The 115343-nt window shown below is 57.9% G+C and carries 104 protein-coding genes, 1 other RNA gene, 3 pseudogenes and 1 riboswitch (2 of these 109 cut by a window edge); of the genes and pseudogenes, 65 read left to right on the top strand and 43 right to left on the bottom strand.

The window, feature by feature from the left end; translation table 11 throughout:
• The 5 genes from GHO25_RS00795 to GHO25_RS00775 all read right to left on the bottom strand — a co-directional run.
• A protein-coding gene (locus tag GHO25_RS00795; RefSeq protein WP_153389591.1) for an ABC transporter substrate-binding protein crosses the window boundary here: on the bottom strand, positions 1-639 show its 5' portion. It extends 957 nt beyond the left edge of the window; only the first 639 of its 1596 coding nucleotides appear in the window; the start codon lies at positions 637-639; the stop codon falls past the left edge of the window.
• Between the two features lie 87 nt (positions 640-726).
• On the bottom strand, positions 727-2094 hold the full coding sequence (locus GHO25_RS00790) for an OprD family porin (RefSeq protein ID WP_153389590.1): 1368 nt from the start codon (positions 2092-2094) through the stop codon (positions 727-729).
• Between the two features lie 150 nt (positions 2095-2244).
• A complete protein-coding gene (locus GHO25_RS00785) occupies positions 2245-3843 on the bottom strand; it encodes an ABC transporter substrate-binding protein (protein ID WP_153389624.1) in 1599 nt (532 codons plus the stop codon).
• A 283-nt stretch (positions 3844-4126) separates the two neighbouring features.
• On the bottom strand, positions 4127-5752 hold the full coding sequence (locus tag GHO25_RS00780) for an ABC transporter substrate-binding protein (RefSeq protein WP_153389589.1): 1626 nt from the start codon (positions 5750-5752) through the stop codon (positions 4127-4129).
• A 307-nt stretch (positions 5753-6059) separates the two neighbouring features.
• On the bottom strand, positions 6060-6776 hold the full coding sequence (locus GHO25_RS00775) for an SIMPL domain-containing protein (protein WP_153328551.1): 717 nt from the start codon (positions 6774-6776) through the stop codon (positions 6060-6062).
• 344 nt (positions 6777-7120) lie between these two features.
• Here GHO25_RS00775 and GHO25_RS00770 point away from each other — a divergent pair, with 344 nt between their 5' ends.
• The 6 genes from GHO25_RS00770 (at position 7121) to GHO25_RS00745 (ending at position 12391) form a co-directional block, all read left to right on the top strand.
• Positions 7121-8383, top strand: coding sequence for an ATP-binding protein (locus tag GHO25_RS00770; protein WP_048367247.1), 1263 nt, complete (start codon positions 7121-7123; stop codon positions 8381-8383).
• Entirely contained in the window at positions 8376-8936 is a 561-nt protein-coding gene (locus GHO25_RS00765) for a response regulator transcription factor (RefSeq protein ID WP_048367246.1), read from the top strand. The genes GHO25_RS00770 and GHO25_RS00765 overlap by 8 nt, the downstream gene beginning before the upstream one ends.
• Positions 8937-9069: 133 nt before the next feature.
• Entirely contained in the window at positions 9070-10785 is a 1716-nt protein-coding gene (locus GHO25_RS00760) for an ABC transporter ATP-binding protein/permease (RefSeq protein ID WP_153389588.1), read from the top strand.
• Positions 10786-10892: 107 nt separating this feature from the next.
• The gene (locus GHO25_RS00755) at positions 10893-11387 is read left to right on the top strand and encodes a hypothetical protein (RefSeq protein ID WP_048367243.1); all 495 of its coding nucleotides are present in this window, start codon (positions 10893-10895) and stop codon (positions 11385-11387) included.
• Positions 11388-11438: 51 nt separating this feature from the next.
• Positions 11439-11726, top strand: a complete 288-nt coding sequence (locus tag GHO25_RS00750) for a PA4642 family protein (protein WP_153389587.1) — start codon at positions 11439-11441, stop codon at positions 11724-11726.
• Positions 11727-11938: 212 nt separating this feature from the next.
• The gene (locus GHO25_RS00745) at positions 11939-12391 is read left to right on the top strand and encodes a hypothetical protein (protein WP_153389586.1); all 453 of its coding nucleotides are present in this window, start codon (positions 11939-11941) and stop codon (positions 12389-12391) included.
• A 75-nt stretch (positions 12392-12466) separates the two neighbouring features.
• On the opposite strand, the gene mqo is transcribed toward GHO25_RS00745, so the two are convergent.
• Together mqo and GHO25_RS00735 are read right to left on the bottom strand one after the other, a co-directional pair.
• Positions 12467-13975, bottom strand: coding sequence for a malate dehydrogenase (quinone) (gene mqo, locus GHO25_RS00740; protein WP_153389585.1), 1509 nt, complete (start codon positions 13973-13975; stop codon positions 12467-12469).
• Between the two features lie 704 nt (positions 13976-14679).
• Positions 14680-14913, bottom strand: coding sequence for a hypothetical protein (locus GHO25_RS00735; protein ID WP_048367239.1), 234 nt, complete (start codon positions 14911-14913; stop codon positions 14680-14682).
• 158 nt (positions 14914-15071) lie between these two features.
• Here GHO25_RS00735 and GHO25_RS00730 point away from each other — a divergent pair, with 158 nt between their 5' ends.
• The gene (locus tag GHO25_RS00730) at positions 15072-15656 is read left to right on the top strand and encodes a YajG family lipoprotein (protein WP_048367238.1); all 585 of its coding nucleotides are present in this window, start codon (positions 15072-15074) and stop codon (positions 15654-15656) included.
• 60 nt (positions 15657-15716) lie between these two features.
• Here GHO25_RS00730 and GHO25_RS00725 read toward each other — a convergent pair whose 3' ends face one another.
• Positions 15717-15923 carry a hypothetical protein gene (locus GHO25_RS00725; RefSeq protein ID WP_048367237.1) on the bottom strand — a complete coding sequence of 69 codons (207 nt, stop codon included), beginning with the start codon at positions 15921-15923 and terminating at the stop codon, positions 15717-15719.
• A 154-nt stretch (positions 15924-16077) separates the two neighbouring features.
• Complete coding sequence (locus tag GHO25_RS00720) at positions 16078-17241, bottom strand: 1-acyl-sn-glycerol-3-phosphate acyltransferase (protein WP_173430615.1); 1164 nt, start codon at positions 17239-17241, stop codon at positions 16078-16080.
• 107 nt (positions 17242-17348) lie between these two features.
• Between GHO25_RS00720 and GHO25_RS00715 the strand changes: the two genes are divergently transcribed.
• From GHO25_RS00715 to GHO25_RS00700, 4 genes are read left to right on the top strand one after another with little or no spacing between them, the layout of a single operon-like run.
• Positions 17349-17531, top strand: coding sequence for a CPXCG motif-containing cysteine-rich protein (locus GHO25_RS00715; protein ID WP_048367235.1), 183 nt, complete (start codon positions 17349-17351; stop codon positions 17529-17531).
• A gap of 12 nt (positions 17532-17543) precedes the next feature.
• Entirely contained in the window at positions 17544-17804 is a 261-nt protein-coding gene (locus GHO25_RS00710; RefSeq protein WP_048367234.1) for a putative signal transducing protein, read from the top strand.
• Positions 17805-17849: 45 nt separating this feature from the next.
• Entirely contained in the window at positions 17850-18476 is a 627-nt protein-coding gene (locus tag GHO25_RS00705) for an SOS response-associated peptidase (protein WP_153389584.1), read from the top strand.
• A gap of 47 nt (positions 18477-18523) precedes the next feature.
• Complete coding sequence (locus GHO25_RS00700) at positions 18524-19342, top strand: M48 family metallopeptidase (RefSeq protein WP_048367232.1); 819 nt, start codon at positions 18524-18526, stop codon at positions 19340-19342.
• A gap of 117 nt (positions 19343-19459) precedes the next feature.
• Here GHO25_RS00700 and GHO25_RS00695 read toward each other — a convergent pair whose 3' ends face one another.
• From GHO25_RS00695 to GHO25_RS00685, 3 genes are all read right to left on the bottom strand, one after another.
• Entirely contained in the window at positions 19460-20044 is a 585-nt protein-coding gene (locus GHO25_RS00695) for a TMEM165/GDT1 family protein (RefSeq protein WP_048367790.1), read from the bottom strand.
• 92 nt (positions 20045-20136) lie between these two features.
• A riboswitch (yybP-ykoY riboswitch) is annotated at positions 20137-20256 on the bottom strand.
• A 50-nt stretch (positions 20257-20306) separates the two neighbouring features.
• A complete protein-coding gene (locus GHO25_RS00690) occupies positions 20307-21305 on the bottom strand; it encodes a class I SAM-dependent methyltransferase (protein WP_153389583.1) in 999 nt (332 codons plus the stop codon).
• Positions 21306-21336: 31 nt separating this feature from the next.
• Positions 21337-22302, bottom strand: a complete 966-nt coding sequence (locus tag GHO25_RS00685; protein ID WP_048367229.1) for a 2-hydroxyacid dehydrogenase — start codon at positions 22300-22302, stop codon at positions 21337-21339.
• 80 nt (positions 22303-22382) lie between these two features.
• Between GHO25_RS00685 and GHO25_RS00680 the strand changes: the two genes are divergently transcribed.
• Positions 22383-23012: a LysE family translocator gene (locus tag GHO25_RS00680; protein WP_153389582.1), complete on the top strand. Its 630-nt coding sequence runs from the start codon at positions 22383-22385 to the stop codon at positions 23010-23012.
• Positions 23013-23193: 181 nt separating this feature from the next.
• Positions 23194-24960 carry a DUF1302 domain-containing protein gene (locus tag GHO25_RS00675; protein ID WP_153389581.1) on the top strand — a complete coding sequence of 589 codons (1767 nt, stop codon included), beginning with the start codon at positions 23194-23196 and terminating at the stop codon, positions 24958-24960.
• Between the two features lie 127 nt (positions 24961-25087).
• On the opposite strand, the gene GHO25_RS00670 is transcribed toward GHO25_RS00675, so the two are convergent.
• On the bottom strand, positions 25088-26068 hold the full coding sequence (locus GHO25_RS00670; protein ID WP_153389580.1) for an Abi family protein: 981 nt from the start codon (positions 26066-26068) through the stop codon (positions 25088-25090).
• Between the two features lie 206 nt (positions 26069-26274).
• Here GHO25_RS00670 and GHO25_RS00665 point away from each other — a divergent pair, with 206 nt between their 5' ends.
• Together GHO25_RS00665 and GHO25_RS00660 are read left to right on the top strand one after the other, a co-directional pair.
• A complete protein-coding gene (locus tag GHO25_RS00665; protein WP_153389579.1) occupies positions 26275-26919 on the top strand; it encodes an MBL fold metallo-hydrolase in 645 nt (214 codons plus the stop codon).
• Positions 26920-27032: 113 nt separating this feature from the next.
• Positions 27033-27749, top strand: a complete 717-nt coding sequence (locus tag GHO25_RS00660) for an OmpA family protein (RefSeq protein ID WP_048367221.1) — start codon at positions 27033-27035, stop codon at positions 27747-27749.
• 107 nt (positions 27750-27856) lie between these two features.
• On the opposite strand, the gene GHO25_RS00655 is transcribed toward GHO25_RS00660, so the two are convergent.
• A complete protein-coding gene (locus tag GHO25_RS00655; protein ID WP_048367220.1) occupies positions 27857-28291 on the bottom strand; it encodes a YhcB family protein in 435 nt (144 codons plus the stop codon).
• Between the two features lie 139 nt (positions 28292-28430).
• Here GHO25_RS00655 and GHO25_RS00650 point away from each other — a divergent pair, with 139 nt between their 5' ends.
• From GHO25_RS00650 to zapE, 3 genes are all read left to right on the top strand, one after another.
• Positions 28431-29066, top strand: coding sequence for an alpha/beta hydrolase (locus tag GHO25_RS00650; protein ID WP_153389578.1), 636 nt, complete (start codon positions 28431-28433; stop codon positions 29064-29066).
• A 23-nt stretch (positions 29067-29089) separates the two neighbouring features.
• Positions 29090-30445, top strand: coding sequence for a tryptophan--tRNA ligase (locus GHO25_RS00645; protein WP_153389577.1), 1356 nt, complete (start codon positions 29090-29092; stop codon positions 30443-30445).
• A gap of 91 nt (positions 30446-30536) precedes the next feature.
• On the top strand, positions 30537-31631 hold the full coding sequence (gene zapE, locus GHO25_RS00640) for a cell division protein ZapE (protein WP_048389911.1): 1095 nt from the start codon (positions 30537-30539) through the stop codon (positions 31629-31631).
• An 84-nt stretch (positions 31632-31715) separates the two neighbouring features.
• On the opposite strand, the gene GHO25_RS00635 is transcribed toward zapE, so the two are convergent.
• Together GHO25_RS00635 and GHO25_RS00630 are read right to left on the bottom strand one after the other, a co-directional pair.
• The gene (locus tag GHO25_RS00635; protein WP_178109934.1) at positions 31716-32612 is read right to left on the bottom strand and encodes a GlxA family transcriptional regulator; all 897 of its coding nucleotides are present in this window, start codon (positions 32610-32612) and stop codon (positions 31716-31718) included.
• A 273-nt stretch (positions 32613-32885) separates the two neighbouring features.
• Positions 32886-33926, bottom strand: a complete 1041-nt coding sequence (locus GHO25_RS00630) for an NADP(H)-dependent aldo-keto reductase (protein ID WP_153335597.1) — start codon at positions 33924-33926, stop codon at positions 32886-32888.
• Between the two features lie 246 nt (positions 33927-34172).
• Between GHO25_RS00630 and rplM the strand changes: the two genes are divergently transcribed.
• From rplM to GHO25_RS00595, 7 genes are all read left to right on the top strand, one after another.
• The gene (rplM, locus tag GHO25_RS00625) at positions 34173-34601 is read left to right on the top strand and encodes a 50S ribosomal protein L13 (protein WP_019408582.1); all 429 of its coding nucleotides are present in this window, start codon (positions 34173-34175) and stop codon (positions 34599-34601) included.
• A 14-nt stretch (positions 34602-34615) separates the two neighbouring features.
• Positions 34616-35008, top strand: coding sequence for a 30S ribosomal protein S9 (gene rpsI / locus GHO25_RS00620; RefSeq protein ID WP_048367211.1), 393 nt, complete (start codon positions 34616-34618; stop codon positions 35006-35008).
• A gap of 255 nt (positions 35009-35263) precedes the next feature.
• Positions 35264-35857, top strand: a complete 594-nt coding sequence (petA, locus tag GHO25_RS00615; protein WP_048389909.1) for a ubiquinol-cytochrome c reductase iron-sulfur subunit — start codon at positions 35264-35266, stop codon at positions 35855-35857.
• Positions 35857-37068, top strand: a complete 1212-nt coding sequence (locus tag GHO25_RS00610) for a cytochrome bc complex cytochrome b subunit (protein ID WP_048367207.1) — start codon at positions 35857-35859, stop codon at positions 37066-37068. The genes petA and GHO25_RS00610 overlap by 1 nt, the downstream gene beginning before the upstream one ends.
• Entirely contained in the window at positions 37068-37847 is a 780-nt protein-coding gene (locus tag GHO25_RS00605) for a cytochrome c1 (protein WP_048367205.1), read from the top strand. The genes GHO25_RS00610 and GHO25_RS00605 overlap by 1 nt, the downstream gene beginning before the upstream one ends.
• Positions 37848-38032: 185 nt before the next feature.
• Positions 38033-38650 (top strand): glutathione S-transferase N-terminal domain-containing protein, encoded by a 618-nt coding sequence (locus GHO25_RS00600; protein WP_048389907.1) that lies wholly within the window; start codon positions 38033-38035, stop codon positions 38648-38650.
• A gap of 17 nt (positions 38651-38667) precedes the next feature.
• The gene (locus GHO25_RS00595; RefSeq protein WP_048367203.1) at positions 38668-39081 is read left to right on the top strand and encodes a ClpXP protease specificity-enhancing factor; all 414 of its coding nucleotides are present in this window, start codon (positions 38668-38670) and stop codon (positions 39079-39081) included.
• A gap of 101 nt (positions 39082-39182) precedes the next feature.
• Here GHO25_RS00595 and GHO25_RS00590 read toward each other — a convergent pair whose 3' ends face one another.
• The 6 genes from GHO25_RS00590 to GHO25_RS00570 all read right to left on the bottom strand — a co-directional run bounded on the left by GHO25_RS00590 (position 39183) and on the right by GHO25_RS00570 (position 43874).
• The gene (locus GHO25_RS00590; protein ID WP_372240909.1) at positions 39183-39932 is read right to left on the bottom strand and encodes an IS3 family transposase; all 750 of its coding nucleotides are present in this window, start codon (positions 39930-39932) and stop codon (positions 39183-39185) included.
• A gap of 102 nt (positions 39933-40034) precedes the next feature.
• Positions 40035-40331 carry an IS3 family transposase gene (locus GHO25_RS26795; protein WP_048369378.1) on the bottom strand — a complete coding sequence of 99 codons (297 nt, stop codon included), beginning with the start codon at positions 40329-40331 and terminating at the stop codon, positions 40035-40037.
• Positions 40332-40430: 99 nt separating this feature from the next.
• Complete coding sequence (locus tag GHO25_RS00585) at positions 40431-41012, bottom strand: BON domain-containing protein (RefSeq protein ID WP_048367202.1); 582 nt, start codon at positions 41010-41012, stop codon at positions 40431-40433.
• Positions 41009-41602, bottom strand: coding sequence for a phosphoheptose isomerase (locus tag GHO25_RS00580; RefSeq protein ID WP_048367201.1), 594 nt, complete (start codon positions 41600-41602; stop codon positions 41009-41011). The genes GHO25_RS00585 and GHO25_RS00580 overlap by 4 nt, the downstream gene beginning before the upstream one ends.
• Positions 41603-41739: 137 nt before the next feature.
• A complete protein-coding gene (locus GHO25_RS00575; RefSeq protein ID WP_153389576.1) occupies positions 41740-42102 on the bottom strand; it encodes a YraN family protein in 363 nt (120 codons plus the stop codon).
• Positions 42102-43874 carry a penicillin-binding protein activator gene (locus GHO25_RS00570; RefSeq protein ID WP_048367198.1) on the bottom strand — a complete coding sequence of 591 codons (1773 nt, stop codon included), beginning with the start codon at positions 43872-43874 and terminating at the stop codon, positions 42102-42104. The genes GHO25_RS00575 and GHO25_RS00570 overlap by 1 nt, the downstream gene beginning before the upstream one ends.
• 236 nt (positions 43875-44110) lie before the next feature.
• On the opposite strand from GHO25_RS00570, the gene rsmI reads away from it, so the two are divergent.
• From rsmI to lpxC, 18 genes are all read left to right on the top strand, one after another.
• Positions 44111-44965 (top strand): 16S rRNA (cytidine(1402)-2'-O)-methyltransferase, encoded by an 855-nt coding sequence (gene rsmI, locus GHO25_RS00565; RefSeq protein WP_048367196.1) that lies wholly within the window; start codon positions 44111-44113, stop codon positions 44963-44965.
• A 129-nt stretch (positions 44966-45094) separates the two neighbouring features.
• Positions 45095-45448, top strand: an RNA gene (gene rnpB / locus GHO25_RS00560) — RNase P RNA component class A.
• Positions 45449-45805: 357 nt separating this feature from the next.
• A complete protein-coding gene (gene mraZ, locus GHO25_RS00555) occupies positions 45806-46261 on the top strand; it encodes a division/cell wall cluster transcriptional repressor MraZ (RefSeq protein ID WP_048367195.1) in 456 nt (151 codons plus the stop codon).
• Positions 46258-47205 carry a 16S rRNA (cytosine(1402)-N(4))-methyltransferase RsmH gene (gene rsmH / locus GHO25_RS00550; protein WP_048367194.1) on the top strand — a complete coding sequence of 316 codons (948 nt, stop codon included), beginning with the start codon at positions 46258-46260 and terminating at the stop codon, positions 47203-47205. Before mraZ ends, rsmH begins: the two co-directional genes overlap by 4 nt.
• Positions 47202-47495, top strand: coding sequence for a cell division protein FtsL (gene ftsL, locus GHO25_RS00545; RefSeq protein WP_048367192.1), 294 nt, complete (start codon positions 47202-47204; stop codon positions 47493-47495). The genes rsmH and ftsL overlap by 4 nt, the downstream gene beginning before the upstream one ends.
• Positions 47492-49237: a penicillin-binding protein 2 gene (locus GHO25_RS00540; protein WP_048367191.1), complete on the top strand. Its 1746-nt coding sequence runs from the start codon at positions 47492-47494 to the stop codon at positions 49235-49237. The genes ftsL and GHO25_RS00540 overlap by 4 nt, the downstream gene beginning before the upstream one ends.
• On the top strand, positions 49237-50700 hold the full coding sequence (gene murE / locus GHO25_RS00535) for a UDP-N-acetylmuramoyl-L-alanyl-D-glutamate--2,6-diaminopimelate ligase (RefSeq protein ID WP_153389575.1): 1464 nt from the start codon (positions 49237-49239) through the stop codon (positions 50698-50700). Before GHO25_RS00540 ends, murE begins: the two co-directional genes overlap by 1 nt.
• Positions 50693-52060 carry a UDP-N-acetylmuramoyl-tripeptide--D-alanyl-D-alanine ligase gene (gene murF, locus GHO25_RS00530; RefSeq protein ID WP_153389574.1) on the top strand — a complete coding sequence of 456 codons (1368 nt, stop codon included), beginning with the start codon at positions 50693-50695 and terminating at the stop codon, positions 52058-52060. The genes murE and murF overlap by 8 nt, the downstream gene beginning before the upstream one ends.
• The gene (mraY, locus tag GHO25_RS00525) at positions 52060-53142 is read left to right on the top strand and encodes a phospho-N-acetylmuramoyl-pentapeptide-transferase (RefSeq protein ID WP_048367188.1); all 1083 of its coding nucleotides are present in this window, start codon (positions 52060-52062) and stop codon (positions 53140-53142) included. Before murF ends, mraY begins: the two co-directional genes overlap by 1 nt.
• A gap of 5 nt (positions 53143-53147) precedes the next feature.
• Complete coding sequence (gene murD, locus GHO25_RS00520; RefSeq protein WP_178109930.1) at positions 53148-54494, top strand: UDP-N-acetylmuramoyl-L-alanine--D-glutamate ligase; 1347 nt, start codon at positions 53148-53150, stop codon at positions 54492-54494.
• Positions 54491-55705 carry a putative lipid II flippase FtsW gene (ftsW, locus tag GHO25_RS00515; protein WP_048389895.1) on the top strand — a complete coding sequence of 405 codons (1215 nt, stop codon included), beginning with the start codon at positions 54491-54493 and terminating at the stop codon, positions 55703-55705. Before murD ends, ftsW begins: the two co-directional genes overlap by 4 nt.
• A complete protein-coding gene (gene murG, locus GHO25_RS00510) occupies positions 55695-56765 on the top strand; it encodes an undecaprenyldiphospho-muramoylpentapeptide beta-N-acetylglucosaminyltransferase (RefSeq protein WP_153335592.1) in 1071 nt (356 codons plus the stop codon). Before ftsW ends, murG begins: the two co-directional genes overlap by 11 nt.
• A complete protein-coding gene (gene murC, locus GHO25_RS00505; RefSeq protein WP_048367183.1) occupies positions 56758-58218 on the top strand; it encodes a UDP-N-acetylmuramate--L-alanine ligase in 1461 nt (486 codons plus the stop codon). The genes murG and murC overlap by 8 nt, the downstream gene beginning before the upstream one ends.
• Entirely contained in the window at positions 58215-59171 is a 957-nt protein-coding gene (locus GHO25_RS00500; protein ID WP_153389573.1) for a D-alanine--D-alanine ligase, read from the top strand. The genes murC and GHO25_RS00500 overlap by 4 nt, the downstream gene beginning before the upstream one ends.
• 4 nt (positions 59172-59175) lie before the next feature.
• Positions 59176-60042 carry a cell division protein FtsQ/DivIB gene (locus GHO25_RS00495; RefSeq protein WP_048367179.1) on the top strand — a complete coding sequence of 289 codons (867 nt, stop codon included), beginning with the start codon at positions 59176-59178 and terminating at the stop codon, positions 60040-60042.
• Between the two features lie 15 nt (positions 60043-60057).
• Positions 60058-61317 carry a cell division protein FtsA gene (ftsA, locus tag GHO25_RS00490; RefSeq protein ID WP_048367176.1) on the top strand — a complete coding sequence of 420 codons (1260 nt, stop codon included), beginning with the start codon at positions 60058-60060 and terminating at the stop codon, positions 61315-61317.
• A 71-nt stretch (positions 61318-61388) separates the two neighbouring features.
• On the top strand, positions 61389-62603 hold the full coding sequence (gene ftsZ / locus GHO25_RS00485) for a cell division protein FtsZ (RefSeq protein ID WP_048367173.1): 1215 nt from the start codon (positions 61389-61391) through the stop codon (positions 62601-62603).
• 112 nt (positions 62604-62715) lie between these two features.
• The gene (gene lpxC / locus GHO25_RS00480; RefSeq protein ID WP_048367172.1) at positions 62716-63627 is read left to right on the top strand and encodes a UDP-3-O-acyl-N-acetylglucosamine deacetylase; all 912 of its coding nucleotides are present in this window, start codon (positions 62716-62718) and stop codon (positions 63625-63627) included.
• Positions 63628-64291: 664 nt separating this feature from the next.
• Here the strand turns inward: lpxC and GHO25_RS00475 are convergent.
• The 8 genes from GHO25_RS00475 to GHO25_RS00440 form a co-directional block, all read right to left on the bottom strand.
• Positions 64292-65737 carry a sensor domain-containing diguanylate cyclase gene (locus tag GHO25_RS00475; RefSeq protein ID WP_256677127.1) on the bottom strand — a complete coding sequence of 482 codons (1446 nt, stop codon included), beginning with the start codon at positions 65735-65737 and terminating at the stop codon, positions 64292-64294.
• A gap of 162 nt (positions 65738-65899) precedes the next feature.
• The gene (locus GHO25_RS00470; RefSeq protein WP_048367169.1) at positions 65900-67219 is read right to left on the bottom strand and encodes an OprD family porin; all 1320 of its coding nucleotides are present in this window, start codon (positions 67217-67219) and stop codon (positions 65900-65902) included.
• Positions 67220-67410: 191 nt separating this feature from the next.
• The gene (locus tag GHO25_RS00465; RefSeq protein WP_048367167.1) at positions 67411-67635 is read right to left on the bottom strand and encodes a hypothetical protein; all 225 of its coding nucleotides are present in this window, start codon (positions 67633-67635) and stop codon (positions 67411-67413) included.
• Positions 67636-67799: 164 nt separating this feature from the next.
• Positions 67800-70478 carry a hypothetical protein gene (locus GHO25_RS00460; protein WP_153389571.1) on the bottom strand — a complete coding sequence of 893 codons (2679 nt, stop codon included), beginning with the start codon at positions 70476-70478 and terminating at the stop codon, positions 67800-67802.
• Positions 70479-70792: 314 nt separating this feature from the next.
• Positions 70793-72181, bottom strand: a complete 1389-nt coding sequence (locus GHO25_RS00455) for a heavy metal sensor histidine kinase (protein ID WP_153330381.1) — start codon at positions 72179-72181, stop codon at positions 70793-70795.
• Entirely contained in the window at positions 72156-72830 is a 675-nt protein-coding gene (locus GHO25_RS00450; protein WP_153330380.1) for a heavy metal response regulator transcription factor, read from the bottom strand. The genes GHO25_RS00455 and GHO25_RS00450 overlap by 26 nt, the downstream gene beginning before the upstream one ends.
• A gap of 8 nt (positions 72831-72838) precedes the next feature.
• Positions 72839-75934: a multidrug efflux RND transporter permease subunit gene (locus GHO25_RS00445; RefSeq protein ID WP_153389570.1), complete on the bottom strand. Its 3096-nt coding sequence runs from the start codon at positions 75932-75934 to the stop codon at positions 72839-72841.
• Positions 75931-77094 (bottom strand): efflux RND transporter periplasmic adaptor subunit, encoded by a 1164-nt coding sequence (locus GHO25_RS00440; RefSeq protein WP_153389569.1) that lies wholly within the window; start codon positions 77092-77094, stop codon positions 75931-75933. Before GHO25_RS00440 ends, GHO25_RS00445 begins: the two co-directional genes overlap by 4 nt.
• 184 nt (positions 77095-77278) lie before the next feature.
• Between GHO25_RS00440 and GHO25_RS00435 the strand changes: the two genes are divergently transcribed.
• The 4 genes and pseudogenes from GHO25_RS00435 to GHO25_RS26785 form a co-directional block, all read left to right on the top strand.
• Positions 77279-77620, top strand: a complete 342-nt coding sequence (locus GHO25_RS00435; RefSeq protein ID WP_174479312.1) for a hypothetical protein — start codon at positions 77279-77281, stop codon at positions 77618-77620.
• A gap of 81 nt (positions 77621-77701) precedes the next feature.
• Entirely contained in the window at positions 77702-77953 is a 252-nt protein-coding gene (locus GHO25_RS00430; RefSeq protein WP_153389568.1) for a hypothetical protein, read from the top strand.
• 151 nt (positions 77954-78104) lie between these two features.
• A pseudogene (locus GHO25_RS26790) lies at positions 78105-78386 on the top strand (PAS domain-containing protein); the annotation flags it as partial.
• A 309-nt stretch (positions 78387-78695) separates the two neighbouring features.
• Positions 78696-79691, top strand: a pseudogene (locus tag GHO25_RS26785) (methyl-accepting chemotaxis protein); the annotation flags it as partial.
• 3 nt (positions 79692-79694) lie between these two features.
• On the opposite strand, the gene GHO25_RS00420 reads toward GHO25_RS26785, so the two are convergent.
• From GHO25_RS00420 to norR, 3 genes are all read right to left on the bottom strand, one after another.
• Positions 79695-80168, bottom strand: a complete 474-nt coding sequence (locus GHO25_RS00420) for a GNAT family N-acetyltransferase (protein WP_153330376.1) — start codon at positions 80166-80168, stop codon at positions 79695-79697.
• 5 nt (positions 80169-80173) lie between these two features.
• The gene (locus GHO25_RS00415) at positions 80174-81073 is read right to left on the bottom strand and encodes a chemotaxis protein (RefSeq protein WP_123751368.1); all 900 of its coding nucleotides are present in this window, start codon (positions 81071-81073) and stop codon (positions 80174-80176) included.
• A gap of 299 nt (positions 81074-81372) precedes the next feature.
• Entirely contained in the window at positions 81373-82917 is a 1545-nt protein-coding gene (norR, locus tag GHO25_RS00410) for a nitric oxide reductase transcriptional regulator NorR (protein ID WP_048390206.1), read from the bottom strand.
• A gap of 155 nt (positions 82918-83072) precedes the next feature.
• Here norR and hmpA point away from each other — a divergent pair, with 155 nt between their 5' ends.
• From hmpA to GHO25_RS00355, 10 genes are all read left to right on the top strand, one after another.
• A complete protein-coding gene (gene hmpA / locus GHO25_RS00405) occupies positions 83073-84245 on the top strand; it encodes an NO-inducible flavohemoprotein (RefSeq protein WP_153330374.1) in 1173 nt (390 codons plus the stop codon).
• 254 nt (positions 84246-84499) lie between these two features.
• Positions 84500-85009: a disulfide bond formation protein B gene (locus tag GHO25_RS00400; protein ID WP_048367150.1), complete on the top strand. Its 510-nt coding sequence runs from the start codon at positions 84500-84502 to the stop codon at positions 85007-85009.
• 802 nt (positions 85010-85811) lie between these two features.
• Entirely contained in the window at positions 85812-86750 is a 939-nt protein-coding gene (cyoA, locus tag GHO25_RS00390) for a ubiquinol oxidase subunit II (protein ID WP_048367149.1), read from the top strand.
• 3 nt (positions 86751-86753) lie between these two features.
• Positions 86754-88778, top strand: a complete 2025-nt coding sequence (gene cyoB, locus GHO25_RS00385; RefSeq protein ID WP_048367148.1) for a cytochrome o ubiquinol oxidase subunit I — start codon at positions 86754-86756, stop codon at positions 88776-88778.
• Positions 88779-88781: 3 nt separating this feature from the next.
• On the top strand, positions 88782-89402 hold the full coding sequence (locus GHO25_RS00380; RefSeq protein ID WP_048367147.1) for a cytochrome o ubiquinol oxidase subunit III: 621 nt from the start codon (positions 88782-88784) through the stop codon (positions 89400-89402).
• Positions 89403-89729: a cytochrome o ubiquinol oxidase subunit IV gene (gene cyoD, locus GHO25_RS00375; protein ID WP_019408632.1), complete on the top strand. Its 327-nt coding sequence runs from the start codon at positions 89403-89405 to the stop codon at positions 89727-89729.
• 10 nt (positions 89730-89739) lie between these two features.
• A complete protein-coding gene (gene cyoE, locus GHO25_RS00370) occupies positions 89740-90627 on the top strand; it encodes a heme o synthase (protein ID WP_048367145.1) in 888 nt (295 codons plus the stop codon).
• Positions 90628-90920: 293 nt separating this feature from the next.
• Positions 90921-92765: a PAAR domain-containing protein gene (locus GHO25_RS00365; protein ID WP_153389567.1), complete on the top strand. Its 1845-nt coding sequence runs from the start codon at positions 90921-90923 to the stop codon at positions 92763-92765.
• The gene (locus GHO25_RS00360; protein ID WP_153389566.1) at positions 92758-93411 is read left to right on the top strand and encodes a DUF2931 family protein; all 654 of its coding nucleotides are present in this window, start codon (positions 92758-92760) and stop codon (positions 93409-93411) included. The genes GHO25_RS00365 and GHO25_RS00360 overlap by 8 nt, the downstream gene beginning before the upstream one ends.
• Positions 93412-93441: 30 nt before the next feature.
• The gene (locus GHO25_RS00355) at positions 93442-94098 is read left to right on the top strand and encodes a DUF2931 family protein (protein WP_153389565.1); all 657 of its coding nucleotides are present in this window, start codon (positions 93442-93444) and stop codon (positions 94096-94098) included.
• Positions 94099-94173: 75 nt separating this feature from the next.
• Here GHO25_RS00355 and GHO25_RS00350 read toward each other — a convergent pair whose 3' ends face one another.
• From GHO25_RS00350 to kdgR, 8 genes are all read right to left on the bottom strand, one after another.
• Positions 94174-94974: a hypothetical protein gene (locus tag GHO25_RS00350; RefSeq protein WP_153389564.1), complete on the bottom strand. Its 801-nt coding sequence runs from the start codon at positions 94972-94974 to the stop codon at positions 94174-94176.
• A 195-nt stretch (positions 94975-95169) separates the two neighbouring features.
• Positions 95170-97107 (bottom strand): autotransporter domain-containing protein, encoded by a 1938-nt coding sequence (locus GHO25_RS00345; RefSeq protein ID WP_178109929.1) that lies wholly within the window; start codon positions 97105-97107, stop codon positions 95170-95172.
• Positions 97108-97440: 333 nt separating this feature from the next.
• Positions 97441-98205 carry an amino acid ABC transporter ATP-binding protein gene (locus GHO25_RS00340; RefSeq protein ID WP_153389563.1) on the bottom strand — a complete coding sequence of 255 codons (765 nt, stop codon included), beginning with the start codon at positions 98203-98205 and terminating at the stop codon, positions 97441-97443.
• 10 nt (positions 98206-98215) lie between these two features.
• The gene (locus tag GHO25_RS00335) at positions 98216-99313 is read right to left on the bottom strand and encodes an amino acid ABC transporter permease (protein ID WP_153389562.1); all 1098 of its coding nucleotides are present in this window, start codon (positions 99311-99313) and stop codon (positions 98216-98218) included.
• 10 nt (positions 99314-99323) lie between these two features.
• The gene (locus GHO25_RS00330) at positions 99324-100505 is read right to left on the bottom strand and encodes an amino acid ABC transporter permease (protein ID WP_153389561.1); all 1182 of its coding nucleotides are present in this window, start codon (positions 100503-100505) and stop codon (positions 99324-99326) included.
• 70 nt (positions 100506-100575) lie between these two features.
• Positions 100576-101559 carry an amino acid ABC transporter substrate-binding protein gene (locus GHO25_RS00325; RefSeq protein WP_228392755.1) on the bottom strand — a complete coding sequence of 328 codons (984 nt, stop codon included), beginning with the start codon at positions 101557-101559 and terminating at the stop codon, positions 100576-100578.
• Between the two features lie 210 nt (positions 101560-101769).
• Positions 101770-103866 (bottom strand): FAD-dependent oxidoreductase, encoded by a 2097-nt coding sequence (locus GHO25_RS00320; protein ID WP_153389560.1) that lies wholly within the window; start codon positions 103864-103866, stop codon positions 101770-101772.
• A gap of 334 nt (positions 103867-104200) precedes the next feature.
• Complete coding sequence (gene kdgR / locus GHO25_RS00315) at positions 104201-104980, bottom strand: DNA-binding transcriptional regulator KdgR (protein ID WP_153389559.1); 780 nt, start codon at positions 104978-104980, stop codon at positions 104201-104203.
• A 201-nt stretch (positions 104981-105181) separates the two neighbouring features.
• Here kdgR and GHO25_RS00310 point away from each other — a divergent pair, with 201 nt between their 5' ends.
• The 6 genes from GHO25_RS00310 (at position 105182) to uxuA (ending at position 112539) form a co-directional block, all read left to right on the top strand.
• A complete protein-coding gene (locus GHO25_RS00310; protein ID WP_153389558.1) occupies positions 105182-106183 on the top strand; it encodes a sugar kinase in 1002 nt (333 codons plus the stop codon).
• Positions 106184-106187: 4 nt separating this feature from the next.
• Positions 106188-107399 carry a D-mannonate dehydratase ManD gene (gene manD / locus GHO25_RS00305; RefSeq protein ID WP_153389557.1) on the top strand — a complete coding sequence of 404 codons (1212 nt, stop codon included), beginning with the start codon at positions 106188-106190 and terminating at the stop codon, positions 107397-107399.
• 78 nt (positions 107400-107477) lie between these two features.
• Complete coding sequence (locus GHO25_RS00300) at positions 107478-108509, top strand: Zn-dependent oxidoreductase (protein ID WP_153389556.1); 1032 nt, start codon at positions 107478-107480, stop codon at positions 108507-108509.
• A 68-nt stretch (positions 108510-108577) separates the two neighbouring features.
• On the top strand, positions 108578-109870 hold the full coding sequence (locus GHO25_RS00295) for an MFS transporter (protein WP_048390173.1): 1293 nt from the start codon (positions 108578-108580) through the stop codon (positions 109868-109870).
• An 18-nt stretch (positions 109871-109888) separates the two neighbouring features.
• Entirely contained in the window at positions 109889-111349 is a 1461-nt protein-coding gene (locus tag GHO25_RS00290; RefSeq protein WP_153389555.1) for a mannitol dehydrogenase family protein, read from the top strand.
• Positions 111350-111363: 14 nt separating this feature from the next.
• Positions 111364-112539 (top strand): mannonate dehydratase, encoded by a 1176-nt coding sequence (gene uxuA, locus GHO25_RS00285; protein ID WP_048390171.1) that lies wholly within the window; start codon positions 111364-111366, stop codon positions 112537-112539.
• Between the two features lie 161 nt (positions 112540-112700).
• Here uxuA and GHO25_RS00280 read toward each other — a convergent pair.
• Positions 112701-113588 (bottom strand): annotated as a pseudogene (locus GHO25_RS00280) (SDR family oxidoreductase).
• Between the two features lie 116 nt (positions 113589-113704).
• Between GHO25_RS00280 and GHO25_RS00275 the strand changes: the two are divergent.
• Positions 113705-114625, top strand: coding sequence for a LysR family transcriptional regulator (locus GHO25_RS00275; RefSeq protein ID WP_153389554.1), 921 nt, complete (start codon positions 113705-113707; stop codon positions 114623-114625).
• On the opposite strand, the gene GHO25_RS00270 is transcribed toward GHO25_RS00275, so the two are convergent.
• Positions 114614-115066 (bottom strand): Lrp/AsnC family transcriptional regulator, encoded by a 453-nt coding sequence (locus GHO25_RS00270; RefSeq protein WP_048367120.1) that lies wholly within the window; start codon positions 115064-115066, stop codon positions 114614-114616. The genes GHO25_RS00275 and GHO25_RS00270 overlap by 12 nt on opposite strands.
• A 146-nt stretch (positions 115067-115212) precedes the next feature.
• Between GHO25_RS00270 and GHO25_RS00265 the strand changes: the two genes are divergently transcribed.
• On the top strand, positions 115213-115343 hold the beginning of the coding sequence (locus GHO25_RS00265; protein WP_048367118.1) for a LysE family translocator. 487 nt of this gene lie beyond the right edge of the window; the window shows 131 of its 618 coding nt (coding positions 1-131); its start codon is at positions 115213-115215; its stop codon lies off the right edge, out of view.

Below are 115343 nucleotides of genomic sequence, written 5' to 3'. Positions count from 1 at the left end.
GTAGCGCACGAAGATAAACGGCCCGGTGCCGACGGGTTTGCTGTTGAGGTCTGCGGTTTTACCGGACTTGAGCAATTGGTCGGCGTATTCGGCGGAATAGATCGAGGTGAACGGCATGGCCACGTCGCGCAGAAACGGCGACTCGGCATGGTTGAGGGTGATCTTGACCGTCATGTCGTCCACTTTTTCGACGCTTTTGAGCAGGTCTTTAAAGCCCATGCTTTCGAAGTAGGGGTAGCCTACCAGCGAGAGCGCGTGCCATGGGTGATTGGGGTCGAGCTGGCGCTGAAAGCTCCAGATCACATCGTCGGCGTTCAGGGTGCGGGTCGGTGTGAAGTAGTCGGTGGTTTGAAACTTCACCCCGGGGCGCAGGTAAAAGGTGTATTCCAGCCCGTCCGGGCTGATGTCCCAGCGCTCTGCCAGGGCTGGCTCAACATCGGTAGTGCCCGGCTTGAAGTCGACCAGCCGGTCAAGGATGGTTTCTGCCGAGGCGTCAGCGGTCACCGCCGTGGTGTATTGAACGACATCGAACCCTTCGGGGCTGGCTTCGGTGCACACCACCAGGGTTTTGGCGTTAACACTCACGGCGGCACTGAGCAGTGCGGCGGCAAGGGCGGTGCGCAGTTGGTATTTTTTCATGGCAACCCTCTCCTGATTAATTGAGCCTGCCAAGAACGGCGCGGGCTGTTTGAGCCCGCTGCTGTTCTGTCGAGCGCTATAAGACGTTTACAGAATATTGAACGGTATGGTCGTGACCACGCGGAACTCATTGATGCTGCCGTCAGACTGGTTTTTGCTGGCACGGTGCGTGGTGTAGGTCGCGCGGATGGCCGTGGCTTTCAATGGACCGCTTTGAATTGCATAGGATGTGCCAACGCTGTACTCCGAATGCTTTTCACCGTCCATGTTGCGTACATCATAGGCGGTGCCCTTGTAGTGGGTACCGTCGATGTCCCAACCGCGGGCGTGGTAGGCGTTGAATTTCAGGCCAGGAATACCGTACTGCGCCATGTTGATGCTGTACGCCAGTTGCAGTGACTTTTCGTTCGGGCCGTTGAAGTCCGACAGCAGCGAGTTGGCCAGGTAAATGCCGTTGGTTTCGTGCAGGTAGTCGAAGTACTCGTCGCCGACCACTTGCTGGTACGACAGGCTCACGGTGTGGGCTTGGTGGGTCAGGCCGAAGGCCAGGCTGTAAGTGTCGTTGTTGATCTCGCCCATGGCTTTTTTGCCGGTGTCGAGGGTCTTGTAGTAGTTGAAGTTGGTGTTCAGGCCCAACACGGCATTGTCGCCCCAGTCATGCACGGCACCGACGTAGTACTGGTTCCAGAAGTCTTCGACGTGGGTAGCAAACAACGAGGTTTTCAGGCTGCTGAACGGCTGATAGCTGAGGCCTGCGACACTGGCACGATCTGTTTCGACCCCGAGGGCGCCATATTCACTGCGGAACTTGCTCAAGCTTTGTTCAGTGCGCGGCGAGACGCGATCAAAGGAACCCGCGTCGACAATCAGGTTGTTGAACTCTTCGCTGCGCAAACCCACCCCTTGAAAGCTTGAAGGCAGTGCACGGTTACCGATCACATCGATAGTGGGGCTGCTGAAGTTCTGTCGGCCTACGGTCAGTGTGGTGTTGGAGACACGCGCCTTGATGTTCGCCAGGCCCAGCTTGCTCCACTGGCCAACCGCATCGCCGTCGCTGCGGCTGAGGGTACGGTTGTTATTGCCGGCGATGTGATGGGTATCGCGATCCAGGGCGATGGCGTTGTACGCCGCCACTTGGGTGCTGAAACCCACGGTGCCCTGGGTAAAGCCCGAGCTGAAATCAAGGATGGTGCCTTGGGTCCAGTTGATCCGGCGCGGCGTGGTTTTGCTGGTGCCATGATCGTTGTAGGTGAACTGGCCACCCCGACGTTTAAGCTCGTTCGCATACCAGTTGCGCGTGGTGCCGCTCAGGCTGCTGCTTTCGACAAAACCCTCAGCTGTACTTTGCTCGCTGGCTTCGGATTTAAGCTGGGTGCCGATAAATTCATCGGCGTGAGCGGTTGTACTGAGGCTGCTGATGGCCATGGCTAACAGCGCGGTACTTGTAAGTTTCATGGTTGAGGCTCCTGTGCTTTTTTATTGTCGTTTTTGTTATGCGTTACAGCTGTGTGGCTCCGTTTAGAGCGTTGGAACATTTGTTCGGGCAAAGCCTTGGCGGACCACCGTGGGGTGGCCTGCGCAAACGTGGGTGGGTTAAAGGGTTATTCAGTCGTCGAGGCTGACGCCCGAGAAGGTATTGCGCCCAAAGGGGCTGACCTCAAAACCCTTGACCTTGACGCTCAAGGGTTGACTGACCGTTGAGTGGGCAATCGGGGTGATCGGGACTTGTTGCTTGAGCAACTGTTGGGCCTGTTTGTACAAGACGGTTCGTTGTTCGCGGTCAGTGAGGGTTCTGGCTTTTTTGATCAGTGCTTCGTAGGTGCTGTCGCACCACCTGGAGTAGTTGTTGGCACCTATGGCGTCACAGCTGTAAAGGGTGCCGAGCCAGTTGTCGGGGTCGCCGTTGTCACCGGTCCAGCCAATGAGGCTGATGTCATGCTCGCCTTGTTTGGTGCGTTTGATGTATTCGCCCCACTCATAACTGACGATGTTGATCTTGAGCCCGATTTTGGCCCAGTCGGATTGCAGCATTTGCGCCATCAGTTTGGCGTTCGGGTTGTAGGGACGTTGCACCGGCATGGCCCACAAAGTGATTTCTGTGCCTTCTTTCACCCCGGCGGCCTTGAGCAGTGCTTTGGCTTTTTCCGGGTTGTAGGGCGCATCCTTGATGGTGTCGTCATAGGACCATTGCGTGGGCGGCATGGCGTTGACGGCCTTTTGCCCCGCGCCCTGATACACCGCCTTGAGAATGGCGTCCTTGTTGATGGCCATGTCCAGAGCCTGGCGCACGGGCAGTTGGTCCAGCGGTTTGTGCTGGACGTTGTAGGTGATGTACCCGAGGTTGAAACCGGGCTTTTCAATAACCTGCAAGGCCGGGTCGGCCTTGAGCCCGGCCAGGTCGGCAGGGCGTGGGTTCAGCGAGATCTGGCACTCGTTTTTACGCAGCTTTTGCATGCGTGCCGAGGCGTCGACGTTGATCGAAAAAATCAGGCTGTCGAGTTTGACCTGGCTGGGATCCCAATAGCCCTTGTGGGCGGCATAGCGGATGTTCGAGTCTTTTTGATAGCGCTGGAACATGTAGGGGCCGGTGCCGACCGGTTTTTGGTTGATGTCGCCAGGTTTGCCGGTGGCGAGCAGTTGCTCGGCATATTCGGCCGAGACAATCGAAGCAAAGCTCATGGCCAGGTTTTGAATAAAGGCGGCGTCTACAGCGTTGAGCGTCATGACCACGGTCAGCGGCCCGGTTTTTTCGACGCTGGCGATGTTTTTGTTAAGGCTCATGCCGCTGAAATAAGGGAACTCGGTGGGGTAGGCGAGGCGAAACGGATGGTCTGGGTGGATCATGCGATTGAAGGTGAACAGCACGTCATCAGCGTTGAAGTCTCGGGTCGGGGTAAACCATGGCGTGGTATGAAACTTGACCCCGTCGCGCAGATGGAAGGTGTAGGTCAGGCCGTCTTCAGACACCTCCCAGTGAGTTGCCAGGGCCGGAACAGCGGCGGTGCCGCCCCTTTCAAACTCGGCCAGACGGTTGTACAGCGGCTCGGCAGCATCGTTATCGGTAGCAGTGGTGTATTGCGCGGTATCAAAACCGGCAGGGCTGCCTTCGGAACAAAACACCAGGCTATTGGCCGCGTATGCGAGCGGGCTACCGGCCAGTGCGCCGGCGCTGATCAATACAGACAAAACCAGAGGTTTATGCATCACGATCCCCATCCTTTTTGTTGTTTTATGAGCGCTGACTACGCGCCTTGTGAGCGGCGTACGGGTTCAGCGCATCAGCCATCCGGCCTGATGGGCCGGCAGTGGCTAGACGTTAGAGGGCGCGAGGTATGTGAGTAAATGCGTCGGAGCTGACAATGCTGTAGGACGTTTCCGGGAGTCCTATAGCCTCTGCTGTAGTACGGGGTAGCTTAAAGATGAAGGGAAATTCTGAGTTGCTTGTAGAGCGAGTGAATGCGGCGTTGTCGCCGCATTCACGGGTTACTTATTTGTCAACGCTGACGCCGTAGAAGGACATCAAGCCCAAGGGGCTGATCTTGAAACCTTCAACGTTTTTGCGCATCGGTTGATACACCGTTGAGTGGGCGATCGGTGTGAGCGGCAGTTGTTCTTTGAGCAACTGTTGGGCCTTTTCGTAGAGTTCGGTTCGTTTCGTTTGGTCCGTGGTGTTTTTGGCGGCCGTAATCAGTTTGTCGAACTCGGGGTTGCACCACTTGGAGAAGTTGTTGCCATTGAGCGCGTCGCAGCCGAACAGGGTGCCGAGCCAGTTGTCCGGGTCACCGTTGTCGCCGCTCCAGCCAATCAGCATCGCGCCGTTTTCACCGCCTTTGGAGCGCTTGATGTACTCGCCCCACTCGTAGGTCATGATCTTGGCCTTGATGCCGATCTTGCCCCAGTCCGATTGCAGCATCTCAGCCATCAGCTTGGCGTTCGGGTTGTACGGGCGTTGAACCGGCATGGCCCACAAGGTGATTTCGGTGCCTTCCTTAATGCCTGCTTCCTTGAGCAGTTGCTTGGCTTTTTCAGGGTCGTAGGGCGCGTCTTTGATCGACTCGTCGTACGACCATTGGGTCGGCGGCAAGACGTTGGTCGCCAACTGGCCTGCGCCCTGATACACCGAATCAATGATTTGCTGTTTGTTTACGGCCATGTCCAGCGCCTGACGAACCTTGAGCTGGGCCATCGGGTTGGGTTCGTCGCTGCCTTTGATCTTGTCCATCACGTTGTAGGCGATGTAACCCGTGTTGAAGCCTGCCTGGCTGGGCATTTTCAGGTTGGGGTCTTCTTTAAGGGACTGCAGGTCTGCGGGGCGCGGGTAAATGGTGATCTGGCACTCGTTCTTTTTCAGCTTTTGCATGCGCACCGACGGGTCGGTGGTGATGGCGAAAATCAGGTTGTCGATTTTGACGTCTTCAGGCTTCCAGTAGTCTTTGTTGCCGGTGTAACGGATGTTCGAGTCTTTTTGGTAGCTCTTGAACACGAATGGGCCGGTACCGATAGGTTTCTGGTTGATGTCGGACGGGTTGCCGGCCTTGAGCAGCTTGTCGGCGTACTCGGCCGACTCGATGGAGGCAAAGTGCATGGCCATGTTCTGGATAAAGGCAGCGTCGACAGTGTTCAGAGTGAACTTGACGGTGTGGTCGTCAATTTTTTCGACTGACTTGATGTTCTTGTCCATCCCCATGTCGGTGAAGTAGGGGAATTCGGTGGGATAGGCCTTACGGAACGGCATGTCTTTGTCGAGCATGCGGTTGAAGGTGAAGAGCACGTCGTCGGCATTGAAGTTGCGGGTGGGGGTGAAGTACGGCGTGGTGTGGAACTTGACGCCGTCCCGCAAATGGAAGGTGTAGGTCAGGTTGTCCGGTGAAATGTCCCAGCTCGTGGCCAGCCCGGGAATGACGTTGGTGCTGCCGCGTTCGAACTCGCTGAGGCGGTTGTAGATCGTTTCGGCCGAGGCGTCGAAGTCTGTGCCGGTGGTGTATTGGCCGGGATCAAAACCGGCCGGGCTGCCTTCAGAGCAATACACCAGGTTGGTGGCTGCCTGGGCGAAAGGTGCGCTTGCCAGCAGGCTGGCACCCATCAATAAAGGAATGACCGCGTGTTTGAACATGGAGACCTCTTTTTTGTCATTTTTAGTGTGAGGGCGACCCGGTGAATCAGCCTCTCGATACTTACCCCATCCTGGCCGGTGCAACAGACGCATCGCGGCTCTGGGTTAACCATAGACCGTTCACGTGCAGCTGCCGTTCGATCCAGATGGGGTGTTACTTATCTAGGCTCTTGGCGGGAAAATATGTCGGCGCATGTTTGTTTGTTCGTAGGAGAACTCCTTTTTGTGCGTGGGCTATTTTATATTGCGGGCACAAAAAAGCCCTTGCAGCGTGAAGGCTGCAAGGGCTTGGGGTGTGGCAAAGTGCTTATTGCATTTGAACTTCAATCACGCCGTCGGCGCTCATGCTGACTTCGCTGGTGCCAGCTTCGACTTCAGGTGTCGGTGCGGAATCCATGGCTGCGCCTGCGGCTTTCATCATCATGGCGCTGCGCATGTAGGGCTGCGGGTAACCGTTACTGTTGAGGTTCAGGTTAACGATTTTGTAGCCCTTGCCGCCCAGGGCATCGGTGGCCAGTTGAGCGCGGGCCTTGAAGGCATTGACCGCATCTTTGAGCAATGCATCTTCGCTGGTTTTACGTGTGGCGTTGGCCACGGTGAATTGCATGTTGCCCATTTTCAGGGTTTGCATCAGTTCGCCGGTCAGCTTGGACAAGGCGGCGAAATCGGTGCTTTCCAGGCGCAGTTCAGCGCGCTCACGCCAGCCGGTGATTTTCTGGGTCTTGTTGTCATAGATCGGGTAGCTGTTGCGGTTGCCCTGGCGCATGGTCACGTCTTTGGCCTGCTTGGCCTGGCCGATGGCTTTATTCATCGCGGTGGTGATTTCAGCGGCGAGCTTGGCTGAGTCGGTGTTTTGCGCCTCGGTGTACAGCGTCACGATCATCAGATCGCGCGGCACTTCCTGACTGGCTTCTGCACGCAACGAGACCTGATTGTAATTAACCCCTTCAGCCAGGGCCGGCAGGCTGGCGAAAGCGCCGAGGCTCAGGGTCAAAAGGGCGGCAGTGCGCTGAACAGTAAACATAAAAGCTCCTTGGGTGAGGTCAGCAAGACTTATAAGACTGTAGTGGGCGGCATTCAGTTCGCCTACTTACATTTTCGATACAACTTCAGAGAAGGCCGGGGGCGCAAAAATGGGTGGGCCATAAATCTGTGGGAGCGGGCTTGCTCGCGATGCAGGCACCGCCTGGGTGTCTGTTGTATCGGGTCGATCCAATCGCGGGCAAGCCCGGCTCCCACAGGATAGTCAGGGGCTACTAGCGGTTTTTCCAAAAAATACACTGTGGCCCATTGCCGCACGTTTGCCTGTCAGGCCGCCAGCTTGGTTATACTCCGTGCGGTCGCCTGGAGCACTCATCAGGAGAGCTCATGCTCGCCCCCGTTCAAATTTTGTCTGCAACTCGCCAGAACCTCTGGCGTCTCACGTTTATCCGCATGCTGGTGCTGGTCGCACAGGCGGGGTCGGTGGGCATCGCCTACTGGTTTCATCTGCTGCCGCTGCCCTGGTTTCAGTTGTGCCTGACCCTCGGTTTTTCGGCGTTACTGTGCGCGTTTACCGCGATTCGCCTGCGCACCACGTGGCCGGTTACCGAGCTTGAGTACGCGCTGCAACTGGCCTGTGATTTGTTTATCCACAGTGCCTTGCTGTACTTCTCCGGAGGCTCGGCCAACCCGTTTGTGTCGTATTACCTGGTGCCGTTGACCATTGCGGCGGTGACGCTGCCTTGGCGCTATTCGCTGATTTTGACCGGCATCGCGCTGGCGCTGTACACGTTGCTGCTGATGCAGTTTTACCCCGTGGAAGCGGCGCCGTTCTTCCGCGAGAAACTGCAGATTTACGGCATGTGGCTCAGCTTTGCCCTGTCGGCGGCGGTGATTACTTTTTTTGCCGCCCGAATGGGCGAAGAGCTGCGCCGCCAAGAAGAACTCCGCGCCTTGCGCCGTGAAGAAGGCCTGCGTGACCAGCAATTGCTGGCGGTTGCGACCCAGGCTGCCGGTGCGGCACATGAATTGGGCACGCCGCTGTCGACCATGAGCGTGCTGCTCAAAGAGATTCGTCGCGATCACCCGGACCCTGAATTGCAGGACGATTTGAGCGTGCTGCAAGATCAGGTCAAGTTGTGCAAAGAGACCTTGCAGCAACTGGTTCGGGCCGCCGAGGCCAATCGTCGTCTGGCTATTGAGGTCCAGGACGTTACCGAGTGGCTCGATGAGGCGTTGAACCGCTGGCACCTGATGCGCCCGGAAGCGACCTATCGCTTTCAGTGCCTGGGGCACGCACCGGTGCCGCGTCTGGCGCCACCGCCAGACCTCACTCAGGCGTTGCTCAACTTGCTCAACAACGCCGCCGACGCCTGCCCGGAAGGGCTGGAAGTGACCGTGGATTGGGACGCCGTTGATTTAACCATCAGTATTCGTGACCACGGTGCGGGTGTACCGTTGGCCATTGCCGAACAAATCGGCAAACCGTTTTTTACAACCAAAGGCAAAGGTTTCGGCCTGGGCCTATTCTTGAGCAAAGCCAGCGTGACACGCGCGGGCGGCTCGGTAAAACTCTACAGTCATGAGGATGGCGGCACGCTCACCGAGCTACGCCTGCCACGTGTCTCCCGAGGAAACGAAAATGAGTGAAGAGATTCAGGTCGAAGGCGAAGAGCTGCCACATTTGTTGTTAGTGGATGACGACGCGACATTTACCCGCGTCATGGCCCGCGCCATGGCCCGACGCGGATTTCGCGTCAGCACCGCAGGCTCCGCTGAAGAAGGGCTGCTTCTGGCTCAGCAGGACGTGCCTGATTTCGCCACGCTGGACCTGAAGATGGAAGGTGATTCGGGCCTGGTGCTGCTGCCCAAGTTGCTGGAACTCGATCCAGAAATGCGCGTGGTGATCCTGACCGGTTATTCGAGCATCGCCACGGCGGTGGAAGCGATCAAGCGCGGCGCCTGCAACTACCTGTGCAAGCCGGCCGATGCGGATGATGTGATGGCGGCCCTGCTAAGCCAGCACGCCGACCTGGACTCGCTGGTACCGGATAACCCAATGTCGGTAGATCGCCTGCAATGGGAGCACATTCAGCGCGTATTGGGCGAACATGAAGGCAATATCTCGGCAACTGCCCGTGCGCTGGGCATGCATCGACGTACCTTGCAGCGCAAACTGCAGAAGCGTCCGGTCCGACGCTGAACAGAAGCTGTCGCAGTTTCGTTTCAATTTGCAACGAAACTGCCACCGGCCCTAGTCTGTTTTACAACGTGCTAATGCGCCGGTCGTCCTGACCGGCTCGCAGGTTGCTCTTTACTCCCAACGAGCCCGAACGATGAATCAGAACGCTGAGCCTTCTGTTGTAAATGATGCTGTGCGTGGAGATTTTATTCCTCGCGTCTGGGGGCTGATAACGCCTTACTGGCGCAGTGAGGAGCGCGCCAGGGCCTGGCTGCTGTTGATCGCGGTGATTGCCTTGTCACTGGTCAGCGTCGGCATATCGGTATGGATCAACCATTGGTACAAAGACTTCTATAACGCGCTGGAAAACAAAGACAGCGCAGCCTTCTGGCACCTGATCGGCTACTTCGGGCTGATTGCCGCCGCCGGTATTGTGGGCGCGGTGTACCGGCTTTATCTCACGCAGATGCTGACTATCCGCTGGCGGCGCTGGCTGACCGAGCAGCACTTCGCGCGCTGGCTCGCCTACAAAAACTATTACCAGCTGGAGCAGGGCGGTTACACCGATAACCCTGACCAGCGCATCAGTGAAGACCTCAACTCCTTCACCGACAGTACGCTCTCCCTCGGCCTGGGCTTGATCCGCAATGTGGTCAGTCTGGTGTCGTTCTCGATTATTTTGTGGGGCGTGTCGGGCAGCATCGAAGTCTTCGGTATCACCATTCCCGGCTATATGTTTTGGTGCGCACTGTTATATGCCTTGGTTGGCAGTTGGCTGGCGCATTTGATCGGTCGTCGCCTGATTGGCCTGAGCAACCAACAACAACGCTACGAAGCGGATCTGCGTTTTTCGATGGTGCGGGTGCGTGAAAACGCCGAGAGCATCGCCTTGTACAACGGCGAACCCAACGAGCTTGAGCGCCTGAGCAGCCGCTTCAGCAAGGTCTGGCACAACTTCTGGACGCAAATGAAGGTGACCAAGCGCCTGACGTTTTTCACGGCCGGTTATTCGCAAATTGCGATTATCTTCCCCTTTATCGTGGCAGCGCCGCGCTACTTCGCAGGCAAGATCGAGTTGGGTGAGCTGATGCAAATCAACTCCGCTTTCGGCAATGTGCAAGAGAACTTCAGCTGGTTTATCGACGCCTACGTGACCTTGGCGGCGTGGCGCGCCACCTGTGATCGTCTGCTGAGCTTCCGTCAGGCCATGACCGACAACGAACAGCGCCAACCGGCGATTGATGTACAGGCCCAGGGTGGGGCATTAAGCGTCAATGACCTGAGCCTGGACCTGGCCGATGGCCGACCTTTGTTGCACGGGGCAAGCCTGAACGTTGCGCCCGGTGACCGGTTAATGCTCAGCGGTCGCTCCGGCAGCGGTAAAAGTACCTTGCTGCGCGCCATGGGCGGGCTTTGGCCGCAAGGCGGCGGGGCGATTCGAATGCCCCATGAGCGGGCGTTATTCCTGCCGCAAAAACCTTACCTGCCGATTGGCACCTTGCGCGAGGCGCTGAGTTATCCACAGAGCGGCGACACATACCCGTCTGAGCGCTATGAAGAAGTGCTGCGCACCTGCCGCCTGGAGCATCTGATCCCCAAGCTTGACGAGGCCAATCACTGGCAGCGAGTGTTGTCGGGCGGTGAGCAGCAGCGACTGGCGTTTGCCCGGGCACTGTTGTATCGCCCGCAATGGCTATACATGGACGAAGCGACGTCAGCGATGGATGAAGAGGACGAGGCGCGGTTGTATCAGGCGCTTATCGATCAACTGCCGGGCCTGAGCATTGTCAGCGTGGGGCACCGCAGCAGCCTGGCGCGTTTTCATCCACGGCATGTGCGGATTGAGTCGGGCCATTTAATGGCCCAGTAATGGGCCGACGCAGTGAAGGCGCGTAACCGGCCTGAGCGGTGTGATAACCGGTCATGGCTTGTTACGTGTGCGTGCTAGAGTGCCTGCCTCGCCTTTCGGAGCAGGTCATGAACCGCTTATTTCGCTGTGTTGCCCCTCTTTTGTTGACCGTCAGCTTGCCTTTGGCCGCAGCGCCCGCGGTTTCTTCGCCTGCCCATGCACAGTTTTTGCCCGCCGATGATTTGCAGTTGCGCAGCGAGAAGCCTGAGCAACAGCAACTGATGCAGGTGACGTCGTATTCGGTGGTGGTAGGTAGCCAGCGCCCCTCCAATCAGCAGCCGATTCCGGTCACGGCGTCGTTGTTGGTGCGCTTGAAGGGCAAACCGTTGAGCCAGGGCGCGACCGTGCGCGAAGTGCTGATTTCGTTCGACGGTGAAAGCAAGAGCCTGAAAAAGCCGGCTTTTGACAGTGAGAGCAAAACCCTGACGTTGTCTTATCCGCTGTCCCAATACCGCGTGGTGATGGATTTGTTGCGCAACGACATCGTCTATTGCCAGTTTTTGACCTATGCCAATGGCCATATTTGGGCTGACTTGCACACCGGCAGCGTGCGTGCGCGTTGAGCCTTGGGTAAACTGCGGCCCTCGTGAAGTATCAGCAGGCTGGAGTCGGACATGCGTAAAGATAAGAAGCAGTTGATTGGTGATGAGATTGGCGATGAGCAGATCAAGTTGTTCCTGGACTTTGAACCTGTGGACGCGACGTCCCCTTCACTGCACAAATTGATCAAAGGTTATCGCGGTCTGCGTATCGACGACTTCGAACGCTTCCTGACCTTTTTCAAAGGGGCCGGCTACGATCTGGACGGCAAGGATGAGCACGGCCAGACCTTTGTCGACCTCATCAAAGACCAGCGCAATGCTGCCGAGTACATCGAACTCATCGAGGCGGCACGCGGCTGATCCAGCTGTAGGAGCGAGCTTGCCTCGCGATCTTTTAGACGATCAAAAGATCGCGAGGCAAGCTCGCTCCTACACCGTTATATAGGCACCAACAAAGACCCTTCCTACACAACCTGCGCTTTTTGCGACGGGGTGTTTTTGTGTGGGCGAACAATACTCAAGGGTGCCCAAAAGGACTTTGGGCTGTCTTTTAACTTGAAGGGAATCGAACCATGACTCGCCTTAACGATGTGATAAAAACACTGGTCTTTGGAGTAGGACTGATCGCTTTGGGCTCGGCTGCCCTGGCGGCCGATGAGGTGCTGGAGGTGGAGGTGTTTAATGCCAGCGGCCATGCCATCACGCCAGGAAATGATTTTTCATGGCTGGAAGACCCGGACAACGCCGGGCATGACTTTGTAGTAGCCCCCAAGTTCAGCCAGGAGCTGATGTATTACCTGCCCGTCGCCAGAGGCGCAGAGGCATTTACCTATCGCCAGGGCGAGCAGGCCTGTCACTTCGGTTTTGGTCACCTCACGCCGGGTGAGGCAAACCCCAATCGCTGGGCTCAGGCCAAATCAACGGGGACGGTTGCAGCCACCTGTGCGGCTGAGCTTATTGCCGTGCCGGACGATGACGAATTTATACGCAATGGCGGCACACGGGTGCTGTTCACGATGGGCTAGACCTTAAGCCAACAAAAAGCCCCTGACCCGCAAGGGCAGGGGCTTTGGGTGGCCAATCAATGCGCCAGCATTGGGTTACGCGAGTTGAGTATCAACCTTTTTTGGCTCTACCAGTTCCAGCAACTCGGAGTTGCGGGTACTGATTTCGCGATACAGCTCGGCGTCGGTCTCCAGAGTCTTTTCCCGTGCCGGGAAAATTTCCTTGAGGCGCGCAGCCCACTCGCCGGTGGCCTTTTGCGCAAAGCAGCGCTCAATCAGGTCCAGCATGATCGACACGGTCACCGATGCACCTGGGGACGCACCCAGCAGGGCGGCCAGCGAACCGTCTTTGGCGGCAACCAGTTCGGTACCGAACTGCAACACGCCGCCTTTTTTCGGGTCTTTCTTGATGATCTGAACCCGTTGGCCAGCCACTTCCAGGCGCCAGTCTTCAGCCTTGGCCTGTGGATAGAAGCGACGCAGGGATTCCAGGCGTTCTTCCATCGACTGGCGCACTTCGCTGATCAAGTACTTGGTCAGGTCCATGTTGTCGCGGGCAACGGCCAGCATCGGGCCGATGTTACCCAGGCGGATCGACATTGGCAGGTCAAGGAACGAGCCGTGCTTGAGGAACTTGGTGGTGAAGCCGGCATAAGGTCCGAACAGCAGCGATTTTTTGCCGTCAACCACACGGGTGTCCAGGTGCGGAACCGACATCGGTGGCGAACCCACGGCTGCCTGGCTGTATACCTTGGCCTGGTGGTGTTTGACCACATCCGGGTTGTCGCAACGCAGCCATTGGCCGCTGACCGGGAAGCCGCCGTAACCTTTGCTTTCTTCAATGCCCGAGGCTTGCAGCAATGGCAAGGCCGCGCCGCCTGCACCCAGGAACACGAACTTGGCATCGACGTGGCGAGTGCTACCGCTGTTGATGTCTTTGATACTGACAGTCCAGCCGCTGCCATTGCGCTTGAGGCCAGTGACTCTTTTGCTGTACTTGATCTGCGTGCCTTCAGCGCTGGCCAAGTGCTTGAGCAATTGCTGGGTCAAAGCGCCGAAGTTAACGTCAGTCCCGTTCTGCACGCGGGTGGCCGAGATCACTTGGTCCGCAGGGCGGCCCGGCATCATCAGCGGCATCCACTCAGCCATTTTGGCTTTGTCTTCGGTGTATTCCATGTCGGCAAACGCATGGTGCTTGCTCAGCACTTCAAAGCGTTTTTTCAGAAAGGCCACACCTTTTTCGCCTTCGACATAGCTCAGATGAGGCACTGGGCTAATGAAGGACTTGCACGAACCGAAGGTTCCTTGTTGGGCCAGATGGGCCCAAAACTGCTTGGACACTTCGAACTGGGCATTGATGTGCACCGCTTTTTTGATGTCGATCGAGCCATCAGCCGCTTGCGGCGTGTAGTTCAATTCGCACAAGCCAGCGTGGCCGGTGCCTGCGTTGTTCCACGGGTTGGAACTCTCTGCAGCACCCGAATCCATCTGCTCAACAACTTCCAGCGTAATACCAGGGTCGAGCTCTTTGAGCAGCACGGCCAAGGTGGCACTCATGATGCCCGCTCCAACCAGTACTACGTCGACTGCTTCGTTATGCGCCATTAACGCGTCTCCAAAATCTACGGCACCTAATTGACGGCATAGCTGCCAGGTGTACCAAGGCCTTTTTTAGATAGGGGCTCTGGTCACTCATGACAAGGATCGCCATGTCCGATTCATCGCAATTTCTTGCAGCTTCAGCGGACGCCGCCAACCGGGCCTTCAAGGTTCATATGAACGCATTTCAGTGCTCGGGAGGCAATTCGACTTAAGGTCAAGAGCGTCCGTTTGTGCAACCAAATCCGTAAGCGGACAGGCTTTCAGTCTCGTGCTCTGGAGCCGATCAAGTTCCTGCTCGGTGAGGATGTTGCAGACGCTAATGGTGCTTGTTCAGACGCAAAACTTTTCATTTGCTCGCCACACTCTTGTGAAGTTGTGAAAACCCGTTTTTTTCACGCTCTCTTGAAGACGTGAACCTCAAAAAAGGGCTACCGCTACTGGCGCGTGCGGGTATACAACGCACAGGCCGAGCAACATGGCAGCTCTGGCAGATCGGGCAAAGGCGCAGGTTGGTGTTGAAAACAGCAAGCTGCCAGCTTCACATGATCTGTGTGGGCGGCTCTCTGTGGGCGGTACGAAGGAGCTAATAAAAGCACATTAGCGATGCTGCGAGGCCCGATCAGGAGACGTCCTTATAATCGGGGGGAGATTGTAGCGAAGAAACGTGGGCAATTGATCCTGTTAAATGACTTTTATTGGTGCGTCCGTCAGAGGCCGAGTGCGGGTAGCACCGCTGAACGCGTTGCGCGCGCAGGCATACGGGCGCTGGCAGGTAGTACCTGGTGCAACCAGTTGAGGCGAATTTCTTCGATCTCGACCCAATTGTCGCCGACCGGCGGTTGCTTGCACTGTTTAAAGGCCTGGCAGCGGCCCATGGAGTCCAGACGTGCGTAGCAGCGATGAGGTTGCAGAAACGAGAATAACGACCATGACCTGTTCATGGGGAGCACCTGTTGAGTCAGTAGGTCAAACATTACCGGTGGGGCGTGACATGACGATGTATCGGCCATGACAAGGTGGTTACAGCAAGCGGCTGGTTCCCGCAGGTTCAGCACCGCTATACTGGCGTCCGGTTTTATCCAGTCCTGGAGAGATGAGCATGTTGCAACGCCTGTTGTTCGGTTTGATCACTGTGACCAGTTTGACTCTGGTCGGCTGCGCCCACAGCCCGCAACAACTCAGTCCGCAGCCCAAACTGACCAAGCAAATCGCGCCTGTCGGCCGTGGTCAGCCTGTGGTCGTGCGCGTGGTGGATGGTCGTCCTTCGCCAACCCTGGGCACTCGCGGTGGCATGTACCCGGAGACCAGCTCGATCAACGTCAGCAGCGCCGATGTGATTCCCAAGCTGCAAGCTCAAGCTGAAGCCGCTGTGCGGTTGTTGGGTTACACCCCGACAGCCAATGGCGGGAACGCACCGCAATTGACCGTTACCTTGTCTGAACTCAAGTATCAGTCGCCTAAAGACACCATGTACGTCACCGAAGCGACCATCGGTGCGGCCTTCCGCTCTGACGTGCGCAATGGCGGTCGTTCGTACAGTGGTCGCTACAGCGCCTCGCTGGATCAGCGTTTCGGCATGGCGCCGAATCAGGAAACCAACACCAAGCTGGTCAGCGACGTGTTGAGTGATGCCCTGACGCGCGTGTTCGAAGACCCGTCGGTCGGTCGTTTGCTCGGCGAGTAAACATCGACCCACAAAAAAGCCCGAACGGCTTGAGTTCGGGCTTTTTTGTGTCTGCCAGGTTCATGCAGCTTCGGCGTAGGGCTCAAGGCGGCTGATGCCGGTGAGCAGGTCCAGCTCGGGCAGGTCGGCATGGGTGTGACCGCTGAGCGCGCAATAGACCAGCCAGTGACGATCTTGGACGTTGAAGGAAAAACTCTCGATCAATGCCTGTTGTTCATCACTCGGGGCGATCAGATAGAGGCGGTCCTGGTTTTCAGCGTGCAGCATGACAAGCTCCGTGTCAGTGTCGAGGGGCCACAGAGTGGCCTCTCTTCATGACGATACGGTGACAGGGCAATTTAGGCCGGTTGTCATGTTTTGCCAGAGGCTGGCGTGCCTTGCGATCTTTTAAAGATCAAAAGATCGCGAGGCAAGCTCGCTCCTACAGCGGCAAGCCTGCTTTGACGCGGTACTGGTTGCGCACCGGCATTGCGTATTGCAGCACCAGATACGGGCGATGCTCGGCAGGGCAGGCGTCGAGGCGGCGTTGCCATTCTTGCTGGGCCTTGGCCAGTTCTTGCTCCGGGAAGACTTCGGCTGCGCTCGGCACCTGCAATTGCGGGTCTGCATCGGCCCACTGTGCATACGCCAAGTAGTGCGCCGGGAACAGGCGGTAGCCGGTGAGGATGTGGCGGTCCATTTCGGTGGCCAGCAGCTTGCTGTCCTCGAACGCTTCGCTGATCGGCGCCGCAAAGTTTACGTGCACACGGCCTTTGTAGCCGGTGATGCCGTTGGCAATACTGGTGTCGTCTTCGCCGGGGGCTTTGCTGTAAGTGCCCGTGGTCGCGCGGATGTAAAGCTCGCGAGCCTTGGCCTGGTCGCACGGGTCGTATTCGTAGCTGATCGACACCGGGGTCAGGTTCAGTGACTGAATGACCTCGGCGAAAGGCTCGTTTTTACGGCTCATGTGAAACATCTTCAAGATCGCCGAGTCGGTGCGGTCATCACCGTCTTTGGCGCGGCCCTCCGCCTGGGCGATCCAGATGGATTGGCCGTCGTTGCGAATCGAGTGGTTGATGTACGCCGACAGCAGTTGGTACGCCGCCAGTTTTTCGCGGCGCCCGGTGATCGAGCGGTGCACGATAAAGCTTTTGTTCAGGCGCATCAGGTCGCTGACAAAAGGCTTTTGCAGCAGGTTGTCGCCAATCGCGATGCGCGGGGTTGGCAAGCCTGCGTGGTACACGGCGTAGTTGACGAAGGCCGGGTCCATCACGATGTCGCGGTGGTTGGCCAGAAACAGGTAGGCGGTGCCCGACTTCAATTGCTCGACGCCGGTATAGGTCACGCCGTCTGTAGCATGCTCGATGGTGCGGTCGACGTACACCTCGACCTTGTCTTGCAAGCTCGCGACCGATGTCACGTTCGCGAACTCTTTGCGCAGGCGATGCGCTATAAGGGGTTTTAACAGCCAGCCGAATGCACCCGCCAGGCGTGGAAAGCGAAAGTGGGTGAGGATATCTAGAAAAGCCTTGTCACTGAGCAGTCGGGCCAGTACAGCCGGGACTTCAGTGTCACTGTAAGGTCGGATGGTATCGAATTCGCCCATCATGTTCTCTTGTTGGAAGCGGCTAGGATTAATACACAGGGCAGGACAAAAATAGGGCCCTGCTAATAGACCGGCGATTATACGCACAAGTCACTCTGGAGACCGCGATGCTTGAAACTGAGAGCTATGATTGCCCGTATTGTGGCGAGCCAGGCGAAGCTGTGCTTGATCTGACGGGGGGCGATCAGCAGTACATCGAAGATTGCGCGGTGTGTTGCCGGCCGATTGTGTTTACGCTCCAGACCGACGGCCAGGAGTGGATGCTCGATGTACACAGTGAAAACGAGTAGCAGGCAGGTGATATGCAGCGAATCTACGAGCCAGAAAATTTGATGGAAGCTGAACTTTTACTGGGCATGCTTGCCAGTGAAGGCATCGTTGCGTGCTTGCAGGGGCGTGATCTGGTGGGCGGTACGGGCGAGTTGCCAGCTTTGGGCTTGCTGGGGTTGGCGGTCGCCAATGAGCAAGCGTTACAGGCGCGCGAGTTGATCGATGCGTACAATGGCGCCTCGCCGCTGGCGGGTGATGAGCCTGAAAGCTTTGCGGGTGTACTGGACTGCTGAGCAGCCTTTTTTCACTGTATCTATATAGAAGAGTTGTGCAGCCCCATGTGTGGACGTTTTGCCTTGTTTCGTTGGAGCCCTGCCTTTGCAGCCTTGCCCGGGTTCCCGGCGGACCAGCAGGCCCAATGGAACATTTCACCCAACGACTCGGTGTTGATCCTGCGCGCAGGCCAGGAGCCCGGGCAGCGAGAGCTGGCGCGGGCGCGTTGGGGGCTGACGCCGTCGTGGATGACCGACCTGTCGCGTACGCCTGCCCATGCCCGTGCAGAAACCCTGGCGGAACAGCCGATGTTTCGCGAGGCTTTTCGCCAGCGGCGCTGCCTGATTCCGGCCAACGGCTTTTATGAATGGCGTGGCACTGCGCGCAAGCGGCCTTATTGGCTGACGCCGGGCGTGGGGTCCTCGCTGTTTTTTGCCGGGATTTGGGAAGCGTATCCGGTCGAAGGGCATGTGTGGCTGAGCACGGCCGTGGTGACCCAGGCGGCGGCGACTCAGCGTCGTCCTTTGATCCTCGATGAAGCCGGGCAGCAAGCCTGGCTTGATCCCGAGACGCCGCTGCAGGTCTTGCAAGCACTGCTCGCCAGCCCGCAAGCCGCGTTGCGCGAGCGGCCCTTGGCCAATCTGGTCAACGATCCCAAACTCAATGCGCCTGAGTGCCTGACGCCGGGTTGAGATACGATGCGCGCCACCTTTATGGACCGTCTTTATGGAGAGCCTCGATGGGTAAGTTAGCGGTAATGTGCGCGCTGGGCGCAGGGGTGTTGCTCAGTGGCTGCCAGGCGGTGAACACCACCCAGGGCGGCGCGGTGGGGGTTGAACGCAAGCAGTACATGTTCAGCATGCTGTCGAGCCAGCAAGTTGACCAAATGTACGCGCAGTCCTACCAGGAAACCGTCAGCACGGCCAACGCCAAAGGGGTGCTGGACAAAACCAGTGCCAACGCCAAACGCCTGCAGGCCATTGCCAATCGGCTGATTGCCCAGGCGCCGGTGTTTCGCCCGGATGCCGCGCAATGGAACTGGGAGGTCAATCTGATCAAGAGCGACGAACTCAACGCCAACTGCGGCCCTGGCGGCAAGATCATTTTCTACAGCGGGATCATCGAGCAGCTCAACCTGAGTGACGACGAAATTGCGGCGGTCATGGGCCATGAAATTGCCCACGCCTTGCGCGAACACGGGCGTGAGTCCATGTCCAAGGCGTACGGTGTCGAGATCGCCAAACAGGGCGCGGGCGCCTTGCTCGGCTTGGGTCAGGACAGCATGCAATTGGCCGATACCGTGGTCAATTACAGCCTGACGTTGCCCAACAGTCGCAGCAATGAAAACGAAGCAGACCTGATTGGCCTGGAGCTCGCGGCGCGTGCGGGTTATAACCCGAACGCCGCGATTACCCTGTGGCAGAAAATGGGCCAGGCTTCGCAAAGCTCTCCGCCTGAATTCATGAGTACCCACCCGGCCTCCAGCAGCCGGATCGCCTCGCTGGAAGCGGCGATTCCCAAGGTGATGCCGCTTTATCAGCAGGCCCCGAAAACCTGAGGCGTGCAGGCCTTGTGTGGGAGCGGGCTTGCTCGCGATACGGCGGGCGCGGTCTGAATCATGGATCGCGGTGATGCCATCGCGAGCAAGCCCGCTCCCACGGTAATCAGGGGCCGGCTACACCCAGCCGCTCGTCACCATTGCCTTGTACACAGCCACCAGAGCCAGCACGAAGAACGCTGTCGCTGCCAGTCGGCGGATGAGGGTCAGGGGCAGTTTGTCGGCGGCAAAGTTACCGGCCAATACCACCGGCACGTTGGCAATCAGCATGCCCAGGGTGGTGCCGATAATCACCAGCCACAAATCCGGGTATTGCGCTGCGAGCATCACGGTCGCGACCTGGGTTTTGTCGCCGATTTCGGCAATGAAAAACGTGATCAACGTAGTGACGAACGGGCCGTATTTGCGCGCGGTGCTGGCTTCGTCGTCATCCATTTTGTCGGGCACCAAGGTCCACAGTGCCGTCGCGGTAAAGCTCGCGGCGAGGATCCAGTGCAGCATTACATCGGTGAAGAACGTACTGAACCAGGCGCCAACGGCACCGGCTGCAGCATGGTTGGCAAGGGTCGCGACGATGATGCCGGCGATGATGGGCCAGGGCTTGCGAAAGCGCGCGGCAAGAATGAGGGCGAGCAATTGCGTCTTGTCACCGATTTCGGCCAAGGCAACGATTGCAGTTGGAATGAGTAAGGAGTCGAGCATCATCAGGTAATTTTCCAGGGGCGGGTCGACACGGCTATGACACGTACAGCCTTCCCGCCCCGGGTAAGGTGTTCGTGTCATAGGTCTTGTCAAACCCTGGTCCGTCTGTGCGGACGCCTGGGTCGCATGCGCCATGGTCTGTTGACCAAGTATGTTGACGCATGCCGGACGAGCGTGTTGCTCGTGGGAGACTACTCCCCTAGGACGGAGCGGATTCTGCCTAGGCAAATCCGATACGGCAAGCCCTGATTTTCAAAAGCTGTCAGCGACGCTTGGCGCTGTAGATCCGAAAACCCTGCCCTTCAGCCTTGACGGTGCAGTGCCCGAATTGCTCTTCGATCAGCGGTTGATAGCGCAGGAAGCTATTGGCTACAAGTCGGAGTTCGCCACCTGTTTTCAGATGTTTAACCGCTTTTTTCAGCAAGTTTTCGGTAGCGTGATAATCGGTGTGTACGCCGACATGGAACGGCGGGTTGCTCAAAATGGCATTCAAACCCATCGGCGCAGCGTCGATTCCGTCACCGGTAATAACTTCGGCTTCCAGACCATTGGCAGCCAATGTCAGGCGGCTACTGGCGGTGGCGAAGGCGTCTACATCGAGCAGGGTGACGCTGTTATGCGGATAACGGCGCTTGACCGCCGCACCGAGAACGCCCGCGCCGCAGCCAAAGTCCAGCAGATGGCCGCTGGGTAGTTTGTCCAAGTGTTCAAGCAACAAGGCGCTGCCGCGATCCAGGCGGCCGTGGCTGAAAACCCCCGGCAGGCTGACCACTTTCAACGGGCCTTCGGACAGTTCCAGTTCATAGTGCTGTGCCAATAGCTCAAGCACGGGCGCTGCCGGGGCGTTGTCGACGGTGACTTGCCAGAGCTGGCAATGCCGCGCGCTGTCGAGCTTGCGCGGCTTGCCGAAAGGGATGAGTTGCTTGGACGCGCCCTCGATGCCGCCTTTCTTTTCGCCGACCAAAAACACATCGGCGCCGGGCAGGCGGGCGGCCACGGCCTTGAGCACGTAATCGCTCAGTTCCTTGGACTTGGGCAGGAACACCACAGCAGTGTCGAAGGCCCGCTCCGGGACTTCGACACCAAAGTGCACGCGCCCGGCAAAGCGCGCATCGAGTGCCGCCTGATCGCCCGCGTGCCAGCACCAGCCGTGGGCGTTGGGCAGCGCGTTGAGCAATTCGTCAGCCGGTAAACCGACTAACAGTACCGAACCCTGAAAGTAATCAGGCTGACGAAGCAGTACTTCACTGCGCGGATCCATACTGTGCTCCTCAAAAAAGGAGCGCAGTTTATCAACTGACGACGCGTAGCGCTGTACCGCTGAAGAAGGCTTCGGCGTTTTGCGTGAGTTGGTTGACGATTCTCTGCCGCGCCTCACGGCTGCCCCAGGCACTGTGCGGGGTAATGATCAGGCGTGGAATGTCATCGGCCAGCAGCGGGTTGCCGTCGCGTGGCGGTTCGACGCTCAATACGTCGGTGGCCGCGCCGCCCAAGTGGCCGCTGCGCAGGGCATCAGCCAGCGCCTGTTCATCAATCATGCCGCCACGCGCGGTGTTCACCACAAACGCGCCGGGCTTGAGCAGCGCCAGTTCGCGGGCACCGATAAAGTGGCGCGTGTGTTCGTTGAGCGGGCAGTGAAAGGTCAGGGCGTCGACCTGTGGCAGCAATTCGTCCACCGTCAGGCGGTCGGCGCGGGCCGGGCGGCCGGGAATCTGCCCGATCAGCACGTTCATGCCGAAAGCTTCGGCCAGTTTGGCCACTGCACTGCCCAGCTCGCCATGGCCAAACAGGCCAAGGGTTTTGCCTTCCAGCTCAACAATTGGAAAGTCCAGCAGGCAGAACTGCTTGGCCTGCTGCCATTTGCCGTCGGCCACGGCCTTGTTGTAATCGACCAGCCGTGTGGCCAGCGCCAGCAGCAGGCCGAGGGTGTGTTGCGCCACCGATGGCGTGCCGTAGCCCTGGCAGTTGGCAACGGTGATGCCGTGCTCGCGCGCAGCTTCAAGATCTACGTTATTGGTGCCGGTGGCAGCGACCAAAATCAGCTTGAGGTCCGGGCAGGCGGCGAGGGTGGTGGCGTTGAGCAGGATTTTATTGCTGATGACGACGCTGGCGCCCTGCAAGCGCTCGATGATGTTGTCTGGCGTGGTGTCTGTGTACAACTGCAGCTCGCTGAACGCATTGCGCAGGGGGCTAAGGTCAAGATCGCCGAGGTCAAGAGACGGGTGATCAAGGAAGACTGCGCGGTGAGTATTCGTCATCAACTGTACCTTTTGTGCTGTCGAGTGAAGGCGTAAGGTGTCGAGCCTAACAGAAGAAACAATTTGTAATGGAGCCGTGCATGTATTGGACAGAATTTTTGACTGTCGCCTTGATTCACTTGTTGGCTGTGGCCAGCCCGGGGCCGGATTTTGCTGTGGTCGTGCGTGAAAGCGTGACCCACGGTCGACGTGCGGGGATGTTTACCGCGCTGGGCGTGGGTTCGGCGATTTTCCTGCATGTGGGGTATTCGTTGCTGGGTATCGGGATCATTGTGTCGCAGTCGATTGTGCTGTTTAACGCGCTCAAGTGGTTGGCCGCAGCGTACTTGCTGTACATCGGCTTCAAGGCCCTGCGCGCCAAGCCTGCGGACCCTGCCGCTGTTGCTGCGGCATTGCCGGTGGGCGAGCGCACCGCGCGCGGCGCCTTTACTTCGGGCTTTGTGACTAACGGGCTGAACCCCAAGGCGACGTTGTTTTTTCTGTCGCTGTTCACCGTTGTGATCAACCCGCACACACCGCTGGCGATCCAGGCCGGTTACGGCTTGTACCTGGCGGTGGCGACGGGCGTGTGGTTCTGCATGGTGGCGATGTTGTTCAGCCATCAGCGCGTGCGTACCGGTTTTGCCCGTATGGGCCACTGGTTTGACCGCACCATGGGCGCGGTACTGGTCGCATTGGGTGTGAAACTGGCCTTCACCGAGATGCATTGACCGCACCACCGTCTGTAGGAGCGAGCTTGCCTCGCGATCTTTTCAGCTATCAAAAGATCGCGAGGCAATCGAGCGTCGACCGGCTGCTCCTACAGAGGCTTGGTTGGTAGATGATCTTGTCAAATTCTGGTTTTCCTTCATCCTTGCGGGCTTATTGCAGCGTGCGCACGGAGAAGTATCAATGCCCTCAGTCAGCCGGTTCTGGTGCCGAGCCAAACTGCCCTTGGCAGTCAGCCTCGCCTCGGTGCTCGCCGGGCCCGCTTGGGGCGTGAGCTTTAACATTGGCGAAGTCGAAGGCCAGTTGGACTCCGAACTGTCCATCGGCGCCAGTTGGTCCACCGCCAAGGCCGACAGCAAATTCATCGGCGCCAACAATGGCGGTAAAGGTCACTCTGAAATCTCTGACGATGGCCGTCTCAATTTCAAACGCGGCGAAACCTTTTCGAAAATTTTCACCGGCATTCACGGCCTGGAACTGAAGGTCGGCGACAGCGGCCTCTATGTGCGCGGCAAGTATTGGTACGACTTTGAGCTGCAAGACGACAGTCGCCCCTTCAAACCCATCAGTGACAGCGGTCGCCGGGCGTCGGCGCAGTCGGCCGGCACGCAACTGCTGGACGCCTACGTCTATCACAACTACGCGATAGGCGATCAGCCGGGGTCGGTGCGTGTAGGCAAACAAGTGGTCAGTTGGGGCGAAGGTGAGTTTATCGGCGGTGGGATCAATGCGATTAACCCCACGGACGTTTCCGCTTATCGACGCCCCGGCAGCGCTTTCAAAGATGGCCTGGTCCCGGTCAACCTGTTCTACGTTTCGCAAAACCTGACCGACAACCTGTCTGCCCAAGCCTTTTACCAGCTCGACTGGGAACAGTCCGAAGCCGATAACTGCGGGACGTTCTTCTCGCAATCTGACGTGATGGCCGATGGCTGCAGCGGCAATTACCGGGTGATGAGCAAGCGCTCTGCACTGAATGTCGCCGACCTTGCCGCGCTGACCTCGGCGGGAGTCGAGGTGAACGAGGAGGGCGTGCTGGTGCGTCGCGGGGCTGATCGTGATGCGCGCAACAGCGGGCAATTTGGCCTGGCCCTGCACTACGTGTTTGAGCCTCTGGACACCGATTTTGGTGCGTTCTTTATGAACTACCACAGCCGTGACCCGATCCTCAGTGGTCGTGCGGCGTCGCAATCGGTGTACAACACTGCCTCTGGTACGGGCGGCCTGGCGCCAATGATAGTGGCCGGCAACGCCAGCTACTACGTTGAATACCCCGAAGACATTCGCCTGTATGGATTGAGCTTCAACACCACGTTATCCACAGGCACGGTCTGGAAAGGCGAGCTGAGCTACCGCCCCAACGCGCCAGTACAACTCAACAGCAACGACCTGCTGTACGCCAACGTGACCCTGTTGCCCGGCCTTGCCGATGCGTCCCCCCTGAGCGTAACGCCGGGTGCTGATAACCAGGGATATCGGCGCAAAGAGATCAGCCAGTTCCAGACCTCTTTGCGGCACATCTTCGACAACGCCATGGGTGCTGATCGGCTGACGCTGACCGGCGAGGTCGGAGTGATCCACGTCGGCGGGCTGGAAGGCAGTGCACAGGCGCGCTACGGGCGTGACCCGGTGTTTGGTTCTGACGGCCACGACGGCTTTACCACGGCCAATGCCTGGGGCTATCGTGCCCGTGCGGTGTGGGACTACAACAAAGTCTTGCCCGGCCTCGACCTGAAACCCAACCTGGGCTGGTCCCATGACGTCAGCGGCTACTCACCGGGCCCGGACAACACCTTCAACGAAGGCCGCAAGGCCATCAGCCTGGGCATCGATGCCGAATACGAAAACACCTACTTGAGCAGCCTGTCGTATACCAACTTCTTTGGCGGGCGTTACAACACCCTCAGCGACCGCGACTTTGTGGCGTTGAGCGTGGGGCTAAAGTTTTGAGCGCGCCTGCGGTTTAGCAAGTTCTTGATCAATTCGAATATGGCCTCTAGTATTGGCCCCAACACGGCCCCCGCCTCTTTGCGCTTAATTGAGCTTACGCGGGGGTTTTTTATTTTTCGGCCTGGATCTATTTGATCCACCACCCTTCCCACCCGGCCGGGGGCCCCATGTCCGCAATGGACAGCTTGCGATTTGAATGTTGCAGCGGAAACTGCTGTAAATGTTGCTGCACACGCAGGTGCCATTCAGTACGCGGACAAACCACTTTGATCATGTGTCTGGCAATGCTGAGCAGCAAGAAAGGCCTGGCGATAAGGTCAGCTTTACCTATGAAGTCATCGCACCAGTCAATGTCTCCTTTGTGGGTTGGGAGGCCGGGTTGATCCGTCATGTTGCGGTTCCACAAACGGCTATGGTGGGCGGACAGATTGCGCAGGTAGCTGAGAGAGCGAACCCAGCTTTTGAAGACCTTCCAATCGTTGACCCCATATTTACTGGCAATCTGCTGCTGATCCGCGACTTTCATCATGGCCAGTAACTGTGAAATGGCGCCAAAGTCCCATATCTCTACGGCGACCCACAGAGGTAAATGTGGGCCGTGTTTTTCGCGGTAATGTTTGACGAAATCTTCCTTGGAGCGATCCAGCAACCCTTTGTATTTATCCTGCCAGATGTCGAAAGTGGTTTTGCCACTGCGTTTGTCTACCTTGCCGGCAAATGTGGGGTGTAATGCTGTCGCATCCAGGTGTGCGAAGGTATTGCGTTGACCTAACAGGTAAGCGATATCGACGCGAAGACCAATCTCAATGCGCTCCAGAGCGTCCATTACCAGAAGGCGCAGTTTTTTATCGAAGAGGTACAGCTCCACGGCATCTACAAACTGAGTCTTGGTTTCAAATTGATCGGTACGCACCGTGCTGAGTTGTTTAGTGACGGGGTCTTGCGCCACCTGAAACTGCCTGAAGGAATACCAGTAAGCGGTCAGGCGGTAATATCCGATACGCTCCAGGTAGTTGAGTGCGGCGACATCATCGGTCACAACCATGCCGCGATCTTTCAACTGCTGAAGTTGATCTGAGAAGGACTTCCAGGGTCTGTTGTAAGCCATTACGCGATTGCCTTTTTACAAGGGTTTAAGCCGTTGGATTGGGGGCTTAGCAAAGAGCTGCTGGCTGATCTGGTTCGGCTACGATATGAAATGGTTTGTTAACAGTGGCCGTGTGCTTCAAGCATTTTGAGCATCCGCACGAGAAATGCCCGATTTTGCAATTCTTATCACCTCTATTTTTAGATCAAGCTTTTACAGGAACACTGATGAATCCAGCAAAACCCACCCTCATCCGCGAAACCTTCCCCGTCGGTCCGTTGCAGTGCAACTGCACGATCATCGGTGATCCGGTCACTAAAAAAGCCATTGTGGTGGATCCGGGCGGTGACCATGAGTTGATTCTGGCGCGGCTGGAGAAGCTGGGTTTGCAGGTGGTGAGCATCATCCATACGCATGCGCATCTGGATCACTTTTTGGCATCGGGTCAGCTCAAGGAGAAAACCGGGGCGACGCTGCATTTGCACAAGGAAGACCAGTTTTTGTGGGACAACCTGGAGATGCAATGCGGTTTGTTTGGCGTGCCGTATACGCCGGTGCCGCCCCCCGATCGCTGGTTGGCCGATGACGAAGAGCTGGCCTGTGGCTGCGGTGTTGCGCTGCACACGCCGGGGCATACGCCTGGGTCCATGAGTTTTTGGTTTTCTGAGTCTAAGCTGTTGATCGCGGGCGATACGCTGTTTCGTCGCGGCGTCGGGCGCACAGACTTATGGGGCGGTGATCAGGCCACTATCGTGCGTTCGATCAAGCAGCGGCTGTATACGCTGGATGAGGATGCCACTGTGGTCGCCGGGCATGGTCCGGATACTCGCCTTGGCGACGAAATGCGGGAGAACCCGTTTGTTCGCGCTTAAACAGTGCTTAAACAAGATGTAATGGAATTTTTACCGTTGGTCGTGTTCCAACGCACCACAGAGGTCTACTGCCAGCGGCCTTTGACCCAGAAAGATTAAGTAGGAGCTTCACCATGTTTATTTCGCGTCGTTTGATTGTGGCTGCAAGTGCGATTGCCTTGTTGGCCGGCTGCGCCTCCCCTAACCCTTACGACAATCAGGGCCAGGCCTCGTCGGGCATGAGCAATACCGCCAAGTACGGTGGTCTGGGTGCCTTGGCCGGTGCTGTTGCCGGTGCTGCCATTGACCACAACAACCGTGGCAAGGGCGCATTGATTGGCGCTGCGGTCGCGGGCCTGGGGGCTGCGGGCTACGGCTATTACGCTGACAAGCAAGAAGCCGCACTGCGCGCCAGCATGGCCAACACCGGCGTTGAAGTGCAGCGCCAAGGCGACAACATTACCCTGGTGATGCCGGGCAACATCACGTTTGCCACCAGCTCTGCGAACATTGCGCCAAGCTTCTATCAGCCGCTTAACAGCCTCGCCAATTCGCTGAAGCAGTTGAACAACCAGCAGCAGATCCAGATCGTGGGCTACACCGACAGCACCGGTAACAACGCTTTCAACCAGCAGTTGTCGCAACAGCGTGCGCAAAGCGTTGCAACGTATTTGACGTCGCAGGGCGTGAGCGGTCAGTACCTGTCGGTGATCGGTAAAGGCCCGGCAGATCCGATTGCCAGCAACGCCACCCCGGACGGTCGTGCTCAGAACCGCCGTGTTCAAATTACGCTGATGCCGATCCCGGGCATGAACTACCAGCAGCAGGGTCAGGTTCAACAGTACCCGTAACGTGGAAGGTGGAGTCACAACCCTTGGGAGTGACTCCAGTGCCCACTAAAAAAGCCCCGCGATCATTGCTGATCGCGGGGCTTTTTGTTGAGCGTCTGGCCGGGTAATTACTTCTTCAGGCCGTAGTGCTCATCGAGCATGCCGGGGGCGTTCGGGCTTTTTGGCGCGTAGTCCTTTGGCGGCTCGGAACTGTGCGGCGGGGTCAGGCGCTCGCGGTGCGGTTGTGGGGCTTCAGAGTGCAGGGCAGCCAGCAGACGTTGGCGTGTTTGCTCGTCCAGGGCCAAGCTGTTGGCGCCCTCGGCGAGGTGATCTTGTACTTCCTGGTAGCTCTGGGTGAGTTTCTTCACCAGATTGGCAGTGGTGTTGAAGTGGGTAACGACCTCACCCTGATAGTTATCAAAACGTTCCTGGATATCGTCCAGCTGACGCTGCGTGCGATTAGGCGCGGCGTTCGGCAGCAGACGAGCGACCAGAAAACCAATGACGACACCGGCAACCAGAGCCAGGGTCGGCAACAACCAAATTAAGAGCGAGCTTTCCACGAGTCCTTCCTCTATAAACGGCTTTGCTTTACGTTAACGGCTCGGACCTGCGCTGTATACCGCGATGCACTCGCAAATATGCCAGACAGAATCTATCAGCTAGACGTGTCGACCCACTTTGAGGTCACGGAGTTCCTTCTTGCTTACCCGCGAAACCCCCGTAGTGATTGATGGCCCGGTTGGCCAATTGGAAGCTTTATACCTCGATTCTGCTGAGCCGCGCGGCCTCGCGCTGCTGTGCCATCCCAACCCGGTGCAGGGTGGGACGATGATGAATAAAGTGGTCTCGACCCTGCAGCGCACTGCGCGCGATGCGGGTCTTGTTACGTTGCGATTTAATTACCGTGGCACCGGGGCCAGTGGCGGGAGCCACGACATGGGCACTGGCGAAGTCGACGATGCGTTGGCGGCTGCCCGTTGGTTGCGTGCTCAATACCCGGATCTGCCGCTGACCCTGCTGGGGTTTTCATTCGGTGGTTTTGTCGCCGCCAGCCTGGGTGGACGACTGGAGGCGCAGGGCGAAAAGCTCGCACGCCTGTTTATGGTCGCGCCTGCGGTGATGCGTTTGCGTGATGAAGATGCGCTGCCACAGACGTGCCCGATCACGGTTATCCAGCCTGAAACCGACGAAGTGATTGATCCACAACTGGTTTATGACTGGTCAAAAGACCTCTCACGCCCCCATGAGCTGCTGAAAGTGGCAGAATGCGGACACTTTTTTCACGGCAAGCTGCCCGAACTCAAAGAGTTGGTAGCGCCACGCCTTTTGAATTGATACAGCCTGATAAGCGATTACCCATGACCACTCGTACTCGTATCCTCACCGGTATCACCACCACCGGCACGCCGCACCTGGGCAATTATGCCGGTGCCATCCGCCCGGCAATTCTTGCCAGTCGTGACAGCAACGCCGACTCGTTTTACTTTTTGGCCGACTATCACGCCCTGATCAAATGTGATGACCCGCAGCGCATTCAGCGTTCGCGTCAGGAAATCGCAGCCACCTGGCTGGCGGGCGGTCTGGATGTTGAGCGTGTGACGTTCTATCGCCAGTCTGATATCCCGGAAATCCCGCAACTGGCGTGGTTTCTGACCTGCGTGGCGGCCAAGGGTCTGCTCAACCGGGCGCATGCGTACAAAGCGTCGGTAGACAAGAACCTGGAAAACGGTGAAGACCCGGATGCGGGCATTACCATGGGCCTGTACAGCTACCCGGTTCTGATGGCCGCAGACATCTTGATGTTTAACGCGCACAAGGTACCGGTGGGTCGTGACCAGATCCAGCACGTTGAGATGGCCCGCGATATCGGTCAGCGCTTCAACCACTTGTTCGGCAATGGCAAAGAGTTCTTCGCCATGCCTGAAGCATTGATTGAAGAAAGCGTGGCGACCTTGCCAGGCCTTGACGGTCGCAAGATGTCGAAAAGCTACGACAACACCATTCCGCTGTTCACCAGCGCCAAAGACATGAAAAGCGCGATCTCGCGGATCGTGACCGACTCGCGTGCGCCGGGCGAAGCCAAAGATCCGGACAACTCGCACTTGTTCACCTTGTATCAGGCTTTTTCGACGCCTGAGCAGTCGGCTGAGTTCCGTAGCGAGCTGTTGCAGGGCTTGGGCTGGGGTGAGGCGAAAGACCGTCTGTTCAAGCTGCTGGACGCTGAATTGGGCGAAGCGCGCGAGCGTTATCACGACCTGATGTCGCGCCCTGCAGACATGGAAGACATTCTTAAGGCTGGTGCGCAAAAAGCCCGTGCCATCGCAACGCCGTTTTTGGATGAGCTGCGCGAGGCCGTGGGCCTGCGTTCGTTTGAGAACGCTGCACAAACCACGGCGGCAAGCAAAAAGAAGGCCGCCAAAGGCCCGCGCTTTGTCAGCTTCCGCGATGAAGACGGCAGCTTCCGTTTCCGTCTGTTGAGCGCTGATGGCGAGCAATTGCTGCTGTCGCGCAGCTTCGCCGATGGTAAAACGGCGGGGCAGGTGACCAAACAATTGCAATCGGGTGAAGCGCTGGATGTACGCGCTGACGGTTTGAGTTTCAGCGTTTGGCTGGACGGTGCGAGTGTTGCCGACAGCCCGGCATTTGCCGATGACGCAGCACGTGATGCGGCAATCGAAGCGTTGCGCCTGGCCTTGGTGCCTGCGCAAGACTGACAAACTGCGACGTTTCGTCCCAGGTTTGATTGCCATTCCCCCGGGCCGTCGCTAAAGTGTCGGCCCGTTTTTGTTGCCCAGCTAGCGAATTATGACGCCTCTAGAACGATATCAAGCTGATCTGAAACGCCCGGACTTCTTCCACGATGCCGCGCAGGAAAACGCTGTGCGTCACCTGCAGCGTCTCTATGACGACTTGGTCGCGTCTTCGCAGAGCAAGCCTGGCCTGCTGGGCAAGCTGTTTGGCAAAAAAGAAATCACGCCGGTCAAAGGCCTGTATTTTTGGGGCGGTGTGGGCCGGGGCAAGACTTACCTGGTCGATACGTTCTTTGATGCCTTGCCGTTCAAGCAGAAGGTGCGTACGCACTTTCACCGCTTCATGAAGCGTGTGCACGAAGAAATGCGCACCCTCAATGGCGAGAAAAACCCGCTGACCATCATTGCCAAGCGCTTTGCCGATGAAGCGCGGGTGATCTGTTTTGACGAATTCTTTGTGTCGGACATTACCGACGCCATGATTCTCGGCACCCTGATGGAAGAGCTGTTCAAGAACGGCGTGACCCTGGTGGCGACCTCCAACATCGTCCCGGACGGTCTGTACAAGGACGGCCTGCAGCGTGCCCGCTTCTTGCCGGCCATTGCGCTGATCAAGCAGAACACCGATATCGTCAACGTCGACAGCGGTGTCGATTACCGCTTGCGCCATCTTGAGCAAGCCGAGCTGTATCACTTCCCGCTCAATGACGCCTCAGAAGCGTGCCTGCGCGAGAGCTTCAAAGCGTTGACGCACAACTCAACTCGGGCGGTCGAGAACGATGACCTGGTCATCGAGAACCGCACCATTCGTGCGTTACGTACCTGTGATGATGTGGCCTGGTTTGATTTCCGCGAGCTGTGCGATGGCCCGCGTAGCCAGAACGACTACATTGAACTGGGCAAGATCTTCAACGCCGTGATCCTCAGCGGTGTTGAGCAAATGGACGTTAAAACCGACGACATCGCGCGTCGTTTTATCAACATGGTCGACGAGTTCTACGACCGTGGCGTCAAGCTGATCATCTCGGCTGAAGTCGAGCTAAAAGACCTCTACACCGGTGGTCGTTTGAGCTTCGAGTTCCAGCGTACGCTGAGCCGCTTGCTCGAAATGCAATCCCACGAATACCTGACACGCGCCCACAAGCCTTAGTTGAGCGCTGTTTCGCGATCTTTTGGTCTTTTAAAAAATCAAAAGATCGCGAGCAAGCTCGCTCCTACAGATTGTCTGCCCAAATTACGCCGCTTGCTGAAACTGCTGCCGGTATTGGTTGGGCGACAGTTCGGTGTGCTGGCGAAACAGCCTCGCAAAGAAGCTGGCGTCGTCGTAGCCCACGTCGTAGCTGATGGTCTTGATGCTTTTGCGGGTGGCAGACAGCAAGCCCTTGGCGGTTTCGATGCGCAAGCGCTGCAGGTAATGCAGGGGTTTGTCCCCCGTTGCGATCTGGAAGCGGCGCATGAAGTTGCGGATGCTCATGCCGTGTTCACGGGCCACGTCTTCGAAACGAAACTTGTCGGCAAAGTGCTCTTCGAGCCAGTGCTGGATCTGCAAAATAATCACGTCTTGATGCAGCTTTTGCCCGCCGAAGCCAATGCGCCCCGGTGAGTAGTTGCGTTGCACTTCATACAGAATGTCGCGGGCCACGGCCTGGGCGATATTCGCGCCGCAGAAACGCTCAATCAAGTAGATGTACAGGTCACAGGCCGAGGTAGGGCCGCCCGCGCAATACAGGTTGTCGGCGTCGGTGAGGTGCTTGTCCTGATTGAGGTGCACCTGTGGGAAGCGTTCGGCGAAGGTGTTGAAAAAACGCCAGTACGTCGTGGCTTCCTTACCGTCGAGCAAGCTGGCTTCTGCCAGCCAGAACACCCCGGTGGCTGCTGCGCACAACACGGCGCCGCGTGCATGTTGCTCGCGCAGCCATGGCATGACCTGCGGGTAGCGCTGGCACAGGGTGTCAAAGTCGCCCCAGAAGGCGGGGAGAATGATGATGTCAGCGTCATCCAGGCCGCCATCGACGGGCAGCAACACATTGCTGAAACTGCCTACGGGCAGGCTGTCGGGGCTGACGAGACGGGTTTCAAAGCTGGCATTGAAGCCTTGGCCCAATTGTTTACCGTGGCGCAGGCTGGCCAGGTGAAAGAAATCCTTGGCTTGCATCAGGGTAGAAGCGAACACCTGATCCGTGGCCAAAACGCTGACGCGCCGCAAGGGCGTGGAGAGTTGAGTAGACATGGTTTGATTATTCTTATAGGTGAAATTGGTCAACTTACGGCTGGATCGTCTTATGTTTTTTCCTGTGTGTCTAGGGGAGGGGGAGTTAAACCGCTGTGTAGGGGCGAGCTTGCCTCGCGATCTTTTAAAGATCAAAAGATCGCGAGACAAGCTCGCTCCTACAGGGGGATAGGGTCAAGGCGCCGGGTTTGGTTGCTCTTTGTGGATGGCTTCAATGCCCGCGAGCACTTCATCCGAGAGCTTCAGGTCGGCACTGGCGATGTTGCTTTTCAGTTGCTCCAGAGTGGTGGCGCCAATGATGTTGCTGGTCACGAACGGTTGTTGGGTGACATACGCCAAGGCCATTTGTGCCGGATCCAGCCCGTGTTCGCGAGCCAGTGCGACGTAGCGCTCGCTGGCGGCAACCGATTGCGGGTTGGAATAGCGCGAGAAGCGGCTGTAAAGGCTCAGGCGGCCTTTTGCCGGGCGGGCGCCGCCGTTGTACTTGCCGGTCAGCATGCCAAACGCCAGCGGCGAGTAGGCGAGCAGCCCGCACTGTTCGCGGATGGCGATTTCCGCGAGGCCCACTTCAAAGCTGCGGTTGAGCAGGTTGTAGGGATTCTGGATCGACACCGCGCGTGGCCAGCCACGGCTCTCGGCCAATTGCAGAAACTTCATGGTCGCCCATGGGGTTTCGTTGGACAGGCCGATATGACGGATTTTGCCGGCTTTGACTTGTTCGTCGAGGGCTTCGAGGGTGTCTTCTAGCGGGGTGAAGTCTTCGTCGGCCTTGTGCGTGTAGCCCAGTTGGCCGAAGAAGTTGGTGCTGCGCTCTGGCCAGTGCAACTGGTACAGGTCGATCCAGTCGGTTTGCAGGCGCTTGAGGCTGGCGTCCAGCGCTTGCACGATGTGGGCGCGGTTGTGTTTCAGGTTGCCATCACGGATGTAGTCGATGGTGTTGCCCGGCCCGGCAATTTTGCTGGCCAGTACCCAGTCGGCACGGTCGCCACGGGCCTTGAACCAGTTGCCGATGTAGCGCTCGGTGGTGGCGTAGGTCTCGGCTTTGGGCGGGACCGGGTACATCTCGGCGGTGTCGAGGAAGTTGATGCCGGCGTTTTTCGCGTACTCGATTTGCTCAAAGGCTTCATCTTGGGTGTTTTGCTCACCCCAGGTCATGGTGCCGAGGGCAATGGCACTCACGTTGAGGTTGCTGCGGCCTAGCTGGCGGTAGTCCATCGGTCACTCCTTCGGGGAAAGAATCATAAAAGCAGGTTGTAATTTTTTGCGCAATCTGGATAATCGTCGACCTCTTTCTGCAGTGGAAGTGATGCGCCGCCTGCCGAAGAATCTTGCCGTTGAACGGACGCGCTGACCCGAGCCCCCGATAGCGTCTGTACCCGGCTGCCTTTGACTTGTCAAAGTACGCACTATTCAGTAAGATCCGCCGTCTAATTTACAGGGCGGCCCCTGAGGCTATAAAGAATGAAAACTTTTACTGCTAAACCAGAAACAGTAAAGCGCGACTGGTTTGTCGTCGACGCTGCTGGTCAGACCCTGGGTCGTCTGGCCACCGAGATCGCGAGCCGTCTGCGTGGTAAGCACAAGCCTGAATTCACTCCGCACGTTGACACCGGTGACTACATCGTTGTTATCAATGCCGAGCAGATTCGTGTTACTGGTGCTAAGACCTCTGACAAGATGTACTACTCTCACTCCGGTTTCCCGGGCGGGATTAAGTCGATCAACTTCGAAAAGCTGATCGCCAAAGCTCCTGAGCGCGTGATCGAGACCGCGGTTAAAGGCATGCTGCCTAAAAACCCACTGGGTCGCGACATGTACCGTAAGCTGAAAGTCTATGCGGGCGCTGCTCACCCTCATACTGCTCAGCAGCCCCAAGAACTGAAGTTTTAACGGAATAGTTCATTATGTCGGCGACTCAAAACTACGGCACTGGCCGTCGTAAGACTGCAACCGCACGCGTTTTCCTGCGTCCGGGTACTGGCAACATCTCCATCAACAACCGCTCCCTGGAAAACTTCTTCGGCCGCGAAACTGCCCGCATGGTAGTTCGTCAGCCGCTGGAACTGACCGAGACTGTTGAGAAATTCGACATCTACGTTACCGTTCTCGGTGGCGGTGTAAGTGGTCAAGCTGGCGCAATCCGCCACGGTATCACTCGCGCTCTGATGGACTACGACGAGACTCTGCGTAGCGCTCTGCGTAAAGCAGGCTACGTAACTCGCGATGCTCGTGAAGTTGAACGTAAGAAAGTCGGTCTGCGTAAAGCGCGTAAGCGTCCGCAGTACTCGAAGCGTTAATTCGCAGCTTCGTTCAAAAAAGCCCAGCCTCCTCACGGAGCTGGGCTTTTTTTATGGGCGCCAAAAAGTTGCTGTGACAACGTGCCACATCCGCCAACTGCCTGCGCTGCAAGGGCTGCAGCCTGTCCCTCCCGGTAATTACCTTGTTTTAGTGGGGTCTTTTCATTACCATTCGGCAAAATTTTTATAAAGATTAGTTTGCTACTTACTAGATGCCTGATTTAACAGGCCGCAAAGCTGATGGGAGAGGACGGAATGAGCAAAGTCGACGTTAATGTCGGTCGGCGTCGCTTCCTCGTGGCAGCCACATCCGTGGTGGGTGCTGCAGGAGCGGTGGGGGCGGCGGTCCCGTTCGTGGGGTCGTGGTTCCCCAGTGCCAAGGCCAAGGCCGCTGGTGCGCCGGTAAAGGTCAATATCGCCAAGGTCGAGCCGGGCCAGCAAATGGTTGCAGAATGGCGTGGTCAGCCAGTGTTCATCGTCCGCCGAACAGAAGAAATTCTGGCCAATCTGAAGAAAATTGATGATCGGCTTGCGGATCCAGACTCCAAGCAGTCAGATCAGCCGACCTACGTAAACCCCGAATTACGCTCGATCAAGCCCGAAATCCTGCTGCTGATCGGTATCTGCACCCACTTGGGTTGCTCGCCTACTTTCCGTCCTGAAGTGGCCCCTGCCGACCTTGGCAAGGATTGGGTGGGAGGGTATTTCTGCCCGTGTCACGGTTCGCACTATGACCTGGCGGGTCGCGTCTACAAGGCTCAGCCTGCCCCGCTAAACCTGCCTGTGCCGCCTTATTACTATGAGTCGGACAACGTTATTGTCGTTGGCCTTGATGGGGAGACCGCGTAATGAGCAAGTTCATGGATTGGATTGATGCTCGCTTCCCGGCCACCAAAATGTGGGAAGACCACCTCAGCAAGTACTACGCACCGAAGAACTTCAATTTCCTCTACTTCTTTGGCTCCCTCGCCTTGCTGGTGCTGGTCAACCAGATCGTCACGGGCGTGTGGCTGACCATGAGTTACACGCCGACGGCAGAGGACGCGTTTGCCTCGGTCGAATACATCATGCGTGACGTCGAATACGGCTCGATTCTGCGCCTGCTGCACTCCACCGGTGCGTCGGCGTTCTTTATCGTGGTGTATCTGCACATGTTCCGAGGCTTGCTCTACGGCTCTTATCAGAAGCCGCGCGAGCTGGTCTGGTTGTTCGGCATGATGATTTATCTGGCCCTGATGGCAGAAGCGTTCATGGGCTATTTACTGCCATGGGGGCAAATGTCCTACTGGGGCGCCCAGGTGATCATCTCGCTGTTTGGCGCGATCCCGGTGATCGGTAATGACCTGACGCAATGGATCCGCGGCGACTACCTGATCTCCGGCATTACCCTGAACCGCTTCTTCGCGCTGCACGTTGTCGCGCTGCCCATCGTGATTTTGGGGTTGGTGGTGCTGCACATTCTGGCGCTGCACGAAGTGGGCTCGAACAACCCTGACGGCATTGATATCAAGAAGTACAAGGACGAGAACGGCATCCCGCTGGACGGCATTCCATTCCATCCGTACTACACCGTGAAAGACATTGTCGGCGTTGTGGTGTTCTTGTTTATCTTCTGTTCGATTGTGTTCTTCTTCCCTGAAATGGGCGGCTACTTCCTCGAAAAGCCGAACTTTGAGCAAGCTAACGCCTTCAAGACACCGGAGCATATTGCCCCTGTCTGGTACTTCACGCCGTTCTACGCGATCTTGCGGGCTATCCCGGACAAGCTCATGGGCGTGATCGCCATGGGCGCTGCGATTGCGGTGCTTTTTGTGTTGCCCTGGCTGGACCGCAGCCCTGTTAAATCCATGCGCTACAAAGGCTGGATGAGCAAGATCTGGCTGTGGGTGTTCTGCATCTCGTTCGTGATTCTGGGTGTGTTGGGTGTGTTGTCGCCGACCCCGGAGCGCACGTTGTTGTCGCAGGTGTGTACGTTCCTGTACTTCGCCTACTTCATTTTGATGCCGTTCTACACCCGGCTTGAGAAGACCAAACCGGTTCCGGAAAGGGTGACTGGCTGATGAAAAAGTTATTTGCCGTATTAATGCTCGCGATGATGCCGGTGCTGTCCTTTGCGTCCGAACAGGGCGTGCAGCTGGACAAGGTCGACATCGATGTTTCTGACAAGGCCGCGTTGCAAGATGGCGCGCGTACCTTTGCCAACTATTGCATGGGCTGTCACAGCGCCAAGTTTCAGCGTTACGAGCGGGTGGCTGACGATCTGGGGATCCCCCACGATGTCATGCTCAAGAATCTGGTGTTCACCGGCGCCAAAATTGGTGACCACATGAACATCGGCATGCAGCCTGAAGACGCCAAGGCGTGGTTTGGCGCGGCGCCGCCCGACTTGACCCTGGTGGCCCGCGTGCGCGGTACAGACTGGCTCTACAGCTACCTGCGTTCGTTCTATGAAGACCCGTCGCGCCCTTGGGGTGTGAACAATACGGTCTTCCCGAATGTGGGCATGCCGAACGTGCTTGCGCCGCTGCAAGGGCGTCAAGTTATCGGTTGCAAGCAAGTACAGATCGTCGAAGACGGCAAGAAGCAGTATGATCCGCTCACCGGCACGCCTTTGACACATGAAGCGTGCGACCAGCTGACAGTGTTGCCCAAGACCGGCACGCTGACTGAAGAGCAGTTCGACGAGAAGATCAAGAACCTTGTGACCTTCCTGGCCTATTCGGCTAACCCGGTGAAGCTGGAGCATCAGCGCATCGGTACGTACGTACTGCTCTATCTGGCCTTCTTCTTCGTCTTCGCTTATTTGCTCAAGCGCGAATACTGGAAGGATGTGCACTGATACCGTTACATGCATTGCTGTTAATCGTGCGCGCCCAAGGGTGTCTCTAAAAAGGTAACAGTGCAGGACACGGCGAAAGCGGGGCCACCATGGCCCGCTTTCGCGGTTCTGCTGTTATGGGAGGCACTTCTTGGGCGCGTTCGTTTTTCCGCTCCTGATAATTTCAACAAGCGAGGAGGACCGCCATGGGCGTGACCAATCGGTTGGCCTGTTACTCCGACCCCGCCGACCACTATTCCCACCGAGTACGCATTGTGCTCGCCGAGAAAGGTGTCAGCGCCGAGATCATCAGTGTGGTGGCGGGTCGTCATCCGCCAAAACTGATCGAAGTGAACCCGTATGGCAGCCTGCCAACCCTGGTCGACCGCGACCTGGCGTTGTGGGAATCGACTGTCGTAATGGAATACCTGGATGAGCGTTACCCGCATCCGCCGTTGTTGCCGGTATACCCGGTAGCTCGGGCCAACAGCCGTCTGCTGATGCACCGGATCCAGCGTGACTGGTGCAACCTGGTCGACTTGATCCTCGACTCACGCACCAAAGAGCCGGCGCGTGTGCAGGCGCGTAAAGAATTGCGCGAGAGCCTGACGGGCGTGTCGGCATTATTTGCAGACAAACCTTTTTTCCTCAGTGACGAGCAAAGTCTGGTCGACTGCTGTCTATTACCGATACTCTGGCGCCTGCCTGTTTTGGGTATTGAGTTGCCGCGGCCTGCCAAGCCGCTGCTTGACTATATGGAGCGCCAGTTTGCGCGTGAGGCTTTCCAGGCAAGCTTGTCTGGTGTCGAACGCGACATGCGCTAAGGCTTTAGGAGCCCTTGATGAATTCAAGTCGACCTTATCTGGTGCGTGCGCTCTATGAGTGGATTGTGGACAACGATTGCACTCCGCACTTGCTGGTTAAATCGGACTACCCGAAGGTGCAAGTGCCGCAGGGTTTTGCCAGTGACGGACAGATTGTCCTGAACGTATCCCCGAGCGCCGTGCGTAACCTGCACATGGACAACGAAGCGGTCAGCTTTGACGGGCGTTTTGGAGGTGTGCCACACACGTTATACGTGCCGGCAGCTGCCATTCTGGGCATTTACGCCCGGGAAAACGGCCAGGGCATGATGTTTGATCTTGAAGAGGCGTTTGACGAGGATGACGAGATTGAGCCGGACGACGACTGCTCGCCGCCAGACCCCGAGCCGCCGCGCCCTAGCGGACGGCCAAGCCTCAAAGTGGTGAAGTAACAAAAAAGGCGACCTGCAGAGGTCGCCTTTTTTATGGGTCGCTGTCCCATCCTGTAGGAGCGAGCTCGCCTCGCGATCTTTCAGGATCAAAAGTGTAGTGGTCAACTAATTCCGGACACCTCGATAGGTTGTTTCCACTCCATCGCCCGTTCGTAAACGGTCGGTGGCAGATATCCCAGTTTTGAGTGCAGTCGCTCGTTGTTGTAAAACCCAACGATGTATTCAGTGATGTCGCGTATCGCTTCAGCATGGTTGGCATAATCGCGCCGCCAGACTCGCTCCATCTTCAAGCTCAGGAAGAAGCGCTCCATCACTGAGTTATCCCAGCAATTACCTTTACGGCTCATGCTTTGCTGCATGTCGTTTCGAGCCAGCAGCGCTCTGTAGCTCGCGCTGGCGTATTGACTGCCGCGATCCGAGTGGGCGATCAGGCCCGGTGGTGGTTGGCGCTGCGCGATAGCCAGTTGCATTGCGCTGCACACCAATTCTGCTGGCATGTTGGGGGCCATCGACCATCCCACTACCTTGCGCGAGAACAAGTCCAGCACCACCGCCAGATAGAGCCAGCCGCTGCGAGTTCTAATGTAAGTGATATCCGCCACCCAGGCCTTGTTCACAGCCTCAGGCTCAAACTGGCGGTTCAACACATTCTCGGCAATCGGCAGATCATGTTTGCTATCGGTGGTGTGCACAAATTTACGTTTCCAGGCCGAGCGCAAGCCATTTGAATGCATCAATCCGCGGATTTTATAAAGCCCCACTTCGATGCCCTGGGCCTGCAAAACCTTACGCAAACGTGGCCTTGAGCTGCACAACGACAGGACAACTCTTCTGAGCAGGCGCTTCAGCACGCTTCTGTGCTTCGTAGAAACCGGATCGACTGACGCTCAATAAACGACAAAGATACGCCACCGAATAAGCCTTCTGTTGCAGTTGCCGAACCAGTCGATACGTCACTTCAGCTCGCGGGCAAAGAAGGCCGTAGCCTTTTTTAAGACGTCATTATCCATCTTGAGCTGCCGGTTTTCTTGCTCCAACTGCCGGATGCGCTGTTGCTCAGCCGTCAACGGCTTACCAATCCCAGCCTGCCCCAATTGCTCGGCATCATGTTGCTGCACCCAGCGTCGTACAGCTGTTTCACCGATATTCTGATCTCGACAAACCTGTGGAACGGTCAGCCCTTGATCCTTGATCATCTTCACGATTTCCAGCTTGTAGCTGTCATCGAATGTTTTGCGTTTTTTAGTCATGGAGAGTTCCTCGATAGATGTATTTTCCACCTATCGAGGTGTCCGGGGAAATTAGACCACCACAAAGATCGCGAGGCAAGCTCGCTCCTACACACCCCATCAGTCGATGTACTCAAAGAGTTTGACGATCTTCTGCACGCCGGACACGCCTTGCACCAGGTTGGTAGCGCGAGCGGCTTCTTGCTGGGTGACCAGGCCGAGCATGTAAACAATGCCGTTCTCGGTCACGACTTTGATGCGCGAGCCCGGAATGGCGTTGTCAGTCAGCATTTGGGTTTTGATTTTGGTGGTCAACCAGGCATCGTTGTTGCGCGCCAGGATCGAGGAGGGCGCCATGACTTGCAGTTCGTTGTTGACCTTTTTGACCCGCTGCACGGCCGCAGCGGCTTGTTCAGCCTGGGCCTTGAGGTCGGCGCGTGGGGTCTGGCCAGCCAGCAGCACGATACCGTTGTAGCTGGTGACCACGATGTGCGAGCCGTTATCCAGATCCGGGTTGGCCTTGGCGACGTTGACGGCCACTTTGGTTTCAATCAGCGAATCGTCGATTTTGCTGCCGAACGTACGGGTGCCACGGTCGTCTTCAATCGGCGTGTCACGGGTAGCGGTCAGTACTGAGCTGCAACCTGCGGTCAGGCCGAGGCACAGCGTCAATGCCACGAGGCTAAGGCGCTTAAAAGTCATTCTTCACTCCCAAACAGTTGGCTGTCGATCAGATCGCACAGGCAGTGGATCGCCAGCAGGTGGACTTCTTGAATACGTGCAGTGACAGTGGATGGAACGCGTATTTCCACGTCCTCAGGCAGCAGCAGCGAGGCCATGCCGCCGCCGTCACGGCCGGTCAGGGCGACTACGATCATTTCGCGATCATGCGCCGCTTGAATAGCCTGAATAATGTTGGCCGAGTTGCCGCTCGTGGAGATCGCCAGCAGTACGTCGCCGGGTTGGCCGAGGGCGCGGATCTGCTTGGAAAAAACCTCATTGAAGGTGTAGTCGTTGGCGATCGAGGTGATCGTCGAGCTGTCAGTGGTCAATGCAATGGCAGGCAAGCTTGGGCGCTCGCGCTCAAAGCGGTTGAGCAGCTCGGACGAGAAGTGCTGGGCGTCACCGGCTGAACCGCCGTTGCCGCACGAGAGCATTTTGCCTTCGTTGAGCAGGGCGTTGACCATCACTTGGCTGGCAAGCTCGATGTGCGGAGCAAGTACCGCCATCGCCTGCTGCTTGGTGTCGATACTGGCCTGAAAAAGCTGGCGAATCCGGGATTGCATGTCCATCTATGTGACCTTAATTAGGGCGGCTGGTCGGGCGTGATTCAGGTGTTCCTGAGTGACTTCCCGGCACAAAAATGTGCAGCCCGCAAAGCAAAGCAAAATCGTTTTAAAAAGGGTGCTGAAATCGGCCCGGCAGCGTTTTAGCTGTCAAAGGCGTTCCGTAGCCAGTTCAAGTGAGGTGTTGCGCTATCCATGGCTACCACGTCGAATCGGCACGGGTGGTTGGCCCAGCGTGATTCGCGTTGCAAGAAGTACTGGGCGGCCATAATCAGCTTCTGACGCTTGCGAGCATCAACGCTGGCGAGTGCGCCACCCCATTGCGCATGTTGTCGGTAACGAACTTCGACGAATACTACTGTATCGCCGTCAAGCATGACCAGATCCAGCTCGCCGCGCTTGCATAGCCAATTTTGCGCCAGCAAGCGTAAACCGTGTCGCTCAAGATGCCGTAGCGCAGTGCGCTCGGCATCTTTGCCTGTTTGCTGGCTTGAGCGATCGGGCATCAGTTAGGTGTGTCAGGCAGGCGATGAATCTGCCCGTTGGCGAACTCGGCCCATGGCAACTGACGCTGAATGTGTTGGCTGGAGTCCATGCTGAGGCTGCCGGACAAGCCGTCAACACGGTTTTCAGGCAGTGCCTTGAGCTGGCCCAGGCGCGACGACAGTTCGAAAGCGTCTACGCCCATGGCATACAGACGGCCCAGGCTACCACCGGCTTGTGGCCATTGCGCTGCTACTTGCTGGCGCAGTGGGTTGGCGGTGTCGAGCAGCCAAGGGGTTTCGCAAAAGCGGATGCCGTTCATGTCGTTGTACTGGTTCTGGTCGCCGCTGGCACTGAAGACGTGCGAGGTGGCGTAAACCGGGATATCACCGGCGTACTGGTAGTTCAGGGTCGGTTTGATCTGTTGGGCTTGCTGCGGTGTTGCGGCCAGGAAGATGAACTCCATGTCCTGACGGCGAGATGGCTGGCCAGAGCCGCCAGCGTTACGCAGTTGCACCAGGTCGGCAACCTGTTGTGCCAGGGCAACCGGCTTGTCGATGTGTTCGACACCCACAATGGTGCCGCCGTTAGCTTCCCATTCCTGACGGAAGGCTTTGAGTACGCGGTCGCCCCATTCGCCTTGCGGCACCATGGCGCCTGCGCGGGTCAGGCCGTCGGCATGGGCACGGCGAGCCACTTCACGGGCTTCGTCTTCAGCCGCCAGACCAAACTGGAACAGTTGCGCCGGGCCTTGGCCGCCTTCGCTGTAGTTCAGGGCCAGGGTGGTAATCGGCAGTTGCTGGTGCATGTTCAGTTGCTTGACCAGGGATTTCTCCAGCGGGCCGACCACCAGTTGCACGCCATCGGCCTGGGCCTTGCGATAGAAGTCATCCAGCGAGGTCAGGCGCGAGCTGTCATAGAACTGAACGCTCGGCGGGTTTTGACCGGCTTGCTGTGCCTGATAGTAGGCCGCCATGAAGCCGTCGCGCAGTGCCTTGCTGACAGAGGCCAGTTGGCCGTCTTGAGGCAGCAGCAGGGCGATCTTGGTCAGCGGTTGGCTGGCCAGTTCCTTGAGCTTGATCAGCGTGGCTGGCAGTTGAATGGCTGCCGGGTGCGCCGGGTTTTGTGCGCGCCATTGATCGATGGCGTTTTGCTGGTCTTGCAGGCTGCTGGCGCTCTTGATCGCTAGCGCCAAAGACATCCAGCCGCCCAGTACGCCAGGCTCGGGCGTGCGCAACTGGTCAGCCGGCAAGGCGGCAACCAGTGCCCAGATGGCCTCGTTGTTGCTGTTGGCGGCCTCGCCGGTCAGGCTTTGGCTCATGGCAACACGCTCGCGCGCGGCGGCCAGGGTTTGACCGTCAGCCTCCAGTGCCTGGGCGCGAACCTTGTGGGTGCGCATTTGCAGGTCGGCCGGCATCTCGTTGAGGCGCGAGACGCTTGGGTGGTTCAGGGCGACCAGCGCGTCTTTGGGCTGATTGCGGCTCATCGCCAGTTCAGCGGCCAGGGTGCTGGCAAACACTTGTTGTGCTGGCTTGAGCTGATCCAGCGGCACTTGCGCCAGAATTTGCGCGGCGCGCTGGTTGTTGTGTTGGCGTATGGCAAGGTCGGTCGCAGACAGGCGCAGCAGGGCTGCTTTTTCCGGGTCCTTGCTCGCAGAGGCCTCTTGCAGCAGCTGTTCAAGGCTGGCATCGGGCGTTCGTGGGAGTTCGCCAAGGCTGGACGAGGGCGAGCTGGCGCAGGCCGCCAGCAAGGCAGCGAGGCAGAGGGCAGTGAACAGCCGCAGGCAAGCGATCATGTAGTGTTCCTGATACTCGAACAAAAGAGTGGCGAAGTGTACCCAAGCGCTGGCCGGGACGCGATCTTACTGGTGATAAAGCTTCACTTTAGATGAGTTCTGGCCACTGCGATGGGCAGTGTTTTGCCGGTTGAGACTTTTGGCCGCTCCTTTAAGGGTGCGTCCAGCCAGGCTCTACGCGTTACAATGGCGCCTTTAACTCTCATGAGGTGCGCGTTTTGACTGCTCCAGGTGCTTTGAATTCCGTTGTTGGCTCACTTTATGTGGTGGCCACGCCCATCGGTAACCTGGACGACATCAGTGCGCGAGCGCTCAAAGTGTTGCGCGAGGTATCGCTGATCGCGGCCGAGGATACGCGCCACTCGCTGCGCCTGATGCAGCATTTTGGTATCGCGACGCCGCTGGGTGCCTGTCACGAGCATAACGAGCGGGATGAAGGTAATCGCTTCATCCAGCGCTTGCTCGCCGGTGAGGACGTGGCGTTGATCTCCGACGCGGGGACCCCGCTGATCTCTGATCCGGGCTACCACCTGGTGCGCCAGGCACGTGCGGCCGGGGTCAAAGTGGTGCCGGTGCCGGGTGCGTGCGCCTTGATTGCCGCTTTGTCGGCCGCGGGCTTGCCCTCTGACCGCTTTATCTTCGAAGGCTTCTTGCCGGCCAAGGCTGTGGGCCGTCGCTCGCGTCTGGAGGCAGTAAAGGAAGAACCACGTACGCTGATTTTCTATGAGGCGCCGCACCGTATTCTGGAGTGCCTGCAAGACATGGAGTCGGTGTTTGGTGCTGATCGCCCGGCATTGTTGGCGCGGGAGCTGACCAAGACCTTTGAAACTCTCAAGGGTTTGCCTTTGTCCGAGCTGCGCGCTTTTGTTGAGGCGGACAGCAATCAACAGCGTGGCGAATGCGTGGTGCTGGTTGCTGGTTGGACAGCTCCCGAGACAGATCAAGTTGTCAGCAGTGAAGCCATGCGCATTCTTGATTTGTTGCTTAAAGAGATGCCGCTCAAGCGTGCGGCTGCATTGGCCGCTGAAATAACCGGTGAGCGCAAAAACGTGTTGTACCAAGTTGCGCTTGATAAGCAGAAAGCAGAGTAACGAATAGTGGCATTTAGCCTTGATCTAACAGTCGGACTTTAAATGTAGCCGCAGAAGTTTGGTTGTCGGGCGCTAATGCACGCTTTAAAGCTTGTTCTATACGCTGCGTACAGTTAACCTTCGCGCCGGAGAGTCGATTGGACAGTCGCTGCCCTCTATGAAAATTAGGGGGGGGAGGAAAGTCCGGGCTCCATAGGGCGAAGTGCCAGGTAATGCCTGGGAGGCGTGAGCCTACGGAAAGTGCCACAGAAAATAACCGCCTAAGCGCTTCGGCGCCGGTAAGGGTGAAAAGGTGCGGTAAGAGCGCACCGCACGTCTGGCAACAGTTCGTGGCTAGGTAAACCCCACTTGGAGCAAGACCAAATAGGGTCCCAAGGCGTGGCCCGCGCTGGGACCGGGTAGGTTGCTAAAGATGTCCAGTGATGGCCATCGTAGACGAATGACTGTTCAAGACAGAACCCGGCTTACAGATCGACTCTCCACCTTTTTCTCCCTGCTTGTTTCGCAAGCAGATAGGCATGTAGAAATGCTCGCTTCACCCCCTCGCTTTAGTTGCATGAAGAACCGCTCATCTTAATGTCAAAAAAACCTCACTCTTAAGAAACCACTTTAAGTTTGAAGTCCTGCGCATTGAATTAGCTGCGGATCGCTCCTCGAAAAAACCTTTCGCTTATTGCTGTACGTCTATTTACCCACCTAAATCTCCGTAATGTAAGGATTTTCCTTCGGGCCGCGCCTTGACGGTGTGGTAGGGGCATTCCTATAGTGTGCGCAAGTGGCGAAAAGTGGCATAAAGTGGGTTTTCCAGACGTAAAACGCTAATATTTGGAGTGCCGCCTCGTGTTTCGCGGAGCTAACGCAATCAGTCTCGATGCCAAGGGCCGTCTCGCAATGCCGAGCCGGTACCGTGACGAGCTGAATTCGAGAAGCTCCGGGCAACTGATCGTGACCATTGATGCGGTGGATCCCTGCTTATGTGTGTACCCGCTCGATGAGTGGGAATTGATTGAAACCAAGCTGCGGGCGTTGCCGTCGTTACGTGAAGAAAACCGACGTTTACAACGCTTGTTGATTGGTAATGCCGTCGATCTTGAGCTCGACGGCAGTGGTCGTTTTCTGGTGCCGCCGCGTTTGCGTGAGTATGCCAAGTTGGACAAGCGCGCGATGTTGGTGGGCCAGTTGAACAAGTTTCAACTGTGGGACGAGGATGCCTGGGAAGCCGTTTCTGCCGCTGACCTTGCAGCCATTCAACAACCGGGCGCGATGCCTGATGAACTGCGTGATTTAATTCTGTGACTATTGATAGCGACTTCAACCACATCACCGTACTGCTCGATGAAGCCGTAGAGGCTCTCGCCGTACGTCCTGATGGATGCTATCTGGATGGCACCTTTGGTCGCGGCGGACATAGCCGCCTGATACTCCAGCATCTTGGCCCCCAGGGGCGTCTCCTCGGGTTTGATAAAGATCCACAAGCGATTGCGACCGGGCAAGCGCTAGCGGCCGAAGACGGCCGCTTTGTCATTGTGCAGCGCAGCTTTGCTGAAATGGGATCCGAAGTGGCCGAGCGCGGCCTGGCGGGCAAGGTCAGCGGCGTTTTGCTCGACCTGGGCGTGTCTTCGCCACAGCTTGACGACCCGGAGCGTGGCTTCAGCTTCATGAATGACGGCCCGCTGGACATGCGCATGAACCCGAATGCGGGCATCAGCGCGGCGGAGTTCGTCAACACCGCCTCCCACGAAGAAATCACCCGTGTGTTCAAGGAATACGGCGAAGAGCGCTACGCCGGTCGCATGGCTCGTGCCGTGGTCGAGCGCCGTGAAATCACTCCGTTCGAGCGCACTGGCGATCTGGCTGAAGTACTCAAAGTTGCCAATCCGGCCTGGGAAAAGGGCAAGCACCCTGCGACCCGTACGTTCCAGGGCCTGCGTATTCACGTCAATAACGAACTCGGAGACCTGAAGGCCGGTCTTGAGGCGGCGCTGGAGTCGCTGGAAGTCGGCGGCCGTCTGGTTGTTATCAGCTTCCACTCCCTCGAGGACCGCATCGTCAAGCTGTTCATGCGTGATTTGGTCAAAGGTGAACCGGACAACCTGCCGCGTGGCTTGCCTGTCCAGCACAAAGCCTTTGAACCCAAGATCAAAATTCATGGCAAGGCGCAGTTCGCTTCTGAAGCTGAACTCAAAGCCAATCCGCGCTCGCGCAGCGCTGTCATGCGCGTTGCGGAGAAGCTTCGTTGAACAAGCTTTACGCCAAACCCCTCCCCGGCGGAAGCTTCTTCATGCTGCTGCTGTTTGTTGCCGTGCTGGTTTCAGCCGTGGGCGTTTCCTATAGCGCGCACTGGAACCGCCAATTGCTCAACACCCTGTATGGGGAGCTGAGCGTGCGTGACAAGGCCCAGGCAGAGTGGGGCCGCTTGATCCTTGAGCAGAGCACCTGGACTGCCCATAGCCGTATCGAAACCCTGGCCAGCGAACAACTGAAGATGCACATCCCCGGTGCAGCAGAAGTTCGGATGGTGACGCCATGATCAAACTCGAAGGCGCGCTCTATCCGTGGCGTTTTCGCGTGGTGCTGGGTTTACTGGCGCTGCTGGTAGGCGCGATCGCCTGCCAGATTATCTACCTGCAAGTGATCGACCACGATTTCTTGAAAGGTCAGGGCGATGCCCGCAGCTTGCGGCACATCACTATCCCGGCACACCGCGGCTTGATTACCGACCGTAATGGTGAGCCTCTGGCGGTCAGTACGCCGGTGACCACGCTGTGGGCCAACCCAAAAGAAATGCAGGCGGGTAAAGATCATTGGCCGGCATTGGCACGCGCGCTTGGGCAAGACCCTAAAGTGCTGACCGCGCGCCTGGAGCAGCAAGCCAACAAAGAATTCATTTACCTCGTTCGTGGCCTGACGCCTGAGCAGGGGCAAGTCGTGCTCGACCTCAAGGTTCCGGGCGTTTACGGCATTGAAGAGTTCCGCCGCTTCTACCCGGCCGGTGAAGTCACTGCTCACATGGTGGGCTTTACCGATATCGATGACAAAGGCCGTGAGGGAGTTGAACTGGCCTATGACGAATGGCTGGCCGGTGTGCCGGGCAAGCGACAGGTCATCAAGGACCGACGCGGTCGCCTGATCAAAGACATTCAAGTCACTAAAAACGCCAAGGCAGGGAAGACCTTGGCGTTGTCGATTGACCTGCGTCTGCAATACTTGGCCAACCGTGAACTGCGCAATGCGCTGGTCGAAAACGGTGCCAAGGCGGGCAGCCTGGTGATCATGGACGTAAAGACCGGCGAAATCCTCGCCATGGTCAACCAACCGACTTACAACCCGAACAACCGTCGCAACCTGCAACCGGCGATGATGCGTAACCGCGCCATGATCGACGTGTTCGAGCCGGGGTCAACGGTTAAGCCGATTTCGATGAGTGCGGCGCTGGAAACCGGTCGCTGGAAACCAACCGACAAGGTTGAGGTGTACCCGGGTACCTTGCAGTTGGGCAAATACACCATTCGTGACGTATCGCGTACTGAAGGCCCGGTGCTGGACCTGACCGGCATCCTGATCAACTCCAGTAACGTGGGCATGAGTAAGGTCGCCTTCGATATCGGTGGCGAAGCGATTTTCCGTCAGATGGCGAAAATGGGCCTGGGCCAGGACACCGGTCTGGGCTTCCCCGGCGAGCGTGTGGGTAACCTGCCTAACTACCGTGAATGGCGCAAAGCCGAAACCGCGACCCTGTCTTACGGCTACGGTGTTTCCGTGACCGCCATCCAGTTGGTTCACGCGTTCTCGGCATTGGCCAACAACGGCAAGCTGGCACCGCTGACCTTGCTCAAAGCCGACAAGGACAAGCCCGTACAAGCCACGCAAGTCATGCCGGAACAGGTCGCCAAGACCTTGCAGGGCATGCTCCAGGAAGTGATCGAAAACCCGCGTGGTGTCTGGCGTGCCAAGGTGCCGGCGTATCACGTCGGCGGCAAGTCGGGTACGGCGCGTAAAACCTCGTCCGGCGGCGTTAAAGGCTACGCGGTCAACTCTTACCGTTCCCTGTTTGCCGGTTTTGGCCCGATGAGCGATCCGCGCTACGCGATCGTGGTCGTGATCGATGAGCCGAGCAAGGCGGGCTACTTCGGTGGTCTGGTATCGGCGCCGGTCTTCAGCAAAGTGATGTCCGGTACGTTGCGCCTGATGAACGTGACCCCGGACAACCTGCCTACGGCAGCAGAGCAACAAGCTGCGACCGCTGCAGCAGCCAAAGGAGGGCGCGGCTAATGTCCCTGAACCTGATCAAGATTTTCCCTAACGCGGGTCACGACGTGATGATCCGTGAGTTGACCCTCGACAGCCGCAGTGTGCGTGCCGGTGATTTGTTTCTCGCGGTGCCGGGCGCCAAGCTCGATGGCCGTGAACACATTGCCGATGCCTTGCAGCGTGGCGCAGCCGCTGTGGCCTATGAAGTCGAAGGCGCTTCGGTGTTGCCGATTACCGATGTACCGCTGATCCCTGTCAAAGGCTTGATCGCCCAACTGTCTGACCTGGCCGGGCGCTTTTATGGTGAGCCAAGCCACGCCCTCAACCTGGTGGGCGTGACCGGCACCAATGGCAAAACCAGCGTGACGCAACTGGTCGCGCAAGCGCTTGATCACCTGGGCCAACACTGCGGCATCATTGGCACGCTGGGTACCGGTTTTTACGGTGCGCTGCAAAGCGGGCGCAACACCACGCCGGACCCGATTGCCGTGCAAGCCATGTTGGCCGACCTGAAAAAGGCCGGGGCCAAAGCCGTTGCCATGGAAGTGTCGTCCCACGGGCTGGATCAAGGTCGGGTCAGTGCGTTGGCGTTCGACGTGGCCGTGATGACCAACTTGTCCCGCGATCATCTGGACTATCACGGCACCATGGAGGCTTATGCAGCCGCCAAGGCCAAGCTGTTTGCCTGGCCCGATCTGAGCAGCCGGGTGGTGAACCTGGATGACGAGTTCGGCCGTCAATTGGCGGGCGAAAAACACCCCTCGAAACTGATCAGTTACAGCCTCGAAGATAGCAGCGCTTACCTGTATTGCCGTGACGCGGTGTTCGATGACGATGGTGTGCGCGCCACGTTGGTAACCCCGCAAGGCGAGCACCTGTTGCGCAGCACTCTGCTCGGTCGTTTCAACCTGAGCAACGTCCTCGCGGCAGTGGGTGCGTTGCTCGGTCTCGACTATGCGCTCGATGAAATTCTCAAAGTTTTGCCCAAGCTGGAAGGCCCGGTGGGTCGCATGCAGCGCCTGGGCGGCGGCAGCAAGCCGCTGGTCGTGGTCGATTATGCCCACACCCCGGACGCCCTGGAAAAAGTACTGGCGGCCCTGCGTCCTCACGCCAAAGGTCAATTGCAATGCCTGTTCGGCTGTGGCGGCGACCGTGATCGCGGCAAGCGCCCGATCATGGCCGAAGTGGTCGAGCGGTTGGCTGACGCCGTACTGGTGACAGACGATAACCCGCGCAGCGAAGACCCGGCGCAGATCTTCAGCGATATCCGTACAGGCTTTGCCAACGCTGACAAGGTGACCTTTGTCGCCGGTCGCGGTGCCGCCATTGCCCAGATCATCGCCAATGCCCACGCCGAAGACGTCATCGTGCTGGCCGGTAAAGGTCACGAGGACTATCAGGAAATCAACGGCGAACGCCACGATTTCTCTGACCTGGTCGAAGCTGAAAAAGCCCTCAAAGCCTGGGAGGCTGCGCATGCTTAAGCCTTTGTTGTTGAGCGAAGTGGCAGCCACCCTGAACGGCCGTGTGGTCGGTGCAGACGCGTCTTTCAGCGGTGTCAGCATCGACAGCCGCGCCATTGGTCAGGGCCAGTTGTTCATTGCCCTGACCGGCCCGCGCTTTGATGGCCATGACTATTTGAATGACGTCGCTGCAAAAGGCGCCGTCGCAGCCCTTGTTGAGCACGAAGTGCCTGAGTCGGCCTTGCCTCAACTGGTGGTCGCGGATACCCGTGTCGCGTTGGGCCAATTGGGCGCGCTGAACCGTGCTGGCTACGACAAGCCGGTTGCGGCCATCACCGGCTCCAGCGGCAAAACCACGATCAAGGAAATGCTGGCCTGCATCCTGCGCACGCGTGGCCCGGTGCTGGCGACCAAAGGCAACTTGAATAACGACTTGGGCGTGCCGCTGACCCTGCTCGAACTGACCCGGGAACACACCTCGGCGGTCATCGAACTGGGTGCTTCGCGCATCGGCGAAATCGCCTACACCGTGGCCATGACCAAGCCCCACGTTGCGGTGCTGAACAACGCCGGTACCGCCCACGTGGGTGAGTTCGGCGGCCCTGACAAAATCGTCGAGGCCAAAGGTGAAATTATTGAAGGCCTGGCGGCAGACGGCATCGCCGTGCTCAACCTCGATGACAAGGCTTTTGCCATCTGGCACGCCCGCGCAGCCGGTCGCAAGGTGCTCAGCTTCTCGCTGAAAAACCCTGAAGCAGATTTCTACGCCAGTGATTTGAGCCTGGATGCGCGGGGTTGCCCACGTTTTACCTTGCACAGCCCGCAAGGTATCGAGCCGGTTCAAATCAACCTGTTGGGCACGCATAACGTGGCCAATGCCTTGGCCGCCGCGGCTGCCGCCCATGCGCTGGGTGTGTCGTTGTTCGGCATCAAAACCGGCCTTGAGGCCGTGCAGCCGGTCAAAGGGCGTGCGGTCGCGCAAGTGACTAGCACAGGCCTGCGAATTATTGATGACACTTACAACGCAAACCCCACCTCAATGTGCGCTGCCGTTGATATACTCGCCGCCTTTTCCGGTCGTACCGTCCTGGTACTCGGAGACATAGGCGAGCTGGGTGAGTGGGCGGAGCAAGGACATCGTGAAGTAGGCGCTTATGCCGCCGACAAGGTTTCAGCGCTCTATGCGGTGGGACCGCTGATGGCTCATGCCGTCGCTGCATTTGGACACCAGGCTCGTCACTTTGCCAATCAGGCTGACCTGATCACGGCACTTCGCACTGAGCACGAAAAAAACACCACTATTTTGATCAAGGGCTCGCGCAGCGCAGCGATGGAGAACGTCGTTGCGGCACTGTGCGGTTCCTGCGGGGAGAAACATTAATGCTGCTGCTTCTAGCGGAGTATCTACAACAGTTTTACAAGGGCTTCGCAGTCTTCCAGTACCTGTCCCTGCGCGGGATTTTGGGTGTACTGACCGCGCTGTCGTTGTCGTTGTGCCTGGGCCCGTGGATGATCCGCACGTTGCAAAACCGTCAGATCGGCCAATCGGTGCGTAACGATGGTCCGCAATCACACCTGTCCAAATCCGGCACCCCGACCATGGGCGGTGCGTTGATCTTGTCGGCCATTACCATCAGCACCTTGCTATGGGCTGACCTGAGCAACCGTTATGTGTGGGTCGTGTTGCTGGTGACCCTGCTGTTTGGCGCCATTGGCTGGGTTGACGACTACCGCAAGGTCATCGAAAAGAACTCGCGCGGGCTGCCAAGCCGCTGGAAGTACTTCTGGCAATCGGTGTTCGGCCTGGCTGCGGCGATCTTCCTGTACGTGACCGCGCCAAGCGCCGTCGAGACCACTTTGATCCTGCCGATTCTTAAAGATGCCAGCATTCCACTGGGCATCGGCTTTGTCGTGCTGACCTATTTTGTGATCGTCGGTTCGAGCAACGCGGTCAACCTGACTGACGGCCTCGATGGCCTGGCAATCATGCCAACCGTGATGGTCGGCGGCGCGCTGGGTATCTTCTGCTACCTGTCGGGCAACCTGAAATTCGCTGACTATCTGCTGATCCCGTATGTCCCGGGCGCCGGTGAGCTGATTGTATTCTGCGGCGCACTGATTGGCGCCGGGCTTGGCTTCCTGTGGTTCAACACCTACCCGGCACAAGTGTTCATGGGCGACGTCGGCGCACTGGCGCTGGGTGCTGCGCTGGGCACCATCGCGGTCATCGTGCGCCAAGAAATCGTGCTGTTCATCATGGGCGGTGTGTTCGTGATGGAAACCCTGTCGGTGGTCATCCAGGTCGCGTCGTTCAAGCTGACCGGTAAGCGGGTATTCCGCATGGCGCCGATACACCACCACTTTGAACTCAAGGGCTGGCCTGAGCCACGCGTGATCGTCCGTTTCTGGATTATCACCGTGATCCTCGTGTTGATCGGCCTTGCCACGCTGAAGCTGAGGTAGAACCTGTGTCTCTGATCGCTTCTGACCACTTCCGCATCGTTGTCGGCCTCGGCAAGAGCGGCATGTCCCTGGTGCGCTTTCTGGCGAGCCGGGGTGTGTCGTTTGCCGTAGCGGACACGCGGGAAAATCCCCCGGAGCTGGCCACGCTGCGCCGTGACTATCCGCAGGTGGACGTGCGTTGTGGCGAGCTGGACGTCGAGTTCCTGTGCCGCGCCGATGAGCTCTACGTGAGCCCCGGCCTGGCCCTGGCGACGCCTGCGCTGCAAGCGGCCGCTGCCCGTGGGGTGAAGCTGTCGGGCGACATCGACCTGTTCGCGCGTAACGCGAAAGCCCCCATCGTGGCAATCAGTGGTTCCAACGCGAAAAGCACCGTGACCACGCTGGTGGGCGAAATGGCCGCGGCGGCCGGCAAGCGTGTGGCCGTGGGCGGCAACCTTGGCACCCCGGCGCTGGACCTGCTCAGCGATGACATCGAACTGTACGTGATGGAACTCTCGAGCTTCCAGCTCGAAACGACCAACGACCTCGGCGCTGAAGTCGCCACCGTGCTCAACATCAGCGAAGACCACATGGACCGCTACAGCGGCCTGCCGGCGTATCACTTGGCCAAGCACCGGATTTTCCGTGGCGCTCGCCAAGTAGTGTTCAACCGTCAGGACGCACTCACCCGTCCGCTGATGGGCGAAGGCCTGCCGTGCTGGTCGTTCGGCTTGAGCGTTCCCGATTTCAAGGCGTTTGGCCTGCGCGAAGAGCAGGGCGAAAAATACCTGGCCTTCGAATTCCAGAACCTGATGCCCGTGCGTGAATTGAAAATCCGTGGCGCGCACAACCAGGCCAACGCCTTGGCTGCGCTGGCGCTGGGGCATGCCGTGGGCTTGCCGTTCGACGCCATGCTGTCGAGCCTGCGCACGTTTGCCGGTCTTGAGCACCGCTGCCAATGGGTCCGCGAAATGGACGGCGTGAGCTATTACAACGACTCCAAAGCCACCAACGTCGGTGCTGCTCTGGCGGCCATTGAAGGCTTGGGCTCGGACATGGACGGCAAGCTGATCCTGATCGCCGGCGGTGACGGCAAGGGCGCTGATTTCAGCGGCCTGCGCGATTCCGTCGCCAAACACTGCCGCGCCGTGGTGTTGATGGGCCGTGATAGCGGTCTGATCGCCGATGCGCTGGGTGATGCGGTTCCGCAAATTCGTGCCACATCGCTGGACGACGCCATCGCGCAAAGCCGTGCACAGGCTCGCCTAGGTGACGCGGTACTGCTGTCGCCCGCGTGCGCCAGCTTTGACATGTTTAAAAATTACGAAGAACGCGGCCACCTCTTTGCGCGCGCAGTGGAGGCATTGGCATGATCTTCGGATTCCTGAAACCTTACCCTTCGCCGTTGATCACGGGCCGTGGCATAGACCTCGACTTCCCGCTGCTGGCCGGTTGCCTGGCGCTGCTGGGCCTGGGGCTGGTGATGATCACCTCGGCATCGTCCGAAGTGGCGGCGTTGCAGTCGGGTAACACGCTGTACCACATGATCCGGCACCTGTTTTACATCGTGCTCGGTCTGGGTGCGTGCATCATGACCATGATGGTGCCGATTGCGACCTGGCAGCGTATGGGCTTCATGTTGTTGATCGGTGCGTTCGGCTTGCTGGTCATGGTGTTGCTGCCGGGCATTGGCCGTGAGGTCAACGGTTCGATGCGCTGGATCGGTTTCAGCTTCTTTAACGTGCAGCCTTCGGAAATCGCCAAGGTGTTTGTGGTGATTTACCTCGCCGGCTACCTGGTGCGTCAGCAGAAGGAAGTGCGCGACAGCTGGATGGGCTTCTTCAAGCCCTTCATCGTGTTGCTGCCCATGGCCGGTCTGTTGCTGATGGAGCCTGACTTCGGCGCCACCGTCGTAATGATGGGCGCAGCGGCGGCCATGTTGTTCCTCGGCGGTGTGGGCCTGTTCCGCTTCGCGCTGATGGTGGCGTTGGCGGTGGGCGCGGTGTTCGTGCTGGTTCAAGCACAGCCGTACCGGATGGCGCGTCTGATTACCTTTACCGACCCATGGTCCGACCAGTTTGGTTCGGGCTACCAACTCACCCAGGCACTGATCGCGTTCGGTCGCGGCGAGTGGTTCGGGGTGGGCTTGGGCAACAGCGTACAAAAGCAGTTCTACCTGCCTGAAGCGCACACCGACTTCGTGTTCTCGGTATTGGCTGAAGAACTCGGCGTGGTCGGTTCGTTGCTGACCGTGGCGCTGTTCGTGTTCGTCTGTGTGCGCGGCATGTACATCGGCATGTGGGCAGAGCGCGCCAAACAATACTTCTCGGCTTACATGGCGTACGGCTTGTCGTTCCTGTGGATCGGCCAGTTCCTGATCAACATCGGGGTAAACGTCGGTCTGCTGCCGACCAAAGGCCTGACCTTGCCATTCCTCAGTTATGGCGGCAGTTCGTTGGTGATTTGCTGTGTGTGTATGGGTTTGTTGCTGCGCATCGAGTGGGAGAGTCGAACCCACCTGGGCAGCGAAGAGACCGACTTCAAAGAAAGCGACTTCGCAGAGGAGCCGAACCATGGGCGCTAATGTGCTGATCATGGCGGGCGGCACCGGCGGGCATGTGTTCCCGGCGCTGGCTTGCGCGCGTGAGTTTGAAGCGCGTGGCTACACCGTGCACTGGCTCGGAACACCGCGAGGCATCGAAAACGAACTGGTCGAACCGGCAGGCTTTACCCTGCACCGGATCAACGTCACGGGCCTGCGTGGCAAAGGCAAACTGTCGCTGCTCAAAGCACCGTTTGTGTTGCTCAAGGCCTTGTTTCAGGCACGCGCAATCATCCGCCAACTCAAGCCCGTGTGTGTACTCGGGTTTGGCGGCTATGTGACCGGGCCTGGTGGCTTGGCGGCCAAAACCTGCGGCGTGCCGGTGATCATTCACGAGCAGAACGCCGTGGCCGGTACCGCCAACCGTTTATTGGTGCCGATGACGAGCCGTGTGTGTGAAGCCTTCCCGCAGACGTTTGCCGCCTCCGACAAACTGCGCACTACCGGCAACCCGGTGCGCCCCGAACTGTTCACCCTGGCGCCCCGCGCTGCACTCGAAGGGCGCAAGGCGCGTTTGCTGGTGCTGGGCGGCAGCCTGGGCGCCGAGCCCCTGAACAAATTACTGCCTGAAGCCTTGGCCAACGTAGCGGCTGAGCTGCGCCCTGAAGTGTTTCATCAGGCGGGCAAACAACACGATGAAATCACCGCCCAGCGTTATACCGCGGCCGGTGTCGAGGCAGATGTTCAGCCCTTCATCAAAGACATGGCCCACGCCTATGGCTGGGCCGACCTGGTGGTTTGTCGCGCAGGCGCGCTGACCGTCAGTGAACTGGCTGCGGCCGGTCTGCCTTCGCTGCTGGTGCCGTTGCCCCACGCGATTGACGACCATCAGAGCCGTAATGCTGACTTTTTGGCACGGGAGGGCGCGGCCTTCCTGATGCCGCAAGCGACAACTGGCGCGGCCGAACTGGCGGCTCGCCTGACAGAGGTATTGATGCAACCGGAACGACTCAACAGCATGGCGGCCAACGCGCGTCGCCTGGCCAAACCTGATGCCACCCGTAACGTTGTCGACATCTGCCTGGAGGTGGCCAATGGTTGAGAATCAAAAAGCCATGCCGCAACCGGAAATGCGCCGCATCCGTCGTATCCACTTCGTCGGTATCGGCGGCGTGGGCATGTGCGGGATCGCTGAGGTATTGCTGAACCTGGGCTATCAGGTGTCGGGCTCTGACCTCAATGCATCGGCGGTCACCGAACGCCTTGAGTCGTTTGGCGCGCACATCTTTATCGGCCACCGCGCCGAGAACGCTGCCAACGCCGATGTACTGGTGGTGTCCAGCGCTGTAAACACCTCCAACCCGGAAGTCGCCAGTGCGCTTGAGCGCCGCATTCCGGTGGTGCCACGGGCTGAAATGCTGGCTGAGCTGATGCGCTATCGCCACGGCATCGCCGTTGCCGGCACGCACGGTAAAACCACCACTACCAGCCTGTTGGCTTCGGTGTTCGCGGCCGGTGGTCTGGACCCGACGTTCGTGATCGGTGGCCGTCTGAATGCAGCAGGCACCAATGCCCAGCTGGGCACCAGCCGTTACCTGATTGCCGAAGCTGACGAGAGCGATGCCAGCTTCTTGCACCTGCAACCGCTGGTTGCGGTGGTCACCAACATCGACGCCGATCACATGGCGACCTACGAAGGCGACTTCAACAAACTGAAGAAAACCTTCGTCGAGTTCCTCCACAACCTGCCGTTCTACGGCTTGGCTGTGCTGTGCCTGGACGATCCGGTGGTGCGTGAAATCCTGCCGCTGGTCAAACGCCCGACCGTGACCTACGGCTTCAGCGAAGCCGCTGACGTACGCGCAATCAATGTGCGCCAGCAGGGCATGCAAACCTTCTTCACCGTGCTGCGCCCAGACCGCGAGCCGCTGGATGTGTCGGTCAACATGCCGGGCAACCACAACGTACTGAACGCCTTGGCCACCATCTGCATCGCCTCCGATGAAGGCATCAGCGATGAAGCCATCGTTCAGGGCCTGTCGGGCTTCCAGGGTGTGGGTCGCCGCTTCCAGGTCTACGGCGAACTGCCGGTCGACGGCGGCAGCGTGATGCTGGTGGACGACTACGGTCACCACCCGACCGAAGTTGCTGCAGTGATTAAAGCCGTGCGCGGTGGTTGGCCTGAGCGCCGCCTGGTCATGGTTTACCAGCCGCACCGCTTTAGCCGTACCCGCGACCTGTACGACGATTTCGTGCAAGTGCTGGCCGACGCCAACGTGTTGCTGTTGATGGAAGTCTACCCGGCGGGCGAAGAGCCGATTCCGGGCGCGGACAGCCGCCAGCTGTGCCACAGCATCCGTCAGCGCGGCCAGTTGGACCCGATCTACATCGAGCGCGGCGTTGAGCTGGCGCCGATCGTCAAGCCGCTGCTGCGTGCGGGCGACATTCTGCTGTGCCAAGGGGCGGGCGATATCGGCCGTCTGGCACCGCAACTGATTAAAAGTCCGTTGTTCGCCGGTGCTGTAATCGCCGCCAACGAGGGGAAACTGAAATGACTGCTGCCTACGCCACGCTGTTTTCGACCATCGCCCCCGCCGATTTCGGCCGGGTGGCGGTGCTCTTTGGCGGCAAAAGTGCTGAACGTGAAGTGTCCCTGAAATCGGGTAATGCGGTTCTCAAGGCGTTGCTGGACGCGGGTGTTAACGCCTTCGGTATCGATGTGGGCGATGACTTCATCAGCCGTATCACCGCTGAAAAAATCGACCGCGCCTTTATCATCCTCCACGGCCGTGGCGGTGAAGATGGCAGCATGCAAGGCCTGCTGGAATGCCTGGGCATCCCTTACACCGGCAGCGGCATTCTGGCGTCGGCCTTGGCCATGGACAAGCTGCGCACCAAGCAGGTGTGGCACAGCCTGGGGATTCCAACCCCGCGTCACGCCGTGTTGAGCAGTGAAGCCGATTGTATTTCTGCGGCGAAGGAACTGAGCTTCCCTTTGATCGTCAAACCGGCCCATGAAGGTTCAAGTATCGGTATGGCCAAAGTGAACAGTGCAGACGAATTGATCGTCGCCTGGACCGAGGCCAGTAAGTACGACTCGCAAGTGCTGGTTGAGCAATGGATCCACGGTCCGGAGTTCACCATCGCCACCCTGCGTGACCAAGTGTTGCCACCTATCGCACTGGGCACGCCGCATACGTTCTACGACTACGACGCCAAATACGTGTCTGAGGATACTCAGTACCGGATTCCGTGCGGCCTTGATAGCGACAAAGAGCAAGAGCTGATGGAACTCACGGCCAAAGCCTGTGAGGCGATCGGGATTGCCGGTTGGGGTCGTCTGGACGTGATGCAAGACGTCGATGGTCAGTTCTGGTTGCTTGAGGTCAACACCGCGCCGGGCATGACGGACCATAGCCTGGTGCCGATGGCAGCCAAGGCGGCGGGTCTGGATTTCCAACAACTGGTGCTGTCGATTCTGGCCGCCAGTGTTGAGACACGAGGTTAAGACCATGCCAGGCGCATCGCTTCGTCATCAGCAACCTGTCCCCGGCCGCAAGCCGGTGCCACGGGGTGCCAGCCGGATGGTGGCTAAAGAGCCGATGTCGGTGCGTGTGCCAAAAGCCAATTTTGGCTTTTTGAAAGTGCTGTTTTGGCCTGTGTTGCTGGTGGCCCTGGGGTTCGGTACGTACGAAGGTGCACAACGCCTGATGCCGTACGCGGACCGCCCGATCACCAACATCAATGTGCAGGGTGACTTGACCTACATCAGTCAGCAGGCCGTGCAACAGCGTATTGCTCCTTATGTGGCCGCGAGTTTCTTTACGGTCGATCTGGAAGGCATGCGCACTGAGCTGGAACAAATGCCATGGATTGCTCACGCCGAAGTCCGTCGGGTGTGGCCGGACCAAGTGGTGATTCGCCTTGAAGAGCAACTGCCGGTTGCGCGCTGGGGCGATGAAGCATTGCTGAACAACCAGGGCCAGGCATTCACCCCGCGTGAGCTGGCCAACTACGAACATTTGCCGCAGCTGTTTGGCCCACAACGGGCCCAGCAGCAAGTGATGCAGCAGTATCAGGTGTTGAGCCAGATGCTGCGTCCGATGGGCTTTTCCATTGCCCGGCTGGAATTGCGTGAGCGCGGTAGCTGGTTCCTGACCACCGGAGCCGGCAGTGCAGGGCCTGGGATCGAGTTGCTGTTGGGGCGCGATCACTTGGTAGAAAAAATGCGTCGCTTCATAGCCATCTATGAAAAAACGCTGAAAGAACAGATTACAAACATTGCGCGCATTGATTTGCGTTATGCCAACGGATTGGCCGTCGGCTGGCGGGAACCTGTGGCACCCACGATAGCCCAACCCGCTGTCGCGAAGAATTAAGAAGAGGCAGGACCCATGGCAAATGTGCAAAGCGGCAAAATGATCGTTGGTCTCGATATCGGTACCTCCAAGGTGGTGGCGCTGGTAGGCGAGGTTGGTGAAGACGGCACGATCGAAATCGTCGGTATTGGCACGCATCCGTCCCGGGGCCTGAAGAAGGGCGTGGTGGTCAACATCGAGTCCACCGTGCAGTCGATCCAGCGCGCGATTGAAGAAGCGCAGCTGATGGCCGGTTGCCGGATCCACTCGGCGTTCGTCGGCGTTGCGGGTAACCATATCCGCAGCCTGAACTCCCACGGCATCGTTGCCATCCGTGATCGTGAAGTGAGCACGGCTGACCTTGAGCGCGTGCTTGACGCTGCCCAGGCAGTGGCCATTCCGGCAGACCAGCGTGTGTTGCACACCCTGGCGCAGGACTACGTGATCGACAACCAGGAGGGCGTTCGTGAGCCGCTGGGCATGTCGGGCGTACGTCTGGAAGCCAAAGTGCACGTGGTGACTTGCGCGGTAAATGCTGCGCAGAACATTGAGAAATGCGTGCGTCGCTGTGGCCTTGAGGTGGATGACATCATCCTCGAGCAACTGGCGTCGGCTTACTCGGTATTGACCGATGACGAGAAAGAACTGGGCGTGTGCCTGGTCGACATCGGCGGTGGCACCACGGATATCGCGATCTTCACTGAAGGCGCTATTCGTCACACCGCGGTGATCCCGATTGCGGGTGATCAGGTCACCAACGACATCGCGATGGCGTTGCGTACCCCGACCCAATACGCCGAAGAAATCAAAATCCGTTACGCCTGCGCACTGGCCAAACTGGCCAGCGCGGGTGAAACCATCAAAGTACCGAGCGTGGGCGACCGTCCTCCGCGCGAGCTGTCCCGCCAGGCCTTGGCCGAAGTGGTTGAGCCGCGTTACGACGAATTGTTCACATTGATCCAGGCAGAGCTGCGTCGCAGCGGCTACGAAGACCTGATCCCGGCCGGCATCGTGCTGACCGGTGGCACTTCGAAAATGGAAGGCGCTGTCGAGCTGGCTGAGGAGATCTTCCACATGCCGGTTCGCCTGGGCGTACCGCACAGCTTCAAAGGCTTGTCCGACGTTGTGCGCAATCCGATTTACTCCACCGCTGTGGGCTTGTTGCTGTACGGGCTGCAAAAGCAGTCGGACGGTATTTCCATATCGGGTATCAGCAACCGCGACAGCTACAGCAGTGAAGAACAAAAAGCCCCTGTGTTCGAGCGCCTCAAGCGCTGGGTTCAGGGCAACTTTTAAAGCTTGAGCAGTAAAAGATTCAAAAGCAGTAGAAGTAGGCGAAATAACTAGAGAATGTAAGGAGAGGGACCATGTTCGAACTCGTAGACAACATCCCGCAGAGCCCGGTAATCAAAGTTATCGGTGTTGGTGGTGGCGGTGGCAATGCTGTTAACCACATGGTTAAGAGCAACATCGAAGGCGTGGAATTCATCTGCGCCAACACTGACGCACAAGCGCTGAAGAACATTGGCGCGCGTACCATCCTGCAATTGGGCACCGGTGTGACCAAAGGCCTGGGTGCTGGCGCCAATCCTGAGGTCGGTCGTCAGGCCGCTCTGGAAGACCGCGAGCGCATCGCTGAAGTGTTGCAGGGCACCAACATGGTGTTCATCACCACGGGCATGGGCGGTGGTACCGGTACCGGTGCTGCGCCGATCATTGCCGAAGTGGCCAAGGAAATGGGCATCCTCACCGTTGCGGTGGTGACACGTCCGTTCCCGTTTGAAGGTCGCAAGCGCATGCAGATCGCTGACGAAGGTATTCGTCTGCTGTCCGAAAGCGTTGACTCGTTGATTACGATTCCGAACGAAAAACTGCTGACCATCCTCGGTAAAGACGCCAGCCTGCTGTCGGCTTTCGCCAAGGCCGATGACGTACTGGCCGGTGCCGTTCGCGGTATCTCCGACATCATCAAGCGTCCGGGCATGATCAACGTCGACTTTGCCGACGTGCGCACCGTGATGAGCGAAATGGGCATGGCAATGATGGGCACTGGCTGCGCCAGCGGTCCTAACCGTGCACGTGAAGCGACCGAAGCGGCCATCCGCAACCCGCTGCTCGAAGACGTGAACCTGGAAGGTGCTCGCGGCATCCTGGTAAACATCACAGCCGGTCCTGACTTGTCTCTGGGTGAATACTCCGACGTGGGCAGCATCATCGAAGCGTTCGCTTCGGAGCACGCAATGGTCAAGGTCGGTACTGTTATCGATCCGGACATGCGCGACGAACTGCACGTGACCGTGGTTGCTACCGGTCTGGGCGCGAAAATCGAGAAGCCGGTCAAGGTTATCGACAACACCGTTCAGGCATCGTACGCAACGGCTTCGGCCCAGCCAGCGCCTTCGCGTCAAGAACCGCGTGTCGAGCGTCAGGAGCTGCCAGCGGTTAACTACCGTGACCTGGACCGCCCAACCGTGATGCGTAATCAGGCTCAGCACGGCGCAACAGCCGCTGCCAAGCTGAATCCGCAAGATGATCTGGACTACCTGGACATCCCGGCATTCCTGCGTCGTCAGGCTGATTAATGAAATCAATCAGGGGGATTCAGGTGATTGGTGTTCAGCAAAGGCTCGGTCTGCTATTATCGCCAGCCTTTGTTGATACCAGTTCGCAATTTGCGCTGAAGCGGCCAATGCCATGATTAAACAACGCACCCTGAAAAATATTATCCGTGCCACAGGTGTCGGCCTGCACTCCGGTGAGAAGGTCTACCTGACCCTCAAGCCTGCGCCTGTGGACACCGGCATCGTGTTTTGTCGTGCAGACCTTGACCCTGTGGTGCAGATTCCTGCTCGCGCGGAAAACGTCGGCGAGACGACGATGTCGACCACGTTGGTCAACGGCGATGTAAAAGTAGACACGGTAGAGCATTTGCTCTCGGCCATGGCTGGCCTTGGGATCGATAACGCCTACGTCGAACTCTCCGCGTCTGAAGTCCCGATTATGGACGGTAGCGCCGGACCTTTCGTGTTTTTGATTCAATCTGCCGGCCTGGAAGAACAGGACGCGCCGAAGAAGTTCATCCGTATCCTGCGTGAAGTGACAGTGGAAGATGGCGACAAGCGCGCTACTTTCGTCCCTTTCGAAGGCTTCAAGGTGAGCTTCGAGATCGATTTCGATCACCCGGTTTTCCGTAACCGCACCCAAAGTGCAAGCGTGGATTTCTCAAGCACTTCATTTGTAAAAGAAGTCAGCCGCGCGCGTACCTTTGGTTTCATGAGTGACATCGAGTACCTGCGCAAGCACAACCTCGCACTCGGCGGCAGCGTGGAAAACGCGATCGTAGTCGATTCCGATGGTGTACTGAACGAAGACGGCCTTCGCTACGAAGACGAATTCGTGAAGCACAAAATCCTCGACGCCATTGGCGATCTCTACCTGTTGGGCAATAGCCTGATTGGTGAGTTCAAGGGCTTCAAGTCTGGCCATGCCCTGAACAACCAGCTGCTTCGCAAGCTGATTGAACAGACTGATGCATGGGAAGTCGTGACCTTTGAAGACGCCAGCACTGCACCGATCTCGTACATGCGTCCGGTTGCGGCAGTTTAAGTAAAACTTCATTCTCTAGTTTTTGAAGGCCACCCTCGGGTGGTCTTTTTTTTTACCCGATGTTTAACGTAAATCTGTAGGAGCGAGCTTGTCTCGCGATCTTTTGATCTTGGCTGGGGCAGCTTCGCCACCCATCGCAGCCTTCGTGCCTCGTCAGCGACTACGCCGGACGTAGCCTCGCAGGGAGGTGCACATTTGTAGGAGCGAGCTTGCTCGCGATCTTTTGATCTCGGGTGGGGCAGCTTCGCCACCCATCGCAGCCTTCGTGCCTCGGCAGCGACTACGCCGGACGTAGCCTCGCAAAGCTCGTCAACTGCTACGGGCGGTGCACATTTGTAGGAGCGAGCTTGTCTCGCGATCTTTTGATCTTGGGTGGGGCAGCTTCGCCACCCATCGCAGCCTTCGTGCCTCGTCTGCGACTACGCCGGACGTAGCCTCGCAAAGCTCGTCAACTGCTACGGGCGGTGCACATTTGTAGGAGCGATCTTTTGATCTTGGGTGGGACAGCTTCGCCACCCATCGCAGCCTTCGTGCCTCGGCAGCGGTTACAAGCCGGACGTAGCCTCGCAAAGCTCGTCAACTGCTACGGGCGGTGCACATCTGTAGGAGCGAGCTTGTCTCGCGATCTTTTGATCTTAAAGATCGCAACTGCCGTATACAAAGGTCATACCAACGGCGGCTTCACCGCATTCAACCCCGTCTCATTGATGTTCACGACCCGGTTACGCCCGGCTTTCTTGGCTTGATACAGCGCCTTGTCAGCGGCGCTCAACAACGCGTCCTGGGTTTCACCCGGCTTGGCATAACGGGTGCACGAGCCCAGGCTGATGGTCAGCTTTTTATGCTCCGGCAACACCGGGGGCATTTGCTCGACGGCGAGGCGGATTTTTTCGCACAGCAGGCGCGTATTGGCGGCCTCTGTTTCGGTCAGTACCACCGCAAACTCTTCGCCCCCGTAACGGGCTGCCAAGTCCGAAGGGCGGCGAACATGGGTCTTGATCACGGCGGCGACCTGACGGATGGCTTCATCACCTGCCTGATGGCCGTAGAGATCATTGAAAGCCTTGAAGTGGTCGATATCAATCATCACCAGCGACAGCGGGCAGCCCGTGCGTTGCGCCCGGCGCCATTCCAGATCCAGGGCCCGATCCAGTGTGCGGCGGTTGGCCAGCCCGGTCAGCGGGTCGGTTGACGTCAAGGCGGCTAGATCACGCTCGGCATGCAGGCGCAAATTCAATTCGCGAATCAGCAACCAGGTCAGCCACAGCAGGCCCAGGCATAACAGCAGCGTGACGCTGCCGATCACTAATGCCGTGTGCTGCCAATTACTGAAAATGCTCGAGGCCGCTATCGCCACCACCACGATAATGGGCAGGTCGTGCACCTGAGCGAAGGTGTACAGGCGCTCGTGGTGATAAATGCCGGACATGGCAATAAAACTGCCAAAGCGCTCATTTAAGAACCGCCGGAAGTTGGGCGCCTGGCTGAGGTCCTGGCCGATTGAGATTTTACTGGTCGGCGGGTACTGCAACATCAGCGTGCCATCCGTGTCGAGCAGGCTGATATTGCCGCTGGGGCCAATGTCCAGGCCCCGGAACAGGTTTTGGAAATACGATATTTTCAGTTTTCCGACAGCCACACCGGCAAAAGTCCCGTCCTCAGCCACCAGTCTGCGACTGAGATAGATGATCCATTCGGGGCTGTCTGAACTGGCGAGATAGGGGTGGCTGATGAACAGTTCATCGCGGGTACTGTTTTGCTGCACGCTGAACCACGGCTGTTGGGTGGCGTTCGGGGGTACGCTGACGACTGGTTTTGAGCGGGCAATCAGTTTGCCCTGAGCATCCAGTACAAAAAAACCGAAAGAAGAGGGCGCTTCGTTGGTTCTGTCGAAGAGCAAGGATTGCCGGGTCTGGGCTGGCAGCGTCGCCAAGGCCTGGGTGTGCAGCAGGTCAATGAGGTTGATCAGTGCTGAATCATAAATAGAGAAGGTGTTGCGAATATCTCGATTGATCAGTTGCACGATGTTCAGGGCGGAACGCCTAGCATCTGCTTCGGTGTTGCGATATTCGCGCACCAGCAAATAGCTGACGATACCGAGAATGACCAAGGCTGAAAATGTCGTTGCCCCGATCAGTGTGCGGCGGGTAATGACAGGAGTGCGCGCGGAATACTTAATGGCTTTACCCTCAAGGCTATAAATCGTGCCTGCTCCTAAGGTACAGCCCTTGAGGTTTAAGGCCAGCTAAAAAGCTGGCCTTAAGGTCACGATTTAGAAGATGTTCAGAGGATAGTCAACAATCACGCGGTATTCATCGACATTGTGATCGACTGTTTCATAGGCCGCGTTGCCACGGTTGGTTGCCCAGCGCAGGGTAAAGCCCAAGTCTTTGGCCTTGCCTTCCTGAACCACGTATTTGGCGCTCAGGTCACGCTCCCAGTGGAAGGCGTCTTTGCCATTGGGGTTGTACCAGTTGCTGTAACCGATGCTGTTCGGATCAGCCTTGGTCAGGTCCACTTCACCACGTGAGTACGAGGCGCTGGTGGTCAGGCCAGGGATACCGAGGCCAGCAAAGTCATACTCGTATTGCAGTTTCCACGAGCGTTCGTTCGGGCCGTTGAAGTCCGAATACTGCTGCGAGTTATCCAGGTAAATACTGTCGCCCTGGTTGATGTAGTCAAACGGCGTGTTGCCGTTGACGCGTTGGTACACCGCGGTGACTTTGTGCCCGTCCATCCCCACTGCAAAGTGCAGGCTGAAGGTGTTGTTGTTGATAGCACCCAGCAGCGCGTTGCCTGTGTCCTGCGTGTGGTAGTAGTGGAAGCCAGGGTTCAGGGTGATGCCGTTGCTCAGCGAATGGGTGTAGTCCAGGTCGTAGTAGTACTGGTTCCAGACGTTTTGCAACTGCGAGGCATACAGGTTACTGGTAACTCCCGGGATGCCGCTGAACGCTACGCCAGCCCAAGTCAGGTGCTTGGTGGTCTGGTCATTCAGATTGCCGTAGGTGGTGGTCAGGCGGCGCATGCCGCTCTGGTTGTAGGGCTTGTCGTATGTGACTTGACCGCCTTCCAGCATCCAGCCCGCAAAGCTGTGGTTGGTCAGGCTGATGCCCTGGAACGTCTGCGGCAACATGCGGGTTTCACCGCCTGCGATCACTGGGTTGGTGATGAACAGGTCACCGGCTTTCAGTTCGGTATCAAACGCACGAATTTTCAGCGCTGCACCGCCCGACGAGAAGTCGGTGGGCGCATTACCGTTGCCGCCACCAATCGGCAGGATACTGCTGCCGCTGGTACCACCACCGCCATCGAGCTTGAGGCCGAGCATGGCGTACGCATCCAGACCAAAACCGACCACGCCAGGGGTATAACCTGAAGCAAACTTGGCAATAAAGCCTTGGCCCCACTCCTTGCCGTCATGGGTGTCCGGGCTGTGGATGTCGTGGTTCATGTAGTAGTTGCGTAGATGCAAGTCGAGGGTCGAGCCGTCGATGAACCCCTCTTTTGAGGTGTCGTCATCTGCCTGTGCAATCAGAGGGATCGTTGCAGTCAGTGCGATGAATAGAGGACTGAGCTTTAGCGCTTGTTTCATCAGTCGGTTGCTCCTTTAAAGTGACGGCAGTTTTTATTTTCTTTGAAAATTCAGTTCTTATTTGTAGGCGCTTCACGGTCTATGCGCCTTTTTTTAAAACAAAAAAAAGCCGCTATCATAGCGGCTTTTGAAACAATCAGTCACATACGTGTCATCAGACTGACTGGGTCGGGAAATATTTGCACGTGAAATCAGCTGTCTTTTGGTTCATCTGCCGGGCTGACTTTGACCTGTGTTTGCTGGGATTTGACATCATTTTGATGGCTGGCTGCGAGCTCGGTTTGACGCTGTTCAAAGGCCGCTGCGCGGGCCTCGTTTTTGGCGATGAACGCAGGGGATTCTTCTGCCATGGCCAGAGGCGACAACATCATAGAAGACAAAACGAAAACGCTAGCCATACCCATACTGGTGGACATTTCAGGACCTTCTTGCAGAGCAAGTGTTGTGTGATGGGCTAAATCTATAGTGCCGACGGGGATTGAAACAGCGTCATTCCGTACAAGGACTGTTGCGATTTAAGTAACAAACCGGCGTGAATTGACAGCCGGGCAACACCCGGCTGCCTCAAGACTTCATGGTGTTAAGTGGTCGGCATAAAGAATTGTTTGGTGGTGGATTCGCCCGCCACACCATAGCTGTTTGTGCCATATAGCTCGATGATGTACTCCTTGCGAGGCACGAGATTCGGGACCGAAGCTTTGGTGGCTGTGCCGCTCACTCGTACATGTTGCTTGGTGGTTGCGCCCGGCTCCCCAATGATTAAATTTATGATCTCTGAGGTATGTATGAACTCCCAGGTAAACGTTGCAATACCGAGTTGCGCGTAGGTAAACCCAATTGACTCTTTGGTCGGGCTATAAGAAAGCGTGTCCTTGTTGGAGGTGTCTCCGTAGTACGCGGCTGTTCTGGATCGGTTGCCACTGGTATCAACAGCATAAACATGTACTTGATAGTTGATATCTTTAGCCAGTGAGACAGTTAATTGAAAAGCGCCCAGGACGGGAGGATCCAGTACCTTGTAGAGTTGGTTGTTAATGGTGACTTCGTAGTGTGATATTCCACGATTGTCCGAAGAGGCGTTCCAAAAAACGTTGAGTACACCTTCCCGGTAGCGATAGCGGCCCAACAGGTTAGAAGGCACGGTTGGGTATTCCTGATCCCAGGCAGGATCGCCATGCAGATAGGTATAGTTGGAATTGTAGGCTCTTTCTCCCACGGTTCCGTAGGCATTTATGCCCCACACGAACACATGGTAATTTTTGAGAGGGATTAAGTTGTTAAACGTATAGGTGAGATCGCTACCTGAGTAAAACTCTTCTCGAAGCGGTTGTCCGATAATCTTGCCGTCTACACCACTTTCACCCCCTTGAACATCCTGGGTGTCGTAAAGGTGGATTTTGTATTTGACGATGTTGTGACCACCCTTCCAGGTAGTAACGCCTGTAGTGAGTTCCTGGCGAAGCACTGTTTGCCCATTGATAGGTGTTGCTGCGTGGCTGCTGGTTTCTTTTGTACTGCCGGTATAGGTGATTGAAGTGGACTGGTTGCCATCTTGGTTTACGGCGAACAGCGTCAGGGTAAAGTCCAGCGAAAGGCTTACGGATATAGCGTTACCGCTATAGAAAGATTCGTAGGTTTTTTCGGTGTCCGTCTTAATGGTCAGTGTGTGGGTGCGGTTCAGACCGCCACCGTCAAAATTAATCGTTAATTGCTGGGTGACCGAATTGTATGAGGTGCTTAGATTGGACGGCGGAGAAGGAGGCGTCACACTGGGGCGATAGGCGTCAATGCGTTTGATGGCGTAATCGCTAGTCCGACCGAAACTGTTTACAGCATGCGCGGTTATCAGGTAGGCGTCATAGCATGGGAGGTTGGTAAACATAACGCCTAATGCCCAGCGAGAGGCAATATTCCATAGAATAGGCTCACCTACGGGCTTGCCGTCTACGATGTCCTTCTCTGCATAAATCTCAAAAATATAGTGGTCGGCGTTATAGATGGAATGCTTGATAAGCATTGAGCACGCATACTTGCCGTCACGCTTGGAATAAACAATGTCAGGGGGTAAAGGTTTATCACTCCCTGTTGGTGGATCAATCCCTTTAAGGGCTTTGACCAACGGTGTTGAACAGTTACCGGCCACGTCGACGGCATACAGTTTTAATTCGTACTCTTGTCCTTCACGAACCTCGAACTCCAGCTGTTGACGCGGAGTGTTTTGACTGTTTACTTTGATTTTCTCACCATCATTGATTGAATAGAGGTAGTGGTCGACACCAAAGTTGTCAATGGAGGCATTGAAAGTTATGAAATAGGTGCTCCACCCTCTATGCCAGAGTTCATCATGTACGGTGGGCTGAGACGGGGGGTCTTTATCGATCAGTTGACCAGCTTTATACAAACTGGCTCTAATGCAGTAAGGGACGATGGAAGAGTTTTCAATAAAATCCACATTAATAATATTGCTGTTAATTAATGCTTGGGCATCAGGTTCAAATTTTTTGTCGATGTAGTCGGAGATATCCATGGCGCCATAGAGTATTTTGTACCTGACGACTTGCAGTGACCAAAGTTTGGATTGGTTGGTCTCCCGAGTTTTCTGATCAATGAAAATATCAAGTTCTTGTTCTGAGGGAATGTCATGGCCTATCCATTCGTGCGTAATGTCATTCCAGACGTCGGAGTTTGATCCGAATTTATCCGATGCGATGATAATGTTGTGGCCTGCGTACTGGCTGCGAATATCCCCAATCGTTAAGTCGGAGGCTGCCCTGGGCACTATTTTTGTTGAGCTGCCAGTGCCTGAAAACCCTTGAGTCAGTTGTGTAAGCAAACGCTCATAGTCGCTGGGTCGAAAATTTTTAAATTCTTGGAACTGTAAAATAATGAGTTCGTGTTTTTTTGATTTGTAGTCGTTTTTGAAAAATGCATTGCAGTCCTTAATGAGCCCCAGTACAGATCGGTTAGATGAGAAGGGGCCGTGAAAAAAATCAAAGCCAGATAACGTGCCGTTATAGACCCTTGCATTGACACGCAAATCGAACACGCGCGCACCCTGCGCGATCTGGAAAGGAAAGGTATCATTTTGACAAGCTATCCAGCCCTCTACAGGACCTCCTATCCCTTTTTTATCCATCCCGGCATTATGTGTTGAGGGGAGGGTGAGTTGGTGCGGTTTTAATTTATCAAGTTTGATGCCGAGATCAGTCATCCAAGTGGATAAATTATAATCAGGTATTTCATTTAATGTTTTTTTCATGATGATAATAGCTCTTAATGCGTGGGGCGAATTAAAAGCCTATCGGCAGGAATAGGTTTTTTCTACTGGTACTTCTGTTAGGTATTGAAGCTTTTTTCCGATCTGGTAATGTTTGTAGTTTGGTTTTCGTGATGTTAGTAGGTGTGCTTTGAATGTAAATTCATACGGCGGCACCCGCACTAAAAGCATGGGAAACGTTAAGTGAATGTCTAAGTCATTGTTTTAGCGCTGATAAATAATAGCCGCTGGAAAACTTCCTTATTTGACTGTGCCGAAACGTTCAGTCATCCGGACAACGCATATTTTAAGTTTCATCATGTTGGCAAATGCAGTCCAAAGGTATTGCGCCCCTCACCAGTGTGCACAAACACTTCGCCGCCATGCATCTGCGCGATGGCTTTGACGATGGCCAGGCCAAGGCCGTGGTTGGCAACGCTGTTGTGGCGTGACGCGTCCACGCGGTAGAAGCGCTCGAACAGGCGCGGTAAATGCTCGTCGGCAATCGGTTCGCCCGGATTGCTGATACTGATGCTTGCCTGATGCGCTGTTTGCTCGATTAGCACATCAATCTGCTGCCCAGGCGCAGTGTGCTGCACCGCGTTGCTGAGCAAGTTGATCAGCGCCCGGCGCAGATGGGCTTTTTCGATGTTGACCTGGGCATCGCCGCTGACCCGTACCGCAACGTGGGCGTCTTCGAGAATGAACTCCAGATAGTCCAGCGTGGTGGCCACTTCATCCGCCAGCGAGGCGCGGGTCAGTTTGCTGGCTTTGCTGCCTTGGTCGGCACTGGCCAAAAACAACATGTCATTGATGATGCTGCGCAGACGCTCCAGTTCTTCGAGGTTGGATTGCAGCACTTCAAAGTAATGCTCCGCCGACCGCCCACGGGTCAGCGCCACCTGGGTCTGGCCAATCAGGTTAGTCAGCGGTGAACGTAGTTCATGGGCCACGTCGGCATTGAACGACTCAAGACGGGTATACGCCTGTTCAACCCGGTCCAGGGTTGAGTTGAAGCCATTGACCAAGTGATCCAGTTCAGGCGGAAGCGGCGACAGGTGCAAGCGCCCGGACAAACGCGGCGGCTCAAGTTTCTGGGCTTTGTCAGACAGTGTGATCAGCGGCTTCAGCCCGATGCGCGCCACCCAATAACCCAAGGCAGACGCCAGCAATACGCCAATGATCGCCAGGCTGATGAGTGCCATCAGCAGGTGGTGCTGGGTTTGGCGAAAGGTCTCGGTATCGATGCCGATCAGAAATCGCAGCGCCGGGCGTTGTTCCTTGGCCGGGATCTGGCTGATCAACACCTTGAACGGGTACGCCTCGCCGGGCAATTGCAGGTCGCGCACGCCCGTCGGGCCTTGGGCGAACGCGCGTATTTGCGCGTCAGGCGAGCCATATTCGTAATTGGGGTCATTACTGATGGCCCAAAAGCGGATGCGTTTATCTTCTTCGCTGAGCAAGGTGAATTTGGAGGTGATCTTGGCCCAGTGATCGGGGTTACCGAAGCGATTGATCGACGACTCCAGTACGCTGAACCGTGCATCCAGTTCGGCTTCGGGCAGCATGCTGATGCCCTTGTCGACTTGCTGGTACAGCGCCCCGCCAATCAACACAAACACCAGCAAGGCCACCAGCGTGAACAATACGCTCAGGCGCATCGCGATGGAGTTCAGGCGGTTAAACACTGCGACGCTCCAGCACATAACCCATGCCGCGAATGGTGTGCAGCAACTTGTGCTCGAAAGGCCCGTCCAGCTTGGCCCGCAGGCGCTTGATTGCGACTTCGACGACGTTGGCGTCGCTGTCGAAGTTGATGTCCCAGACCATCTCGGCAATCGCCGTTTTAGAGAGGATTTCACCCTGGCGCCGGGCCAGTACGCTGAGCAGCGCAAATTCTTTGGCGGTCAGGTCCAGTCGGCTTCCGGCGCGGCTGGCCTTGCGGCTGATCAGGTCGATCCACAAGTCATCGACCGTCACCTGCACCGGTTCATGGCCGCCGCTGCGTCGGGTCAAGGCTTGCAGCCGGGCGACCAGTTCCAGAAACGAAAATGGCTTGCCCAGATAATCATCAGCGCCTTCGCGCAGGCCGCGCACCCGGTCTTCAACCCGCTCGCGCGCGGTCAGCATGATCACCGGTGTTTGCTTGCGCGCACGCAAGGCGCGCAACACGCCAAAGCCGTCGAGTTCAGGGAGCATCACGTCGAGCACAATCACCGCGTAATCGCTTTCCAGCGCCAGGTGCAAACCCTCGACGCCATCGCGTGCGACATCCACCGTGTAGCCTTGCTCTGTCAGCCCGCGATGCAGGTAGTCAGCGGTTTTTTCTTCGTCTTCAATAATTAGAACGCGCATAACCTGCCTCAGTGATCCGTCGCCAGTGAGCGGGCGGGGTGGGATCGATGGAACATCCGTTCGAGCCACAAGTATATGACGGGCGTAGTAAACAGCGTCAGCGCCTGACTCACCAGCAGGCCGCCGACCACGGCAATCCCCAGCGGCTGGCGCAATTCAGCACCGGTGCCGTAGCCGAGCATCAGCGGCAAGGCGCCCAGCAGGGCGGCGAGGGTGGTCATGATGATCGGCCGGAAACGCGTCAGGCAGGCTTCATAGATTGCCTCTTCAGGGCTTAGCCCGCGGGTGCGCTGGGCATCGAGGGCAAAGTCGATCATCAGAATGCCGTTTTTCTTGACGATCCCGATCAGCAGCACCAGCCCGATTAACGCCATGATCGAAAAATCCTGACCACATATCCACAGCATCAACAGCGCGCCCAGCCCTGCCGAGGGCAGCGTCGAGATGATCGTCAGCGGGTGCACGAAGCTTTCGTACAGCACCCCCAAAATGATGTACACCGCCACCAGCGCCGCGAGAATCAGCCACGGCTGGCTGGCCAGCGAGCTTTGGAAGGCTTGCGCGGCACCCTGGAAATTGCCGCTGATGGTGCTTGGCATGCCAATCTCGTTTTTCGCCTGATTGAGCATCAGCACCGCGTCACCCAAGGCCACGCCGGGGGCGAGGTTAAAGGACAGGTTAGCGGCCGGGAACATGCCGTCATGGCTGATCGACAGCGGGCCGCTGGTGGGTGCATCGACCTTGGCCACCGCCGAAAGCGGGACCATTTCGCCGGTCAAGGGCGAGCGCAGGTAGAAGTAGTTGAGGCTTTCGGCCTTGCCACGCTGCTTGCTGTCGACTTCCAGGATCACGTTGTACTGGTTGGTTTCCGTCTGGAACTCATTGATCTGGCGTTGACCAAACGCGTCGTAGAGGGCTTCGTCGACATCGGTGGCGGTTAGGCCGAAGCGCGCGGCGGCTTTGCGGTCGATGCTGATGTGGGTAATGCTGCCGCCCAGTTGCAGGTCATTGGACAGGTCGCGAAAGGCCGGGAGGGTGCGCAGTTTTTCGGTCAGGCGCTGAGTCCAGGTATTGAGCGTCGGCCCGTCGTTGCTTTTGAGCACGTACTGGTACTGGCTGCGGCTTGGCCCGGAGCTGAGGTTGATGTCTTGCCCGGCGCGCAGGTACAACACGATGCCCGGCACCTTGGCCAGTTGCGGGCGGATACGGTCGATAAATTCGCTGGCCGACACATCGCGCTCGCCGCGGTCTTTGAGGGCAATCCAGAAGCGCCCGTTGGCGATGGTCTGGTTGCTGCCGGTCACGCCCACCGAATGCGAAAACGCCTGCACCGCCGGGTCGGCGCCGACGATCCTGGCCAGCGCCAAATGCTTCTGGGTCATGTCCGAGAACGAGATATCCGAGGCGGCTTCGCTGGTGCCCAGCACAAAACCGGTGTCTTGCACCGGGAAGAAGCCCTTGGGGATCAGCACATAGCCGGCAATGGCCATCGCCAACGTCACGCCAAACACGCCCAGCATCAGCCGCTGGTGGGCCAGTGCGCGTTTCAGGCCAGCGTCATATAGGGTCAGCAACCGTTCGCCAAAGCCGGGTTTGGCATCGGCGTGGTGCACCGGCGCGCGCATAAACAGCGCGGCAAGGGTGGGGGCGAGGGTCAGTGACACCAGCACGGAAATAACGATGGTTGAGGTGGCGGTCAGGGCGAACTCTTTAAACAGTCGCCCGACTACACCGCCCATAAACAGTAACGGAATAAACGCCGCCACCAGCGAGAAGCTGATCGATACCACGGTGAAACCAATCTCGCTGGAGCCCTTGATTGCTGCATCGCGCATGCTTTCGCCTGCTTCGAGATGGCGGTGGATGTTCTCCACCACCACAATCGCATCGTCGACCACAAAGCCCACGGCCACCACAATCGCCACCAGCGTCAGGTTGTTCAGGCTGAACCCGAGCACGTACATCAAGGCAAAGCTGGCAATCAGCGACACCCCCAGCACGGCAGACACAATCAACGTGGCAGACCATTGGCGCAGGAACAGCGCCATGACCGCGACCACCAGCAGCACCGCGATCAGCAGGGTGATTTCCACTTCATGCAACGAGGCGCGGATGGTCTGGGTGCGGTCGCTCAGCACTGTGACCTCGACCGAGGCCGGGAGCATGGCTTGCAGACCGGGCAGTGCGGCCTGGATGCGGTCGACGGTTTCCACAATATTGGCCCCCGGCTGGCGCGAAATCACCAGGTTGACCCCCGGCCGGTGGCCCGACCAGGCTTGCACATAATCATTCTCGGAGCCGTTGATGACCCGCGCCACGTCGCGCAACTGCACCGGGGCGCCGTCTTTGTATGACACGATCAACTGGCCGTACTCGTCGGCATCGAACAGTTGGTCGTTGGTCGCCAGGGTCGAGATGCTCGACGGACCGTACAGCGCGCCCTTGGCCAGATTGAGGCTGGTTTGCTGCAACGCCAGACGGATATCGGCGAGGGTCAAGCCGATGGCGGCCAATTTGTCAGCGCTGGCCTGGACCCGGATCGCCGGGCGTTGCTGGCCGGTGATGTTGATCTGCCCCACGCCGTCGATCTGGCTGATTTGCCGGGCGAGCAGAGTTTCGACGTAATCGCTGAGTTCAGTGCCGGGCATTTGCAACGAACTGATACTGAGGATCAGCACCGGGCTGTCCGCGGGGTTGACCTTGCGCCAAGTGGGCAGCGTGGGCATGTCTTTGGGCAACTTGCCGGACGCGGTGTTGATCGCCGCCTGGACTTCCTGGGCGGCGGTATCGATGCTTTTATCGAGGGTAAATTGCAGGGTCAGGGTGGTTGACCCCAGTGCACTGCTGGAGGTCATTTGGGTTACGCCGGGGATGGCGCTGAACTGCACCTCCAAGGGCGTTGCGACCGATGAGGCCATGGTGTCCGGGCTGGCACCGGGCAGTTGCGCCGACACTTGTATGGTCGGGAACTCCGCCTCGGGCAGCGGCGCAACGGGTAAGCGTGGAAAGGCAATCAGGCCCAACAGCACTAACGCAAAGGTCAGCAGCACCGTGGCAATCGGGTGATCGACGCACCAGGCCGAGAGTGAGCGGCTGCGGGTCATGGTTGCACCGGCTGGGCGTGTTCGGTGTTAGCCAGGGCGGGCTCGCTCAGGGTTTCGATTTTTGATCCGGGTTTGAGCCGCGACTGGCCGTCGCTGACCAGCGTATCGCCCGGTTTGACGCCGCTGACGATGTTCAACGCCGTGTCCTGATAGAGGACCTGCACGGGCACGGTTTCGACGTGGTCGCCGTTGACCCGGTATACGAAGTAAGTGTCCAGCCCGCGTTGCACAACGGGCGGGGGGACGACCAGGGCATTTTGATCAAGCCCGGTTTGAATCTCGACATTCACCAGTTGCCCCGGCCAGAGCGCATGGGTGGGGTTATCGAACTGCGCCTTGACCTTGATGGTGCCGGTGGTGGCGGAGACCTGATTGTCGATCAGGCTCAAGCGGCCTTCGCCCAACGGCGTGCCGCTGTGGTCCGCGTCGCCAATAAAGGCTTTGACCAGGGCCGGATCTTTGGCGTTGAGCAGTTCATGCAAGGTGGGCAGTAATTGTTGGGGCAGGGAAAACTCGACGGCAATCGGATCGAGTTGGGTCACGGAAAATAATCCCTGGGTATCGCTCACCCGCAGGAAGTTGCCCGGGTCCACGGCGCGGATCCCCACGCGGCCAGTGACCGGCGAGTGAATTTGCGTATACGACAGTTGCACCTGCGCCGCTTCAATTGCCGCCTGATTGCCTACTGCCGTGGCTTTGAGCTGATTGACCAGCGCCTGTTGCTGGTCGAGGGTTTGCTTGGACACGCCGTTGTCGACGCTCAACAACTGGTAGCGCTTGAGGTCGATCAGCGCGCCTTGCAACTGCGCCTGATTTTGCTGCAGTTGGGCTTTGGCCTGGTCCAGGCTGGCCTTGATTGAGCGGTCATCCAGGGTTGCCAGTAAATCACCGGCCTGGACCGTTTGCCCTTCTTTGACCAGCAACTGGGTGAGGATGCCGTCAATCTGTGGGCGAATGACCACACTGTGGAGCGACAGCACGGCGCCAATCCCGCTGACCGTGCGCGGCACGTCTTGCTGCACTACTTGAATGACCCGCACCGGCACGGCGGTAGCCGCGACAGCGGTGTGCGAGGCCGGGCGTTTGAGCAGCCAGAGGCCTACGCCGAGCAGAACAATCACCAGCGTGCCGAGGACTATTTGTTTAATTTGAATGCGCATGCCAGGCCGTGTGCGTGGAAAGGGGAGAGTCAGGGTTATAGCGGTTGAATCCGGTCAGCAGAGTGACTGCAAACTGACATTACGGACAGGAACATAAAAATAGTGTGATAAGCCTAAATAAAAATTCAACAGCGTCGATACTCCTTTAGAGGGTGCGCACTGCGCGCCTATTTAGAGGGGCGGAATGATGAAGAATCTGGCGCTAGGCTTTACTGCTTGCACAATTTTCCTGATTTCTAACGAGGGGTATGCTCAGCCAACCTCTAGCGGGGTGATCCACTTCGAGGGCTCTATCGTGGAGTCGACCTACGAGCTCTCCATGGCCAGCGCGGCTAGCGTGAGTAAATCCATAAAGTTGATTGAGGTCGAGCCCGGTGTTGTCATCGCCGTTAACATGGCTGCCCGTAGCGCCGATGGCACTGAGCCGCTCTTTTCCACGGCCTTTGAAGCGCTTAAAAACGAGCCACTAGCCAGTGATAACGTCTCGGCCAGCAAGCGCGGCGTGCTGACTATTTCCTACCGGTGACTGCTCGGCGGGTTGATCGGGCAGGTATACTGCGCGTCTTGCGCCAACTGGCCGATCACTCCCCCGTAATCCGGAGCTTTCATGACAACTCCTGCACAACCGGCTGCTCCTGATGCCGTGAGCGCCGAACCCACTGAAAACGAAGCAACTGTGGATACCGCGCAAAAGCCGGTGATCCCTGCGTTCACGTTTCCGTTCAAGCCTGCTGAATTTGCCAAGAACAAAGCCAATTCCAAAGGCCAGAGCCATTACAAAAAAGGTGAAGGCCACGGCCACACCAAAACCCCTGGCGCAGCCCCTCCCGGCACCCGTCGCTCCATGGGCAAACGCTGATTGATGATACAAAATGTGGCTTTGTGCCACTATTGGTCGGATAGGCCGTATTAATGCCTTTTGATATGCGCTAGATCAGTATTTGGTTAATTGGGGAGCATAAAGTCGACGCCCCGCCGACTCTTACTCCCTAATAACTGAGCGTGCTGTCATGAAAATCAATCTACCGATTACCGGCCGAGCTGTTGATTTCGCACCCGACGCCAACATCCTTTCTACCACTGACCTGAACAGTGCCATCACCTACGCCAACGATGACTTCATCAAGGTCAGCGGTTATTCGCTGAGCGAGTTGCTCGGCAACCCGCATAGCCTGCTGCGCCACCCCGATATGCCGTCTGCAGCCTTCAGTCACATGTGGCAGACCCTCAAGGCCGGGCGTTCGTGGATGGGCATGGTGAAAAACCGCTGCAAAAATGGTGACCATTATTGGGTCAGCGCTTACGTCACGCCGGTGATGAAAAACGGCGAAATCGTTGAGTATCAATCGGTGCGTACCTGTCCTAGCCCTGAGTGTGTGCAACTGGCCGAGGCTGATTACGCCGAGTTGCGCTCGGGGCGCACGCCGCTATGGCAGCGTCTGCCGCGGGTCAGGCTGGCGGGCAAGCTGGCGCTGTTTGTCAGCGCCGTGTTTGCCGGGGCGACGACGTTGGTCACTGTTTTGCTGCCGTCTATCGACTGGCAGGCCGGCGTGGTCATTTGGTTGACCGGCAGCCTGTTGAGCTCGGTGGCGATTGCCTGGCTGCTGCGCCCACTTAATGCCTTGACCCGCCGCGCTCAAGACGTCGGCCATAACCCGCTAAGCCAGCACATCTATACCGGGCGGCGAGATGAGATGGGGCAGATCGCATTTGCCCTGCAGATGCTCGAAGCCCAGACCGGTGCAATGGTGGGGCGTATCGGTGATGCGTCGCAACGCTTGGCCGGGCATGCCAGTGAGCTGGTGCAGCACCTCGAAAGCAGCCACTCCAGCACCCTTAGTCAGCAACATGAAACTGATCAGGTGGCCACGGCGATTCATGAAATGAGCGCCAGCGTGGCGCAAGTCGCGAACAATGCCCAGCAAGCCTCGCAAGCGGCTGACCGGGTCGAAAACGAAACCCGTGAAGGGCATGAGTTGGTGATGCAGAGCCGCAGTTCGGTGCAGCACCTGGCAGGCGAGCTGGTTCGGGCAACCGAGGTCATCCACCACCTGGAAGGCCACAGCAGCGACATCTCATCGGTGCTTGAGGTCATTCGCAGCATCGCTGAGCAAACCAATCTGCTGGCGCTGAATGCGGCGATTGAAGCCGCCCGGGCGGGCGATCAGGGGCGTGGTTTTGCCGTGGTGGCCGACGAAGTGCGCAGCCTGGCGCAGCGCACGCAGCACTCAACCAACGAAATCCAGCAGATGATCCTCACCTTGCAAGACGGCGCCCGGGCCGCCGTGCAGGTGATGCAGCAAAGCAGCCAGCATGCTGAAAACAGTGTCAGCCAGGCGCAGTTGGCCAGCAGTGCACTGGACGAGATCACTCAACAGGTGAAAAAAATCACCCAGATGAGCGTACAAATCGCCTTGGCGGTGGAAGAGCAAAGCGTGGTCAGCGAAGACATCAATCGCAACATCGCGGGTATTCGCAGTGCCGGGGATGTCACTGTGCTTGCCGGGCAGCACAGCCATCGCAGTTCCGGTGATGTGGCGGAGCTGGCTGTCAGCCTGCGTTCATTGGCGCAAGAATTCTGGCAGACCCGGCGTTAGCGCTTACAGCGCTTCGCGCCGGATGAGTTGCATGCCGAATTTGGCGTAAAGCTGGCGGGCGGGGTGATTGTGTTCCATCACCTTGAGGTCGACACAGGCTTCACCGCGCTGCTGGAACGCACTGAATACCTGATTGAGCAGGGCGCCGCCCAAGCCCCGCCCTTGCAGGCGCGGGTGTACCACCAGGTCCTTGAGGTAAGCGCTGGTCCAGGCCAGGGCCACGCCGACCACCTGGCCGTCGAGCAGGCTGACAAAACACAGCTGCGGGTCGTATTCAGCGTCATGCAGCAGGTCGTGCTGCCAGCGCTCCAGCGGTTGCAGATCACCCTGACCTGCGCTGTAGCCTTGTTCCAGCAGGGCGTGCACGCGGGGCAGCAGCGCCGGGGTGAGGGCGCTCAGCAGCATGCCCTGCGGGCACGGCACGGGTGTCAGAGGCTGGCGCAGGTCTTTGCGCAGCAGCAAACAGTGGTCACTCATTGAACTCAGACGCCTTGCTCGGCCACGGTACGGGCGGCAAGGATCAGACATTGCGTGAGTTCCGGCGAGGAGAATTTGGTCAGCACCGCATTGGCCCCGGCCAGACGGGCTTTTTCGCTGTTCATCGCACTGTCGAGCGAGGTGTGCAGCAGCACGTACAAATGCGCAAAATCTGGCGTCTCGCGCACGGTGCGGGTGAAGGCGTAGCCGTCCATCTCGGACATTTCGATGTCAGACACCAGCACATTGATTTGCTCTGGCGTGCCGTGCAGTTCCAGCAAGCGCTCAATGGCTTCTTTCGCGCTGCGGGCCGTGTGGCAATGCAGACCGAGGTTGCGCAGGGTGATCACCGACTGTTGCAGCGCCACCTGGCTGTCATCAACCACCAGAATTCGCGCCTTGCCCAGCAATTGCGCATCTTCACGGCTGAGGGCTTCAGCGTTCGGCTCAATCCGGGCGGGCGTGATGCCATGAATGACTTTCTCAATGTCCAGCACCTGCACCAGCGCGCCGTCCACTTGTGTGACGCCGGTGATGTACGAGCGTTTGCCTGAACCGTAGGGCGGCGGGCGGATATCGGTGCTCAGGCAATGCACGATTTTGCTCACCGCTTGCACGTGCAAGCCCTGCTTGGAGCGACTGACATCGGTCACGATCAGGCAGCCGCCGTCGGGATCGAGCAACGGTTGCTCGCCAATGGCGCGGCTCAGGTCGATGACCGACAGCGAGGCACCGCGTAGCACCGCAATGCCTTTCACATGGGGATGCGACTCGGGCATTTTGGTCAGCGGCGGGCACGGAATGATTTCGCTGACCTTCAACAGATTAATCGCCATCAGCTTGCCGCTGCGCAACGTGAACAGCAGCAAGGACATCGAGTCGGCGCGGGCGTGGGTGGATGACATAAATACCTTCTGAGATAAGGGCAGCAATACCGGGTTATCGACCCGAGCTGCGAATCCTGTAGGCGATCGCGACCTGTAGTCGCTGCCCAGGTACGAGGCTGCGATGGGTTGCGCAGCGACCCCAGGCGGCGGTCCTGCGGCCCGCATCGCAGCCTTCGTTCCTCGTCAGCGACTACAAGAGCCGGTGAACCTGTAGTCGCTGTCGAAGCATGAGGCTGCGATGGGTTGCGTAGCGACCCCAGGCGGAGGTCCTGCGACCAGCATCGCAGCCTCGTGCCTCGGTAGCGGCTACAGGGGGTTTATTTCAACCCCAAACGCTTGGCCATTCGGCCCAGGTTCGCCCGGTCCAGGCCCAGTTCGCGGGCGGCGCTGGCCCAGTTGTGTTGATGACGCTCAAGGCAAGCGCTGATCAACTGACGCTGGTAGTTCTCCGTGGCCTGGCGCAAGTCACCAATGACCGGCGGTAGCGGCTCTTGCTCTGCCACTGCAGGGCCGTCCTGCGGCGTCGGCAAGTCCAGGTCTGCGGCGGTCAGGGTCAAGATGCGCGGCCGGGTTTTGCAGTTGCCCAATGCCTTGAGGGTGCTGCGGCCGATCAAGTGTTCGAGTTCGCGCACATTGCCCGGCCATGAGTAATGCAGCAGCGCGGCCTGGGCATCCGGGCTCAGGCGCAAGCTGCCCAGGCCCATGCGCGAGCGGTTTTGCTCGAGAAAGAAGCCGCTCAGTAGCAACACATCGCGCCCGCGCTCGCGCAGGGCGGGCACGTTGAGCGGGTAGACGCTCAAACGGTGATAGAAGTCGGCGCGGTAGCGACCGCTGCGCACTTCTTCTGCCAGGTCGCGATTGGTCGCGGCAATCAGGCGCACATCGACGCGGTGTTCCTGATCTGAGCCCAAGCGCTGCAATTGCCCGCTTTGCAGCACGCGCAGCAGCTTTGCTTGCACCGTCAGTGACAGCTCGCCCACTTCGTCCAGAAACAACGTGCCGCCATTGGCCAGTTCAAACTTGCCACGGCGATCGCTGGTGGCGCCGGTAAAGGCGCCGCGTACATGGCCGAATAGCTCGCTTTCGACCAGGGTGTCGGGCAGGGCGGCGCAGTTCAGGCTGATCATTGGCTTGTCAGCGCGCGGCGAGGCGGCATGTATGGCTTGGGCTACCAGCTCTTTGCCGACCCCGGTTTCGCCGGTGATCAACACCGTCAGGTCGCTGTTGCCGACCAAGGCAATTTCTTCGAGCAGGTGTTTATGGGCGGCGCTCTGGCCAATCAGCTCTTTATTGGGCAAAGGATGAGCTTGACGATACAGCTCGGCTTTTTGCTGCTCATCGGCCACCCGCAGGGCCAGGCGCTCGATACGCTGGGCCACATTGACCGTGGCGGCAGCCAGGCTGGCAAAGGCTTGCAGGGCATCCAGCTCAATGGGTTCGAAGCGTTTTGGGTCCAGCGCATCGAGGGTCAGCAGGCCCCAGGGGCGCTCGTCGACGAACAGCGGGCAGCCCATGCAGTCGTGAATTTCCAGGTGCTCGGCCAGCCCGTCGACCAGTCCGTCATACGGATCGGGCAATTCACAGTTGTTGGGAAAGCGCGTGGGGCCGGGGCTGCTGAGCAGGATTTCAAAGCGCGGGTGCTCGCTGATTTTAAAGCGCCGCCCCAGCGTATCCAGGCTCAGGCCGTCTACCGCCAGTGGCACCAGCCATTCGCCGTCAAGGCGCAGCAGGGCAGCGGCGTCGCACGGCAGTACGGCGCGCATGGCTTGCAGCAAGCGCCGGTAACGTTCGCTTTCAGGCAGGTCGCGGGACAGGTCCGCCACCAGCGGGAGCAGGGCAGTGAGAAGCAATTTTGCAGTCATTTTGACCTCGTGTAGTCGAAGTGACTATAGATCAAGGCGTGTCATAGTGACTACTTTGTTTTTAACCTATTGATTTTAAAGGGTTTAAAGGTTGGCACGAAAACTGATGGTTAAACGGTAATCCATTTTTCCCTACGTGTTCAGGAGTCAACTTTATGCTTACTGCTCAAGACCGTGCCATCGTTAAGTCCACTGTGCCGCTGCTCGAAAGTGGTGGCGAGGCGTTGATGACACACTTCTATAACATGATGCTCACCGAATACCCGCAAGTGCGTCCGCTGTTCAATCAGGCTAATCAGGCCAGCGGCGACCAGCCACGTGCTTTGGCCAATGGCGTCTTGATGTACGCCCGGCACATTGACCAACTGGATCAGTTGGGCGACTTGGTGGCGCGAATCATCAACAAACACGTTGCGCTGCAAATCCTCCCGGAGCACTACCCGATTGTCGGCAGTTGCCTGCTGCGGGCCATTGAAGAAGTGCTGGGCAGCGACATTGCGACCCCGCAGGTGCTGGCCGCCTGGGGCGCAGCTTACAACCAGTTGGCAGATATTTTGATTGGCGCAGAAGCGGCCATTTACGACGAAAAAGCCGCTGCACCGGGTGGCTGGCGCGGTGGCCGGGCATTCAAGCTGGCCGCCAAGCTTGAAGAAAGCGCAGAAATCACCTCGTTTTACTTCCGCCCGGTGGATGAGCAGCCGATCCTTGAGTTTGAGCCCGGCCAGTACATCGGCATCAAGCTCAACATCGACGGCCAGGAAGTGCGTCGCAACTATTCGCTGTCGGCGCTAGCCAAAGTGGGCCGCTACCGGATCAGCGTCAAGCGCGAGCCGGGCGGTGTGGTGTCGAACTACCTGCATGACCGTCTGCAAGTGGGTGATATCGTTGAGCTGTTCCCGCCTGCGGGTGAGTTCACCTTGGCTGCCAGCGAAAAACCACTGGTGTTGATCAGTGGTGGGGTGGGTATCACGCCTACGTTGTCGATGCTGGAGGCGGCGCTGGCCACTAAACGGCCGATCCGTTTTATTCACTGTGCGCGAAATGCACAGGTGCATGCCTTCCGCGGCTGGATCGAAGAACTGGCTGAGCAACATCCGCAATTGCAGCGCTTCTATTGCTATGAACAGGCAGACTCCTTGGCTGACCATGTGGGGCTGCTGACAGAAGAGGTGCTGGGCAAATGGCTGGGCGAGGAGCGCGATGTCGATGCGTACTTCTTGGGCCCTAAAGGCTTTATGAGCGCCGTTAAGCGGCATTTGAAGGCGCTGGGCGTGCCTGAGCAGCAAAGTCGCTATGAGTTTTTTGGCCCGGCTGCGGCGCTGGAGTAAGCGACGGGGTTGAATGCGTCGCTGCCGACGATAAAGAGGGTTGCGGGGGCTTTGAGATAACGGCTTGCTCCGCAACCCTTCGCAGCCTTCGGCAGCGACTACGGGTTTGTGTACGACGACTTAATCATCTATTAATCCTTCTGCGACACCTTGCCTACACAGTTCTCCTACATTCAGGTCGATGTTCTGGGTGTAAACTGCGCGCCTTAGTGGCTGCGGCTTAACTCCAAAATAACCTGGCAAAGGGAAGCAGGATGACGGATGAAATGATACGACTGAGCCGCGAGAAGCGCTTTTTGGTCTTGCTCGGGGTTATCTGTCTGGCGCTGATTGGTGGCGCGTTATACATGCAAATCGTGCTCGGTGAGGCGCCTTGCCCTCTGTGCATCCTGCAACGCTACGCTTTGCTGTTGATCGCGATCTTTGCCTTTATCGGCGCGGCGATGCCGACACGGCGCAGCCTGACCATTTTTGAAGTGCTGGTGGTGCTCAGCGCCATAGGCGGGGTGATTGCGGCCGGGCGGCACGTGTTTATCCTGGCCAACCCTGCGGTGAGCTGCGGCATTGACGTGCTGCAACCGATCGTTGACGGCCTGCCGCTGGCGACGGTGTTCCCGCTGGGCTTTCAGGTTGAGGGCTTCTGCTCTACGCCGTACCCGCCGGTGTTCGGCCTGTCGCTGGCGCAATGGGCGCTGGTGGCCTTTGTGCTGACCAGCGTGCTGGTGCCGTTGGGAATCTACCGGAACCGCAAAAAACACGGCTAAAACGCCACGTTTGGATTGATCCGCCCCGCACTTTTCCTGAGAATGCGGGGCGTTTTTTTGTCCGCGCAAAAATGTCAACAGGATGTGAATCGGCACACTAAAGTGATAGCTGACTTGTGCGACATATTGTCACGCTAAAAGTGTCGCAGAGAGCGATTCCTGTAGGACAGGTGAGCACGAATTACGTTCGGAGCGATTTATCCCCTGATCGTTTTTTTTGCGGATCAGATGATTGAAATTGCCCTTGGGCGTCTCCATGGGAATCGGCTGTAAGCCTCTTCACTTGGGCGTTTGGGGGGATTCACCAGCCCTGTGCGTGCGCCAAAAAGGGGCATATCAGCTGCGGGCTTTTGACGTGCTACATGCATTTTAAGGAGGCATATGCCGGTGTAATGGGCAACAATAGTGAGGGATTGTTACCGGAGTCGTGAAGAATTATTTCTGGATGAGACATGGTTTGTAGAGAGCTTCCTAACTACAATCGCCTCCACTGAACGTCCAGCCTGCTCACCTCCGAGCCCAAGCGGGTAGTCGGCGGTCGTCTGGGCAGTTCACAACAGGCGTCACATGCGACTCCCAGGTACTGGCAACCCTTCTAAGTTCCGCCACAAATGGAATTGTCTGTAGTAAGGCGATTGACCACGTATCGAATAAGAAATCACTGCTAACCCGGGATTGCGTATTCACCTGAAGGTGATGAGCAGGCATTTATTCAAGCCCGGAAAAGAGCCAACCCTTGGTAGGGTGAAGTGTTGGCGAAAAAAACCAACTGCATTGTGCAAGCTGTTTTAGAGGTCGTGAGATGACTAAAAAAAGGTACCCCAGACTCCTTGGCTTATTGCCACTTTTCGGCACGTTGCTGCTGGGAGGCTGCAATTGGACATTGCTCGATCCGGTGGGGCAGGTAGGGATCGAAGAGCGGAATCTGATCATCACTGCAACATTGCTGATGCTTCTGGTCGTGGTCCCGGTCATCTTGATGACCCTGATCTTCGCGTGGAAGTATCGCGCGTCGAACAAAAACGCCACATACGCTCCAAAATGGTCGCACTCCACCAAGATCGAAGTCGTGATCTGGACTGTGCCAATTCTCATCATCATCGCCCTGGGCGTGATTACGTATAAGTCGACCCACGCGCTGGACCCTTACCGTCCGCTTGAGTCCGACGTCAAGCCGGTCACCATTGAAGTGGTAGCACTGGACTGGAAATGGGTATTCATCTACCCGGAGCAAGGTATCGCTACCGTTAACAAGATCGTGTTCCCAGCCAACACGCCTGTTAACTTCCGCATTACCTCTGACTCTGTGATGAACTCGTTCTTCATTCCAGGTCTGGGTGGTCAGATCTACGCCATGGCGGGTATGACGACTAAGCTGCACTTGATTGCCAACAAAAACGCAGAGATGGATGGCATTTCGGCCAACTACAGCGGCGCTGGCTTCACTGGCATGAAATTCAAGGCGATCGCGACTTCCGAGGAAGATTTCAACGCCTGGGTAGCTGAAGTCAAAGCATCACCTAAACAGCTTGATAACGCTGAGTACGCGGCGTTGGAAAAACCAAGCGAGAACAACCCTGTAGAGCTCTACTCCACCGTTACTCCGAACCTGTTCCAGCTCATCATCGACAAGTATGAAGGGATGAACCCGGGCAAGTTCGTGAAGCACGAGAAGAAAGAAGAGTCCGGGACCCAAGGTTTGGACAACACCTCGAATTCAGCTGCCGGGGCAGAGGAGTAAACGATGTTTGGTAAATTAAGTCTGGACGCCATACCGTTCCACGAGCCGATAGTGATGGTTACCGTCGCTATGATTCTGCTCGGCGGATTGGCGCTCGTCGCTGCAATCACGTATTTCAAAAAGTGGAACTACCTGTGGTCTGAATGGCTAACGTCAGTCGACCACAAGAAAATTGGCGTGATGTACATCATCGTTGCCATGATCATGCTTCTGCGCGGCTTTGCCGACGCCGTCATGATGCGTACCCAGTTGGCCATGGCCACCGAGGGTTCACCTGGCTACTTGCCGCCTGAACACTATGACCAGATCTTCACCGCTCACGGTGTGATCATGATCATCTTCATGGCGATGCCATTCTTCACCGGCCTGATGAACCTTGCAGTGCCGCTGCAGATCGGCGCGCGTGACGTTGCCTACCCATTCCTGAACTCCCTGAGCTTCTGGCTGCTGGTATCCGGTGTGGTACTGGTCAACCTGTCGCTGGGCGTCGGCGAATTCGCCAAAACCGGTTGGGTTGCTTACCCGCCTCTGTCGGGCCTGCAGTACAGCCCTGGCGTGGGTGTGGACTACTACATCTGGGCGCTACAGTTATCAGGGCTAGGTACGACGTTAACCGGGGTGAACTTCCTGGCGACCGTGCTGAAAATGCGCGCTCCAGGCATGAAACTGATGGACATGCCGATCTTCACCTGGACCTGCACCTGGGCAAACGTTCTGATCGTGGCGTCGTTCCCGATCTTGACCGCTACCCTGGCACTGCTGACGCTTGACCGTTACCTGGATTTCCACATTTTCACCAACGAACTTGGTGGCAATCCAATGATGTACGTGAACCTGTTCTGGGCGTGGGGTCACCCTGAGGTATACATCCTCATTCTGCCGGCGTTCGGGATCTTCTCTGAAGTCATCTCGACCTTCACTGGCAAGCGTCTGTTCGGTCACCACTCGATGGTTTACGCCTCCGGTGCGATCTCGGTACTGGGCTTCATGGTTTGGCTGCACCACTTCTTCACCATGGGTTCGGGTGCCAGCGTCAACGCCTTCTTCGGTCTGGCGACGATGCTGATTTCCATCCCGACGGGTGTGAAGCTATTTAACTGGCTATTCACCATTTACCGCGGCCGTCTGCAGTTCACCAGCCAGGTCATGTGGACCTTGGGCTTCATGGTGACCTTCGCAATCGGTGGTATGACCGGCGTACTGCTGGCCATCCCGGGTGCTGACTTCGTTCTGCACAACAGCCTGTTTGTAATTGCTCACTTCCACAACGTAATCATCGGTGGTGCTGTATTCGGCTACATCGCTGGTTTCAGCTTCTACTTCCCTAAAGCGTTCGGCTTCAAACTGAACGAGAAGTGGGGCAAGGCTGCATTCTGGTTCTGGATCATCGGCTTCTTCATCGCCTTCATGCCGCTCTATGCACTGGGCTTCATGGGCATGACCCGTCGTCTGAACGCCACGACCAACCCTGAGTGGGTGCCTTACCTGTACGTTGCTGCGGTTGGTGCTGCCCTGATTGCTGTGGGTATCGCTTGCCAGTTGATCCAGCTGTACGTCTCGGTTCGTGACCGTAACAAACCAGAGAACGCCTGCGAATTCGGCGATCCATGGAATGGCCACACCCTGGAATGGTCGACTTCGTCGCCACCTCCGTTCTACAACTTCGCTGTTGTGCCAACCGTTCACGGTATTGACGCATTCACCGAAGCCAAAGAAGACGGTACTGCTTACAAGGCTCCGGCCAAGTACTCGCCGATCCACATGCCTAACAACACCGCTACCGGTGTGGTAATGGGCGCACTGCTGACCGTGTTCGGTTTCGCAATGATCTGGCACATCTGGTGGCTGGCTATCGCGAGCCTCGCTGGCACCGTTGTGTACTTCGTGATACACGCTGCCCGTGATGACCAAGGCTACATGGTGCCGGTGGAAACCATCGAGCGCATCGAAGCCGAGCAGCACAAGCGTCTGTTGGCCGCCAAAGTAATTCCGGCCGACCGTGTTGAAACCAAGTTGGGGCAGGCATAAACCATGTCGAACATAGCGACCAATGCTGGACACGCCCATGACCATGGGCACGATGACCACCATCACGACGCGGGCGAGACTACCGTATTCGGTTTCTGGCTCTACCTGATGACCGACTGCATCATCTTTGCATCGCTCTTCGCGGTATACGCAGTACTGGTAGGTAACGTAGCGGGTGGCCCGTCGGGCCACGACATCTTTGAACTGCCGTACGTGCTGGGTGAAACCGCACTGCTGTTGTTCAGTTCGATCACGTATGGCTTTGCCATGCTCGCGTTCTACAAAGGCAACAAAGGCGGCGTTCTGGGCTGGTTGGCCATTACCTTCCTGCTGGGTGCCGGCTTCATCGGCATGGAAATCAACGAATTCCACCTGTTGATCTCCGAAGGTTACGGTCCGCACCGTAGCGGCTTCTTGTCGGCGTTCTTCACCCTGGTCGGTACGCACGGTCTGCACGTGACCTGCGGTCTGATCTGGATGGCGATCATGATGTATCAGGTCAACCAACACGGCCTGACTTCCACCAACAAAACGCGTCTGAGCTGCCTGAGCTTGTTCTGGCACTTCCTGGACGTGGTGTGGATCTGCGTATTCACCGTTGTTTACCTGATGGGGACTCTGTAAATGGCTAACGCACATTCTGACGGCGCGAACCACGGCAGCGTGAAGTCCTACGCAACTGGCTTCATCTTGTCGGTGATCCTGACCGCAATTCCGTTTTGGCTGGTGATGAACCCGATCCTCGCCAAATCGACCACTCTGGCGATCGTTCTGTTGACCGCAGTGATCCAGGTTGTTGTTCACCTGGTGTACTTCCTGCACATGGACCGTTCCCCGGAGCAACGCAACAGCGTTGCAGCGCTGGTCTTCTCGGCGCTGGTTATTGTTCTGCTGGTGGGCTTGTCCCTGTGGATTATGTTCAGCATCCACGCTGAAATGATGGCGAAGTGAGGTAAACCCGATGTCCTTTAAGCACTTTATCCAAATCACCAAACCGGGGATCATTTTCGGTAACGTGCTTTCTGTGGCAGGTGGGTTCTTCCTGGCCTCGAAGGGGCATTTTGATCTTGCCCTGTTCCTGGCTGCGGTGATTGGCACCTCCTTGGTGGTGGCGTCCGGTTGCGTGTTTAACAACTGCATCGACCGTGACATCGACATCAAGATGGACCGCACCAAAAACCGCGTACTGGTGCAAGGCCTGATCTCGGCCAAGGTGGCGTTGCTTTACGCCACCTTGCTGGGGGTTGCAGGGCTTGTGCTGCTGTATCGCGTGGCCAACCCGCTGGCGGCCCTGTTCGCCGCGATTGGCTTCGTGATCTACGTCGGTTTGTACAGCCTGTACTTTAAGCGCAAGTCGGTACACGGCACGCTTATCGGCAGCCTGTCGGGTGCAATGCCGCCGGTCATTGGTTATGTCGCCGTGAGCAATCACTTCGACATGGCCGCACTGACTTTGCTGGTGATGTTCAGCCTGTGGCAGATGCCGCATTCGTACGCTATCGCGATCTTCCGCTTCAATGATTACCTGGCCGCATCGATTCCGGTGTTGCCAGTGAAGCGCGGGATCAAAGTGGCCAAGAAGCACATCCTGCTTTATATCCTCGCGTTCCTGATCGCGACCCTGATGCTCACCCTCGGCGGTTACGCCGGCATGAGCTACATGGCCGTGGCAGCCGCGATGGGCATGTACTGGCTATACATGGCGTGGACCGGCTACAAAGCCGTCGACGACAAGGTCTGGGCACGCAAGCTGTTCGTGTTCTCGATCTTCACCATCACCGCCCTGAGCGTCATGATGTCCCTGGACTTCAAAGTGCCGACCGAGTTGCTACTGACTTACGCGCACTAAGCCACCAGGCTTAAAAAACCCCGCCTTCGAAAGAAGCGCGGGGTTTTTTATGGCGGTTGAAAACCCATCAGTCATGGATGCAGGCATATGGCTGGGGGGGAATCTTCGGAAAGCTACGCGTACTACAAACCAAACGGATCCTTCTGACAGGGTGGTTCCGCACCCCCTCGGCATACTGGCTGAGCGCCGCCAACTGGCAATTTGACAGTTAGCAGGCACTCAACCTTCCTCCACCAGGATGCCGACATGACCCTATTACACAACAACGCTCACGCCTTGCCCGGTGCCTGCGTATGAAGCGCATGAACATCACCGTCGGGTCCAGGACCACGGTGGGCGGCGTGGTGGTGACGGGCTGGGACCTGATGACAATCAACGACCAGATTCTGGCCCGCGAAGGTGACAGCATCGAGTGCCCGGTGTGCGGCAGCACAGGCGTTATCGTGCTGTGCGGTCCGCGCCATGATGAATCACTGGGAGGGCGGCAAGCCGCGCTGGAAGGCGACTTGTGCCAGTGCCTGTGCCGCCCTGCGCCGCGACTGATCCCTGATCAATACATCAGAGGCCAGGTGTTGGGAGATGCCAGAGGGCCTCAACAGAGTTACATGGAGTATTTGGCTCAGTGGCCCGAATCGCCGGCACCTAAAAAAACAGCGCCCGCCAGTGCTGAACCCGAGCTGGAAGAAGAGGACGAAGAAGAGGAACTGGAGTCCGGCATCACCCTGCATGTGGGCTTGTTCTTCGATGGCACCGGCAACAACCAGGGCAACAGTGAAGCGGCGAAAGGGTGCCTGGCTATTAGCTTGGGTATTGGTGAACAGGAAGGCTCGGATATACGTCAGCATTGCGCGAGCTTTGGCTTTGACGGTAAAGGAAATTCGCCGGATAACAGCTATAGCAACGATGTCACCAATGTGGCGCGGCTTTATGACTTGTATCCGGATCATGCGGATACGCAATTGCCGCAAGGAACTGAAGAGGCGTTTCTCAGTGTCTACCTAGAAGGTATCGGTACAGTCACGGGGCAAGCTGACTCGGTCTATGGCCAGGCCAGCGGTCAAGGCAGCACTGGTATTGTGGCGCGAGTTGAGCAAGCGCCTGTCCTGATTTTGGAGCAGATTCGAACACTGCAAGACAACAATCCCGGCCTGATCATTTGGCGAATCGTTTTCGACCTGTTTGGCTTCAGTCGCGGTGCCGCTGCCGCACGGCATTGCGCCAATGATCTGGTGAAGGGAGCTGACAGTTTGTTGGCCAAAGCCTTGCCCGCCGGGTCACCCTTGCTGGTAGCCAGCTTCAAATGGCGCCACCGAACAGATTTCAACCTCAACTTTATCGGCCTGTTTGATACGGTGCCTGGGGTGGTTGCGCCTTTGAGCGGCGACTTTAGCCCGCACAACGCCAGTAACCCGGGCCTTGACCTGTACCTTGCGCCCGGCATTGCACGCCATGTGGTGCAATTTGTGGCGCGCCACGAATATCGTCATAACTTCTCACTGGTTCGTACCGACAATGACATCGAGCTGCCCGGTGTCCACTCCGATCTTGGTGGCGGTTATTTGCCTCTGGCCACCGAAAAAGTGCTGCTGAGTAAACCCCAGAGCAGTCAGGTGCCTGTCGACATGCCAGAAACCTCCACGGTCGCTTATGACCGAGCCCGGCAGTTGCTGGGGGTTATGCTGCCGGACCTGGAGCCCTATCTGCAGCGCTGGAGTATCGACACATGGGCGGTGGTTCTGCCTTATAACAAACGCCGTGACATGTTTGCCGAGAAACGCGTGTACGCCGCCCTTCGCAGTGAGCGGCAAGTGCATGGTCAGTTGTCACTGATTTACTTGCGGGCCATGCGCGAGCTGGGAATACGAAACGGGGTTCCTTTCGTATCCATTGATGATCGAAACCCTGCATTGGCGCTTCCTGCTGACCTGCACGACATTGCCATCAAGCTGCAAGCGTATGCCGTCGGCGACAGCTTTCCCGGACTGACCCATGAAGAGGTGGCTTTACTACAGCGCAAATACATCCACTTGTCAGGCAACTGGAATGCTGCCAGCGGCAAGAACAACAGCGACATTGAGGTGCTCTTTATCAATCGGCCGGCTGCGGGCGGTAAACGTGCGGTGCATCCCAATGAATAAATTCAAGTTGCTATGGGTGTGCGCTGTGTTTGGGCTGATGGTGGGCTGTGCCAAGGGCAGTAATGGGCTGCCCTATGATGGCTGGCGGCTAGGACTGTTCGCCCCCAACTACATGGAAGTGTGGATCGAAACCGCAGATGCGGTGGATGTGCGAGACCGTGTATTCAAACGAGCCATGAGCGGAGTAGCCGCTATCCAGACTCCTAAAAACCTCAAAGGGAATCCTCGCGGTTGGCCAAGTTATCCCGGTTGGGGTAAAGGTAAATATGTTTACGGGGCTGCTGTACCACGCCTGATTTATGTGCGCTGGCAATCATTGGTGGAGCCACAAACCTACGAGGCTTACATCGTGATCCCCGAACCCATTCAGCAGGCCATGGTCAAGCCTGAGAAAGCTTTTTGTGCCGCCGATGCCAAATGGATCACCGGTTACCGCAAAGGCGTGACCGTAGGGTTAGCACCCGGCGGTATTGCCAAGGTGTGGATTTCAGGCCCTTGCGTCAGGCCGATCGAAGTGACCAGGGTTCAGGGAGAAGTGGTGAAAGAAGGACCGTATGGCGGGAAGTCCGAAGGCCATCATTTCCCGCTTGGCGAAACGTCAAAAGCCTACATCGAAAAATACGGGGTGCCTTATGGCTCTTGGTAAAGGGCCGCCGCACACGCGCGGAGCATCCCAATGACTACATACAAGCTGCTATGGGTGTGCGGTGTACTTGGGTTGATGGCGGGCTGTGCCAAGGGCAGCAATGGGTTGCCCTATGATGCATGGCGCTTAGGGCTGGGAGCGCCTGATTATATGGAAGTTTGGATTGAAACCGCTGATGCAGTAGATGTGCGAGACCGCGTATTCAGGCGAGCCATGAGCGGAGTAGCCGCTATCAATACACCCAAAAGCCTCAAGGGCCACACGCGCGGCTGGCCCAGCTACCCCGGTTGGGGCGCAGGCAAGTATGTTTACGGGGCTGCTGTACCGCGCTTGATTTATGTGCGCTGGCAATCATTGGTGGAGCCACAAACCTACGAGGCTTATATCGTGATACCCGAAAGCATTCAGCAGGCCATGGTCAAGCCTGAAAAAGCTTTTTGTGCCGCCGATGCCAAATGGATCACCGGTTACCGTAAAGGCGTGACCGTAGGGTTGGCCCCCGGCGGTATTGCCAAAGTGTGGATTTCAGGCCCTTGCGTCAGCCCAATCGAAGTGGCCAGGGTTCAGGGCGAAGTCGTTAAAGAAGGACCTGATGGCGGTCGATCTGGTGGCAATTATGCCTTGCCCTTAAAACCAGAAACAAAAGCCTACATCGAAAAATACGGGGTGCCTTATGGCTCTTGGTAACGAGCCACCGAGGCGACGCTGCTGAGTTCAGCCGCGGATGATTCACTACGCGCCACTGGCCATGGCTTTAGCATGTCAGTGCGCGACAGGGGTCGTGTCAGCTTTCAAACCCGCCTTCCAGGGCGTGTATTCAATTCGGTGCACCAGGCTGGTCAAACCCGTGGCCTTGAAGCCCGGCATGGCGCTCATGTCGGTCTGTTTGCAGCGGGCGACCAGGGCGCGGAGTAAAACATCGTCCTGCTTGAACTCGGCCCGGCGCAGTACATGAGGGGCAAGGCTGGCCGCGCATTCCTGTACATGGCCACTGTTGTCGGTCATGACGATCAGGGTTGCGACACCGATGCTGTCGACAGGCAGCGGTGCGAACAGTTGCCGGTACAGAAAATCGTCTTGCGCCTTGGCTTGCACGGCCTCGTCCCGTTTGAGACGTTGCTCGGCGCTCATTCCGGTCAATGGGCCAACCGCTATCGGCGCCACTACGTTTGCAGTGCGCTTCTTTGGGTTGATTAATGACGATGGCAATTCGGGGAGTACGGCCGTCCAGCAGATCGGCAGCAAGTCTTTGGCCAGTTTTGCGTTGTAAGGGTAGAGTTTCGGGTCGAATTTGCGGTTGATCTGGGTGTCGCAACCGATCACCCGATTATGTTCATCCAGGGTGATTTTCAGATTAAAACTGCCACTGCGGCCCTCGCTATTGGCCAGATTGCCTGCAGGGCGCAGCACTCTGGTCATCAGCACTTCGTACAGTGCGCGTTGCCGGGGCTGTTCATTTTCCTGCGTGGGAGTGAGCGTAGTCGCGCGGGTATCCGTGGCAGTGGACTGGCAGCCCGCCAGCAGCAGGCCAGCAAGCGTGAGGGGGAATGCGCGTTTGAACATGACGATCCTTGTGCGAGAGACAGGTCCGGTCGAGTGTTTGTCGACGTTTAGCGGGCCGCAGTCTATCTCAGTCAGGATGCTTCATGCACATGAGATCTATTCGTATTTATGGAGGCGTAGCGTCATTGGCGTTTGAGGCCGAACGCGGGCCTGCAAAGCGGAGGCGCCTGAGCGCCTCCGGTTAACCGCAATGGATCAGAACAACCATTGGGCGCCGATGGAGTAGCCGGTCTGGCTGCCTTCATCGTTGCCCAGGCGGCCATTGATCTCGGCATACAGGCCCAGTTGCGGGGTGATGGCGAGTTGGCTGCCGAGCTGGGCGCGGCCATAGCTCTTGTCGACGCTGCCCAGGCGCGCGCCGCGTGCCTGACCGTCGGCGCGGCTGGTGAGGAGGATGTCATCCAGACGCCCGTCGCCCATTTCCTTGACCCAGGCGATGTCGCCGTAAGGTTGCAGGCTCATACCGGCCGGCAGGTCGAACGTGCCGCGGGCACGCCAACCGAGGCTGGCTTGCACAGAGTCGAAGCTCTGCTCTTCGTAGCTCAGGGCGGTGCGCAGGTCTTGTTTTTCGTGGAACGTGTCGATGCGGTAGTGGCTGTAATCCAGGCCTGCAAACGGGCCGCTTTTGAGCGCGCCGAAATCAAAGTCATAGCCGCCGATCACGCGGGCACCCAGGCTGAGTGCGTCCGTCTTGCCGGTCAGTTTCTGGCTCAGCAGCACAGGGCCGCCGTTGGCCTGAATCACCAGATTACGTTTGCTGTCGAACTGGGTAGTGCCTGCGCTCAAGTCACCGGCCAGCCAGAGTGGGCCGCCATCGTTGAGCAAGGCGTAGACCGCTGCCTGCCAGCTTTCGCTGTCGAGTTTGCCGCCGCGTTCCAGTTTGTCGCGCCCGTTCAGGTAGCTCAGGCTGGCGCCCACGCTCAGGCTGGAAGTCAGTTGGTAGTCGCCCAGCGCATGCAAGCCAAGACGGCGACCTTCGTTGAACGGGCCGCTGTCTGCGCTATATTCGCCATCGATACCGATTTCGCCATCAAAACTGCCGACGTCGCGGCTGGCCGCTTGCAACGTCAACCAGCGGCGATCCAGCAGATTGACCTGGGCCTGATGCTGGCGTTGCAGGTTGTCTTGCTGAGCGCGTGCGACCGCGCCGCCCGAGGCGGTGGAAGCCATCAAGTCAGCGTTGGTCAACTCCAGCACCAGTCGGCTGAGCAGTCGCGAATAGTCGCGCAGGCGCTGGTCGATGCGTTCCTGGCCGAAGGCGTTGGTGAGCACGGCTTCGTTATCTTTCTTCGGGTCATGCCAGGTCGAACCGCCAGGAATGGCCGGGTTATCGGTCTGGGTGTAACCGTCCAGATCCCCCAGTTCCCAGTTGGTGGCTTCGACGTAGAGCACCGGGATATTCAGCTTTTCAAACGATTCGCCATCACTGCAGCAACCGGTGCCAGCCGGGTAGGCGGCATCGAGGCCAGGGTTGCTGAACAGGTTGATGTTGAGCTCTTTGGCGAGCTTGAACGCGTGCTCACGCAATGAGGTCAGGCCCGGATTGCTGACGCTGTTTTTACCCGAGTGGGCGTACATCATGTCGCCGGTAATCAGACTGTCGAGGTTAATCATGGCCAGCATGTTCTCGCGCTGGCTGGCGCTCAAGCTGTTGACGAAGGCTTTGGAGCCTTGCAGGCCTTCTTCTTCAGCACCAAAACCAATCACTTGCAGGCCGTATTCGAGCGGTACGCCGTTGAGGTTACGAGCGATTTCGGTGAGCACGCTGGCGCCAGAACCGTTGTCATCCAGACCTTGCAGGGTCGGGCGGCCAAAGTACGTGTCGAAATGCGCACCGACCACCACGTATTGCGGCTTGCTGCCCGCCGCGTAGGCCACCACGTTTTGCGAGCTGCGGCTGTTACCGGCCCCCCAGGAAAAATCCTGGCGGCTGATGCTGTACGCATCGCCCATCTGGCTTTGCATCCAGTCGGCGGCACCGGCAAAGTTGGCCGTGCCCCGGTAGCGGCCGGGGTAGTCGTTTATCAGCTTATCGAGGGTAGTTGCAGCATGTTCGCCGTAGTTATAGGCATGGCCTTGGGTTGACAGCAGGGCGCCGGCAACGCTGACAGCGAGTGCGAGGGGTTTGATCACAACGTCTTCCTTGGAGTTATTAGAGGTTTAGCGATTTATCCTGTTGCAGGATGTGCGCCCTCTATTGGGCGTTTACGGCAGATTGACGCACTGTATTAATCCTTTGTCGCTCCTGTATAAACGGGCGCACTTTTTTGCGCCCGAACACGATTATTTAAATCAGGGCGTGACTCAAAATCGGGCAGGATTATGCGGCAGTGATGCGAAAAGTAGCACTGTGCTATCGGCTGTTCAGTCCATAAACGTCTGTAGGAGCGAGCTTGTCTCGCGATCTTTTGATCTTAAAAGATCGCGAGACAAGCTCGCTCCTACAGGGGAATACAACCTATGGCATCAATGCAATATCTGGCTCAAAAACAGCTGGGTCCGTTCTTTCTGCGGGTTGTCGAAGAAGGCATCAGGTGCGGCCTGCTCGACGATTTCACCTTTGTCCATGAAGATCACCCGGTCGGCCACGGTGCGGGCAAAGCCCATTTCATGGGTGACGCAGAGCATGGTCATGCCGTCTTCGGCCAGGCCGATCATGGTCTCCAGAACCTCTTTGACCATTTCCGGGTCCAGTGCTGACGTCGGCTCGTCGAACAACATGATTTTGGGCTTCATGCACAAGGCGCGGGCGATGGCCACGCGTTGCTGTTGACCGCCGGACAACTGGCCGGGGTACTTGTGGGCCTGCTCCGGAATACGCACGCGCTCCAGATAATGCATGGCGATTTCTTCGGCCTGGCGCTTGGGCATCTTGCGCACCCACATCGGCGCCAGCGTGCAGTTTTGCAAAATGGTCAGGTGCGGGAAGAGGTTGAAGTGCTGGAACACCATGCCCACTTCACGGCGAATCGCTTCGATCTGTTTGAGGTCGTTGGTCAGTTCCACGCCATCGACCACGATGCGGCCTTGCTGGTGCTCTTCAAGGCGGTTAAGGCAGCGGATGGTGGTGGATTTACCCGAACCCGACGGGCCGCACAGCACGATTCGCTCGCCCTGGTTGACGTTCAGGTTGATGTCTTTCAACACGTGAAATTGGGCGTACCACTTGTTGACGTCCTGCATCTGGATAATCCCGGCAGGGCTGACAGGGTGTTTGATTGCTTCATTCATCGCAGAACTCCTAACGCTTATGACCGGTGTCGAGCTTGCGTTCCAAATACATGGAGTAGCGCGACATGCCAAAACAGAACATCCAGAACACCAGGGCGGCAAACACATAGCCTTCAGTGGCCATGCCCAACCATTTAGGGTCGGCGGCGGCTTGTTTGACGCTGTTGAGCAGGTCAAACAGACCGATGATGATGACCAGGCTGGTGTCCTTGAACAGCGCAATAAAGGTGTTCACGATGCCCGGAATCACCAGCTTCAAGGCTTGCGGCAAAATCACCAGGCCCATGCTGCGCCAGTAACCCAGGCCCATCGCTGCGGCTGCTTCGTACTGGCCTTTGGGGATGGCTTGCAGACCGCCGCGCACCACTTCAGCCACGTAGGCTGACTGGAACAGAATCACGCCGATCAACGCCCTTAGCAGCTTGTCGAAGTTCATGCCTTCGGGCAGGAACAGCGGCAGCATCACTGACGACATAAACAGCACCGTGATCAATGGCACGCCGCGCCAGAACTCGATGAAGGTCACGCACACCACGCGAATCGCCGGCATGTTCGAACGGCGCCCCAACGCGAGCACGATGCCTAAGGGCAACGCGCCTGCAATGCCTACGGTGGCGATCACCAGTGTCAGCATCAGGCCGCCCCATTGGCTGGTCGTCACGCTGGTCAGGCCCCAATAGCCGCCATGCAGCAGGGTGAAGGCCAAAACCGGGTAAACCACCAGAAAGCCCAGCCCGTAAATGGCCTTGTGCGTGAAGCGAGAGATAAACAACGGCGCCGCGCCGATGACGGCCAGCCACACGGTCAGGTCAACGCGCCAGCGCAGGTCAGCGGGGTAGTAGCCATACATGAACTGCCCGAAGCGCTGCTGAATGAACACCCAGCACGCGCCTGACCCGGTGCAGTCGGCGCGGGTGCTGCCTGTCCAGTTCGCGTCAAGGATGGCCCACTGCACCAGCGGCGGCACTGTCAGGTACAGCAGGTAGAACGCCAGCAACGTCAGCAGGGTGTTGAAAGCACCGCTGAACAAGTGGGTGCGCATCCATGCGATGGGGCCGAACACTTTGTTCGGGGGCGGCAGGTCGGGCTTGAAATGATGAGTCGTCATGGCCGTCTCCTTAGCGTTCGATCAGCGCAATGCGCTTGTTGTAAACGTTCATCAGCAAAGAAATGCTGATGCTGATTGCCAGGTACACGCTCATGGTGATCGCAATGACTTCAATGGCCTGACCGGTCTGGTTGAGCACCGTTCCGGCAAATAACGAGACCATTTCCGGGTAGCCGATCCCGGCCGCCAATGACGAGTTTTTTGCCAGGTTGAGGTATTGGCTGGTCAGCGGCGGAATGATCACCCGCAGGGCTTGCGGGATGATGACCTTGCGCAGCGTCGGCCCCGGGCGCAGGCCCAGGGAGCGTGCGGCTTCGGTCTGGCCATGGCTGACGGAGGTGATGCCTGAGCGCACGATCTCGGCGATAAACGCTGCGGTGTACACCGTCAGGGCCAGGGTAAGCGCCAGCAGTTCTGGTATCAGCACCCAGCCACCGACAAAGTTAAAACCCTTGAGCTCGGGCATTTCCCACTGCAGCGGCGCGCCAAAAATCAGCGCGCATGCCCCGGGAATTACCAGCAGCAAGCCCAGCCCGGCCCAGAACTTATGAAACGGTTGGCCGGTGGCTTCAAAGTGTTGGTTGGCCCGGCGCACCATCAAGCCGACAGCAATGAGGGCAAGCAGCACGCTGCATGCAAAGGGCCAAAAGCCGTCAGCGGCCAGCGCCGCGGGCATGTTCAGACCCCGGCTGCTGACAAAGAAGGTGTCATTGAAGTGATGGCTATTGCGCGGTCCCGGCATGCTCAGGAACACCGCGAAGTACCAGAACAGGATTTGCAGCAGCGGCGGAATGTTACGGAACACTTCCACGTAAACAGTCGCCAGCTTGTTGATCATCCAGTTGGGGGACAAACGCGCCACGCCGATGATGAAGCCGAGGAGGGTGGCCAGAACCACGCCAATCACCGTCACCAGCAAGGTGTTGAGCAAGCCGATGACAAAGACTCTGGCGTAGCTGTCCGATTCTTTGTAATCGATTAAATGCTGCGCGATACCGAAACCGGCACTGCGCTCAAGAAACTCGAAACCCGAGGTGATCCCTCGGTGTTGCAGGTTGGTCTGGGTGTTATTGAACAGATACCAGCCCAGTGAAACGACCGCCACAATCGTAATGATCTGAAACAGCCACTCACGCACTTTGGGATCGCTGAAGCGCAGCTTCTGCTTGGGTGCGTCGATTAGGTTTTGCATGTAATGCCCCGGAAAAAACCAACAGAACATCGCCCGGCGATCAACCGCCGGGCGACAACGCATTCAACGATCAGCGCACAGGCGGTGCGTATTGAATGCCGCCGTTGTTCCACAGTGCGTTCAGCCCGCGGTCAATTTGCAGAGGGCTGCCTTTGCCCAGGTTTCTCTCAAAGACTTCGCCGTAGTTGCCGACTTGTTTGACGATCTGCACCACCCAGTCCTTGCGCAACTTCAGGTCTTTGCCGTATTCGCCGTCGGCACCCAGCAGGCGGGCTACGTCGGGGTTCTTGCTGGTCTTGGCTTGAGCTTCCACGTTCTTCGACGTAATGCCCGCTTCTTCAGCGTTGAGCATGGCGTAACCCACCCAGCGCACGATGGCCAGCCAGTCGTCGTCACCGTTGCGCACAATTGGGCCCAGCGGCTCTTTGGAAATGGTTTCTGGCAGGACGACATAATCCTCAGGGTGGGCCAGTTTGCTGCGCTGTGCGTAGAGTTGGGACTTGTCGGAACTCAGCACGTCACAGCGGCCGGACTCCAGCGACTTGGCGCTTTCATCGGAGGTGTCGAAGGTGATCGGGCTGTACTTCAGCTTATTAGCGCGAAAGTAGTCGGATACGTTCAGCTCGGTAGTGGTCCCGGCGAGGATGCACAGGGTTGCTCCGTCCAGCTCCTTGGCACTTTTTACACCGAGCTTTTTGTTGACCAAAAAACCAACGCCGTCGTAATAGGCGATAAACCCCGGGAATTTCATGCCCATCCCTGCATCGCGGGAGCTGGTCATGGTGGTGTTGCGCGACAAGATGTCGATTTCGCCCGATTGCAGGGCAGTGAAGCGCTCCTTGGCATTCAACTGGCTGAATTTGACCTTGCTGGCGTCACCAAACACGGCGGCAGCCACCGCGCGGCAGACGTCAGCGTCGATCCCCAGGATCTTGCCGTGGGCATCCGGTACCGAGAAGCCCGGTAAACCATCGGAGACGCCGCATTGGATAAACCCTTTCTTCTGGATGGCGTCCAGCGTGGCGCCCGCCGAGGCGCCACTGGCAAGACCCATCAGGGACGTGGCGGCGAGTGTGAGCCCAGCAAGTTTCAATCTATTCATTCCAATGCCTCAAGTGATGTTTCATTGTTGTTATCGGATGCTTGAGTGTCTTCGCGTTCAAATAAGTGTTGAGCGAAGTAAGTGCCAGTCTCATTAAATGGTCGGCACTAAGTCGATGAAGCTTTAAATGGGCTAACCAAGAGCGTTTTTTATAAACAGCCTTTAATAGTGTTTTTTATTCACAGGTAGGCCAGAGAGCGTCGATGCCCTTGCTTGAATAAGTTCTTGAACCAAGGAGGCCCACACTAAACCTTGTGTTGTTCCTCCGGCATAAGTTGCCCCGGCGGCAACACGATTAAATGCACACCAATGCACAATCGACAGGCCATCTTGAGTACCGGGCCGGGCGCATTCAATGATCTGTAAGTTGTCACTTTCGATCGCCTTGGCATAGGCGTTTGGGAAATGCCGGGCAACAGCGGCCAGGCAGGCGGCGAGTATGTGTTGTTTGTCCGCCGGGCTTGCATCGGGTGGCACCTGGCCGCCGGAGACAAGAATGTGGCCTGCGTCCAGGCGGCAATTCATGACGCCGATTGGCAACGCGTAGTGCAACTTGACCCCGCGCAGGTCGGCGCCTTCGTTGCCGACAGCGATCAATTTGAAAAACCAGCCGGTGATCGGTAATACGTCTGGTTGCTCAACGCCCATGGCGGTGACGACGAAGTGCTCTCTGCTCAGTTCGGTCATTTGCCCCCGGCTCAGACGCTGGGGCCGGAACTGAACCCCGGCGCGCTGCAAAAGCGTCACCAGCTCGGCCATCACCTCGACAAACGCCAGCTCGTATCCCGATACCTCAATGGCGCGGCTGATCCCGGGCATTGCATACCTGGCCTCAAATTGCTGCTGGCTGATCTCCAGCAACTCGCCACCCGGCCTGCCACTCGGCCAAGGTGAACGTTCAATCGCGCATTGCTCGCCAATTGCTGCGTCTGCGCCTTCGTCTCCTTCTCGATAGGCCCGCACAATCCCTGCCTTGGCGAAAGGGCGCAGTGACGGGTTGTCGGCCAGGAGCTTTTCAAACAGCTCGATGCCTGCGCGATTGCACGCAATGGCCAAGTGTTGATTGGCGGGCAGCAAGTAGTCGTTATGCAGCGGCTTTGCCGCCGTCTCCGTTGCAGACAGATGGCGCATATTGACGTTCTTGTGACTGGCGCCATCGCTCTCCTGATCCCCGCCGTAAACCGTGACCTGATAATTCGCCAAGCGGCACATCACCGCCTGGAGCAGGCCGTTGATCCCTCTACCGATGATCGACACGCAGGGCGCACCGGCTTCAACCGGTTTGGTCGGGATCATCAATGAGCGGGCACATTGGCGCCTGACCAGGCCGCGCAAGGCGGTGAGGCTCAGTTGCACGCAGACGGCATAGTCAAGGTCGCGATGGCAGGCTTCGGTGGTTGCCGCCTGCGTCGTCAGCGTCGCCGGCTTGCACCACGTTGAGGTGCTACAACCGAGCGCCAGGGTGCGCAGACGAAAGGCATCCAGTGTTGCGGGCCCGTAGTCGACGATCAACTGGATGCCTTGAGCCTTTGCCAGAGCCTGCAACGCCGCATCGCTGAACACCTGCGGTTTGGCGACACAGACCACACGGGCCTGGGGGTTCAGGCTCTCAATGAGGGCACGGTCAATGCGCTGGGTGGAGTCGTCATTCAGCGACAAACAGATCGCAACAGCGTTCGCCCCTTGCAGTGCTTCAAGCCAGTCAGCGACAAATGAGACCCGGTTGACCGGTGTTGGCGTTTGGCCTGGGCGCACTAACACCGTGATCCGGATGTCCGGGTTTTGCTCAAGCAACAGGTTAACCAGGGCTTTGCCGACATTGCCGTAGCCGAGCACGCAAACAGCCTGTGCTGTGCCGCCATCGGCCAGTGTCAGCCAGTGGGCGATATAGGCCGCTACATGCGGCGCGTTGACCCCCGGCGTATTGATCACCCGGACATGGTTGGGCGCACACAGGTCCAGTCGCACTTTATCCAGGCTCGAGCCTCTGCGAATCAGCACAAGATCGCCGAATGGGTGGCACGTTCGCCACAGGTCAATGACCTCGGCATCAATGCTTTGATCCCCGACAACGAGGGTTGACGGGCGCAGCAGTGCGATCTGTATCAGCAGTGTTTGTTTGGTTAATGTCGGGGGCAGAAAAATGACATTACTGGGCGCATCGGCTTTCCAGCCACTGGACACTGGTGCGATATGTAATATGTTTTCGGTAGTGGCAATCAGTGATGCAGCAACTGGCGGAACGCAAGAGAGCCTCATGGCGTTATCTCCAACACTTCTGACCTGTTAATGCCTCACGCAGAGGCACTTAATAAAGTTGGCGTTGCAACAGTAAGCATGGGGTTTATATGAGGGGTGTTGAATACAGGGATTAACGTCAACGGACGTCGAGTGGACTATAACTAGCGTTCAAGGAAAGTTGGGCCGATAACAATATCTTGAACGTGATCATGATTAAGTCCCCTGTGATTTAAAAATGCGTCATCTAATTACCTCGGCAAAACTAGCAGTAACTAGCATCAAGGTCTGTAGGACGCTTCCTAAATTTCAGGATTACTTGATGTGGGTGTCGACTGCGACACCCACATGATCTCTATGGACGCCAGCCCAATTGGCTGGAGATTTGTTGCGAGGCTTCCATCAGTTGTTTGACGTAGTCCTGTTTCAGTTCTTCGCGAAAGCGAAAGCACGGAAAGGACACGCTCATGCCGCCGATCACATGGCCAAAGCGGTCCCTGATCGGCGCCGCCAGGCAGCGCATGTTGTCTTCGAATTCCTCATGGTCTTCGCCATAGCCTTGCTCACGCACCAACGCCAGTTCGTGCAGGTACTCATCAATGCTGGTGAGGGTATTGTCGGTTCGACGCTCAAAACTTTCTTCGCGCAGGTGCGCGAGCAACTCGTCTTCTTCCAGCCAAGCCATCAGCACTTTGCCAATCCCGGTGCAGTACAACGGGGCGCGGCGGCCGATGCGTGAGTACATGCGCAGGTTGTACTTGGAGTCGATCTTGTGCACGTAAACGATGCTGCCCTCGTCGAGGATGCCCAAGTGCACGGTCTCGCCGGTCAGCTCATTGATGCGCCGCATGCCCGGTTCGGCTTCGCGCACGATGTCCAGGTGGGGCAGGGCCTGGGCGCCCAGTTCGAACAGGCGAACGCTGAGGCGGTAGCGGTCTTCGGCATCCTGGACCACATAGCCACGGGCTTTGAGCGACTGCAAAAAGCGGTAAACCGTGCTTTTTGACATGTCCAGCTTTTGCGCGATTTCTGACACGCCGCTTTCTTCAGGGTGTTCGGCCAGGGTTTCAAGCACAGCCATGGTCCGCCCTACGGCCGACACCAGTTCATTGTTTTGGGTGGTGCTGTTGTCCATGGAGGCTCCAACACAATTAAAAAAAACAAGGATATACCCTGGCGAATCGAAACGCTGTTCCATTTTGCTTGACGGTGCTGGAATTAAGATTAGAATCGGCCACAAGCTAAAAAATGAAACGCCGTTTCGAAAACAATAATAGCGCTGCACAAGACCCTCTCTTACGGGTCTGCGTTGACGCAAAACACAAGGCGCGCAGTGATGACAGTAATGCTCGGGCATTGCCCACAGGCCGAACGATCCCGCCCCCTCAAGGTGGCGTTGATTGGCGAGTGCATGATTGAGATGCGCGGTGAGCCGGGGGCGACGTTCAGCCAGACATTTGGCGGCGACACGCTGAATGCAGCGGTCTACCTGGCCCGTGTCAGCCAGGGCAGCGCGATGGGTGTCGACTACATAACGGCTGTCGGTGCAGATGCTTTCAGCGTTGCCATGCGCCAGATGTGGCGCGATGAAGGCGTGGGTGACCAGCACGTTCGGGTGATCCCCGATGCGCTGCCGGGGTTGTACTTTATTCAGACCGACGACCAGGGCGAACGCCGTTTTGCCTACTGGCGTGGCGAAGCCGCCGCCCGCCGGGTGTTCGACGGGCCGCAAGCCGATGCCCTGCTCAGTGCGTTGGCCGATTATGACTATGTGTATGTCAGCGGCATCAGCCTGGCGATCCTCACGCCCGGTGGCCGCGAACGCTTGATGCAAGCCCTGAGCCTGGCCCGAGCGGCCGGTACGCGCATCGTCTTCGACAACAATTACCGCCCCCATTTATGGCCCGACGTACACGCTGCACGCCAGGCGTACAGCGACATGTTGCGCCTGACGGACCTGGCCCTGATCACCTGGGAAGACGACGCCGCGCTGTTCGGTTATGCCGATCACACAGAACTGTTTCGCGCCTATCAAGCCTTCGGCGTGGGCGAAGTCGCGCTTAAACGTGGCGCGGCCTCGTGTTTGATTCAGTGCGCGGCGGGGCACGTTGAAGTGCCCGCCGAACACGTACAGCACATCGTTGACACCACCGCGGCGGGCGACTCGTTTAGCGCGGCGTACCTTGCTTGCCGTTTGCAAGGTGGCGAGCCCGCACTGGCGGCGCGCTGGGGCCATCGGCTGGCCGCGCAAGTGGTGCAACACCCCGGGGCGCTGATCCCGCGCGCGGCCATGCCGACACTGAGCATGCCCGCATTGTCTTCTGTGGCTGAGGCTTGAGCGTATGAAAATTGTTGAAGCGCGGGTGATCGTCACTTGCCCTGGGCGCAACCTGATCACCCTGAAAATTGTCACCGACTCCGGCCTGTATGGCATCGGCGACGCGACCTTGAACGGCCGCGAAATGGCCGTGGTGGCATACCTTGAAGAGCACGTTTTACCCGCCTTGATCGGCCGCGATGCACAGCGTATCGAAGACATCTGGCAGTACCTGTATCGCGGGGCCTACTGGCGCCGTGGCCCGGTGACCATGACTGCGATTGCCGCCGTCGACGTGGCGTTGTGGGACATCAAGGCCAAGGCCGCCAACATGCCGTTGTACCAGTTGCTGGGTGGCAAGAGCCGCGAGCGGGTCATGGTGTATGGGCATGCTACGGGCAAGGACATCGAGGGGTGCCTGACCGAGGTCGCCCGCCATGTTGAGCTGGGCTACAAAGCCGTGCGCGTGCAGTGCGGGATTCCGGGCATTGCCACCACGTATGGCGTGGCCAAGCGCAGCGGCGAACGCTATGAACCGGCCGACAGCGACCTGCCCGCCGAGCATGTGTGGGACACCGCCAAATACCTCAATCATGTGCCCAAACTGTTCGCCGCCGTGCGCGAGCGTTTTGGCGATGACCTGCACATTCTGCATGACGTCCATCACCGGCTGACGCCCATTGAAGCCGGGCGTCTGGGCAAGGCCGTAGAGCCGTTCAACCTGTTCTGGCTTGAGGACTGCACCCCGGCCGAGAACCAGGAGGCTTTTCGCCTGATCCGTCAGCACACCACCACGCCGTTGGCAGTGGGCGAGGTGTTCAACTCGATTCACGACTGCCGCGAGCTGATTCAAGAGCAGTTGATTGATTACATCCGCGCCACGCTGGTGCATGCAGGCGGCATCAGCCATGTGCGGCGGATCGCTGATTTTGCCGCGCTGTACCAAGTGCGCACCGGGTTCCACGGCGCCACCGATCTGTCGCCGGTGACCATGGGCGCAGCGCTGCATTTCGACACGTGGGTGCCCAACTTTGGCATCCAGGAACACATGCCCCACGACCCGTTGACCGAGGCTGTGTTCCCCCACGCCTACCGCTTTGAAGACGGCCATTTCACCCCCGGCGAAACCCCGGGCCATGGCGTGGATATCGACGAAACACTGGCCGCCCAATACCCCTACAAACGCGCCAGCCTGCCGGTTAACCGCCTCGAAGACGGCACGCTCTGGCACTGGTAACACTCCGTTTAAAGCTTTTTGCGCGACTGTTTAATAACTATAAAAAATTGGGCGTCATGCCTTGGCAGGAGTTATCCGATGAAAGCGTTTCAAGTGAGAGCACCTTTTGAGTTTGGCCTGGCTCAGGTTGAAGTCCCGCAGGTCGCCCGTAATGAAGTGAAGGTCGATGTGGTCTACGCCGGTATCTGCGGTTCGGATCTGCATATCATTCACGGGCAGAACGCCTTTGTGCGCTTTCCCCGCGTCACCGGCCATGAGTTTTCGGGCGTGGTGCGCGAAGTGGGCGAAGGCGTAGAGAGCATCAAGGTCGGCGACCGCGTGTGCATCGACCCGGTGATCAGTTGCGGCACCTGCTACCCGTGCCGCATCAATCGGCCCAACGTGTGCACCCAGTTGCAAGTGATCGGCGTGCACCGCGACGGCGGTTTCAGCGAGCAAGTCAGCGTGCCGGCGAGCAATGTTCATCGCCTGCCGGACTCGATGTCCCTGAGCCACGCCGCCCTGGTCGAACCTTACTCCATCGCCCTCAACGTGCTGGACCGCATGCAGCCGCACCCCGGAGACAGCCTGCTGATTTACGGCGCCGGAGTGATCGGCCTGACCTTGGTGCAAATGGCCCGTGCATTGGGGCTGACCGACATTACCGTGACCGACGTCATTGATGAGCGCCTTGAAACCGCGCGCTCGCTGGGTGCTACCCGAACCCTTAATGGCAAGGACGTCGACGTTGAAGCGACCATGCGTGAACTGACCGAGGGCCAGGGCGTGCCGCTGATTGTCGATGCCGCCTGCATCCCGGCATTGATGCCGCAAATGGTGCGCCTGGCTTCGCCGGCGGGGCGGATTGGCCTGCTGGGTTTCAACGCCACGCCCACCGACCTGGTGCAACTGGAAATGATCAAAAAGGAACTCACCCTGGTGGGTTCGCGCCTCAACAACCGCAAGTTCCCACGGGTGATCGAACTGATCGCCAGCGGCAAGTTGCAGGTTCAGGAAATGATCAGCCACCGCGTCGGCTTTGATGACATGCCCGAGGCGATCGCCCTGATCGAAAACCACCCCGAGCAGACTCGCAAAGTGCTGGTGCAGCTCAACACCGCTCATTCCTGAACACCTTAGCTCCATGTGCCCGCTGCTGGGCACCCTCACCGAATAAACATAAAAAGCGGGAGGTTCCAATGTTTGGTCAAGGTCGTACGTTAATCATCATCATGCTGTTCCTGGCAGGCGTCATTAACTACCTGGATCGCTCGGCATTGTCCGTGGCTGCCCCATTCATCCAAAAAGACTACGGTCTGACCACGGGTGAAATGGGCATGATTTTCAGTAGTTTTTTTGTCGGCTATGCCGCCTTCAACTTTATCGGCGGCTGGGCGGCCGACCGCTATGGCGCCAAAACCACGCTGCTGCTGGCGATGGTGCTGTGGTCGCTTTTCAGTGGTTTGACCGTGCTCACGGTCGGCTTCATGTCGCTGGTGTTTATCCGCATTCTGTTCGGCATGGGCGAAGGCCCGCTGAGCGTGACCACCAGCAAAATGGTCAACAACTGGTACACGCCCAAGCAACGGGCGCGGGCGCTGGGTTCCTCCATGTCGGGCACCCCGTTGGGGGGCGCGATTTCCGGGCCGGTGGTGGGCTTCATTGCCATCAGCTACGGCTGGAAGGTCTCGTTCATCATCATTATGTTGATCGGCCTGGTGTGGGCTGCGGTCTGGTACAAGTTCGTCAAGGACAAACCTACCGGCAAGGTTGCGCAAGAGATTGCCGAAGGTGAAGGCCAGAGCGACATGGCGGCGCTGCCGGTGCATCCGCTGCGCTACTACCTCAAGCAACCGACGGTGCTGTTCACCTCGCTGGCGTTCTTCTCGTACAACTACACGCTGTTTTTCTTCCTGACCTGGTTCCCCAGCTACCTGACGATGGCCCACGGCCTCAACGTCAAAGAGATGAGCATCGCCACGGTCATTCCCTGGGTGCTGGGCTTCCTCGGGCTGGCGCTGGGCGGGTTTATCTCCGACTTCGTGTTCAAAAAGACCGGGCGCATGATGTTCTCGCGCAAAGTGGTGCTGGTCACGTGCCTGCTGGCCTGTGCGGTGTGCATCGGTTTCGCCGGTATCGTCAAAACCCTGTACCCGGCGGTCGCGCTGGTGGCTTTGGCGGTGTTCTTCCTGTACCTCACCGGCGCCATTTACTGGGCGATCATCCAGGACACCGTGCCCGCCGCACGGGTAGGCGGGGTCAGTGGCTTCATGCATTTTCTGGCCAACACCTCGGGCATCATCGGCCCGACCCTGACCGGCTTTCTGGTGCAGTTCACCGGCTCGTTCACCAGTGCCTTCTTGCTGGCGGGGCTGCTGACCATCATCGGTGCGGTGTGTGTGGCGCGTTATGTCCGCCCGCTGCCCGTCACTGACGCTGCCGCGCCGCCAACGGACACGGTTGTGCCGCGCCCGGCGCTGTCGCAGCCCTGAACCCCGAGGAGAGTCGCGATGCCTGTTGTTCAGCGTGTGCCCTCGGTCGCGGCCGAGGCCGAAGTCGGGATTGTGCATTTGGGCCTGGGAGCGTTTCACCGCGCTCATCAGGCGGTGTATGTGCAGCGTCATCTCAATCGCCACGGTCACAGCGACTGGGGCGTGTGCAGTGCCAACCTGCGCTCCAACCGGGCGCTGGTTGAGCAATTGCGCGAGCAGCACAACCGCTATGCGGTGGCGGAGTATCAAGACCGCGAACAGGTGACCTTGCGCGACATCACGGTGGTACGTGAGGCGCTGTTTGTCGGGGATGGCGGGCAGGAACTGGAGCAACTGTTGCAGCGCATGGCCGACCCGAACACCCGGATCGTCACGCTCACCGTGACCGAAAAAGGCTATTACCTGAGCCCGGCCAGCGGCCAGTTGCAGGTGCAAAATCCTGCGATCATTCACGACCTTGAACATCCGCAAACGCCGCGCACTGCGCCGGGGATTGTGCTCGAAGCCCTGCGCCGACGGTACGAAGCAGGCGTCCCGGCATTCACCGTATTGTGTTGCGACAACATGCCCGACAACGGCCAGCGCACCCGCCAGGCCGTGAGCGGTCTGGCGGCTGCACACAACCGTGAGCTGGCGCAGTGGATTGATCAGCAGGTGGCGTTTCCGGGCTGCATGGTCGATCGCATCGTGCCCGCCATGGACGCCCAGGCCTTCACCCGGTTGGCGCAAGAACTGGATTGCCATGACCCGGCGGCCGTGGTGTGTGAGCGCTTTAGTCAGTGGGTGATCGAGGACCACTTCCCCCAGGGGCGCCCAGACTGGGAGGTCGAGGGCGTACAGATGGTGGCCGATGTCCGGCCTTTCGAAACCATGAAGCTGCGCATGCTTAACGGCAGCCATTCGTTGATGGCTTACATCGGGCTGCTGGCGGGGCATGAGTCGGTGTTCGAGGCCATCAGTGACCCGGATCTGCTGCGCTTTATCCGCCGTTACATGAATGAAGAAGCGGCGCCGACTCTGGACATGCCCATCGGCATTGATGTGTCGGGTTATGCCCGCGATTTGTGCGCACGCTTTGCCAACGACAGCCTGCAACATCGCCTGCGGCAGATCGCCATGGACGGTTCGCAAAAACTGCCGCAGCGCTGGTTGCAAGGCGCCCGGCAGTTGCTCGATGCAGGGCAGCCCATCGACTGCATCGCCCTCGGCGTCGCGGCCTGGATTCACTACTGCACGCAGCCTGTGGCGGGCGGCGTGATGCACATTATCGACGACCCGTTGAGCGCCACGTTCGCCGATCTGGCCGGGCGTTTTGACGGCGCGGCGCGGGTCGATGCTTTTCTCGATCTGGAGCAAGTCTTCCCGATCGAGCTGTCTTCGCGGGGCGCTTTTCGCGAGGCCGTACAGCGGGCTTACAGCGCCCTGCAACACAGCGGTATGCCCAACCATTTAAAAACCTTTGCAGCACACAACGAATAACAAGGGAGACACACATGGAACAGACGTGGCGTTGGTTCGGCCCCAAAGACCCTATCTCACTGGCCGATGTGCGACAGACCGGTGCGACCGGTATTGTCACCGCCCTGCATGAAATTCCTAACGGCCAAGTGTGGCCGGTAGAAGCCATTGCAGCGCGCAAAAAAATGATCGAAGACGCCGGTTTGACCTGGTCGGTGGTCGAGAGCATTCCGGTGCACGAAGACATCAAACGCGGTTGCGGGCGCCGTGACGAATACATCGCCAACTACCAGCAAAGCGTGCGCAACCTGGCGATCTGTGGCATCGATATCGTCTGCTACAACTTTATGCCGGTGCTGGACTGGACCCGCACCGACCTGGCCTGGGAGCTGGAAGACGGCGGTTGGGCGCTGCGTTTTGATCAAACCGCCTTTGCCGCTTTCGACCTGTTCATTCTTCAGCGTCCGGGCGCGCAGGCCGAGTACAGCGCCGACGATATTCAACAGGCCAAAGACTACTTCGAGGCTCTGACACCGGCGCGCAGCGAAGCCTTGGTCAACACCTTGATCGCCGGGCTGCCGGGTGCAGAAGAACACTACACGCTGGACAGCTTTCGAGCGTTGCTGCGCACCTATGACGACATCGATGAAGCCAAACTGCGCGAGCACTTGGGGCACTTCTTGCGTGAAGTGATCCCGGTGGCTGAAGAAGTGGGCGTGCGCATGGCGATCCACCCGGACGATCCGCCGCGGGCGCTGCTCGGCTTGCCGCGCATTCTCTCGACGGCCCAGGACGCGCAATGGTTGCTCGACGCGGCGCCAAGCCCGGCCAATGGGTTGACCTTTTGCACCGGCTCTTATGGTGTGCGCGAAGACAACGACCTGGTGGCGATGGCCAAGCAATTTGCGCCGTTCATTTACTTCACCCACCTGCGCTCGACCCGCCGCGAGGCTGACCCGCGAAGCTTCCATGAAGCCCACCACCTGGGCGGCGACGTCGACATGGTTGGCGTGATTGGCGCGCTGGTTGAAGAAGAACTGCGCCGTGAGCGCGACGGCGGCCCGCGCCTGCCACTGCGCCCGGACCACGGCCACCAGCTACTGGACGACCAGCACCGCAAGAGCAACCCCGGTTACTCCTTGATCGGCCGCCTCAAAGGGCTGGCGGAAATACGCGGTGTTGAACTGGCAATGCGTCAACAACTGAGCTGACATAACCCTGCTCCTACACACATACAGTTCACTCTGTGGGAGCGGGCTTGCTCGCGATGGTCGTTAACGATGACGCGTATTTGCCGAACAGACGGGGCGTTCTGAAGCCCATCGCGAGCAAGCCCGCTCCCACCCTTGAGCAGTTTTTGTGCCGTACAGGATCAATACGCAAAAGCACTGCGGTGCTTTTGCACAAACGCTTCCCAGCGCACAGGCTGGCGGCCGGTAATGGCCGTGAAGTTGTCGAACGTGTCCTGGGCACCCGGGATGCTGTTGGCGGCCATGCGTTTAAAGTTGTCATACACGCAACTCATGTACGCCATCTCGGCACCGGCTGCACGCATGTTTTCCAGGAACACTTCGGGTGGCTGGGCGTCGTAGCGAAACGGCTGGCCCAATACCCGCGTCATGATGGTGGCCACGTCACCGTACGATTGCACGTCGTAACCCAAGCGATAGGTTTGGCCAGCGTGTCTGTCCGGGTGCAACAGCGCTTGTGCGGCCACGCGGGCAACGTCTTCGCCATCGACCCAACTGAACGGCGTATCGCCGGTGTATTGCTCAATCACCCCGGATTTCACCGCTTGAGTCCCGTCATAGCTCAGCAGGTTTTGCATAAAGCACTCAGGGCGCAAGTGGGTGAACGAAAAACCCGACCATTCAATGTACCGCTCCACCAACTGGTGCCAGGCCTAATGCCCGATGCTGGCGTCGTCACGGCCACAGGCGCCCAAATGCACGATGTGCTGCACCCCGGCTTTTTTCGCCTGGTCCACAAACACTTTGCTCTGGCGCAGCATGTCGACGGTGTAGCCGGTCACCAGCAAGACCCGGTCGATGCCCTGTAAGGCGGGCGCCAGGGTTTGTTCTTTATCAAAATCCATGATCACGCTGCGGATGCCTTGCGCCTCGAACGGTTTGGCCTTGGCGGTTGAGCGCACTGCCGCGACCAAGGTGATGCTGTCGTCGTCCTGCAACAGGCGCAGCGTGTCACCGCCGATCTGGCCCGTGGCGCCGGTGATTAAAACGGTGGGTTTTTGCGAGGTCATAAAAGCGCCTGTGGGTTGAGTAAAGTCGTGGCGCTGAGCTTACTGGGGAAATAGGGGCGTATTTACGATACCTTTTACCGAATTAAGTGAACTGATTTCATCAATAAGAGGCCGTCATGTTTTCTTCCGAGCGCTTGAAGGGTATCGATGTGTTTGTCTGCGTCAGCGACTCGGGCAGTTTCAAGGCGGCAGCCGAGCGCATGAACCTCACCGCGTCTGCGGTCAGCAAAGGCATCGCACGGCTGGAAAGCCGCTTGCAGGTGCGGCTGTTCAATCGCACCACCCGGCGCCTGGCCCTGACCGATGCGGGCACGGCGTTTTATCGCACGTGCACGGCCGTGCTGGCGGATCTGGAAGAAGCCGAACTGACGCTGCACGCCGACTCAGCGCAGCCGCGCGGGCGTATTCGCATCGACCTGCCCGCCGCTTTTGGGCGCTTGCAGGCGTTGCCGGTGGTGTTGGCGTGTGTGCAGCAGTACCCGCAGTTGCAGCCACACCTGTCGTTTTCTGACCGGTTTATTGACCCGGTGGAAGAAGACGTCGACGTGGTCGTGCGCGTAGGCGGCCCGGACATCTGGCCGGCGGCGTGGGGGCACCGTTATCTGGGCAGCGAGCGGCATGTGTTCTGCGCTTCGCCTGCTTACCTCAAACAACACGGCGAGCCCGTGACAGAGCGCGATCTGGAGCACCACGTGTGCGTGGCATACGGACGCGCAGACGGCACCGTCAGCCCTTGGCGCTTTGTGGACAAGCAGGGTGCCGCCATGGAGCGCCGGGTGATGTCAGCGCAGTACATCGTCGGTGATGGCGAGGCGCAGGTCATCACGGTCATGGCCGGTTGCGGGATCGCGCAACTGCCCACCTGGCTGATCAAGCAACAACTGGCCGAAGGCAGCCTGGTCGAAGTGCTTCCGCACCTGGCGAGCGAGGGGCTGGCGATTCATTTGGTGTGGCCCAAAAACCGTGACGCGCTACCCAAGGTCAAGGTGCTGCTGGATGCGCTGGCGCAGGGCTTGATGCCCGGCTTACAGCGGTAGCACCCGGTCATTGATAACGTTCTTCATCACCAGCGTCGACACCAGCCGCTGCACGTTAGGCAGTGAGGTGAGGTGCTCGTCGTAAAGGCGCTGAAAGGCCGGCAAGTCTTTGGTGATGACTTGCAGCAAGTAGTCCGGGTCGCCAAACAGGCGCTGCGCTTCGATGATCTGCGGGATCTGTGGCAACGCCGCCTCAAAGTCGGCAATGGCCTGGCGGGTGACTTCGCGCAAGGTCACGAACACGATCGCAGAAAAGCTCAAGCCCAGCTCCTTGGGCGCCAGCAGAGCGCGATAGCCCAGGATCACCCCCGATTCCTCCAACGCCCGCACCCGTCGATGGCACGGCGAAAGGCTGAGGCCCACGCGTTCTGCGAGCTCAGTGAGGGACAAGCGGCCATCGGCGTGTAGCTCAGCGAGAATCTTGCGGTCAATTCGATCCACGTGGAAGAACCTTCTAGGTTGATAGCGCTCTAGGGGGATAAACGAAAGATAATCCTATCAGCATTTCCCTATTCTTCTACGGGCTGCTCACGCTTCAAAACCGCGTGGTGTACACCCCTCCGGCTCACTGTAGAAGGTAGAACCCTGTGACTCTCAGCGTATTGGCCGCTTTTTGGGCGGTGTCTTTTCTGTTCATCATTACCCCCGGCGCAGACTGGGCTTACGCGATTTCTGCGGGTATGCGCGGGCGTCTGGTAACCCCTGCGGTGGCCGGTTT

The sequence above is a fragment of the Pseudomonas sp. FSL R10-1350 genome, assembly GCF_009600525.1.
Classification (GTDB): Bacteria; Pseudomonadota; Gammaproteobacteria; order Pseudomonadales; family Pseudomonadaceae; genus Aquipseudomonas; species Aquipseudomonas helleri.
Note: the sequence above shows the minus strand (reverse complement) of the source record. Positions and strands in the feature narration are given on the sequence as shown.

What these genes read in the sequence shown, in the direction of transcription:
- GHO25_RS00500 (WP_153389573.1), top strand. Translation starts at nt 58,215, where the DNA reads ATGACTGCTGCCTACGCCACGCTGTTTTCGACCATCGCCCCCGCCGAT.
- GHO25_RS00780 (WP_153389589.1), bottom strand. Translation starts at nt 5,752, where the DNA reads ATGTTCAAACACGCGGTCATTCCTTTATTGATGGGTGCCAGCCTGCTG.
- GHO25_RS00595 (WP_048367203.1), top strand. Translation starts at nt 38,668, where the DNA reads ATGAATTCAAGTCGACCTTATCTGGTGCGTGCGCTCTATGAGTGGATT.
- GHO25_RS00340 (WP_153389563.1), bottom strand. Translation starts at nt 98,205, where the DNA reads ATGAATGAAGCAATCAAACACCCTGTCAGCCCTGCCGGGATTATCCAG.
- GHO25_RS00720 (WP_173430615.1), bottom strand. Translation starts at nt 17,241, where the DNA reads ATGGGCGAATTCGATACCATCCGACCTTACAGTGACACTGAAGTCCCG.
- GHO25_RS00540 (WP_048367191.1), top strand. Translation starts at nt 47,492, where the DNA reads ATGATCAAACTCGAAGGCGCGCTCTATCCGTGGCGTTTTCGCGTGGTG.
- GHO25_RS00400 (WP_048367150.1), top strand. Translation starts at nt 84,500, where the DNA reads ATGACGGATGAAATGATACGACTGAGCCGCGAGAAGCGCTTTTTGGTC.
- GHO25_RS00670 (WP_153389580.1), bottom strand. Translation starts at nt 26,068, where the DNA reads ATGGCTTACAACAGACCCTGGAAGTCCTTCTCAGATCAACTTCAGCAG.
- GHO25_RS00445 (WP_153389570.1), bottom strand. Translation starts at nt 75,934, where the DNA reads ATGACCCGCAGCCGCTCACTCTCGGCCTGGTGCGTCGATCACCCGATT.
- murG (WP_153335592.1), top strand. Translation starts at nt 55,695, where the DNA reads ATGGGCGCTAATGTGCTGATCATGGCGGGCGGCACCGGCGGGCATGTG.
- GHO25_RS00660 (WP_048367221.1), top strand. Translation starts at nt 27,033, where the DNA reads ATGTTTATTTCGCGTCGTTTGATTGTGGCTGCAAGTGCGATTGCCTTG.
- ftsA (WP_048367176.1), top strand. Translation starts at nt 60,058, where the DNA reads ATGGCAAATGTGCAAAGCGGCAAAATGATCGTTGGTCTCGATATCGGT.
- GHO25_RS00455 (WP_153330381.1), bottom strand. Translation starts at nt 72,181, where the DNA reads ATGTGCTGGAGCGTCGCAGTGTTTAACCGCCTGAACTCCATCGCGATG.
- GHO25_RS00580 (WP_048367201.1), bottom strand. Translation starts at nt 41,602, where the DNA reads ATGGACATGCAATCCCGGATTCGCCAGCTTTTTCAGGCCAGTATCGAC.
- GHO25_RS00310 (WP_153389558.1), top strand. Translation starts at nt 105,182, where the DNA reads ATGACAGTAATGCTCGGGCATTGCCCACAGGCCGAACGATCCCGCCCC.
- GHO25_RS00585 (WP_048367202.1), bottom strand. Translation starts at nt 41,012, where the DNA reads ATGACTTTTAAGCGCCTTAGCCTCGTGGCATTGACGCTGTGCCTCGGC.
- rplM (WP_019408582.1), top strand. Translation starts at nt 34,173, where the DNA reads ATGAAAACTTTTACTGCTAAACCAGAAACAGTAAAGCGCGACTGGTTT.
- GHO25_RS00665 (WP_153389579.1), top strand. Translation starts at nt 26,275, where the DNA reads ATGAATCCAGCAAAACCCACCCTCATCCGCGAAACCTTCCCCGTCGGT.
- GHO25_RS00790 (WP_153389590.1), bottom strand. Translation starts at nt 2,094, where the DNA reads ATGAAACTTACAAGTACCGCGCTGTTAGCCATGGCCATCAGCAGCCTC.
- GHO25_RS00415 (WP_123751368.1), bottom strand. Translation starts at nt 81,073, where the DNA reads ATGTCATCCACCCACGCCCGCGCCGACTCGATGTCCTTGCTGCTGTTC.
- GHO25_RS00600 (WP_048389907.1), top strand. Translation starts at nt 38,033, where the DNA reads ATGGGCGTGACCAATCGGTTGGCCTGTTACTCCGACCCCGCCGACCAC.
- GHO25_RS00630 (WP_153335597.1), bottom strand. Translation starts at nt 33,926, where the DNA reads ATGGACTACCGCCAGCTAGGCCGCAGCAACCTCAACGTGAGTGCCATT.
- GHO25_RS00335 (WP_153389562.1), bottom strand. Translation starts at nt 99,313, where the DNA reads ATGACGACTCATCATTTCAAGCCCGACCTGCCGCCCCCGAACAAAGTG.
- GHO25_RS00705 (WP_153389584.1), top strand. Translation starts at nt 17,850, where the DNA reads ATGTGTGGACGTTTTGCCTTGTTTCGTTGGAGCCCTGCCTTTGCAGCC.
- GHO25_RS00575 (WP_153389576.1), bottom strand. Translation starts at nt 42,102, where the DNA reads ATGCCCGATCGCTCAAGCCAGCAAACAGGCAAAGATGCCGAGCGCACT.
- GHO25_RS00460 (WP_153389571.1), bottom strand. Translation starts at nt 70,478, where the DNA reads ATGAAAAAAACATTAAATGAAATACCTGATTATAATTTATCCACTTGG.
- GHO25_RS00495 (WP_048367179.1), top strand. Translation starts at nt 59,176, where the DNA reads ATGCCAGGCGCATCGCTTCGTCATCAGCAACCTGTCCCCGGCCGCAAG.
- GHO25_RS00420 (WP_153330376.1), bottom strand. Translation starts at nt 80,168, where the DNA reads ATGAGTGACCACTGTTTGCTGCTGCGCAAAGACCTGCGCCAGCCTCTG.
- murF (WP_153389574.1), top strand. Translation starts at nt 50,693, where the DNA reads ATGCTTAAGCCTTTGTTGTTGAGCGAAGTGGCAGCCACCCTGAACGGC.
- GHO25_RS00365 (WP_153389567.1), top strand. Translation starts at nt 90,921, where the DNA reads ATGAAGCGCATGAACATCACCGTCGGGTCCAGGACCACGGTGGGCGGC.
- GHO25_RS00680 (WP_153389582.1), top strand. Translation starts at nt 22,383, where the DNA reads ATGTATTGGACAGAATTTTTGACTGTCGCCTTGATTCACTTGTTGGCT.
- GHO25_RS00320 (WP_153389560.1), bottom strand. Translation starts at nt 103,866, where the DNA reads ATGAGGCTCTCTTGCGTTCCGCCAGTTGCTGCATCACTGATTGCCACT.
- lpxC (WP_048367172.1), top strand. Translation starts at nt 62,716, where the DNA reads ATGATTAAACAACGCACCCTGAAAAATATTATCCGTGCCACAGGTGTC.
- GHO25_RS00605 (WP_048367205.1), top strand. Translation starts at nt 37,068, where the DNA reads ATGAAAAAGTTATTTGCCGTATTAATGCTCGCGATGATGCCGGTGCTG.
- ftsZ (WP_048367173.1), top strand. Translation starts at nt 61,389, where the DNA reads ATGTTCGAACTCGTAGACAACATCCCGCAGAGCCCGGTAATCAAAGTT.
- GHO25_RS00435 (WP_174479312.1), top strand. Translation starts at nt 77,279, where the DNA reads ATGATGAAGAATCTGGCGCTAGGCTTTACTGCTTGCACAATTTTCCTG.
- GHO25_RS00325 (WP_228392755.1), bottom strand. Translation starts at nt 101,559, where the DNA reads ATGGGTCTTGCCAGTGGCGCCTCGGCGGGCGCCACGCTGGACGCCATC.
- GHO25_RS00710 (WP_048367234.1), top strand. Translation starts at nt 17,544, where the DNA reads ATGCAGCGAATCTACGAGCCAGAAAATTTGATGGAAGCTGAACTTTTA.
- GHO25_RS00450 (WP_153330380.1), bottom strand. Translation starts at nt 72,830, where the DNA reads ATGCGCGTTCTAATTATTGAAGACGAAGAAAAAACCGCTGACTACCTG.
- uxuA (WP_048390171.1), top strand. Translation starts at nt 111,364, where the DNA reads ATGGAACAGACGTGGCGTTGGTTCGGCCCCAAAGACCCTATCTCACTG.
- GHO25_RS00430 (WP_153389568.1), top strand. Translation starts at nt 77,702, where the DNA reads ATGACAACTCCTGCACAACCGGCTGCTCCTGATGCCGTGAGCGCCGAA.
- GHO25_RS26795 (WP_048369378.1), bottom strand. Translation starts at nt 40,331, where the DNA reads ATGACTAAAAAACGCAAAACATTCGATGACAGCTACAAGCTGGAAATC.
- GHO25_RS00610 (WP_048367207.1), top strand. Translation starts at nt 35,857, where the DNA reads ATGAGCAAGTTCATGGATTGGATTGATGCTCGCTTCCCGGCCACCAAA.
- GHO25_RS00465 (WP_048367167.1), bottom strand. Translation starts at nt 67,635, where the DNA reads ATGTCCACCAGTATGGGTATGGCTAGCGTTTTCGTTTTGTCTTCTATG.
- GHO25_RS00715 (WP_048367235.1), top strand. Translation starts at nt 17,349, where the DNA reads ATGCTTGAAACTGAGAGCTATGATTGCCCGTATTGTGGCGAGCCAGGC.
- ftsW (WP_048389895.1), top strand. Translation starts at nt 54,491, where the DNA reads ATGATCTTCGGATTCCTGAAACCTTACCCTTCGCCGTTGATCACGGGC.
- GHO25_RS00700 (WP_048367232.1), top strand. Translation starts at nt 18,524, where the DNA reads ATGGGTAAGTTAGCGGTAATGTGCGCGCTGGGCGCAGGGGTGTTGCTC.
- GHO25_RS00785 (WP_153389624.1), bottom strand. Translation starts at nt 3,843, where the DNA reads ATGCATAAACCTCTGGTTTTGTCTGTATTGATCAGCGCCGGCGCACTG.
- GHO25_RS00380 (WP_048367147.1), top strand. Translation starts at nt 88,782, where the DNA reads ATGTCGAACATAGCGACCAATGCTGGACACGCCCATGACCATGGGCAC.
- GHO25_RS00275 (WP_153389554.1), top strand. Translation starts at nt 113,705, where the DNA reads ATGTTTTCTTCCGAGCGCTTGAAGGGTATCGATGTGTTTGTCTGCGTC.
- GHO25_RS00745 (WP_153389586.1), top strand. Translation starts at nt 11,939, where the DNA reads ATGACTCGCCTTAACGATGTGATAAAAACACTGGTCTTTGGAGTAGGA.
- norR (WP_048390206.1), bottom strand. Translation starts at nt 82,917, where the DNA reads ATGACTGCAAAATTGCTTCTCACTGCCCTGCTCCCGCTGGTGGCGGAC.
- rpsI (WP_048367211.1), top strand. Translation starts at nt 34,616, where the DNA reads ATGTCGGCGACTCAAAACTACGGCACTGGCCGTCGTAAGACTGCAACC.
- GHO25_RS00645 (WP_153389577.1), top strand. Translation starts at nt 29,090, where the DNA reads ATGACCACTCGTACTCGTATCCTCACCGGTATCACCACCACCGGCACG.
- GHO25_RS00440 (WP_153389569.1), bottom strand. Translation starts at nt 77,094, where the DNA reads ATGCGCATTCAAATTAAACAAATAGTCCTCGGCACGCTGGTGATTGTT.
- petA (WP_048389909.1), top strand. Translation starts at nt 35,264, where the DNA reads ATGAGCAAAGTCGACGTTAATGTCGGTCGGCGTCGCTTCCTCGTGGCA.
- GHO25_RS00360 (WP_153389566.1), top strand. Translation starts at nt 92,758, where the DNA reads ATGAATAAATTCAAGTTGCTATGGGTGTGCGCTGTGTTTGGGCTGATG.
- mraY (WP_048367188.1), top strand. Translation starts at nt 52,060, where the DNA reads ATGCTGCTGCTTCTAGCGGAGTATCTACAACAGTTTTACAAGGGCTTC.
- manD (WP_153389557.1), top strand. Translation starts at nt 106,188, where the DNA reads ATGAAAATTGTTGAAGCGCGGGTGATCGTCACTTGCCCTGGGCGCAAC.
- murE (WP_153389575.1), top strand. Translation starts at nt 49,237, where the DNA reads ATGTCCCTGAACCTGATCAAGATTTTCCCTAACGCGGGTCACGACGTG.
- zapE (WP_048389911.1), top strand. Translation starts at nt 30,537, where the DNA reads ATGACGCCTCTAGAACGATATCAAGCTGATCTGAAACGCCCGGACTTC.
- GHO25_RS00770 (WP_048367247.1), top strand. Translation starts at nt 7,121, where the DNA reads ATGCTCGCCCCCGTTCAAATTTTGTCTGCAACTCGCCAGAACCTCTGG.
- mqo (WP_153389585.1), bottom strand. Translation starts at nt 13,975, where the DNA reads ATGGCGCATAACGAAGCAGTCGACGTAGTACTGGTTGGAGCGGGCATC.
- cyoD (WP_019408632.1), top strand. Translation starts at nt 89,403, where the DNA reads ATGGCTAACGCACATTCTGACGGCGCGAACCACGGCAGCGTGAAGTCC.
- kdgR (WP_153389559.1), bottom strand. Translation starts at nt 104,980, where the DNA reads ATGGACAACAGCACCACCCAAAACAATGAACTGGTGTCGGCCGTAGGG.
- murC (WP_048367183.1), top strand. Translation starts at nt 56,758, where the DNA reads ATGGTTGAGAATCAAAAAGCCATGCCGCAACCGGAAATGCGCCGCATC.
- GHO25_RS00675 (WP_153389581.1), top strand. Translation starts at nt 23,194, where the DNA reads ATGCCCTCAGTCAGCCGGTTCTGGTGCCGAGCCAAACTGCCCTTGGCA.
- cyoB (WP_048367148.1), top strand. Translation starts at nt 86,754, where the DNA reads ATGTTTGGTAAATTAAGTCTGGACGCCATACCGTTCCACGAGCCGATA.
- GHO25_RS00570 (WP_048367198.1), bottom strand. Translation starts at nt 43,874, where the DNA reads ATGATCGCTTGCCTGCGGCTGTTCACTGCCCTCTGCCTCGCTGCCTTG.
- hmpA (WP_153330374.1), top strand. Translation starts at nt 83,073, where the DNA reads ATGCTTACTGCTCAAGACCGTGCCATCGTTAAGTCCACTGTGCCGCTG.
- GHO25_RS00355 (WP_153389565.1), top strand. Translation starts at nt 93,442, where the DNA reads ATGACTACATACAAGCTGCTATGGGTGTGCGGTGTACTTGGGTTGATG.
- GHO25_RS00755 (WP_048367243.1), top strand. Translation starts at nt 10,893, where the DNA reads ATGAACCGCTTATTTCGCTGTGTTGCCCCTCTTTTGTTGACCGTCAGC.
- GHO25_RS00730 (WP_048367238.1), top strand. Translation starts at nt 15,072, where the DNA reads ATGTTGCAACGCCTGTTGTTCGGTTTGATCACTGTGACCAGTTTGACT.
- GHO25_RS00725 (WP_048367237.1), bottom strand. Translation starts at nt 15,923, where the DNA reads ATGCTGCACGCTGAAAACCAGGACCGCCTCTATCTGATCGCCCCGAGT.
- GHO25_RS00300 (WP_153389556.1), top strand. Translation starts at nt 107,478, where the DNA reads ATGAAAGCGTTTCAAGTGAGAGCACCTTTTGAGTTTGGCCTGGCTCAG.
- GHO25_RS00330 (WP_153389561.1), bottom strand. Translation starts at nt 100,505, where the DNA reads ATGCAAAACCTAATCGACGCACCCAAGCAGAAGCTGCGCTTCAGCGAT.
- GHO25_RS00735 (WP_048367239.1), bottom strand. Translation starts at nt 14,913, where the DNA reads ATGAACAGGTCATGGTCGTTATTCTCGTTTCTGCAACCTCATCGCTGC.
- GHO25_RS00290 (WP_153389555.1), top strand. Translation starts at nt 109,889, where the DNA reads ATGCCTGTTGTTCAGCGTGTGCCCTCGGTCGCGGCCGAGGCCGAAGTC.
- GHO25_RS00295 (WP_048390173.1), top strand. Translation starts at nt 108,578, where the DNA reads ATGTTTGGTCAAGGTCGTACGTTAATCATCATCATGCTGTTCCTGGCA.
- GHO25_RS00765 (WP_048367246.1), top strand. Translation starts at nt 8,376, where the DNA reads ATGAGTGAAGAGATTCAGGTCGAAGGCGAAGAGCTGCCACATTTGTTG.
- GHO25_RS00470 (WP_048367169.1), bottom strand. Translation starts at nt 67,219, where the DNA reads ATGAAACAAGCGCTAAAGCTCAGTCCTCTATTCATCGCACTGACTGCA.
- GHO25_RS00695 (WP_048367790.1), bottom strand. Translation starts at nt 20,044, where the DNA reads ATGCTCGACTCCTTACTCATTCCAACTGCAATCGTTGCCTTGGCCGAA.
- GHO25_RS00775 (WP_153328551.1), bottom strand. Translation starts at nt 6,776, where the DNA reads ATGTTTACTGTTCAGCGCACTGCCGCCCTTTTGACCCTGAGCCTCGGC.
- GHO25_RS00750 (WP_153389587.1), top strand. Translation starts at nt 11,439, where the DNA reads ATGCGTAAAGATAAGAAGCAGTTGATTGGTGATGAGATTGGCGATGAG.
- GHO25_RS00690 (WP_153389583.1), bottom strand. Translation starts at nt 21,305, where the DNA reads ATGGATCCGCGCAGTGAAGTACTGCTTCGTCAGCCTGATTACTTTCAG.
- GHO25_RS00350 (WP_153389564.1), bottom strand. Translation starts at nt 94,974, where the DNA reads ATGTTCAAACGCGCATTCCCCCTCACGCTTGCTGGCCTGCTGCTGGCG.
- cyoE (WP_048367145.1), top strand. Translation starts at nt 89,740, where the DNA reads ATGTCCTTTAAGCACTTTATCCAAATCACCAAACCGGGGATCATTTTC.
- GHO25_RS00760 (WP_153389588.1), top strand. Translation starts at nt 9,070, where the DNA reads ATGAATCAGAACGCTGAGCCTTCTGTTGTAAATGATGCTGTGCGTGGA.
- cyoA (WP_048367149.1), top strand. Translation starts at nt 85,812, where the DNA reads ATGACTAAAAAAAGGTACCCCAGACTCCTTGGCTTATTGCCACTTTTC.
- GHO25_RS00685 (WP_048367229.1), bottom strand. Translation starts at nt 22,302, where the DNA reads ATGACGAATACTCACCGCGCAGTCTTCCTTGATCACCCGTCTCTTGAC.